General features: G+C 59.3%; 118 protein-coding genes, 3 tRNA genes and 1 pseudogene. 63 read left to right on the plus strand and 59 right to left on the minus strand.

Going from position 1 to position 100805, the window contains the following annotated elements:
- The 28 genes from AC1DM5_RS30135 to rplQ all read left to right on the plus strand — a co-directional run.
- The coding region (locus AC1DM5_RS30135) for an EF-Tu C-terminal domain-related protein (protein WP_477822931.1) at nt 1-148 on the plus strand (148 nt) is incomplete at its 5' end.
- Between the two features lie 307 nt (nt 149-455).
- A complete protein-coding gene (gene rpsJ, locus AC1DM5_RS30140) occupies nt 456-764 on the plus strand; it encodes a 30S ribosomal protein S10 (RefSeq protein WP_003547547.1) in 309 nt (102 codons plus the stop codon).
- A 33-nt stretch (nt 765-797) separates the two neighbouring features.
- Nucleotides 798-1439 carry a 50S ribosomal protein L3 gene (gene rplC, locus AC1DM5_RS30145; protein WP_477822868.1) on the plus strand — a complete coding sequence of 214 codons (642 nt, stop codon included), beginning with the start codon at nt 798-800 and terminating at the stop codon, nt 1437-1439.
- A 13-nt stretch (nt 1440-1452) separates the two neighbouring features.
- Complete coding sequence (rplD, locus tag AC1DM5_RS30150) at nt 1453-2073, plus strand: 50S ribosomal protein L4 (protein WP_007812861.1); 621 nt, start codon at nt 1453-1455, stop codon at nt 2071-2073.
- The gene (locus tag AC1DM5_RS30155; RefSeq protein ID WP_007812862.1) at nt 2070-2363 is read left to right on the plus strand and encodes a 50S ribosomal protein L23; all 294 of its coding nucleotides are present in this window, start codon (nt 2070-2072) and stop codon (nt 2361-2363) included. Before rplD ends, AC1DM5_RS30155 begins: the two co-directional genes overlap by 4 nt.
- A 10-nt stretch (nt 2364-2373) precedes the next feature.
- Nucleotides 2374-3210: a 50S ribosomal protein L2 gene (gene rplB, locus AC1DM5_RS30160; protein ID WP_477822869.1), complete on the plus strand. Its 837-nt coding sequence runs from the start codon at nt 2374-2376 to the stop codon at nt 3208-3210.
- Between the two features lie 15 nt (nt 3211-3225).
- Entirely contained in the window at nt 3226-3504 is a 279-nt protein-coding gene (rpsS, locus tag AC1DM5_RS30165; protein ID WP_007531666.1) for a 30S ribosomal protein S19, read from the plus strand.
- 2 nt (nt 3505-3506) lie between these two features.
- Nucleotides 3507-3896 (plus strand): 50S ribosomal protein L22, encoded by a 390-nt coding sequence (gene rplV / locus AC1DM5_RS30170; RefSeq protein ID WP_018115519.1) that lies wholly within the window; start codon nt 3507-3509, stop codon nt 3894-3896.
- On the plus strand, nt 3896-4630 hold the full coding sequence (gene rpsC / locus AC1DM5_RS30175; RefSeq protein ID WP_007812868.1) for a 30S ribosomal protein S3: 735 nt from the start codon (nt 3896-3898) through the stop codon (nt 4628-4630). Before rplV ends, rpsC begins: the two co-directional genes overlap by 1 nt.
- 38 nt (nt 4631-4668) lie before the next feature.
- Nucleotides 4669-5082: a 50S ribosomal protein L16 gene (gene rplP, locus AC1DM5_RS30180; protein ID WP_003573792.1), complete on the plus strand. Its 414-nt coding sequence runs from the start codon at nt 4669-4671 to the stop codon at nt 5080-5082.
- A 12-nt stretch (nt 5083-5094) separates the two neighbouring features.
- Nucleotides 5095-5295 (plus strand): 50S ribosomal protein L29, encoded by a 201-nt coding sequence (gene rpmC / locus AC1DM5_RS30185; RefSeq protein ID WP_007812871.1) that lies wholly within the window; start codon nt 5095-5097, stop codon nt 5293-5295.
- Nucleotides 5296-5307: 12 nt separating this feature from the next.
- Nucleotides 5308-5547 (plus strand): 30S ribosomal protein S17, encoded by a 240-nt coding sequence (rpsQ, locus tag AC1DM5_RS30190; protein ID WP_007812872.1) that lies wholly within the window; start codon nt 5308-5310, stop codon nt 5545-5547.
- 261 nt (nt 5548-5808) lie between these two features.
- Nucleotides 5809-6177, plus strand: a complete 369-nt coding sequence (rplN, locus tag AC1DM5_RS30195; protein ID WP_003573790.1) for a 50S ribosomal protein L14 — start codon at nt 5809-5811, stop codon at nt 6175-6177.
- A gap of 12 nt (nt 6178-6189) precedes the next feature.
- Nucleotides 6190-6498 carry a 50S ribosomal protein L24 gene (gene rplX / locus AC1DM5_RS30200; protein ID WP_037106636.1) on the plus strand — a complete coding sequence of 103 codons (309 nt, stop codon included), beginning with the start codon at nt 6190-6192 and terminating at the stop codon, nt 6496-6498.
- Complete coding sequence (gene rplE, locus AC1DM5_RS30205) at nt 6491-7048, plus strand: 50S ribosomal protein L5 (RefSeq protein WP_007812878.1); 558 nt, start codon at nt 6491-6493, stop codon at nt 7046-7048. The genes rplX and rplE overlap by 8 nt, the downstream gene beginning before the upstream one ends.
- 32 nt (nt 7049-7080) lie before the next feature.
- Complete coding sequence (gene rpsN, locus AC1DM5_RS30210; protein WP_007812880.1) at nt 7081-7386, plus strand: 30S ribosomal protein S14; 306 nt, start codon at nt 7081-7083, stop codon at nt 7384-7386.
- A 12-nt stretch (nt 7387-7398) separates the two neighbouring features.
- Nucleotides 7399-7797: a 30S ribosomal protein S8 gene (gene rpsH / locus AC1DM5_RS30215; RefSeq protein WP_113297888.1), complete on the plus strand. Its 399-nt coding sequence runs from the start codon at nt 7399-7401 to the stop codon at nt 7795-7797.
- Between the two features lie 41 nt (nt 7798-7838).
- Nucleotides 7839-8372 carry a 50S ribosomal protein L6 gene (gene rplF, locus AC1DM5_RS30220; RefSeq protein WP_477822871.1) on the plus strand — a complete coding sequence of 178 codons (534 nt, stop codon included), beginning with the start codon at nt 7839-7841 and terminating at the stop codon, nt 8370-8372.
- Between the two features lie 12 nt (nt 8373-8384).
- Nucleotides 8385-8747, plus strand: a complete 363-nt coding sequence (gene rplR / locus AC1DM5_RS30225) for a 50S ribosomal protein L18 (RefSeq protein WP_113297886.1) — start codon at nt 8385-8387, stop codon at nt 8745-8747.
- 130 nt (nt 8748-8877) lie between these two features.
- Entirely contained in the window at nt 8878-9447 is a 570-nt protein-coding gene (gene rpsE / locus AC1DM5_RS30230; RefSeq protein ID WP_007812885.1) for a 30S ribosomal protein S5, read from the plus strand.
- A gap of 13 nt (nt 9448-9460) precedes the next feature.
- Nucleotides 9461-9670 carry a 50S ribosomal protein L30 gene (gene rpmD / locus AC1DM5_RS30235; RefSeq protein ID WP_007812887.1) on the plus strand — a complete coding sequence of 70 codons (210 nt, stop codon included), beginning with the start codon at nt 9461-9463 and terminating at the stop codon, nt 9668-9670.
- 16 nt (nt 9671-9686) lie between these two features.
- Entirely contained in the window at nt 9687-10160 is a 474-nt protein-coding gene (gene rplO / locus AC1DM5_RS30240; RefSeq protein ID WP_113324621.1) for a 50S ribosomal protein L15, read from the plus strand.
- Between the two features lie 235 nt (nt 10161-10395).
- Nucleotides 10396-11736, plus strand: coding sequence for a preprotein translocase subunit SecY (gene secY / locus AC1DM5_RS30245; protein ID WP_113324622.1), 1341 nt, complete (start codon nt 10396-10398; stop codon nt 11734-11736).
- Entirely contained in the window at nt 11733-12383 is a 651-nt protein-coding gene (locus tag AC1DM5_RS30250; RefSeq protein WP_113324623.1) for an adenylate kinase, read from the plus strand. The genes secY and AC1DM5_RS30250 overlap by 4 nt, the downstream gene beginning before the upstream one ends.
- A 219-nt stretch (nt 12384-12602) precedes the next feature.
- Complete coding sequence (gene rpsM / locus AC1DM5_RS30255) at nt 12603-12971, plus strand: 30S ribosomal protein S13 (protein WP_439014703.1); 369 nt, start codon at nt 12603-12605, stop codon at nt 12969-12971.
- 133 nt (nt 12972-13104) lie between these two features.
- Nucleotides 13105-13494: a 30S ribosomal protein S11 gene (gene rpsK, locus AC1DM5_RS30260; protein ID WP_003547577.1), complete on the plus strand. Its 390-nt coding sequence runs from the start codon at nt 13105-13107 to the stop codon at nt 13492-13494.
- 97 nt (nt 13495-13591) lie between these two features.
- On the plus strand, nt 13592-14602 hold the full coding sequence (locus AC1DM5_RS30265) for a DNA-directed RNA polymerase subunit alpha (protein WP_477822872.1): 1011 nt from the start codon (nt 13592-13594) through the stop codon (nt 14600-14602).
- Nucleotides 14603-14726: 124 nt separating this feature from the next.
- Nucleotides 14727-15149: a 50S ribosomal protein L17 gene (gene rplQ, locus AC1DM5_RS30270; RefSeq protein WP_007812897.1), complete on the plus strand. Its 423-nt coding sequence runs from the start codon at nt 14727-14729 to the stop codon at nt 15147-15149.
- Nucleotides 15150-15225: 76 nt separating this feature from the next.
- Here the strand turns inward: rplQ and AC1DM5_RS30275 are convergent, their stop codons facing one another.
- Both AC1DM5_RS30275 and AC1DM5_RS30280 read right to left on the minus strand, forming a co-directional pair.
- Nucleotides 15226-15609: a VOC family protein gene (locus tag AC1DM5_RS30275; RefSeq protein ID WP_477822873.1), complete on the minus strand. Its 384-nt coding sequence runs from the start codon at nt 15607-15609 to the stop codon at nt 15226-15228.
- A gap of 97 nt (nt 15610-15706) precedes the next feature.
- Nucleotides 15707-16576 carry a DUF817 domain-containing protein gene (locus AC1DM5_RS30280; RefSeq protein ID WP_477822874.1) on the minus strand — a complete coding sequence of 290 codons (870 nt, stop codon included), beginning with the start codon at nt 16574-16576 and terminating at the stop codon, nt 15707-15709.
- A 169-nt stretch (nt 16577-16745) separates the two neighbouring features.
- Here AC1DM5_RS30280 and AC1DM5_RS30285 point away from each other — a divergent pair, with 169 nt between their 5' ends.
- A complete protein-coding gene (locus AC1DM5_RS30285) occupies nt 16746-17144 on the plus strand; it encodes a ribosomal maturation YjgA family protein (protein ID WP_477822875.1) in 399 nt (132 codons plus the stop codon).
- 7 nt (nt 17145-17151) lie between these two features.
- Here AC1DM5_RS30285 and msrQ read toward each other — a convergent pair whose 3' ends face one another.
- Both msrQ and msrP read right to left on the minus strand, forming a co-directional pair.
- Entirely contained in the window at nt 17152-17814 is a 663-nt protein-coding gene (gene msrQ / locus AC1DM5_RS30290; RefSeq protein ID WP_477822876.1) for a protein-methionine-sulfoxide reductase heme-binding subunit MsrQ, read from the minus strand.
- A complete protein-coding gene (gene msrP / locus AC1DM5_RS30295; protein ID WP_477822877.1) occupies nt 17814-18761 on the minus strand; it encodes a protein-methionine-sulfoxide reductase catalytic subunit MsrP in 948 nt (315 codons plus the stop codon). The genes msrQ and msrP overlap by 1 nt, the downstream gene beginning before the upstream one ends.
- Before the next feature lie 321 nt (nt 18762-19082).
- On the opposite strand from msrP, the gene ilvD reads away from it, so the two are divergent.
- On the plus strand, nt 19083-20921 hold the full coding sequence (ilvD, locus tag AC1DM5_RS30300) for a dihydroxy-acid dehydratase (RefSeq protein WP_477976498.1): 1839 nt from the start codon (nt 19083-19085) through the stop codon (nt 20919-20921).
- Nucleotides 20922-20979: 58 nt separating this feature from the next.
- Here ilvD and AC1DM5_RS30305 read toward each other — a convergent pair whose 3' ends face one another.
- On the minus strand, nt 20980-21384 hold the full coding sequence (locus tag AC1DM5_RS30305; RefSeq protein WP_477976500.1) for a GFA family protein: 405 nt from the start codon (nt 21382-21384) through the stop codon (nt 20980-20982).
- A gap of 75 nt (nt 21385-21459) precedes the next feature.
- Between AC1DM5_RS30305 and AC1DM5_RS30310 the strand changes: the two genes are divergently transcribed.
- Nucleotides 21460-21918: a MarR family winged helix-turn-helix transcriptional regulator gene (locus AC1DM5_RS30310; RefSeq protein ID WP_037106607.1), complete on the plus strand. Its 459-nt coding sequence runs from the start codon at nt 21460-21462 to the stop codon at nt 21916-21918.
- 6 nt (nt 21919-21924) lie between these two features.
- On the opposite strand, the gene AC1DM5_RS30315 is transcribed toward AC1DM5_RS30310, so the two are convergent.
- A complete protein-coding gene (locus AC1DM5_RS30315; protein ID WP_477822879.1) occupies nt 21925-22275 on the minus strand; it encodes a lysozyme inhibitor LprI family protein in 351 nt (116 codons plus the stop codon).
- Nucleotides 22276-22554: 279 nt separating this feature from the next.
- Between AC1DM5_RS30315 and AC1DM5_RS30320 the strand changes: the two genes are divergently transcribed.
- Both AC1DM5_RS30320 and AC1DM5_RS30325 read left to right on the plus strand, forming a co-directional pair.
- Complete coding sequence (locus AC1DM5_RS30320) at nt 22555-23955, plus strand: DegQ family serine endoprotease (RefSeq protein WP_477822880.1); 1401 nt, start codon at nt 22555-22557, stop codon at nt 23953-23955.
- Entirely contained in the window at nt 23952-25268 is a 1317-nt protein-coding gene (locus AC1DM5_RS30325) for a replication-associated recombination protein A (protein WP_477822881.1), read from the plus strand. The genes AC1DM5_RS30320 and AC1DM5_RS30325 overlap by 4 nt, the downstream gene beginning before the upstream one ends.
- An 18-nt stretch (nt 25269-25286) precedes the next feature.
- On the opposite strand, the gene AC1DM5_RS30330 is transcribed toward AC1DM5_RS30325, so the two are convergent.
- The 7 genes from AC1DM5_RS30330 to AC1DM5_RS30360 all read right to left on the minus strand — a co-directional run bounded on the left by AC1DM5_RS30330 (nt 25287) and on the right by AC1DM5_RS30360 (nt 29498).
- Nucleotides 25287-25589, minus strand: a complete 303-nt coding sequence (locus AC1DM5_RS30330) for a DUF1883 domain-containing protein (protein ID WP_113324635.1) — start codon at nt 25587-25589, stop codon at nt 25287-25289.
- A 124-nt stretch (nt 25590-25713) separates the two neighbouring features.
- Nucleotides 25714-25977, minus strand: a complete 264-nt coding sequence (locus AC1DM5_RS30335) for a hypothetical protein (RefSeq protein ID WP_477822882.1) — start codon at nt 25975-25977, stop codon at nt 25714-25716.
- 23 nt (nt 25978-26000) lie between these two features.
- Entirely contained in the window at nt 26001-26186 is a 186-nt protein-coding gene (locus AC1DM5_RS30340) for a hypothetical protein (protein ID WP_477822883.1), read from the minus strand.
- Nucleotides 26187-26308: 122 nt separating this feature from the next.
- On the minus strand, nt 26309-27229 hold the full coding sequence (gene dapA / locus AC1DM5_RS30345) for a 4-hydroxy-tetrahydrodipicolinate synthase (protein ID WP_477822884.1): 921 nt from the start codon (nt 27227-27229) through the stop codon (nt 26309-26311).
- Between the two features lie 9 nt (nt 27230-27238).
- Nucleotides 27239-27385: a hypothetical protein gene (locus AC1DM5_RS30350; RefSeq protein WP_477822885.1), complete on the minus strand. Its 147-nt coding sequence runs from the start codon at nt 27383-27385 to the stop codon at nt 27239-27241.
- A 115-nt stretch (nt 27386-27500) separates the two neighbouring features.
- Nucleotides 27501-28505 (minus strand): ketopantoate reductase family protein, encoded by a 1005-nt coding sequence (locus tag AC1DM5_RS30355; protein WP_477822886.1) that lies wholly within the window; start codon nt 28503-28505, stop codon nt 27501-27503.
- Nucleotides 28506-28658: 153 nt separating this feature from the next.
- The gene (locus AC1DM5_RS30360; RefSeq protein WP_477822887.1) at nt 28659-29498 is read right to left on the minus strand and encodes an oxidoreductase; all 840 of its coding nucleotides are present in this window, start codon (nt 29496-29498) and stop codon (nt 28659-28661) included.
- A 125-nt stretch (nt 29499-29623) separates the two neighbouring features.
- Between AC1DM5_RS30360 and AC1DM5_RS30365 the strand changes: the two genes are divergently transcribed.
- Entirely contained in the window at nt 29624-30511 is an 888-nt protein-coding gene (locus AC1DM5_RS30365; protein WP_477822888.1) for a LysR family transcriptional regulator, read from the plus strand.
- A 3-nt stretch (nt 30512-30514) separates the two neighbouring features.
- On the opposite strand, the gene AC1DM5_RS30370 is transcribed toward AC1DM5_RS30365, so the two are convergent.
- The gene (locus AC1DM5_RS30370) at nt 30515-30937 is read right to left on the minus strand and encodes a lipocalin-like domain-containing protein (RefSeq protein WP_439014718.1); all 423 of its coding nucleotides are present in this window, start codon (nt 30935-30937) and stop codon (nt 30515-30517) included.
- Between the two features lie 263 nt (nt 30938-31200).
- On the opposite strand from AC1DM5_RS30370, the gene AC1DM5_RS30375 reads away from it, so the two are divergent.
- Nucleotides 31201-32130, plus strand: coding sequence for an alpha/beta hydrolase (locus AC1DM5_RS30375; RefSeq protein ID WP_477822932.1), 930 nt, complete (start codon nt 31201-31203; stop codon nt 32128-32130).
- A gap of 31 nt (nt 32131-32161) precedes the next feature.
- On the opposite strand, the gene AC1DM5_RS30380 is transcribed toward AC1DM5_RS30375, so the two are convergent.
- Both AC1DM5_RS30380 and AC1DM5_RS30385 read right to left on the minus strand, forming a co-directional pair.
- A complete protein-coding gene (locus AC1DM5_RS30380) occupies nt 32162-32767 on the minus strand; it encodes a carboxymuconolactone decarboxylase family protein (protein WP_113324641.1) in 606 nt (201 codons plus the stop codon).
- Nucleotides 32768-32864: 97 nt separating this feature from the next.
- A complete protein-coding gene (locus AC1DM5_RS30385) occupies nt 32865-33284 on the minus strand; it encodes an NUDIX hydrolase (protein WP_477822889.1) in 420 nt (139 codons plus the stop codon).
- Between the two features lie 117 nt (nt 33285-33401).
- Here AC1DM5_RS30385 and AC1DM5_RS30390 point away from each other — a divergent pair, with 117 nt between their 5' ends.
- Together AC1DM5_RS30390 and AC1DM5_RS30395 are read left to right on the plus strand one after the other, a co-directional pair.
- Nucleotides 33402-33890, plus strand: coding sequence for a GAF domain-containing protein (locus tag AC1DM5_RS30390; protein WP_477822933.1), 489 nt, complete (start codon nt 33402-33404; stop codon nt 33888-33890).
- Nucleotides 33891-34023: 133 nt separating this feature from the next.
- On the plus strand, nt 34024-35712 hold the full coding sequence (locus tag AC1DM5_RS30395) for a dihydroxyacetone kinase family protein (protein WP_477976502.1): 1689 nt from the start codon (nt 34024-34026) through the stop codon (nt 35710-35712).
- An 8-nt stretch (nt 35713-35720) separates the two neighbouring features.
- Here the strand turns inward: AC1DM5_RS30395 and AC1DM5_RS30400 are convergent, their stop codons facing one another.
- Nucleotides 35721-36089 carry a hypothetical protein gene (locus AC1DM5_RS30400; protein WP_477822891.1) on the minus strand — a complete coding sequence of 123 codons (369 nt, stop codon included), beginning with the start codon at nt 36087-36089 and terminating at the stop codon, nt 35721-35723.
- 269 nt (nt 36090-36358) lie between these two features.
- Between AC1DM5_RS30400 and AC1DM5_RS30405 the strand changes: the two genes are divergently transcribed.
- Nucleotides 36359-36550, plus strand: coding sequence for a hypothetical protein (locus tag AC1DM5_RS30405; RefSeq protein ID WP_081493205.1), 192 nt, complete (start codon nt 36359-36361; stop codon nt 36548-36550).
- A 198-nt stretch (nt 36551-36748) separates the two neighbouring features.
- The gene (locus tag AC1DM5_RS30410) at nt 36749-37738 is read left to right on the plus strand and encodes a potassium channel beta subunit family protein (RefSeq protein WP_477976504.1); all 990 of its coding nucleotides are present in this window, start codon (nt 36749-36751) and stop codon (nt 37736-37738) included.
- A 293-nt stretch (nt 37739-38031) separates the two neighbouring features.
- Here the strand turns inward: AC1DM5_RS30410 and AC1DM5_RS30415 are convergent, their stop codons facing one another.
- The 7 genes from AC1DM5_RS30415 to AC1DM5_RS30445 form a co-directional block, all read right to left on the minus strand.
- Complete coding sequence (locus tag AC1DM5_RS30415; protein ID WP_477822893.1) at nt 38032-39366, minus strand: sensor histidine kinase; 1335 nt, start codon at nt 39364-39366, stop codon at nt 38032-38034.
- Nucleotides 39366-40037, minus strand: coding sequence for a response regulator transcription factor (locus tag AC1DM5_RS30420; protein ID WP_477822894.1), 672 nt, complete (start codon nt 40035-40037; stop codon nt 39366-39368). The genes AC1DM5_RS30415 and AC1DM5_RS30420 overlap by 1 nt, the downstream gene beginning before the upstream one ends.
- A gap of 423 nt (nt 40038-40460) precedes the next feature.
- Nucleotides 40461-44273 (minus strand): vitamin B12-dependent ribonucleotide reductase, encoded by a 3813-nt coding sequence (locus AC1DM5_RS30425; RefSeq protein WP_477822895.1) that lies wholly within the window; start codon nt 44271-44273, stop codon nt 40461-40463.
- Nucleotides 44274-44858: 585 nt separating this feature from the next.
- Nucleotides 44859-45449 (minus strand): hypothetical protein, encoded by a 591-nt coding sequence (locus tag AC1DM5_RS30430; RefSeq protein WP_477822896.1) that lies wholly within the window; start codon nt 45447-45449, stop codon nt 44859-44861.
- A gap of 183 nt (nt 45450-45632) precedes the next feature.
- Nucleotides 45633-46130 (minus strand): xanthine phosphoribosyltransferase, encoded by a 498-nt coding sequence (gpt, locus tag AC1DM5_RS30435; protein ID WP_007812968.1) that lies wholly within the window; start codon nt 46128-46130, stop codon nt 45633-45635.
- A gap of 168 nt (nt 46131-46298) precedes the next feature.
- Complete coding sequence (locus AC1DM5_RS30440; RefSeq protein WP_477822897.1) at nt 46299-47141, minus strand: universal stress protein; 843 nt, start codon at nt 47139-47141, stop codon at nt 46299-46301.
- 99 nt (nt 47142-47240) lie between these two features.
- Nucleotides 47241-48017, minus strand: coding sequence for a competence/damage-inducible protein A (locus AC1DM5_RS30445; protein ID WP_439014782.1), 777 nt, complete (start codon nt 48015-48017; stop codon nt 47241-47243).
- Nucleotides 48018-48238: 221 nt separating this feature from the next.
- Between AC1DM5_RS30445 and wrbA the strand changes: the two genes are divergently transcribed.
- The 3 genes from wrbA to AC1DM5_RS30460 all read left to right on the plus strand — a co-directional run bounded on the left by wrbA (nt 48239) and on the right by AC1DM5_RS30460 (nt 49337).
- Nucleotides 48239-48835, plus strand: a complete 597-nt coding sequence (gene wrbA, locus AC1DM5_RS30450) for an NAD(P)H:quinone oxidoreductase type IV (RefSeq protein WP_007812977.1) — start codon at nt 48239-48241, stop codon at nt 48833-48835.
- Nucleotides 48836-48986: 151 nt separating this feature from the next.
- Nucleotides 48987-49072 (plus strand) — tRNA-Leu (locus tag AC1DM5_RS30455).
- Nucleotides 49073-49205: 133 nt separating this feature from the next.
- Nucleotides 49206-49337 (plus strand): hypothetical protein, encoded by a 132-nt coding sequence (locus tag AC1DM5_RS30460; RefSeq protein WP_477822898.1) that lies wholly within the window; start codon nt 49206-49208, stop codon nt 49335-49337.
- Here the strand turns inward: AC1DM5_RS30460 and AC1DM5_RS30465 are convergent.
- The 8 genes from AC1DM5_RS30465 to AC1DM5_RS30500 all read right to left on the minus strand — a co-directional run bounded on the left by AC1DM5_RS30465 (nt 49334) and on the right by AC1DM5_RS30500 (nt 54812).
- Nucleotides 49334-49852 (minus strand): methylated-DNA--[protein]-cysteine S-methyltransferase, encoded by a 519-nt coding sequence (locus AC1DM5_RS30465; RefSeq protein WP_477822899.1) that lies wholly within the window; start codon nt 49850-49852, stop codon nt 49334-49336. The two genes, AC1DM5_RS30460 and AC1DM5_RS30465, sit on opposite strands and share 4 nt — an antisense overlap.
- Before the next feature lie 130 nt (nt 49853-49982).
- Nucleotides 49983-50732, minus strand: coding sequence for a 2OG-Fe(II) oxygenase (locus AC1DM5_RS30470; protein ID WP_477822900.1), 750 nt, complete (start codon nt 50730-50732; stop codon nt 49983-49985).
- Nucleotides 50729-51295, minus strand: coding sequence for a methylated-DNA--[protein]-cysteine S-methyltransferase (locus tag AC1DM5_RS30475; protein WP_477822901.1), 567 nt, complete (start codon nt 51293-51295; stop codon nt 50729-50731). The genes AC1DM5_RS30470 and AC1DM5_RS30475 overlap by 4 nt, the downstream gene beginning before the upstream one ends.
- 152 nt (nt 51296-51447) lie before the next feature.
- The gene (locus tag AC1DM5_RS30480; protein ID WP_477822902.1) at nt 51448-51699 is read right to left on the minus strand and encodes a hypothetical protein; all 252 of its coding nucleotides are present in this window, start codon (nt 51697-51699) and stop codon (nt 51448-51450) included.
- Between the two features lie 30 nt (nt 51700-51729).
- On the minus strand, nt 51730-52380 hold the full coding sequence (gene alkB / locus AC1DM5_RS30485; protein ID WP_477822903.1) for a DNA oxidative demethylase AlkB: 651 nt from the start codon (nt 52378-52380) through the stop codon (nt 51730-51732).
- Nucleotides 52373-53467: a bifunctional DNA-binding transcriptional regulator/O6-methylguanine-DNA methyltransferase Ada gene (gene ada, locus AC1DM5_RS30490; RefSeq protein WP_477822904.1), complete on the minus strand. Its 1095-nt coding sequence runs from the start codon at nt 53465-53467 to the stop codon at nt 52373-52375. The genes alkB and ada overlap by 8 nt, the downstream gene beginning before the upstream one ends.
- 266 nt (nt 53468-53733) lie before the next feature.
- Nucleotides 53734-54183: an ester cyclase gene (locus AC1DM5_RS30495; protein ID WP_477822905.1), complete on the minus strand. Its 450-nt coding sequence runs from the start codon at nt 54181-54183 to the stop codon at nt 53734-53736.
- 266 nt (nt 54184-54449) lie between these two features.
- The gene (locus AC1DM5_RS30500; RefSeq protein ID WP_477822906.1) at nt 54450-54812 is read right to left on the minus strand and encodes a VanZ family protein; all 363 of its coding nucleotides are present in this window, start codon (nt 54810-54812) and stop codon (nt 54450-54452) included.
- Between the two features lie 196 nt (nt 54813-55008).
- Between AC1DM5_RS30500 and ilvA the strand changes: the two genes are divergently transcribed.
- From ilvA to AC1DM5_RS30515, 3 genes are all read left to right on the plus strand, one after another.
- Nucleotides 55009-56259 carry a threonine ammonia-lyase gene (gene ilvA / locus AC1DM5_RS30505; RefSeq protein WP_477822907.1) on the plus strand — a complete coding sequence of 417 codons (1251 nt, stop codon included), beginning with the start codon at nt 55009-55011 and terminating at the stop codon, nt 56257-56259.
- A 36-nt stretch (nt 56260-56295) separates the two neighbouring features.
- Nucleotides 56296-56625 carry an HlyU family transcriptional regulator gene (locus AC1DM5_RS30510; RefSeq protein ID WP_477822908.1) on the plus strand — a complete coding sequence of 110 codons (330 nt, stop codon included), beginning with the start codon at nt 56296-56298 and terminating at the stop codon, nt 56623-56625.
- A gap of 241 nt (nt 56626-56866) precedes the next feature.
- On the plus strand, nt 56867-58138 hold the full coding sequence (locus AC1DM5_RS30515) for a GGDEF domain-containing protein (protein ID WP_477822909.1): 1272 nt from the start codon (nt 56867-56869) through the stop codon (nt 58136-58138).
- A gap of 11 nt (nt 58139-58149) precedes the next feature.
- Here AC1DM5_RS30515 and AC1DM5_RS30520 read toward each other — a convergent pair whose 3' ends face one another.
- Nucleotides 58150-58926 carry an SDR family oxidoreductase gene (locus AC1DM5_RS30520; protein ID WP_477976506.1) on the minus strand — a complete coding sequence of 259 codons (777 nt, stop codon included), beginning with the start codon at nt 58924-58926 and terminating at the stop codon, nt 58150-58152.
- A 107-nt stretch (nt 58927-59033) separates the two neighbouring features.
- On the opposite strand from AC1DM5_RS30520, the gene AC1DM5_RS30525 reads away from it, so the two are divergent.
- Nucleotides 59034-59612, plus strand: coding sequence for a TetR/AcrR family transcriptional regulator (locus tag AC1DM5_RS30525; protein WP_477822911.1), 579 nt, complete (start codon nt 59034-59036; stop codon nt 59610-59612).
- 49 nt (nt 59613-59661) lie between these two features.
- Here the strand turns inward: AC1DM5_RS30525 and AC1DM5_RS30530 are convergent, their stop codons facing one another.
- Entirely contained in the window at nt 59662-60276 is a 615-nt protein-coding gene (locus AC1DM5_RS30530; protein ID WP_113325199.1) for an FMN-dependent NADH-azoreductase, read from the minus strand.
- Between the two features lie 141 nt (nt 60277-60417).
- Here AC1DM5_RS30530 and AC1DM5_RS30535 point away from each other — a divergent pair, with 141 nt between their 5' ends.
- Nucleotides 60418-61386 carry a LysR family transcriptional regulator gene (locus AC1DM5_RS30535; protein WP_477822912.1) on the plus strand — a complete coding sequence of 323 codons (969 nt, stop codon included), beginning with the start codon at nt 60418-60420 and terminating at the stop codon, nt 61384-61386.
- 188 nt (nt 61387-61574) lie between these two features.
- The gene (locus AC1DM5_RS30540; protein WP_477822913.1) at nt 61575-62132 is read left to right on the plus strand and encodes a DUF2087 domain-containing protein; all 558 of its coding nucleotides are present in this window, start codon (nt 61575-61577) and stop codon (nt 62130-62132) included.
- A 40-nt stretch (nt 62133-62172) separates the two neighbouring features.
- On the opposite strand, the gene AC1DM5_RS30545 is transcribed toward AC1DM5_RS30540, so the two are convergent.
- The 4 genes and pseudogenes from AC1DM5_RS30545 to AC1DM5_RS30560 all read right to left on the minus strand — a co-directional run bounded on the left by AC1DM5_RS30545 (nt 62173) and on the right by AC1DM5_RS30560 (nt 66120).
- Nucleotides 62173-64161: a bifunctional 2',3'-cyclic-nucleotide 2'-phosphodiesterase/3'-nucleotidase gene (locus AC1DM5_RS30545; RefSeq protein WP_477976508.1), complete on the minus strand. Its 1989-nt coding sequence runs from the start codon at nt 64159-64161 to the stop codon at nt 62173-62175.
- A gap of 144 nt (nt 64162-64305) precedes the next feature.
- Nucleotides 64306-64620, minus strand: a pseudogene (locus tag AC1DM5_RS30550) (PilZ domain-containing protein); the annotation flags it as partial.
- Nucleotides 64621-64707: 87 nt separating this feature from the next.
- Nucleotides 64708-65589, minus strand: coding sequence for a DMT family transporter (locus AC1DM5_RS30555; RefSeq protein ID WP_477822915.1), 882 nt, complete (start codon nt 65587-65589; stop codon nt 64708-64710).
- A 69-nt stretch (nt 65590-65658) separates the two neighbouring features.
- Nucleotides 65659-66120, minus strand: a complete 462-nt coding sequence (locus AC1DM5_RS30560; protein WP_477822916.1) for an Lrp/AsnC family transcriptional regulator — start codon at nt 66118-66120, stop codon at nt 65659-65661.
- Nucleotides 66121-66278: 158 nt separating this feature from the next.
- Between AC1DM5_RS30560 and ald the strand changes: the two genes are divergently transcribed.
- Nucleotides 66279-67397, plus strand: coding sequence for an alanine dehydrogenase (ald, locus tag AC1DM5_RS30565; RefSeq protein ID WP_477822917.1), 1119 nt, complete (start codon nt 66279-66281; stop codon nt 67395-67397).
- A gap of 16 nt (nt 67398-67413) precedes the next feature.
- Here the strand turns inward: ald and AC1DM5_RS30570 are convergent, their stop codons facing one another.
- The 5 genes from AC1DM5_RS30570 to AC1DM5_RS30590 form a co-directional block, all read right to left on the minus strand.
- On the minus strand, nt 67414-67923 hold the full coding sequence (locus tag AC1DM5_RS30570) for a DUF1203 domain-containing protein (protein ID WP_477976510.1): 510 nt from the start codon (nt 67921-67923) through the stop codon (nt 67414-67416).
- A gap of 97 nt (nt 67924-68020) precedes the next feature.
- Complete coding sequence (locus AC1DM5_RS30575; RefSeq protein ID WP_007815685.1) at nt 68021-68581, minus strand: GNAT family N-acetyltransferase; 561 nt, start codon at nt 68579-68581, stop codon at nt 68021-68023.
- Between the two features lie 5 nt (nt 68582-68586).
- Nucleotides 68587-69456: a 3-mercaptopyruvate sulfurtransferase gene (gene sseA / locus AC1DM5_RS30580; RefSeq protein ID WP_477822919.1), complete on the minus strand. Its 870-nt coding sequence runs from the start codon at nt 69454-69456 to the stop codon at nt 68587-68589.
- 45 nt (nt 69457-69501) lie between these two features.
- On the minus strand, nt 69502-70239 hold the full coding sequence (locus AC1DM5_RS30585; protein WP_477822920.1) for an alanyl-tRNA editing protein: 738 nt from the start codon (nt 70237-70239) through the stop codon (nt 69502-69504).
- Nucleotides 70240-70245: 6 nt separating this feature from the next.
- The gene (locus AC1DM5_RS30590; protein WP_477822921.1) at nt 70246-71286 is read right to left on the minus strand and encodes a cysteine synthase A; all 1041 of its coding nucleotides are present in this window, start codon (nt 71284-71286) and stop codon (nt 70246-70248) included.
- Nucleotides 71287-71497: 211 nt separating this feature from the next.
- Here AC1DM5_RS30590 and AC1DM5_RS30595 point away from each other — a divergent pair, with 211 nt between their 5' ends.
- Both AC1DM5_RS30595 and AC1DM5_RS30600 read left to right on the plus strand, forming a co-directional pair.
- The gene (locus AC1DM5_RS30595) at nt 71498-72157 is read left to right on the plus strand and encodes a ChrR family anti-sigma-E factor (protein WP_477822922.1); all 660 of its coding nucleotides are present in this window, start codon (nt 71498-71500) and stop codon (nt 72155-72157) included.
- Between the two features lie 98 nt (nt 72158-72255).
- Nucleotides 72256-73089 carry an SDR family NAD(P)-dependent oxidoreductase gene (locus tag AC1DM5_RS30600; RefSeq protein ID WP_477822923.1) on the plus strand — a complete coding sequence of 278 codons (834 nt, stop codon included), beginning with the start codon at nt 72256-72258 and terminating at the stop codon, nt 73087-73089.
- Here the strand turns inward: AC1DM5_RS30600 and AC1DM5_RS30605 are convergent, their stop codons facing one another.
- The 4 genes from AC1DM5_RS30605 to AC1DM5_RS30620 form a co-directional block, all read right to left on the minus strand.
- Nucleotides 73090-74349 (minus strand): class I SAM-dependent methyltransferase, encoded by a 1260-nt coding sequence (locus AC1DM5_RS30605; protein ID WP_477976512.1) that lies wholly within the window; start codon nt 74347-74349, stop codon nt 73090-73092.
- Nucleotides 74350-74427: 78 nt separating this feature from the next.
- Nucleotides 74428-75288, minus strand: coding sequence for a DUF1365 domain-containing protein (locus AC1DM5_RS30610; protein WP_477822925.1), 861 nt, complete (start codon nt 75286-75288; stop codon nt 74428-74430).
- Nucleotides 75285-76622 carry an NAD(P)/FAD-dependent oxidoreductase gene (locus AC1DM5_RS30615; RefSeq protein WP_477822926.1) on the minus strand — a complete coding sequence of 446 codons (1338 nt, stop codon included), beginning with the start codon at nt 76620-76622 and terminating at the stop codon, nt 75285-75287. Before AC1DM5_RS30615 ends, AC1DM5_RS30610 begins: the two co-directional genes overlap by 4 nt.
- Nucleotides 76619-78073 (minus strand): cryptochrome/photolyase family protein, encoded by a 1455-nt coding sequence (locus tag AC1DM5_RS30620; protein WP_477822927.1) that lies wholly within the window; start codon nt 78071-78073, stop codon nt 76619-76621. Before AC1DM5_RS30620 ends, AC1DM5_RS30615 begins: the two co-directional genes overlap by 4 nt.
- A 299-nt stretch (nt 78074-78372) precedes the next feature.
- Between AC1DM5_RS30620 and AC1DM5_RS30625 the strand changes: the two genes are divergently transcribed.
- The 3 genes from AC1DM5_RS30625 to AC1DM5_RS30635 all read left to right on the plus strand — a co-directional run bounded on the left by AC1DM5_RS30625 (nt 78373) and on the right by AC1DM5_RS30635 (nt 80077).
- A complete protein-coding gene (locus AC1DM5_RS30625; RefSeq protein ID WP_477822928.1) occupies nt 78373-78960 on the plus strand; it encodes an RBBP9/YdeN family alpha/beta hydrolase in 588 nt (195 codons plus the stop codon).
- A gap of 88 nt (nt 78961-79048) precedes the next feature.
- A complete protein-coding gene (locus tag AC1DM5_RS30630) occupies nt 79049-79612 on the plus strand; it encodes a methylated-DNA--[protein]-cysteine S-methyltransferase (protein ID WP_477822929.1) in 564 nt (187 codons plus the stop codon).
- 75 nt (nt 79613-79687) lie between these two features.
- Nucleotides 79688-80077, plus strand: a complete 390-nt coding sequence (locus tag AC1DM5_RS30635) for a RidA family protein (RefSeq protein ID WP_477822930.1) — start codon at nt 79688-79690, stop codon at nt 80075-80077.
- 172 nt (nt 80078-80249) lie between these two features.
- On the opposite strand, the gene AC1DM5_RS30640 is transcribed toward AC1DM5_RS30635, so the two are convergent.
- The 6 genes from AC1DM5_RS30640 to AC1DM5_RS30665 form a co-directional block, all read right to left on the minus strand.
- On the minus strand, nt 80250-80831 hold the full coding sequence (locus tag AC1DM5_RS30640) for an NAD(P)H-dependent oxidoreductase (RefSeq protein WP_477976514.1): 582 nt from the start codon (nt 80829-80831) through the stop codon (nt 80250-80252).
- Nucleotides 80828-82237 (minus strand): FAD-binding oxidoreductase, encoded by a 1410-nt coding sequence (locus tag AC1DM5_RS30645; protein ID WP_477820916.1) that lies wholly within the window; start codon nt 82235-82237, stop codon nt 80828-80830. Before AC1DM5_RS30645 ends, AC1DM5_RS30640 begins: the two co-directional genes overlap by 4 nt.
- A gap of 1 nt (nt 82238) precedes the next feature.
- On the minus strand, nt 82239-83552 hold the full coding sequence (locus AC1DM5_RS30650) for a cytosine deaminase (protein WP_477820917.1): 1314 nt from the start codon (nt 83550-83552) through the stop codon (nt 82239-82241).
- Nucleotides 83552-84397, minus strand: coding sequence for an ABC transporter permease (locus AC1DM5_RS30655; RefSeq protein WP_477820918.1), 846 nt, complete (start codon nt 84395-84397; stop codon nt 83552-83554). Before AC1DM5_RS30655 ends, AC1DM5_RS30650 begins: the two co-directional genes overlap by 1 nt.
- Nucleotides 84397-85221, minus strand: coding sequence for an ABC transporter ATP-binding protein (locus AC1DM5_RS30660; RefSeq protein ID WP_113324099.1), 825 nt, complete (start codon nt 85219-85221; stop codon nt 84397-84399). Before AC1DM5_RS30660 ends, AC1DM5_RS30655 begins: the two co-directional genes overlap by 1 nt.
- A gap of 67 nt (nt 85222-85288) precedes the next feature.
- Nucleotides 85289-86305: an ABC transporter substrate-binding protein gene (locus AC1DM5_RS30665; RefSeq protein WP_477820919.1), complete on the minus strand. Its 1017-nt coding sequence runs from the start codon at nt 86303-86305 to the stop codon at nt 85289-85291.
- A gap of 183 nt (nt 86306-86488) precedes the next feature.
- Between AC1DM5_RS30665 and AC1DM5_RS30670 the strand changes: the two genes are divergently transcribed.
- Nucleotides 86489-87439, plus strand: a complete 951-nt coding sequence (locus AC1DM5_RS30670) for a LysR family transcriptional regulator (RefSeq protein WP_477820920.1) — start codon at nt 86489-86491, stop codon at nt 87437-87439.
- On the opposite strand, the gene AC1DM5_RS30675 is transcribed toward AC1DM5_RS30670, so the two are convergent.
- Complete coding sequence (locus tag AC1DM5_RS30675) at nt 87440-88237, minus strand: creatininase family protein (RefSeq protein ID WP_477976516.1); 798 nt, start codon at nt 88235-88237, stop codon at nt 87440-87442. It abuts the gene before it with no gap.
- Nucleotides 88238-88515: 278 nt separating this feature from the next.
- On the opposite strand from AC1DM5_RS30675, the gene AC1DM5_RS30680 reads away from it, so the two are divergent.
- On the plus strand, nt 88516-89175 hold the full coding sequence (locus AC1DM5_RS30680; protein WP_477820922.1) for a peroxiredoxin: 660 nt from the start codon (nt 88516-88518) through the stop codon (nt 89173-89175).
- 282 nt (nt 89176-89457) lie between these two features.
- On the opposite strand, the gene AC1DM5_RS30685 is transcribed toward AC1DM5_RS30680, so the two are convergent.
- Nucleotides 89458-89532: transfer RNA gene (locus tag AC1DM5_RS30685), tRNA-Asn, on the minus strand.
- A gap of 118 nt (nt 89533-89650) precedes the next feature.
- Here AC1DM5_RS30685 and AC1DM5_RS30690 point away from each other — a divergent pair.
- Nucleotides 89651-89944 (plus strand): hypothetical protein, encoded by a 294-nt coding sequence (locus tag AC1DM5_RS30690; protein WP_113324107.1) that lies wholly within the window; start codon nt 89651-89653, stop codon nt 89942-89944.
- Between the two features lie 98 nt (nt 89945-90042).
- Here AC1DM5_RS30690 and AC1DM5_RS30695 read toward each other — a convergent pair whose 3' ends face one another.
- Nucleotides 90043-90432, minus strand: coding sequence for a KTSC domain-containing protein (locus tag AC1DM5_RS30695; RefSeq protein WP_477820923.1), 390 nt, complete (start codon nt 90430-90432; stop codon nt 90043-90045).
- Between the two features lie 460 nt (nt 90433-90892).
- On the opposite strand from AC1DM5_RS30695, the gene AC1DM5_RS30700 reads away from it, so the two are divergent.
- Nucleotides 90893-90966, plus strand: a tRNA-Cys gene (locus AC1DM5_RS30700).
- Between the two features lie 70 nt (nt 90967-91036).
- On the opposite strand, the gene AC1DM5_RS30705 is transcribed toward AC1DM5_RS30700, so the two are convergent.
- Nucleotides 91037-91327 (minus strand): hypothetical protein, encoded by a 291-nt coding sequence (locus tag AC1DM5_RS30705; protein ID WP_477821006.1) that lies wholly within the window; start codon nt 91325-91327, stop codon nt 91037-91039.
- A 472-nt stretch (nt 91328-91799) separates the two neighbouring features.
- Here AC1DM5_RS30705 and AC1DM5_RS30710 point away from each other — a divergent pair, with 472 nt between their 5' ends.
- The 5 genes from AC1DM5_RS30710 to exoR all read left to right on the plus strand — a co-directional run bounded on the left by AC1DM5_RS30710 (nt 91800) and on the right by exoR (nt 99736).
- A complete protein-coding gene (locus AC1DM5_RS30710; RefSeq protein WP_477821007.1) occupies nt 91800-92465 on the plus strand; it encodes a protein-L-isoaspartate O-methyltransferase family protein in 666 nt (221 codons plus the stop codon).
- Between the two features lie 231 nt (nt 92466-92696).
- On the plus strand, nt 92697-93584 hold the full coding sequence (locus AC1DM5_RS30715; RefSeq protein WP_477821008.1) for a PopZ family protein: 888 nt from the start codon (nt 92697-92699) through the stop codon (nt 93582-93584).
- 119 nt (nt 93585-93703) lie between these two features.
- On the plus strand, nt 93704-96547 hold the full coding sequence (locus AC1DM5_RS30720; protein ID WP_477821009.1) for a valine--tRNA ligase: 2844 nt from the start codon (nt 93704-93706) through the stop codon (nt 96545-96547).
- 390 nt (nt 96548-96937) lie between these two features.
- Nucleotides 96938-98218, plus strand: a complete 1281-nt coding sequence (locus tag AC1DM5_RS30725; protein ID WP_477821010.1) for an OmpP1/FadL family transporter — start codon at nt 96938-96940, stop codon at nt 98216-98218.
- Nucleotides 98219-98932: 714 nt separating this feature from the next.
- Nucleotides 98933-99736 (plus strand): exopolysaccharide production regulator ExoR, encoded by an 804-nt coding sequence (exoR, locus tag AC1DM5_RS30730; RefSeq protein WP_477976518.1) that lies wholly within the window; start codon nt 98933-98935, stop codon nt 99734-99736.
- An 18-nt stretch (nt 99737-99754) separates the two neighbouring features.
- Here exoR and xth read toward each other — a convergent pair whose 3' ends face one another.
- A complete protein-coding gene (xth, locus tag AC1DM5_RS30735; protein WP_477821012.1) occupies nt 99755-100546 on the minus strand; it encodes an exodeoxyribonuclease III in 792 nt (263 codons plus the stop codon).
- Between the two features lie 120 nt (nt 100547-100666).
- A partial coding sequence (locus AC1DM5_RS30740; RefSeq protein WP_477976520.1) for a HesB/IscA family protein occupies nt 100667-100805 on the minus strand: 139 nt, incomplete at its 5' end.

The raw sequence follows: 100805 nt of genomic DNA on the forward strand, positions 1-100805 counted from the left end.
AGGCACGGAAATGGTTATGCCTGGCGACAACGTCACGGTTGACGTCGAGCTGATCGTTCCGATCGCGATGGAAGAAAAGCTTCGCTTCGCTATCCGCGAAGGCGGCCGCACCGTCGGTGCAGGCATCGTTGCTTCGATCATCGAGTAATTCATTCGGCTGCTCCGGTGGGGCAGCCGATTCGATGACATTATTATGATGCAGGCGGCGCAAGCCGCTTGCTTATTACACAGAAATGTTGCAAATGGCGCGCGAGCGCGATTTGCGTAACGCTTTGGATGACGAAGCGGCGACTAAACAAACAATAAGGTGGGTCAAAAGGCCCTGAAGAGTGGATAGGGGTGCCGTAACAGGCGTCTCTCTCGATCTTTGAAACCGGTGGTCCGCCTTAGGAAGAAAGAACAACCCGTGTCTTGCCTAAAGACATGTGGAAAAACAAACACAAGGATAACGTCGAATGAACGGCCAAAATATCCGCATTCGCCTGAAGGCGTTCGATCACCGGATTCTCGATGCTTCCACGCGCGAGATCGTGTCGACGGCGAAGCGCACCGGTGCTAGCGTCCGGGGCCCCGTTCCGCTTCCGACCCGCATCGAGAAGTTTACGGTCAACCGGTCCCCGCACATCGACAAGAAGAGTCGCGAACAGTTCGAGATGCGCACGCATAAGCGCCTGCTCGACATCGTAGATCCGACCCCGCAGACGGTAGACGCGCTGATGAAGCTCGATCTCGCCGCAGGTGTCGATGTTGAGATCAAGCTCTGAGCTTGCTCGAGCTGAGTTGGAAGGATTGAACCGATGCGTTCAGGTGTAATTGCACAGAAGGTGGGAATGACCCGCGTCTACAACGACGCCGGCGAGCATGTCCCGGTAACGGTACTGCGTTTGGAAGGCTGCCAGGTCGTGGCCCAGCGCACCGTAGAAAAGAATGGCTATACCGCGCTTCAGCTCGGTGCTGGCCAGGCCAAGGTAAAGAACACGTCCAAGGCCATGCGCGGCAACTTTGCCATCGCCAACGTTGAGCCCAAGGCCAAGCTTCAGGAATTCCGCGTTTCGGAAGACCATCTGCTTGATGTTGGTACCGAGCTCAAGGCTGGCCACTTTGCCGCTGGTCAGCTCGTCGATGTCACCGGCACGACGATTGGTAAGGGCTTTGCCGGCGCCATGAAGCGCCACGGTTTCGGCGGTCTCCGCGCCACGCACGGTGTGTCCGTTTCGCACCGCTCGCATGGTTCGACTGGTTCGCGCCAGGATCCGGGCAAGGTTTTCAAGAACAAGAAGATGGCTGGTCACATGGGCCAGACGCGCGTGACGACGCAGAACCTTGAAGTGGTTTCGACCGATGAAGATCGCGGTCTGATCCTGATTAAGGGTGCAGTACCCGGTTCCAAGGGTGCCTGGATCATCGTGCGCGACGCCGTCAAGTCGGCAGCGAAGTAAGGGAGCCAGACCAATGGAATTGAACGTCAAGACCCTCGAGGGAAAAGACGCTGGGAAGGTTTCCCTTTCGGAAGCGATTTTCGGCCTTGAGCCCCGCGAAGATATTCTCGCCCGCGTTATCCGCTGGCAGCTTGCCAAGAAGCAGCAGGGCACGCACCAGGCAAAGGGCCGCGCAGACGTCTGGCGCACCGGCGCCAAGATGTACAAGCAGAAGGGTACGGGCCGCGCTCGTCACCATTCGGCTCGTGCTCCGCAGTTCCGCGGCGGTGGTAAGGCTCACGGCCCGGTTGCTCGCAGCCACGAACACGATCTTCCCAAGAAGGTACGTGCACTCGGCCTGCGCCATGCGCTGTCCGCCAAGATCAAGGCAGACGAACTGATCATTATCGATGATCTGGTCGCCAACGAAGCAAAGACGAAGGCTCTGGCCGGCGTATTCGCAACGCTGGGCCTCACCAACGCCCTCTTCATCGGCGGCGCCGAGCTCGACGGTAACTTCAAGCTCGCTGCCCAGAACATCCCGAACATCGATGTTCTGCCGATCCAGGGCATCAACGTTTACGACATCGTCCGCCGCGGCAAGCTCGTGCTTTCCAAGGCTGCCGTTGAAGCGCTAGAGGAGCGATTCAAGTGACCGATCTCCGCCACTACGATGTGATCGTTTCTCCTGCGATCACCGAAAAGTCCACGCTGGTATCGGAAAACAACCAGGTTGTTTTCAATGTCGCCAAGAAGGCGACGAAGCCGGAAATCAAGGCTGCAGTCGAGGCGCTCTTCGGCGTCAAGGTTACCGCCGTCAACACTCTGCTGCGCAAGGGCAAGACCCGGCGTTTCCGCGGTTTTGTCGGCAAGCAGCAGGACGTGAAGAAGGCTGTCGTGACGTTGGCCGAAGGCCAGACGATCGACGTCTCCACCGGTCTCTGAGGATAAAAAAATGGCATTGAAAACATTCAATCCGACGACCCCGAGCCAGCGTCAGCTGGTCATCGTCGATCGTTCGGGCCTCTACAAGGGCAAGCCGGTCAAGTCGCTGACGGAAGGTCTGACCAAGAGCGGTGGTCGTAACAACCTCGGCCGTATCACGGCCCGCTTCATCGGCGGCGGTCACAAGCGTACCTATCGCATCATCGACTTCAAGCGTCGCAAGTTCGACGTCGAAGGCACGGTCGAGCGTATCGAATACGACCCGAACCGCACGGCTTACATCGCGCTCGTCCGCTACGCCGACGGCGACCAGGCCTACATCATTGCTCCGCAGCGCCTTGCTGCGGGCGACAAGGTCATCGCTTCCGACAAGGTTGTCGACGTCAAGCCCGGCAACACGATGCCGCTGCAGTACATCCCGGTCGGCTCCATCATCCACAACGTGGAAATGAAGCCGGGCAAGGGCGGTCAGATTGCCCGCTCTGCCGGTTCCTACGCGCAGCTCGTCGGCCGCGACCAGGGTATGGCTATCCTTCGCCTGAACTCGGGCGAACAGCGCCTCGTGCACGGCACCTGCCTTGCTTCGATCGGTGCGGTGTCGAACCCTGACCATGCCAACATCAACGACGGCAAGGCCGGTCGTACTGTTTGGCGCGGCAAGCGTCCGCATAACCGCGGCGTCGTCATGAACCCGGTCGACCATCCGCACGGCGGTGGTGAAGGCCGCACCTCGGGCGGCCGTCACCCGGTTTCTCCGTGGGGCAAGCCGACCAAGGGCAAGCGTACTCGGTCGAACAAGTCGACCGACAAGATGATCATGCGCTCGCGTCATCAGCGTAAGAAGTAAGAGAGGAAGTCTCCAATGGCTCGTTCAGTATGGAAAGGTCCGTTCGTTGACGGCTATCTTCTCAAGAAGGCTGAGAAGGTTCGTGAAGGCGGACGCGCAGAAGTAATCAAGATCTGGAGCCGTCGCTCCACGATCCTGCCGCAGTTCGTCGGTCTCACCTTCGGCGTCTACAACGGCAGCAAGCATGTTCCGGTCAGCGTCAATGAAGACATGGTCGGTCACAAGTTCGGTGAATTCTCTCCGACCCGGACCTATTACGGTCACGGCGCGGACAAGAAGGCAAAGAGGAAGTAACGATGGGCAAGGCAAAAACAGAACGCCGGCTCAAGGACAACGAAGCGCAGGCAGTCGCCCGCACGCTCCGCGTCAGCCCCCAGAAGCTCAACCTGGTTGCTGCGGCCATCCGCGGCAAGAAGGTCGAGCGTGCACTCGCTGAGCTGGAATTCTCCCGCAAGCGTATTGCAGGCGCCGTCAAGAAGACGCTCGAATCTGCGATCGCCAACGCTGAAAACAACCATGACCTCGACGTCGACGCTCTCGTCGTCGCCGAGGCTTATGTCGGCAAGTCGATCGTCATGAAGCGCTTCCACGCTCGTGGCCGTGGCCGCGCATCGCGCATCGAACGTCCGTTCGCTCACCTGACGATCGTCGTTCGTGAAGTGCAGGCACAAGAGGAGGCCGCATAATGGGTCAGAAAATCAATCCGATTGGTTTCCGTCTTGGCATCAACCGTACCTGGGATAGCCGCTGGTTTGCGGACAATGCCGAATACGGTCAGCTCCTGCACGAAGACCTGAAGATGCGTAAGTTCGTCATGAGCGAACTGAAGCAGGCCGGTATCTCCAAGGTGGTCATCGAGCGTCCGCACAAGAAGTGCCGCGTCACGATCCACTCGGCCCGTCCGGGCCTGATCATCGGCCGCAAGGGCGCCGACATCGACAAGCTCCGTAAGAAGCTGTCGGAAATGACGAACTCCGAAACACACCTCAACATCGTTGAAGTGCGTAAGCCGGAAATCGACGCAACGCTCGTTGCTCAGTCGATCGCCCAGCAGCTCGAGCGCCGCGTGGCTTTCCGCCGCGCCATGAAGCGCGCCGTTCAGTCCGCGATGCGTCTTGGCGCCGAAGGCATCAAGATCACCTGCGCAGGCCGTCTCGGCGGCGCAGAAATCGCTCGTACGGAATGGTACCGCGAAGGCCGCGTTCCGCTGCACACCCTGCGCGCTGACATCGACTACGGTACGGCTGAAGCCGAAACCGCATTCGGTATCTGCGGCATCAAGGTCTGGATCTTCAAGGGCGAAATCCTTGAGCACGATCCGATGGCTTCCGAACGCCGCGCGCTGGAAGGCGACGCACAGGGCCCGGCAAGCCGCGAACGCGACCGTGGCGATCGTCGCCGCGAACGCGACAACGCGTAATTAGCGCTGGCGAAAGATAAGCTCGGAGAAGTAAGAAAATGTTGCAGCCAAAGCGTACTAAGTACCGCAAGCAGTTCAAGGGCCGCATCAAGGGCGTTGCCAAGGGCGGTTCCGACCTTGCCTTCGGTGAATTCGGCCTGAAGGCTCAGGAGCCGAACCGCGTTAACGCTCGTGAGATCGAAGCGGCTCGCCGCGCGATCACGCGTTACATGAAGCGCGCCGGCCGTGTTTGGATCCGCGTGTTCCCGGACGTTCCGGTAACCGCAAAGCCTACCGAAGTCCGTATGGGTAAGGGTAAGGGTTCCGTGGAATACTGGGCATGCAAGGTCAAGCCCGGTCGTATGATGTTCGAGATCGACGGTGTCTCCGAGGAAATCGCGCGTGAAGCGCTTCGCCTCGGCTCGGCCAAGCTCTCGGTCAAGACGCGCTTTGTACAGCGCATCGCAGAGTAAGGAGAAGGCACGATGAAAGCCGAAGAAGTACGCGGCCTCACGGCCGACCAGCTCAAGGACAAGCTTGCCGACCTGAAGAAGGAGCAGTTTAACCTGCGCTTCCAGAAGGCGACCGGCCAGCTCGAAAAGTCCTCGCGCATCGATGAAGTTCGCAAGGACATCGCCCGCGTGAAAACCATTGCTCGCCAGAAGGCGGCGGAAGCAAAGGCGTAAAGGAAGAAAAACATGCCGAAGCGCATTCTGCAGGGCGTCGTCGTTGGCGACAAGAACGAGAAGACTGTCGTAGTTCGCGTTGAGCGCCGTTTTGCTCACCCGCTGCTCCAGAAGACCGTTCGTCGTTCCAAGAAGTACAAGGCCCACGACGAAAACAATCAGTACAAGATCGGCGATATCGTCTCCATCGAGGAGTGCGCACCGATCTCCAAGGACAAGCGCTGGACGGTTATTGCCGCCCAGGCCAAGTAAGAATTTTGCGCGAGGCCTTGCGTCTCGCGGAAATTTCTATATGAAGCAGCGTCGGAACGCTCGAATGCCGGGCGTTCTTTTGCTTTAAGCGCACGGAAGGTCCCATCTGGGAAACCACCCTGGCAACGATCTATCCCGCGCTATTCAAGCTATTGCCGTGTTTTCGCTGTCCTTGTGACGAGCGGCCGGCAGACATTTTTCATAAGCCGGAAGAGGGGGCTTTGCCCAACCATTCCGGTAAGAACAAGAAGGCGACCTGATATGATTCAGATGCAAACAAACCTCGACGTCGCGGATAATTCCGGCGCACGTCGTGTCATGTGCATCAAGGTGCTGGGCGGCTCGAAGCGCAAGTATGCCTCGATCGGCGACGTCATCGTCGTTTCGATCAAGGAAGCTATTCCGCGCGGCCGTGTGAAGAAGGGTGACGTGATGAAGGCGGTTGTCGTTCGCACCGCCAAGGACATCCGTCGTCCGGATGGCTCTGTCATCCGCTTCGACACCAACGCAGCAGTCCTCATCGACAACAAAAAAGAGCCGATCGGCACCCGTATCTTCGGACCGGTTCCGCGCGAATTGCGTGCGAAGAACCACATGAAGATCATCTCGCTGGCTCCCGAAGTACTGTAAGGAGCGGGAACGATGCAGAAGATTCGTAAGGGCGACAAGGTCGTCATGCTCGCAGGCAAGGACAAGGGCCGCACTGGCGAAGTCATCCAGGTCCTGCCGAAGGAAGATCGCGCCGTGGTTCGCGGCGTTAACGTCGTAAAGCGCCACCAGCGTCAGACGCAGACCCAGGAAGCCGGGATCATTTCCAAGGAAGCTTCGGTCCACCTGTCCAACGTCGCCATCGTCGACAAGGACGGCAAGCCGACCCGCGTCGGCTTCAAGGTTGTTGACGGCAAGAAGGTCCGCGTGGCTAAGCGTTCGGGAGAAGTGATCGATGGCTGAGGCAAAGTACGAGCCGCGGCTCAAGAAGGAATATGTCGAGCGGATCCGTAAGGCGATGCAGGAGAAGTTCTCCTACGCCAACGAGATGATGATCCCGAAGCTCGACAAGATCGTTATCAACATGGGTGTGGGCGAAGCCACGGCTGATTCTAAGAAGCCGACCGTTGCTGCTGCCGACCTGGCTGCTATCGCTGGCCAGAAGCCGGTCATCACCCGCGCACGTAACTCTATCGCTGGCTTCAAGGTCCGCGAAAACATGCCGATCGGCGCAAAGGTCACCCTGCGCGGCGCCCGCATGTACGAGTTCCTGGATCGCCTGGTCAACATCGCGCTTCCGCGCGTTCGCGACTTCCGCGGCCTGAACCCGAAGAGCTTTGACGGCCGTGGCAACTTCGCCATGGGCATCAAGGAGCACATTGTGTTCCCAGAAATCAACTACGACAAGGTTGATCAGATGTGGGGCATGGACATCATCGTTTGCACGACGGCAACGACCGACGACGAAGCTCGCGCGCTCCTCACGGAGTTCAGCTTCCCGTTCCGTCAGTAACCGTAACGACGAGCGTAGAAAAGGAACCTGACATGGCGAAGACAAGCGCAGTTGAAAAGAACAAGCGCCGCCGTAATACGGTCGCAAACCAGGCTGGCAAGCGTGCTGCCCTGAAGGCGATCATCATGAACCAGGCTCTTCCGATCGAAGAGCGGTTCAAGGCCTCGATCAAGCTGGCATCCCTGCCGCGTGACGGATCGAAGACCCGCATTCGCAACCGTTGCGAAGTGTCCGGTCGTCCGCGCGCTTACTACCGTAAACTGCGTATGTCGCGTATCGCGCTGCGTGAACTGGGCAATCTCGGCAAGGTGCCGGGCATCGTCAAGTCGAGCTGGTAAGGAGCAGGTTAGATGACAATGACTGATCCGTTGGGCGATATGCTCACCCGTATCCGCAACGGTGCTTCGCGTCGCAAGTCGTCGGTTTCGACACCTGCTTCCAGGCTCCGTGCACGTGTTCTCGATGTTCTCCAGTCCGAAGGCTACATCCGTGGCTACTCCGTCGTCGATTTCGGCAACGGCAAGTCGGAACTGAACATTGAGCTGAAGTACTATGAAGGCGCATCGGTGATCCGTGAGATCGGCCGTGTGTCCAAGCCGGGCCGCCGGGTTTATGTCTCGGTCAAGTCCATTCCGCAGGTCGCGAACGGCCTCGGCATCACCATCCTTTCGACTCCGAAGGGCGTGATGGCCGATCACCAGGCTCGCGAACAGAACGTTGGTGGCGAGGTTCTCTGCTCGGTCTTCTAAGACTGCGCAGGGTCTCCATAGCGAACAGACAGGATTGAAACATGTCTCGTATCGGTAAGAAGCCCGTTCAGGTGCCTGCTGGGATCACGGCTACGGTCGATGGCCAGAAGGTTACTGCTAAGGGCCCGAAGGGCGAGCTGTTCTTCGTCGCAAACGACGAAATCAGCCTCAAGCTCGAAAACAATGCGGTCGTCGTGACGCCGCTTTCGCAGACCAAGGATGCTCGTTCGAAGTGGGGCATGTCCCGCACGATGATCGAAAACATCTTCAGGGGCGTTAAGGACGGCTTCGAGCGCAAGCTTGAAATCAACGGCGTTGGTTACCGTGCCTCGCTGCAGGGCAAGAACCTGCAGTTGGCTCTCGGTTTCAGCCACGACGTGGTCTATGAACCGCCGCAGGGCATCACGATCGCTGTGCCGAAGCCGACGGAAATCGTCGTTACCGGCATCAACAAGCAGCAGGTCGGTCAGGTCGCCGCCGAGATCCGCGAATATCGCGGTCCGGAGCCCTACAAGGGCAAGGGCGTCAAGTATGCCGATGAGCGGATTGTCCGCAAAGAAGGCAAGAAGAAGTAAGGATCACGCGAAATGGCTAGCAGGAAAGAAGCACTTGCACGTCGTGCCAACCGCGTGCGCCGTCATCTCAAGTCGGTGGCCAACGGCCGTCCGCGCCTGTCGGTTCATCGCTCGTCGAAGAACATCTACGCTCAGGTCATCGACGATGTTGCCGGCAAGACGCTTGCCGCTGCATCGACCCTCGACAAGGATCTGCGCGGTTCTCTGAAGACCGGTGCCGACACAGCAGCAGCAGCCCTCGTTGGCAAGCTCGTCGCTGAGCGCGCCTCCAAGGCAGGTGTCACTGAGGTCGTATTCGATCGTGGCGCCTTCATCTATCACGGCCGCATCAAGGCCCTGGCAGATGCAGCCCGCGAAAGCGGTCTGACCTTCTAATCAGTTTCCGGCCGAAGGCTCTCGAGCCTCGGCCGGATTTCACCGGACCGCAAACCGTTCCCTTGGGGAAGACGATGCGGTCCTCGTTTTGTTTGCCGATTGCACCCGGAAAAGAAAAAGGAAGAGGACAATGGCACAGGAAAGAAGGCCGCAGCGGGAAGACCGCCAGAGCCGCGAAGAGCGCGATAGCGAATTCGTCGACAAGCTTGTCGCGATCAACCGCGTCGCCAAGGTCGTCAAGGGCGGCCGTCGTTTTGGTTTCGCAGCACTCGTCGTCGTCGGCGACCAGAAGGGCCGCGTAGGTTTCGGGCATGGCAAGGCACGCGAAGTGCCGGAAGCTATCCGCAAGGCAACCGAAGCAGCCAAGCGCGAACTGATCTTCGTACCGCTGCGTGACGGCCGTACGCTGCATCACGATGTCCATGGCCGTCATGGCGCCGGCAAGGTTCTGCTGCGCTCGGCCAAGGTCGGTACCGGTATCATCGCCGGCGGTCCAATGCGCGCCGTTTTCGAAACGCTCGGCGTTCACGACGTCGTCGCCAAGTCGACCGGTTCGTCGAACCCCTACAACATGGTTCGCGCTACCTTCGACGCTCTGAAGCACCAGGTTCACCCGAAGGACATCGCAGCTCAGCGCGGCATCAAGTATGCTACGCTCCAGGCTCGCCGTGCCGCTTCTGGCAACGCCTCTGAAGAATAAGAGGAGCTGACCAATGGCCAAGGCTACCAAGAAGGCTGAAGCGAAGACTGTTACGATCGAACAGATCGGCAGCCCGATTCGCCGTCCGGACGTCCAGCAGCGCACGCTGATCGGTCTCGGACTGAACAAGATGCACCGTCGCCGCACGCTGGAGGACACTCCGGCCGTTCGTGGCATGATCCGTGCCGTCCAGCATCTCGTTCGCGTCGTCGACGAGAAGTGAGTCCGGAGTAACGCTCATGAAACTCAATGAAATTAAAGATAACGAAGGCTCTACCCATAGCCGCAAGCGTCTTGGCCGTGGTATCGGCTCGGGCTCCGGCAAGACCGGTGGTCGCGGTGTAAAGGGTCAGAAGTCCCGTTCGGGCGTCGCCATCAACGGCTTCGAAGGCGGTCAGATGCCCATCTACCGTCGCCTGCCGAAGCGCGGCTTCAACAACATCTTCGCAGCCGACTATGTCGTCGTATCGCTGGCACGCATCCAGGCTGCCATCGACGCCGGCAAGCTGGACGCGAAGGCGACCATTGATGCGGCTGCTCTGAAGGCTGCCGGCGTCATCCGTCGCGCCAAGGACGGCGTTCGCGTTCTCGCCGACGGCGAGCTCAAGGCCAAGATCACCCTCGAAGTTGCAGGCGCTTCCAAGCCTGCCGTCGAGAAGATCGAAAAGGCTGGCGGCACGGCAACGCTTCTTTCTGCCGCAGCGGCAGAATAATAAACTGATGATATATCGCCCGGGGTGCTTCACACCGGGCGATTTTGCTCCCATATGTGAGCCTCACAAAAACCTGCTTGGACGCATCCGCGTCGAGACGGTAAGACTGAAAACGAGGGTGAGGCATAGGGTTGCGCCAGCGATCCGTCCGAAGCCCGGTTTTTAAAAGAAATTCATACTGATTCCGGTGCCGGCCGACTCGAGAGCGCCCGGAATTGGTAGCGCGGAGAATCGCATGGCTTCTGCAGCGGAACAACTGGCTTCAAACCTCAATTTTTCGACCTTTGCCAAGGCCGAGGATCTTAAGAAGCGCCTGTGGTTCACACTGGCAGCTCTCCTTGTCTACCGGTTGGGTACGCATATTCCGCTTCCGGGCCTCAATCCGCAGGCTTACGCGCAGGCCTTCCAAGGCCAGGCGGGCGGCATTCTCGGCCTCTTCAACATGTTCTCGGGCGGCGCTGTACAGCGCATGGCGATCTTCGCGCTCGGCATTATGCCCTACATTTCCGCTTCGATCATCGTGCAGCTCATGACCTCGGTCGTGCCGGCGCTCGAAAACCTGAAGAAGGAAGGCGAGCAGGGTCGCAAAATCATCAACCAGTATACCCGCTACGGCACCGTCATCCTTGGCGCCCTGCAGGCTTACGGCATCGCCGTCGGTCTTCAGAGCGGCAATGGCCTTGTCGTCGATCCGGGCTGGTTCTTCAAGATTTCGACCGTCCTGACGCTGCTCGGCGGCACCATGTTCCTGATGTGGCTCGGTGAGCAGATCACCTCGCGCGGCATCGGCAACGGTATTTCGCTGATCATTTTCGCAGGCATTGCAGCCGGTCTTCCGACCGCACTTGCCGGCACGTTGGAGCTCGGCCGTACTGGTGCGCTGTCGACGAGCCTCATTCTGCTCGTCATCGTCGTCGCGATCGCGGTCATCGCCGTGATCGTCTTCGTCGAGCGTGCGCAGCGCCGTCTGCTGATCCAGTATCCGAAGCGCCAGGTCGGCAACCGCATGTTCCAGGGCGATACCTCGCACCTGCCGCTGAAGTTGAACACCTCGGGCGTCATCCCGGCTATCTTTGCATCTTCGCTGCTGCTTCTGCCGGCGACACTCGCAGGCTTTGCCAGCACGACGGCGATGCCCGCCTGGGCGACCTCCATCGTTGCAGCGCTTGGCCACGGCCAGCCGCTTTACATGGTGCTCTATGCGGCCCTCATCGCCTTCTTTGCCTTTTTCTACACGGCCATCGTCTTCAATCCGAAGGACACGGCCGATAACCTGAAGAAGCATGGCGGCTTTGTCCCGGGCATCCGCCCGGGCGATCGCACTGCCGAATATATCGACTACGTGCTGACCCGTATCACGGTGATCGGCGCTATCTATCTCGTCTTCGTCTGCATCCTGCCTGAGATTCTGGTGTCGCAAACCGGCATCCCATTATCCCTTGGTGGGACTTCGCTTTTGATCGTGGTTAGCGTAACTCTTGATACGGTGGCACAGATCCAGGGCCATCTGATCGCACAGCAGTACGAAGGCCTGATCAAGAAATCGAAGCTGCGTGGAGGAAAGAGGGGGCGATGAGACTTATACTTTTGGGGCCGCCGGGCGCGGGTAAGGGGACCCAGGCCCAGCGGATCGTGGAAAAGCATGGCATTCCGCAGCTTTCCACGGGTGACATGCTGCGCGCCGCCGTTCAGGCCGGTACGGAAGTCGGTAAGCGCGCCAAGGCTGTCATGGACGCCGGAAACCTGGTCTCGGACGAGATTGTCAATGCCATCGTCTCCGAACGAATCGATCAGCCCGATTGCGCCAACGGCTTCATCCTCGACGGCTTCCCGCGCACGCTCGTGCAGGCAGATGCCACAGAGGCGATGTTGAAGGCCAAGGGTCTCGATCTCTCGGTCGTCATCGAATTCCGTGTCGACGACAAGGAACTGGTCCGCCGCGTGGCAGGCCGTTACTCCTGCGCCGAGTGCGGCACCGTCTATCACGACTCGGACAAGGTGCCGGTTAAGGAAGGCGTCTGCGACAAGTGCGGTTCGACCCACTTCAAGCGTCGTCCCGACGACAATGCCGAGACCATGACCAAGCGTCTCGAGGTCTATTACAAGGAAACCTCGCCGCTGATCGGCTACTATTATGCCAAGGGCAAACTGAAGTCCGTGGATGGCATGGCCGAAATCGATCAGGTTACCACCGAGATCGAACGCATTCTTTCCAAGCTTTAAAGCTTTGAAAATAAACTTCGCGGGAGCGGTTGCTTTTTTGCACTGATTCCGCTAAACCGCGCCAACTCGCGACATTCCCTGCGATCGGCGCGGATTTCCCGAAGGAAATCCGGGTTCGATCGTTTTGTGATGTTACGAACCCGAATTTAATCGAGCGGCCTTTGGCTGCATAACGAAGCCCTATTGCCGGATGGCAACTGGAATGCAAGGAGAACAGGCGTGGCACGTATCGCTGGCGTCAACATCCCGACTGCAAAGCGCGTCGTCATCGCGCTGACCTACATTCACGGGATTGGATCGAAATTCGCGCAGGAAATCGTCGAGAAGGTCGGTATTCCGGCTGATCGCCGCGTTCATCAGCTCACGGATGCTGAAGTCCTTCAGATCCGCGAAACCATTGACCGTGACTATCACGTCGAAGGTGATCTTCGTCGCGAAACCTCGATGAACATCAAGCGTCTGATGGACCTCGGCTGCTACCGCGGCCTGCGTCACCGTCGTGGCCTTCCGGTCCGCGGTCAGCGCACGCACACCAATGCCCGCACCCGCAAGGGTCCGGCAAAGGCGATCGCTGGTAAGAAGAAGTAATTTCCGGGAAACCGGAGTGGGGAGGCTGGCGGTCTGCGCCGGCCTCTTTTGAGTTTGGAGCGGGGTCATATAGGCGCCGTTCCGGTGTAGCCGCTGGGATTACGGCGGTGAAGAGATCAACGAAAGGAATACCATGGCTAAGGAAGCCGTCCGCGTTCGCCGTCGCGAACGTAAGAATATCTCGTCGGGTGTCGCTCACGTCAACTCGACCTTCAACAACACGATGATCACCATCACCGACGCACAGGGCAATGCGATTGCTTGGTCGTCTGCTGGCGCCAAGGGCTTTAAGGGCTCGCGCAAGTCGACCCCGTTTGCTGCCCAGATCGCTGCCGAAGACTGCGCCAAAAAGGCCCAGGAACATGGCATGAAGTCGCTGGAAGTCGAAGTTTGCGGTCCGGGTTCCGGCCGTGAATCGGCTCTGCGCGCGCTCCAGGCTGCCGGTTTCATGATCACGTCCATCCGCGATGTGACCCCGATCCCGCACAATGGCTGCCGTCCGCGCAAGAAGCGCCGCGTCTGATCATCGCTATCGTCACCGGTGAGCGCCTCGGCGCTCCCGGTGGTTTTCAAGCTCGGTTGCCACGATTGGATGGTGGCAACGAACGGAAGGCAAAATTATGATTCAGAAGAACTGGCAGGAATTGATCAAGCCGAACAAGGTGGAGTTCTCTTCGAGCTCGCGCACCAAGGCGACTCTCATTGCAGAGCCGCTTGAGCGCGGTTTCGGCCTCACCCTCGGCAACGCGCTGCGCCGCGTTCTGCTCTCCTCTCTGCGCGGTGCCGCTGTTACGGCCGTGCAGATCGACGGCGTGCTGCATGAATTCTCCTCGATCCCGGGCGTTCGCGAGGACGTTACGGACATCGTGCTCAACATCAAGGAAATCGCCATCAAGATGGATGGCGACGATGCCAAACGCATGGTCGTGCGCAAGCAGGGTCCGGGTGTTGTAACGGCTGGCGACATCCAGACGGTCGGCGATATCGAAATCCTCAACCCAGAGCATGTCATCTGCACGCTCGACGAGGGTGCCGAGATCCGCATGGAGTTCACCGTCAACAACGGCAAGGGCTACGTTCCGGCTGAGCGCAATCGTGCGGAAGATGCTCCGATCGGCCTCATCCCGGTGGACAGCCTCTATTCGCCGGTCAAGAAAGTGTCCTACAAGGTTGAAAACACCCGCGAAGGACAGGTTCTCGACTACGACAAGCTGACCATGTCCATCGAAACCGATGGCTCTATCTCCGGTGAAGATGCCGTCGCTTTCGCGGCTCGCATCCTGCAGGACCAGCTTGGCGTCTTCGTCAACTTCGACGAACCGCAGAAGGAAACCGAAGAAGAGGCAGTCACCGAACTGGCCTTCAACCCGGCGCTCCTCAAGAAGGTGGACGAGCTCGAACTGTCCGTTCGTTCGGCAAACTGCCTGAAGAACGACAATATCGTCTACATCGGCGACCTCATTCAGAAGACCGAAGCAGAAATGCTCCGCACCCCGAACTTTGGTCGCAAGTCGCTCAACGAAATCAAGGAAGTTCTCGCTTCCATGGGCCTGCACCTCGGCATGGAAGTGCCTGCATGGCCGCCCGAGAACATCGAAGATCTCGCCAAGCGTTACGAAGACCAGTATTAAGAAACAAAAAGGCAGGCTTTTTACGGCTGCCTTTCCCCGTCAAACAGCAGGCCTATCGCCTGCATGTGCCAGGAAACGGCAGGCCCAGTTAGCGTAAGGGCACCTGCATTAAAGGAGAATAGCAATGCGCCATGGTAAAGCCGGCCGCAAGCTGAATAGAACTGCAAGCCACCGCAAGGCGATGTTCGCCAACATGGCGGCTTCGCTCATCACCCACGAGCAGATCGTCACGACCCTGCCGAAGGCCAAGGAAATCCGTCCGATCGTCGAGAAGCTCGTTACCCTCGGCAAGCGCGGCGACCTGCACGCTCGCCGTCAGGCGATTTCGCAGATCAAGGACGCAGTCGTCGTCAACAAGCTGTTCGACACGATCGCCTCGCGTTACGCAACCCGCAACGGCGGCTACCTGCGTATCATGAAGGCCGGCTTCCGCCAGGGCGACAACGCTGCTCTCGCTGTCATCGAATTCGTTGACCGCGACACCTATGCAAAGGGTGCAGCCGACAAGGCTCGCGTCGCTGCTGAAGAGCAGTCTGTCGCTGCCTAAGATTTTCCGGTTACGGAAACAGGAAAGCCGGGCTTTGCCCGGCTTTTTTTGTTTGTGCGTTTGAGCCCGCTTCTGTTCAAGCTTTGTCAAGCGGCTGATTGATCATAGCTTCGATATTGTAGCCATCGGGATCGAGAACAAAGCAGGCATAATAATTGGGCGCGTAGTCCGGGCGCGGGCCAGGTGCGCCATTATCCCGCGCGCCGGCTGCTAGAGCGCTTTGATAGAACGCATCGACCTCAGCCCTGTTCTTGGCTCGAAAAGCGACGTGGATGCGTGTCAGAGGCGAGGCGCTATCGGCCTGCTGGATTTCGAACAGGCAACCATTGCCGATATCGAAGGCCCAGAACACGTTCTCCTTCCCGAAGGACAATGTGTATCCCAAGGGTGTGAAGGCTCTTTCGTAAAAGAGCCTTCTCTTTGTGAGATCGCTTACTGCGACGGTGATATGGTCAATCACGCTTGGCGCTCCTTGTGAGCTGACAGGGATGGCGAGATAAAAGCCTGTCCGGCGTTCGCTCCAAACATGTCCTGGTACTCTGCCCGTTTTCGGAAATTCATTCAGGCACGTGGATCTTGTGTTTGATATGCTTGAGGTTCGCAACGATCGTAAAGGTCATGATCACCAGCAAGCACCACGAACTCCATTTGCCGATATGCACGGTCGACCACGCGCCGATCTGGTTTGGATAGCGCCACACGCCGAAGAAGGTGCTGATATTCTCCGCAAGCCAGATGAAGAAGCCGATCAGGACGAAGGCGAGAAGCAGGGGCATCTTGCGGTCTTGATCATAGGGCCTGAAGATGACCGTGGTGCGCGCATAAAGACCGAGCGTGCAGGCGGCGATATACCAGCGGTAATCGCCGATATAGTGGTGGGTGAAGAAGTTGGCGTAGATCGCCAATGCCGTGAGCCCGGCCATCCAGTAGGATGGATGGTGTCTTACGCGCAGATCAAACAGGCGCCAGGCCTGGATGACATAGCTGCCGACGGCCGCGTACATGAAGCCGGAAAACAGCGGGACGCCGAAGAGCTTCGTATAGGCGAAATCCGGATAGCTCCAGGACTGGATGCTGCCGGACGTCTTGAAGACCTCCAGCGCAAAACCGACCACATGGAAGACGGAGATCGCCTTCAACTCATCGATGGTCTCGAGTTTTGTCCAGACCATCCAGGCCTGGATTGCAAGAGCGACAATCAGCAGCAGATCGTAGCGCGGGATACCGACAAGGCCTGCACGCGGCACCAGAAAAACCGACAGAAAAAACAGACCCGCGAAGAGGCAAGCCCGGGCTTCCTTGACTCCGAAATAGAAGAATTCGACGACGAAGCGTTCGATGCCATTGCGCGGAAGATCGGCCGGTCGGTCGATCAAATGCTTGTCCAGTAGAGGGAGCAATCCTTGAAGCGCGGCAACTTTCGGCATGTTCTTGCGAGCGATCCCGAGACTCGTTTCGAAGCAGTAGGAAGCTATCAGGCTCGGTTACGCTAGGACAGCACCAGCTTGATAATTTACTGCTTCGCAATTAGGCGTTCAAATCAGTTGAGATCATGGTGGTCGATTACAATTGAGCGGAACGATTCAAGGCAGGCAGTTGCAGCGCCTCGCGGCCCTATTCCTGATCATCATTTCCGGCCTGCTGCTCAGGCGCTTTGGCTACTCCGTCGATCTGCCCTTCGCCGTCGTCAAATATGGTGGTTCGCTGCTTTGGGGATCGATGGTGTATTTCCTGCTGGCATTTGCTGTTGGAGGCCTTAGCGCAAGAATTCGGCCTGCAGGAATTGCCATCATCGCACTCGCTATCGCCATATGCGTCGAGCTGTTCCGACTCTACCACACCCCCTGGCTCGATGCCTTCAGATTGACGACCTCAGGCGCCTTACTGCTTGGGCGGGTATTCTCGCTCTGGAATATTGTCGCATACGCTTTCGGAATAGCGGCCGCTTATGCGCTTGATCCGGCGCGCAGGCAATCATCGCCTTCGAGGCCCTAACGCGGCTTTACGAAGCCGATGAAGCCACGGCACGGCCGCCACGTGCTCGTCCCTGCCCCTTCTTCCGGCTCCGCCCGATCGGCTTATAGGAGCGATAGAGGATCAGCGCGATGATCAGGCCGACATAAATGTACTGTTCGAGATCGAGGATCTTCGTGGACAGTGCAAAGTGCAGCGCGGCACAGGCACCGATGATGTAGATGAGGCGATGCAGCCAGATCCAGTTCTTGCCGAGGCGGCGGATCGAGAAATTATTGGAGGTGACGGCGAGTGGCACCAGCATCGCCAATGCGCCCATGCCGAACATGATGAAGGGGCGCTTCACCACATCGTCAATGACGGCAGCGATATCCAGTGCCTGATCGAGCACCATGTAGACGGTGAAATGCATCAGCGCGTAGTAGAAAGTCAGAAGACCGAGCGCGCGGCGATAGCGCAGATAGTTCCAGCCGAGAAGATCTCGGGCAGGGGTGACGGCCAGCGTCAGGATCAGGAAACGGATCGTCCAGATGCCGAGGAAGAGCTCGAATGTCTTCACCGGGTCGGCACCGAGTTGATCCGTCGCGCCGAGATAGAAATACCAGGCGGCGGGCACGAGTCCGACGACATAGAGCAGCCAGACGGACGCCGGCTGCCAGCGCTTCGGAATGGCGAGCGAAAACGCCGTCATCAGAAATTGACCCTCAGATCCATGCCGTCATAAAGGCTGGCAACTTCGTCGGCATAGCCGTTGAAGGGCAGGGTGGGGTGGCGGTTGGCGCCGAAGAAACCGCTTTCGCCGATGCGCCGCTCGGTCGCCTGGCTCCAGCGCGGATGGTCGACTGCAGGATTGACGTTGGCATAGAAGCCGTATTCCTGCGGGTTTGTCACCTGCCAGGTATTCTTCGGCTGCTGATCGGTGAGTGTGATGCGCACGATCGACTTGATGCCCTTGAAACCATACTTCCACGGCACGACGAGGCGCACCGGCGCACCATTCTGGTTCGGCAACGTTTCGCCATAGAGCCCGACGGCGAGCAGCGTCAGCGGGTGGCGTGCCTCGTCCATGCGTAGGCCCTCGACATAGGGCCAGTTCAGCGACTGGAAGAGGCCGGCCTGGCCGGGCATCTCTTCGGGGCGCACAACGGTCTCGAAGGCGACATATTTGGCGCTGCCCTGCGGCTCCACCTTGTCGAGAAGTGAAGCAAGCGGAAAGCCGTTCCACGGAATGACCATCGACCAGGCTTCCACGCAGCGCATGCGATAGACGCGCTCCTCGATCGGGAACTCCTTCATCAGCGCCTCGATATCGAAGGTGCCGGGCTTGTTGACCATGCCGTCGACCTTGATCGTCCAGGGCAGCGGCTTGAACTTGCCGGAAAGTGCTGCGGGATCACCCTTGTCGAGGCCGAATTCGTAGAAGTTATTGTAGGTGGTCACGTCCTTGATCGGCGTTAGCTTCTCATCGACCGTGTACTTGCTCTTGACGGTCGTGAGCGCCGCGGCACTCGCTTTGCCAGCGCCGTAGAGCGCGATCGCGCCAAACGTCGCAGCGCCGAGAAATTCCCGGCGCTTCAGGTAAATCTCGCGCGGCGTGATTTCCGAGGAGCGGATTTTGGGCGGACGATAGGCTGGCATATCGAATTCCTCCTGGGCGGGGCGGCCCGTGTGAATCTTTAGACGCAGATAGAGCTCTTCGGATCAGTGTGTATGCCTTGAATCTTAGGGACGAAAAGCCAATTTTTTGTGTTCGTCCGTGATGGAATAGACCGTAACAAAAGTGCCCTAGTATCCGTATATGCCTGATGGTGCCGTCCGTACCGCTTTGGGCATTCCCGGTAGTGACAGCTTGGGCCGATTGGATTAGGACAATTCCAAAAAGCAGCGACTGCCCGGCCTTCGCAAATCACTTGCCGCCCCGCATCGCCAGACAATTCCTGGATATTGAGGAAGACACCGATGCCAGCTTATCGTTCCAGAACCACAACCCACGGCCGCAACATGGCGGGCGCGCGCGGCCTTTGGCGCGCCACGGGCATGAAGGATTCGGATTTCGGCAAGCCGATCATCGCTGTGGTGAACTCCTTCACGCAGTTCGTCCCCGGCCACGTCCATCTCAAGGATCTCGGCCAACTCGTCGCCCGCGAAATCGAAGCGGCCGGCGGCGTTGCCAAGGAATTCAACACGATCGCCGTGGATGACGGTATCGCCATGGGTCATGACGGCATGCTCTATTCGCTGCCCTCGCGTGAGCTGATCGCCGACAGCGTCGAATACATGGTCAACGCCCACTGCGCCGACGCCATGGTCTGCATCTCCAATTGCGACAAGATCACCCCCGGCATGCTGATGGCGTCGCTCCGCCTCAACATACCCACGGTCTTCGTATCCGGCGGCCCGATGGAGGCCGGCAAGGTCGTCCTGCATGGCAAGACCCATGCGCTCGACCTCGTCGATGCCATGGTCGCTGCTGCCGACGACAAGATCTCCGATGAAGACGTCAAGATCATCGAGCGTTCGGCCTGTCCGACCTGCGGCTCATGCTCCGGCATGTTTACCGCAAACTCCATGAACTGCCTGACGGAAGCGCTCGGTCTGTCGCTGCCCGGCAACGGTTCGACGCTTGCAACGCACGCCGACCGCAAGCGGCTCTTCGTTGAGGCCGGCCACCTGATCGTCGATCTCGCTCGCCGTTACTACGAGCAGGAGGATGAGAAGACCCTGCCGCGCGTGATTGCCTCGAAGCAGGCTTTCGAGAATGCCATGGCGCTTGATATCGCCATGGGTGGCTCTACCAACACCGTTCTGCACATTCTGGCGGCTGCGCACGAGGGCGAGGTGGATTTCACCATGGCCGACATCGACGCGCTGTCGCGCCGCGTTCCCTGCCTTTCCAAGGTTGCGCCGGCCAAGTCCGACGTTCACATGGAAGACGTTCATCGCGCTGGCGGCATCATGTCGATCCTGGGCGAACTCGATAAGGGTGGCCTCCTCAATCGCGACTGCCCGACGGTTCATGCCGAAACGCTGGGTGATGCGATCGATCGTTGGGATATCACCCGCACCAGCAGCGAGACCGTCCGCAACTTCTACCGTGCCGCTCCCGGCGGCATCCCGACACAGGTTGCCTTCAGCCAGGAAGCCCGTTGGGACGATCTCGATACCGACCGCGTCGGCGGTGTCATCCGCTCGGTCGAGCATCCCTTCTCCAAGGATGGTGGCCTCGCAGTTCTCAAGGGCAATCTGGCGGTCGACGGCTGCATCGTGAAGACGGCCGGTGTCGATGAATCGATCCTGAAGTTTTCCGGCCCGGCCAAGGTCTTCGAAAGCCAGGATGCGGCGGTCAAGGGCATTCTCGGCAACGAGGTCGTGGCCGGTGACGTCGTCGTCATCCGCTATGAAGGCCCGAAGGGCGGCCCCGGCATGCAGGAGATGCTCTATCCGACGAGCTACCTGAAGTCGAAGGGCCTCGGCAAGGCTTGCGCGCTGATCACCGACGGCCGCTTCTCCGGCGGCACCTCCGGTCTCTCGATCGGCCATGCTTCGCCGGAAGCTGCCAACGGTGGCGTCATCGGTCTCGTGCGCCAGGGTGACATGATCGACATCGATATCCCGAACCGCACCATCAGCCTGCGTGTCAGCGATGCGGAGCTTGCCACCCGCCGTGCCGAGCAGGATCAGAAGGGCTGGCATCCAGCCGAGCCGCGCAAGCGCAACGTCTCGACCGCGCTCAAGGCCTATGCGGCCTTCGCAACCAGTGCCGACCGTGGCGCCGTTCGCGACCTGAACGCTCGCTAAACTGTCTGATTGAAGAATGTTTAGAGCCCCTGATTACAAATCAGGGGCTCTTTCATTTTCAGAGATGCCGCGTTTCGGCCGGCACGGTCCACCAGCTATTGTTTCTGCCGTCGAAATATTGCACCGGCGCTTCCGCAAGCTCTGCGGGATCGAGATCGTCAAGGCAGGCGAGATTGATCGAGACATAGGCGCCGCCGACCGCCTCGATATAACCGTCACCATAGGCCGGCACCCCGCAATTGGCGCAGAAGCGGTGATGGCCGGAGAAGGTGCCGAACTGGTAATCGCTGATGCCGGTCTCTTCGCACAGAAGGCGGAAATCCTCGGGCTTGATATTGGCGCCCCAGTAGCGGCGCTTCCAGCAGATCGAGCAATTGCACTTTCCGGTTCCGGCCTGAAGGTCGATATCGGCCTCGTAGCGGATCCGGCCGCAATGGCAGCTTCCATGATAGGTCTTCTTCATATGTTCCTCCTTGCGAGTTGCTGCATCGTATGACAACATATTGTCATTATTAACGCATGACAATATGTTGTCAAGATGACGAGAAAACGTACGCCTGATGGCGATGCCTTTGCCGCCCTCTCCATCGCGGTGATCCGCCTTTCCGCCCACTTACAGGCTGAAGGCGACGCGCTTGCCAAACCTGCAGGTCAGACCAGCGCGCGCTGGCAGGTGCTTGCTGCGGCTGACCACGCGCCGATGTCGGTTGCCGATACGGCGCGTGCACTCGGTCTTGCCCGCCAGGGCGTGCAACGCATCGCCGATCTTCTTGAAGGAGAAGGACTGATTGCCTACCGGGCCAACCCGGTCCACCAGCGTGCCAAGCTGATGGAACTGACCGAGGCGGGGAGGAGGGCACTTGCCGACATCTCCGCCCGCCAGGCCGTCTGGGCAGACGAACATGGCACAACCTATGGCGAGGAACGTCTGCGCCAGGCCGCAAGCCTCATCAACGAGATGATTGCCGATTTCCAGGGCCGGGGAGATCAAGACTGAACGTCCTTAGAGGGGGCGATTGATGTTCTTGTAGGTCTCGCCGAGCTGCTTCAACCGTTCCTGATAGGCAGCACCAATGCAGGCAGCATCCGCGCCACAGGCCTGCCGCTTCTTCAGCCACGCGGTCTGCTCGTCCTGCAGCGTACCACGCGCGCCCATGGCGAGCAGGCCGGACAGCAGCTCGAAGGTCGTCACCATCTTCACATCGGCATCGTTGAGCGACCGGTTCTCACAGATCACCTTCTCATCCGGCTGCAGTTCCTTTGCATCGCAATTGAAGCTCGCTGCCCGTGCACCGTGCGGTGCAAAGGCGAGAAGCGTGGCGCAGACTGCGGCTGGTAGGATGGTGGTCTTCATGGTCTCTCCTGCTGCAAGGACACTCTGTTTCGATCTCACGGCAAAGATGATGCAGGTCCGTTTTATGGCAAGGATCAAACCCGTCCGCCGGCTTTCAAGACGTTGTCCCTGCACGGTGACTATGTCCTGCTTTTGAGCTTAGATATCAGTAACCTGCTTGATTTTCCTGATTCAAATTCCCAAATCCGTGATGCCTCGATCTTCCATGCTTCCGCCCTCTTTCCTTTCTAGCGTCGGGCGCTACAACATTTTTCTTGAGAGCATTTCAAAAGGATTCCCATGCAAGGCCTGTTCAAACACGCCTCCGTTTCGCTTCTGGCATTGACGCTCCTGCTGCCGGCTGTCGCCGAGGCGCAGACCAAGACTGTACCGGAAAGCCAGATGCAGATGCAGCTTTCCTTCGCGCCGCTGGTCAAGCAGACCTCGGGTGCCGTCGTGAATGTCTACGCCGAAAAGACCGTCCAGCGTCAGTCGCCCTTTGCCGGTGACCCCTTCTTCGAGCAGTTCTTCGGCCAGCAGATGCCGAACCGGTCGGAAAAGCAGTCTTCGCTCGGTTCCGGCGTCATCGTCGAGGCGAACGGCACCGTGGTGACCAACAATCACGTCATCGAAGGTGCCGATGACATCAAGGTGGCGCTGTCGGATGGCCGCGAATTCCCCTGCAAGGTCGTCCTGCGTGACGATCGGGTCGACCTCGCTGTCCTGAAGATCGACACCAAGGCTGAATTTCCGACGTTGCCGATCGGCAATTCCGATGCTGTCGAAGTGGGCGATCTGGTGCTGGCGATTGGCAATCCCTTCGGCGTCGGCCAGACCGTCACCAGCGGCATCGTTTCGGCGCTTGCCCGCAATCAGGTGGTTAAGAACGAGTTCGGCTTTTTCATCCAGACGGATGCCTCGATCAATCCCGGCAATTCCGGCGGCGCGCTGATGAACATGAAGGGTGAACTGATTGGCATCAACACGGCGATCTTCTCGCGCGGCGGCGGCTCGAACGGTATCGGCTTTGCCATTCCTGCCAATCTCGTCAAGGTCTTCCTGACCTCGGCCGATTCCGGCGTCAAATCCTTCGAGCGGCCCTATATCGGTGCGAGCTTCGATCCGGTGACCTCTGAGGTCGCCGATGCGCTCGGCCTCGACAAGGCGCGCGGTGCGCTGATCGCGAAGGTCACGGCGGATAGCCCGGCAGCCAAGGCCGGCCTCAAGGCGGGCGAGGTCATCACCGCCGTCGATGGCGTCTCCGTGGAACATCCGGATGCGCTTCTCTATCGATTGACGACGGCCGGCCTCGGCAGGTCGGTCAACCTGACGGTCATTGAGAACGGGCGCGAGCAGCAGATAACGCTTGCCCTTGCCCGCGCACCGGAAACCCAGCCCCGTGATCAGCGTACGATCGGCGGACGCACGCCCTTTACCGGTGCGGTCGTGGAAAACCTTTCGCCACGTGTCGCAGATGAGTTGAGGATGCCGCTCGATTCGACGGGTGTGGTCATCTCCGATGTCGAGGGCGGGTCTCCTGCTTCCCGGCTCGGCTTCGAGCCGAAGGATATCATCGTTTCCATCAATGGGGCCGAAGTGAAAACCAGCCGCGACCTGCAGGAGATCGCCGATTCCGATCCCAGCCTCTGGCGGGTCGAGATCGAACGCGATGGTCAGCGCATCAGGCAGTTCTTCCGATGAGTGACGATCTCTTCGCGCCGCGTGTTCCGGAAGAGGTCGCCAGCCGGCGGCCGCTTGCCGATCGCCTGCGGCCGAAGACACTTGGCGAGGTCACCGGTCAGGAACATCTGACCGGTGAGGATGGCGTTCTGCGCCGGATGATCGAGAGCGGCTCTCTTGGCTCCATGATCTTCTGGGGCCCGCCCGGAACCGGTAAGACGACGGTCGCGCGGCTTCTGTCGGGCGAGGCGGGTCTGGCATTCGAACAGATCTCGGCGATCTTTTCTGGCGTTGCCGATCTGAAGAAGGTGTTCGAGGCCGCCCGAATGCGCCGCATGGATGGCCGCCAGACGCTACTCTTCGTCGACGAGATCCATCGCTTCAACCGCGCCCAGCAGGACAGCTTCCTGCCGGTCATGGAGGATGGCACAGTCATCCTCGTCGGCGCGACGACGGAAAACCCGTCCTTCGAGCTCAACGCCGCTCTACTGTCGCGCGCCCGCGTGCTGACCTTCAAGTCGCATGACGAAGAGAGCCTCGAGGAATTGCTGAAACGTGCCGAGACGGTCGAGGGCAGGCTACTGCCGCTGACCGAGGACGCACGCGCCAGCCTGATCCGCATGGCTGATGGCGATGGCCGCGCGGTGCTGACGCTGGCTGAGGAAGTCTGGCGCGCCACCCGCGAGGGCGAGACCTTCGATACCGAGGGCCTGACGCGCATCGTCCAGCGCCGGGCGCCCGTCTACGACAAGGCGCAGGACGGCCACTACAATCTGATCTCGGCGCTTCACAAGTCGGTCCGCGGGTCCGATCCCGATGCCGCCCTCTATTATCTCGCCCGCATGTTCGATGCAGGTGAGGATCCGCTCTATCTCGGCCGGCGGCTGGTGCGCATGGCGGTGGAGGATATCGGGCTTGCCGATCCGCAGGCGCTGGTCATCTGCAACGCCGCCAAAGATGCCTATGACTATCTCGGTTCGCCGGAAGGCGAGCTGGCGTTCGCGCAAGCTTGCGTCTATCTCGCGACCGCCCCGAAATCCAATGCCGTCTATACCGCCTTCAAGGCGGCGACGATGGCCGCCAAGCAGAATGGCTCGCTCCTGCCGCCGAAGCACATCCTCAACGCGCCGACGAAGCTGATGAAGGGCGAGGGATATGGCGACGGCTACCGCTACGACCACGACGAGCCGGATGCATTCTCGGGCCAGGATTATTTTCCCGAAAAGATGGGCCGCCAGACTTTTTACGATCCTCCGGAACGCGGTTTCGAGCGTGAGATCCGCAAACGGCTGGACTGGTGGGCAAAACTTCGCAAAGAGCGCAATCCGCGCTGAGATCGGGCAGCGCTGATCTCAGGCGCGCTTCTGTGCGGCCGGAGCGGTGATCAGCTTGACGGAAGAATCCGCCAGCCCGTGATGGCCTTCCATGTCGACGACGATATGCCAGTGGCCGCTCTCGGGGATGGCGAGCCTGACCGGCGACTTGCGCGCGATACCGCCGATATATTTGAAATCGAGCACTTCGGTGAACCGCTGGAAGTTCGGAGCCGTCATCAGCCGCACATTGTTCACGGCGCTCAGAGACACCTCGACGATCGTTCCGGCGCGCTGTTCCTTGATATCGTAATGGGTGAAGCGGAAGTTCGGTTTCGGCATTGGTCTCGCGGCACATATAGTCTCTGCAAGCGGGACTCTATCAGGATGGCAGTTAAGGAAAAGTTGGAAATCCTAGGCCTGGTGCCGCTCCTGCTGTTTCAAAATGGCAGGAACGGCACAGTATTTAGTGGATATTGCCGGTGTTACGCGCAAGAGGTGCAAAATCGAGCACTATGCCCGTCGCGGCACGGCAGATCTCATCAGGATTGTGGTTGCACTCTTCCGCGGCGAAATGAAGGGCCGCGGCTTCATTGATGAAGAGACCGCCGACGAGCCCCTCCCGATCCTGGACGATCCAGCGGCCGCCCTTGTCGCGACCGACGGTGAAGCGAGCCGGACGAGGAGCGAGGGGAGCCGAAATCTGCCGGCGTTGCTGTGCATTTGCCATTGTCGTGATCCTCGATCCGGCGCTTACTGGGAAATAAGATGGAAGCTCATCTGCACGAGCCCGGCGAAAGCCATAACGGCGCCGAGCCGCGGTGCGACGGCAACCAGGCCGGCAAACAGCGGATGGGAGGGATCGGCCACGGCCGCATTGGCGCTTACACCACGTTGCAGCGGGTCAGTATTGGCAGGTGTATCAGTCAGGCGTGACATCGTTTGTCCTTTCGAAGTCTGACTCAACCGCCGTTTGAGTGTCGCGGCGGTGTCACGCTCATCAAGATAGATGCTGGCGGATAGGGTTTCCATTTGGCACCGGAAGCGAAAATATTAAAATCTCATAGGGATAGCGCCATGCGCTGAGCGCTGCCGCCGACGAAAGGAGAAAGCGCGGCTACAATCGCAAAGCGGCTTTCGGCCTCTGCCGGTACGAGTGGCAGGCGAAGATCGGCCTTCGTGCCGCGCAGAACCTGAAGCGCATATTTCAGCCGGGCTGGATCACTCTCCGAACCCAGTGCCGTCACGAGCGGATGCAGCCTGTCGCTGAGCGCAAGGGCTGCAGAGATATAGCTCCCATAAGCCGCTTGCTGCAGCGATGTGACGAGCCGCGGGAGGATATTGGCAGCTGCCGACACGATGCCGTCGCCACCCGCCAGATGAAAGGAAAGCGCCGTTCCGTCATGGCCGGACAGGAAACGGAAGCGGTGTCGCAGCGCCGGCGGCACGTTGGCGAAGCGAGCGATATCCCCGGTAGCATCGACGATGGCGACAATCGCTTCGAGTTCGGCAAGTCGCTCCAGCGTTTCCACCGTCAGGTCACTCGCCGTGCGTGCGGGCGCATTCTCGATCAGAACAGGCAGATTGCTTGCCGCAGCGATTTGCTGGAAATGATGCAGAATGCCCTTCTGCCCTGGCTTGGAATAATAGGGTACGGTGATCAGCACAGCGCGGGCACCGCATTCTTCCGCATCTCGGATAAACGCGATCGTACCCTCGGTGCAATTGGTTCCGGCCGCGGCGATCACCGGAATACGGTCCGCCGCGGCCCGGATGCAGATGTCGAGCACCATGCGGCGTTCCTGTGGTGAGAGGCTCAGCCCTTCACCCGCCGCCGTGCAGAGAGCGAGTCCATCGACGCCGCTCAGCACCTGCCATTCAACAAGAGCTTCCAATGCTGCGCCGTCGACTTCGCCGTTGCGGAACGGCGTGACGAGCGCGGTGATCGCGCCACCCGGGCGCAGTCTTCCTATACTGTTCATGATGGGGCCTCAGAGCGAGCCGAGGATCACATAGAGTTCGACGCAGGCGAGCAAGATGCCGAAGATCATCAGCGCTTGGGCCGTGCGCTTCTCACGCATCTGCCGTTTGCCGCGCGTGATGCGGTAGGGGCGAAGCGGCAAGTATCGGGGGGACATGACATCTCGCATGGCGGTAACCTTTGCTGTTGTGGCAAAGGCTACTGCCGCCTCCGATAGGAAATCCATTCGGAGTAGAGATCGAAGATATAGGAATCGCATAAAGAGGCTGATGTCACCCGCCGCGCTGGTTTTCCCTGTCGAGCTGCGTCACCAGCGCCAGCACGACTTCCGACACGGGCGTCGGCACATTGGCAGTGCGCCCAAGCGCGACGACCATGCCGACAAGTGGCACGATTTCCAGCGCCTTGCCGGCCAGCAGATCCTGCAGCATCGACGTGCGTACCGCCCCGATATGGCGCGACTGCTCCAGGCGCTCCTCGATGGTGATGTTGAACTTCGCACCCAATGCACCGCCGACGGCGCGTACTTCCTTCATGATCTTGCCGACCGTGTCGAAGAGTGCGGGGTTGGCCATGATGTCGGTCATCAAGGCGCGCGTCAGGGCGCTGAGAGGATTGAAAGCCGCGTTGCCCGTCAGCTTGCTCCAGATCTCGTCGCGAATGCGCGGCGTGGTCGAAACATTGAGGCCTGCCTTGGCAAAGAGGCCGGCAACGGTTTCGAGATCGGTCGACATCTCGCCTGACGGTTCGCCAAGCACGAAACGGCCAACATTGGAAAGGCGGATCTCGCCGGGATTGACGACTTCCGCGCCCTGCAGCGCCACGCAGCCGATCACCCGTTCCGGACCGATCAGCTGCCAGAGCTTGCCGTCGGGATCGAGTTCACCGAGCTGCAGTTCGGCATGACCGCTTTGCGTGTCGCGATGGAAATACCACCAGGGAATGCCGTTGAGCACCATGACCACGCGTGTGCCGTCCTTCAGCAGCGCTGCCATGCCCTCGGCTGCCGGGCCGAGCTGATGGCCCTTGAGGCCGGTGATGATGAGGTCTTGCGGCGGTAGCGTCGTCGGATTGTCCGTTGCGGTGATCCGCACATTGATCGGCCTGTCGGCATCGGCCTCATGAAGTGAAAGGCCGCCTTCACGGATCGCCTCGAGATGTGCACCCCGCGCGACGACCGAGACGGTCACGTCATCGCCGAGCCGGCTTGCCAGCTTGACGGCAATCGCGCCTCCGAGTGCGCCCGCTCCGTAGATGCAAATGGATTTGATAGTCATGCCTTGCCTTTCCGCATTCGTGATGACGCCCGTAGATTTAGGTCATCGCAGCGCCAGCGCGAGTGAAAATCTTGCCGATGCGACGATCTTCACGCTGAAATGAATGAAGCGCGCCGGAGGGCGCGCTTGTTGCTGTGGAGAAGTCAGGCCTTCTCAGGCGGTCTGTTCGAAATCCGTGGAGACGGCGAGCTTGCGCCACTGGGCCAGTTCTTTTTCCACGCTGGCATGTTCTTCCTCGATCTTGGCAACCGTATCGGTGCCGAAGGGCATACGCAGCGGCGGGTTGGCTGCGTTGACCATCTCGATGATGCCGGCGGTCAGCTTGGCAGGGTCGCCCGGCTGGGCATGGTTGGCGCCGGCTGCGAAGTCGCGCATGTTGCCGGCCGGTGTGCCGACATAGTCGGGGATGGAGGCCGGGCTGATCGCTAGCGAGTTGTCATGCAGGAAGTCCGTGCGGAAGAAGCCGGGCTCGATGATCGTGACCTTAATGCCGAAGGGTTCGACTTCGGTTGCCAGCGATTCCGAGAGGCCTTCGACGGCAAACTTCGTGGAGCCGTACACGCCCCAGCCGGGGAAGCCGTAGTAACCGCCGATCGACGAGAAGTTCAGGATATGGCCAGAGCGCTGGCGGCGCATATAGGGCAGCACGGCGCGGGTAACCTTCAGCAGGCCGAAGACGTTGGTGGCGTAGATCTTTTCGATCTCCTCGGCCGTTGCTTCCTCGACGGCGCCGAGCAAGCCGTAACCGGCATTGTTGGCGAGGATATCGATGCGGCCGAAGCGGGCAACGGCGGCAGCAGCAGCTTGCCTGGCCTGTTCTTCATTGGTGACGTCGAGAGCGACGGCAAGCAGGTTCGGATGATCACCGAACTGTTCGGTGATGGTCTTGGGGTTGCGGGCGGTGGCAACGACAGCGTCGCCGCTAGCAAGAGCGTCCTTGGTCATCAGCGCGCCGAAACCACGCGATGCACCCGTGATAAACCAGACTTTCATGGCAATTCCCTTTCCGTGAGAGTGTTTGTTTCAGCAGTTCATTGCTGACGGAGAGGAATTTGACGCAAATCGCGCTCATGTATAAGATTCGTTATTTATGAGACTATGATGAGCGAAATTCAGTAATGAGGGCGACCGAACTTTCCGAAATGGCAGCCTTCGCCGCTGTCGCCAGGCACAAGAGCTTCCGCAAGGCGGGGGAGGAGAGAGGTGTCACCGCCTCCGCGGTGAGCCACGCCGTCCTCAATCTGGAAGAGCGCATCGGAATCCGCTTGCTGAACCGCACGACCCGTAGCGTCTCGCTGACGGAGGCCGGTGAACTGCTTCGCTCTCATCTCGATCCGGCCTTCGGCGAGATCAATTCTGCACTCGATGCGCTGAACCGTTTCCGCGATACCCCCTTCGGCCGTGTGCGCATCAATGTCGGCAATTCCATTGCGCCCTTCGTCGTCGGCCAGGTCATCGGGCCGCTCCTGATGAAGAACCCCAATCTGCAGCTCGAAATCGCGGCAACGGATCGGCTGGTGGACATCGTCGAGGAAGGTTTTGATGCCGGCATCCGCTTCGGCGAACGCGTGACGGAGGGCATGATCGCCGTGCGCATCAAGCCGCGCATGCGCCTCGTCGTCGTCGGCTCTCCCGCCTATTTCGAAACCCGGCCGAAGCCTGAGACGCCGCATGATCTGAAGCGCCATATCTGCATTCAGAACATGTTCCCCTCGGGTGCGCGTTACCCCTGGGATTTTGAGAGGGACGGCCAGGCCATCACCTTCCATCCGACCGGCCCGCTCTCGCTCGACGACCACGAATTGATGACGGCAGCTGCCTTGAGCGGCGTGGCGCTCGCCTATGTCTGGGAAGGCAGGGTGATGCCGCTGATTGCGAGCGGCCAGCTTATCCAGGTGCTGGACGAATGGTGCCAGCCGGAGGAACCGCTCTACCTCTACTATCCCAGTCGGCGGCATATTTCGGCGGGCTTCCGGACGGTGATCGACGCGATCCGCGGCGAGTGAGTGTCAGAGTTTGCGGAACTCAAGCCGGTAGACGACATCCTCTCCCGTGACAGGATCGATGCCGGGCGCATCGCTGATGACGAGCATGTCGCCCTCGATATGCACCGGGCGTATAAGGGGCCGCTCCCATGTCGGGTTCCAGGCGGCCTCGACATGGTGGATCACTTTGTCGCCCTCCAGAGTATAGGCAGCGGTGTAAGCCAGCATCGTATCGAAAAGTGCGGCCTTTTCATTGTCGTTGGGGGCTTTGCCGTTGGGTTTCGGCCGGCGTCGGTTGGTGACGAAGGCCATCATCCGGCCGTCGGCGTGATAGGCGATGTATCCAATGGGATCGGCACCCATGGCGTCGCTGACTTCTCCCGTCGCAACGACGGTTCGCGTCCACGAGATCATGCGCCACGTCCCGAGCAGGGCGGCTCTGTCCATGATCTTCCCCTCCTTAAAGTAGTTTAGCACAACTAGAAATACGGGCTACGAACTTATGCGATCAGTCAAAACTCCCTTTTGACTCTCGGTGGTGAAGTGGTGAAGATGCGCCGCACGAAGGAAGAACAGCGCCGGAGGGGCGAATGAGAAAACCGTTTTTTTCTGCTGTCAGTCGGTGGAAAGTGGGATGTCGCGCAGCGCTACTGTCAGCGCTTGCAGCCGTGGTGCTGTCTGCCTTTCCGCTGGAAATATCGGCGCAGGAAATGCCGGCACAGACACCCGCCTCCCGGGAGCAGGTCGAAAAGCTACTTTCCCGCTGGAAAGAACATTTCAAGGGCGCTGAGACCCTCAGGGACCGGCGCACCGCGTTCCGCGACTTCATGGAAACGCTGCCGGAGCCGACACGCATCCAGATCCGGCATGTCGATGCTGGCGGGGTTGAGGCTGAACTTCTCTGGCCGGCGCGCCTTCATCATCCGATCGGACGGCGTGTGATCCTGTTCATTCACGGCGGCGGCTTCTACAGCGGCTCCATTCGCAGCCACAGCCTGCTTGCCGGCTCGCTTGCCAAGGCCGCTTCCAGCGACGTATTGCTCATCGATTACCGGCGGGCGCCGGAATATGGCTATCCAGCGCAGGTCAACGACGCCTTGAGCGCCTACCGCTATTTGCTTGATAGTGGCTACAGCAACGGAAATATCATTGTTATGGGCGATGGCGCAGGCGGCAATCTCGCAATCGAAACCGTGCTGCGGCAGATGCGCTCCAGACAGCCGTTGCCGGCCGCCGTCGTGGCGCTCAGCCCGATCACTGATCTGGCGGCATCAGGCGCATCGGTCATGTCGAATGCCGCCAACGATCAGGTCCTGGACAAGAATGTGCTGGAGGCGCTGCGTAAAGCCTATCTCGGCAACAATTCCGCGACGGATCCCGACATTTCCCCGCTATATGCCGATTTCTCGGGTTTTCCGCCATTGCTGCTGCAAGTCGGTTCCGGCGAGCTGCTGCTCGACGATACGCTGCGACTTGCCGACAAGGCGCGCAAGGACGGCGTCGATGTGACGGCTGAGGTCTGGCCGGGAATGCCGCATCAGTGGCAGCTTTTCCCATCAGTGCTTGATGACGCCGACAAGGCCGGCCAGAAGATCGCCGAATTCGCGATCACGCATTTTGCAGACCCGCCAGCACAGTAAGGACCATTCCAACACCGCACGATCGCAGCTCTTACGAATGGTTCGAATTCAGCCCCTCGATCGGCCGGCCGATGGCGAGATTCTGACGAAGTTTGGGATCAAGCCGCTCGGCATAGGCATGATCGGGTGCAGCACCCAGCGCATCCAGCATCTTGGAGAAGAAACAGCGTGCTGCCGCTGCCGCGGTCACGTCGAAGATCTCCGCGTCGCTCAGTTGGAGGCGCTTCAAGCCATCGATGTCCTGCTGGGTCACCGAGGTCGCATCGCGCGCCACCTTGGCGGCAAAGTCCATAATTGCCCGCTCGACGGCATCGATGGGCGCTTTTTCGCTGCCACCGGCGACTGCCGAAAGACTGTCATTGGTAAAGCCGTCGCGCAGTAGCACGGAGCCATGCGCCAGCATACAATAGGACGACTTGAGCTCCCTGGCCGCCGCCAGCGTCACCAGTTCATAACGCCGCTGGCTCATATGGCCGCGAATGCTGGCAAGCAGCGTTCCCCAGTGCTCCATCACCTCGGGCCGGTGGCCGAAGGCGCGGTACATATTCGGCAGATAGCCGTAGCTCGCTTCAGCCGAAGCGTACATCGAGGCCGTCTTCTCGCTGGCGGAAGCATCTGGGGTACGAATGAAGGCCATGGTACGATCCTCCCTTGATCCACTGGGAGAATAGAGCGGCATCCGGCGACATCAATCTGCCCACCCATCGCTTTCCGCAAAATGGATGCCTGGTGCCTCAGCCGGCCGTTTGGCTCTGCCGCTGGCGGTAGAATGGCAGGATATGGTGTTCCGTCAGCGGCGCCATGATGACCTCGCCCGGTTCAGACGGTGATATCCAGAGGACCTCCTCGATCTCCGCCGTTGCTTTGATATCGTTACCCTTCACATGCAGCACGAAGACCTCGGCGACAACGAGATGATCCGGCTCGTTGGCCGCTAGCGCCTGGAATTGCCCCAGGAACTCGAGTTCGGCAGCCCTCGCGGTGACGCCGATTTCTTCAGAGAGCTCTCGTGTCAGGGCTTGCTCGGGCGTCTCTCCCGGCTCGATCTTGCCACCCGGCTGCATGAAGGCCGTAGTGCCGTGCTTGCGCACCAGAAGTGTGTGGCCGTCGCCCCGCAACAGGAGGGCGGCCGATATTCTGATCGTCTTCATCATGAGCAAATCTGACCGGATTCGCTGCCGCAATTCAACTGCCGTAGTCGGATCGGCCGTTTGTCAAAACCCGCCTGACCGCCTATATCAGCGGCTCAGAAACAGGAAGTGGATGTGACAATGTTCCAGGCGGCGTCGATCGAGGTGGACAACAAGGCCGAGTTCTATCGAGAGCTTGCCCAGCAGCTGCAGGGTCTGCTCGAAGGCGAGCCGGATATGATCGCCAACGCCGCCAACACTTCGGCCCTGATGTACCAGATGATGCCCGATCTCAACTGGGCAGGCTTCTATCTGCTCAAGGATGAGGAGCTCGTGCTCGGTCCGTTCCAGGGCAAGCCGGCCTGTGTGCGCATCCCCGTCGGCCGCGGCGTTTGCGGCACGGCGGTCAAGGAGCGCGCCTCCATTCTGGTTGAAGATGTCCATGCGTTTCCCGGCCATATCGCCTGTGATGCCGCATCCCGCTCCGAGCTCGTCGTTCCCATCAGAAACGGTGATGAGATTGTCGGCGTCATCGATCTCGACAGTCCGATTCCCGCCCGTTTCGATGCCGACGATCAGGCTGGCATCGAGCGTCTGGCGGAAATCTTTGCTGCGGCAACCCGCTTCTGAGCGGACTGGCGTCGCGACGATCCGTCGCCACGTTTCCGTCGCGTTTGATCGTGTATTCACCTTCGGGGAAATCGTGCTAGGTCACTGATCGAACGACGATTGCGTTCAGGTGGGCTGGCTGTCGGAGAGAACCATGAAGAAGCTGATCAACGATCCTTCCACCGTCGTACGGGAAATGCTGGAAGGGGTCGTGGCGCTCAGCCCGGCAACCATATTGCTGGCCGACGATAACGTCGTGATCCAGTCCGATCTTCCCGAACCTGCCAAGCGTAAAGTCGCCGTCCTCTCGGGCGGCGGCAGCGGTCATGAGCCTGCGCATGCCGGCTATGTCGGTAACGGCATGCTGACGGCGGCGGTTGCTGGCGATGTCTTCACCTCGCCGAGCACTGATGCCGTTCTGGCCGGCATCAGGGCCGCAAGCGGCTCAGCCGGTGCGCTGCTCATCGTCAAGAACTATACGGGCGACCGTCTGAATTTCGGCCTTGCGGCGGAACTGGCGCGCGCAGAAGGCATTCCCGTCGAGATCGTCGTCGTTGCTGATGACGTTGCGCTCGGGGAAACCGTTCCTGCCGACCGCCGCCGCGGCATCGCCGGCACGGTTCTGGTCCACAAGCTTGCCGGTGCTGCCGCCGAGCAGGGCTTGCCGCTGGAGGACGTCGCCCGCATCGCCCGGTCAGCATCCCAACAGCTCTCATCCATGGGCATTTCACTTGGGTCTTGCACCCTGCCGGCAGTCGGCAAACCCGGCTTCTCTCTCGGCGAACAGGAGATCGAAGTCGGTCTTGGCATCCATGGCGAACAGGGCGTTCGCCGCATGCCGATCGCACCGGTCGACCAGCTCGTCTCGCTCGTCCTGGAAACGATCGAGGCCGATGGCAAGCTCAAGAAGGGCGACCGCGTCGTCCTGCTGGTCAATGGTCTTGGCGCAACCCCGCCGATGGAATTGTCAATAGTCGCGCGTTCCACACTCGCTTTACTTGAAGGCAAAGGCGTCACGGTCGAAAGGGCTTGGGCCGGCACGCTCCTGTCCGCCCTGGACATGCCGGGTTTCTCACTCTCCATCCTGCATGTCGATATCAGGTCTCTCGAACTGATCGATGCACCGACGTCTGCAAGTGCATGGCCCCGAAGCGGGGCGGTCAATCGCAACCGAGTGCTTCCCTCGTTGAGAGTCGAAGGAAGCCCGGTTGAATCCCGCACGATTACCGCCGCGGGCAAGCAACTTCAGAAGACGGCGCAGGCTGTGGCAAACGCGTTGATCGCCGCAGAAGCGCATCTGACCGAACTCGACAGCATCACCGGCGATGGCGATCTTGGCGCCAGCATGAAACGCGGTGCCGAAGCCGTTCTCGCACTTCCCGATGCCGCCTTCGCGGATGTCGGAAGCGGATTGATGGCGATGGGCGATGCTCTCAGACGCGCAATCGCCGGCAGCTCCGGACCGTTCTATGCCACCGCCCTGATGCGCGCATCACGCCAGCTCGCAGGCATTGAGACCCCGACATCAGCCGAGATGGCCGAGGCTTTCTCCGCCGCCGTCCAGGCCGTCTCCGATCTCGGCGGCGCAAAGCCCGGTGACCGGACGATGATCGATGCCTTGCGCCCCGCCGCAGATACCTTCATCGCAATCCTGACAAAGGGCCAGCCAACCCGTGATGCATGGCAGGGGGCCATTGCCGCCGGCATTGCCGGAGCGGAAGCCACGAAGGCGATGCGGCCGAAATTGGGCCGCGCAAGTTACCTTGGCGACCGCGCCCTCGGTCATCCGGATGGCGGAGCTGTAGCGGTTACGGTTTGGCTCAAGGCGATTGAGGCGGATTGATTGAGCGCCTAGAAGGCGAAACCTCTGGCAAGCATAGCGAGAGGAAAGATAGCAGCCGAAAACAGCAGAATGATATTGTACCAGCGCGAGTACCACGGAAAGGTGCCGCCGCTTGGAAGCGATTTCGCGACACGATAGCCAAGAACCGCGCCGAATGAATGCCACGCAAGAACCACAAGCGCCCCGTAGGCGCCTGGAATTGAAAGCCTGATAAAGAGCCAGATCAGCGCTGTGGACACCGAGACGCCACCGACGAAATAGGCGATCGCCATCAAACCGTGGCCAAGATAGGCCATCACGACGTCAGGGCCGAATATCAAGCCGATAACTGCAGCGCAGTCCGGACGGCGGGTACGCAAGGCTTTGAAAATTTGCATGAAAGTCCCGGCGAAAAAGCGATGGTTCGCAATTGAGTTTCAGAGGCTGACTTTTCGTAAGTTGTATTGGATGCTGCAAAAAACACCAGCCGCCTCCCGGCAGTCGCCAGAAGCTCAAGGCTGGACGGTCGATCTCAGCAGACTGCGCAAATGACGAAATCTTGATCGACAGCGCTGTTCTCGGAACTCCGGCCTGGCCTACTTCTTTAGCAGGCACTGATATGCGCTGCATTCCGGTGTCGCCGATTATCGGTATGGGGGTAGATCAAATGTCTCAATTTCGAAAACTGCTGGTCATTGGATCAGCTGTCATCGTGGCAATCATCGCTTCGTCCTGCACGACCAGCTCGGATAGTTCGATACAAACCGGTTCGATTGGGTATGGCCCCCAAAGCGCCGACTTTGGGCTCCGACCGGCGTGCCTCGGCGGATTTGGCAACGATCGTCCTTGTAGCTACTAGCGAGAGGCGCGGTTCTGCCCCGGAGGCCCGGATAGGCCCACAGAAAAAAGTGATACGAAAGGACGCAGGACTTTGTGACTGCGAAGCCCTCGCATATTATTGACAATGAGATAGGTTACGCGAAATCAGTCATTGCCTGATCGTACGACACCGACCTCGATCATGAGGCGGCAAATTTTATAGTTTGGGAGATATATGATGGAATATCGTCGTTTGGGAAAATCGGGTCTGAAAGTGAGCGAGTTCTCCTTCGGATCGTGGGTTACGTTCGGCAAGCAGGTCAATGGCGGCGATGCCGTCGACCTCATGAAGCTCGCCTATGACAACGGCATAAACTTCTTCGACAATGCCGAAGGGTATGAAAGCGGCAAATCCGAAATCGTCATGGGCGAGGCGCTGAAGTCGCTAGCCTGGACCCGCGACAGCTATGTCGTTTCGAGCAAGGTTTTCTGGGGAGGCCAGAAGCCGACGCAGCGCGGCCTGTCGCGCAAGCATGTGACGGACGCCTGTCACGCAGCGCTCAAGAGACTGCAGGTCGACTATCTCGACCTCTACTTCTGCCACCGCCCGGATATTGATACGCCGATCGAGGAAACGGTCCGCGCGATGCACGATCTCGTCGCCCAGGGCAAGGTGCTCTATTGGGGCACGTCGGAATGGTCCGCGCAGCAATTGGCGGAAGCCTACGCCGTCGCACGCGACCTGCGCATCACGCCGCCGACCATGGAGCAGCCGCAGTACAACATCTTCGAACGTCAGAAGGTCGAAGCTGACTACCTCCCGCTCTACGACCTGATCGGCCTCGGCACCACCATCTGGTCACCGCTCGCCTCGGGCGTCCTGACCGGCAAATACAATGACGGCGTACCGGCCGACAGCCGCATGAACCTGCCCGGCTACGAATGGCTGAAGGAAAAATGGTCCACCGACGCCGGCCGCGCCCAGCTGGATCAGGTTCGCCAGCTTGCCAAGCTTTCGAACGAGATCGGCCTGTCGATCACCCATCTCGCCCTCCTCTGGTGCCTCGCCAACAAGCACGTCTCGACCGTCATCCTCGGCGCATCGCGCGCAAGCCAGCTGCAGGACAATCTCGCGGCCCTCTCGCACAAGGATAAGGTGACATCAGACGTGCTGGAGCGGATCGACAGCATTGTCGGCAACAAACCGGAAGCGCCGCGCCGCTTTTAGGCAAGGCTAGGCTATCCAGATCAAGCATCTGGCTCTTATGGTTGTTCCAATACGAAAATGGCCGGACCCGTTGGTTCGGCCATTTCATTTTTTACTGCGCTTCGTTGACCGCGCGTCAGGACGAGTGGCGGCCTGGTTTATCGCGCCAACCGGTCTCTCATGCATGCGCCGTGGAATGGGTTGATGATTTCACTGTGGCCAAGGTCCTGTTTTGAACTCGTTGGCCGGACACTGCGGTTCTGTCTTGCGACGCTATTACAATAAAGGGCAGAATCGGACGGAAAATATATCTGTCACAGGCTGATGGTCACTGTTGTTCCTGTCGGATTACCTTCGAGAGTTACGCTCCCTCGGTGACGGGTCACGATCTGCTTCACGATGCTCAATCCGAGGCCGGCGCCCGTGCTCCGGGGTGTGACCCTATAGAATGGTTCGAACACGAGGTCTCGATGCGCTGCTGGAATGCCGGGGCCCTCGTCCGAAACCGAGATGTCTCCACGTTCGGACACGCGCACCGATATCGTGCCGGCATTTCCGCCATGGTCGATCGCATTGCGCACAAGGTTGCCTATGGCGCGTGACATCGCCGACGGACTTACCAGCCGATAAAGCTCGTCCACTTCAGTGTCGAACGAGATCTCATATCCGCTTCTGAGGGCAAGCGGGGCTTGGTCGGCGACGACGTTCCTGGCGACTTCCACCAGGTCGGCTTGTTCAAACGGCTCTGGAGACTGCTCGCTTCGCTCGAAGTCGAGCAGTTGCTCCGCCGTCTCCCGCAGACGCCCGATGTCATCCATCATGGTGTCACGCGTGCTTCCTTCCAGGGTCGTATCGATACGCGTCTGCATGACGGCAATCGGCGTGCGGAGCTCGTGTGCGGCGTCGATGAGAAAACGCTCTCTGGCTGCGAACTGCTGCTCGAGGCGCTCTAGGACGGAATTGAACGCATGGATAAGCGGAACGACCTCGCTCGGAACCCGATCCACCGGCAGCCGGGATCCTGGCTGGCGAGGGTCGATCTCCGGAGCTTTCTGTACGACGTGGCTCAGCCCTAAGAGCGAACGCCTGACCAGTCGCGGCACGGCGAAGAAGAGGGCGGGCAGCGTAACCGCGAGCAGAGGCACGTAGATCGGATATGCGCTGCCGAGTATCGCAAGGAATGTCGACTCGCTTCCGTTGCGACCGCCGTAAAGCACCCGGATCTCGGTCTTATTGATCTCAAAGTCGTCGACTGAAGCCGGCACCGGGCCACTTGCCGACGTGCCACGAATGTCGGCGTCCTTGATAAGCGGCACGAACTTGGTGAGCTGTGTGTACGCAGGTGGAATATTCCCATATGCCACAGCCGTTCCGTCTGGGGCCGCAGCGTAGAAAAAGAGATTGGGGGTATCATTCTTCAACGCTGCGAGCTCTTCGCTGTCCTTGATGCGAAGTCCTCGTCCAGGTTCGTAGTTCAAGGACCCTTCCAGGGCATTCAGAAGCCGGCGCTGCATACCGACGTTCGGAGAATGGATCATCGCCCCATAGATGCACAGACCGACGATCTCCGATGCCGTGATGACGACGAATGGCACGCTGAGCTGCCAGCTCAGTCTCCACCACAGCGACGACGTATTAGGAAATCGCATCAATGTTCCTTCAGCAGGTATCCGACCCCGCGGATGTTGTGGATGGACACGCCGGCGTCCGCGTCAGTTAGGCGTTTTCTCAGTCGCGACACATGAGCGTCCAGCGCGTTGGATTGGATCGTCTCCTCGTAATTGTAGATTTCGGTTTCCAGCACCGATCTGAGGACGGTCTTGCCTTTTCGCTTTGCAAGGGTAACGAGCACCATCAGCTCTCGACGTGGCAGGTCGAGCTGCAGTTCGCCGATCATGACGTCCATCCTGATTGGATCCACGGTCATCCGCCCCAGGACTATGGACGGCTCCGCCAAGGCCGACGGGCGTCGCATGACAGCGCGCAGTCGAGCGAAAAGCTCCTCCATCAGAAACGGCTTGCCCAGATAGTCGTCGGCGCCGAGATCGAGGCCCGCTACTCTTTCCTTCGGTTCGTTTCTGGCAGTCAGGACGATGACAGGCGTTACGACGCTGGAGCTTCGTAGCCAGGGAATGAATGTGATGCCGTCGCCGTCTGGCAGACGTCTGTCGAGCACGATCGCATCATAGGTCTGTTGCCGAGCCAGTTCGATTGCATCCCCAAGAAGAGCGGTGCGGTCCACCGCTATGCCCTTCTTAGTGAGCGAGGCCGCAATCGCTTCCGCCAGCCTTGTCTCGTCTTCGACCAACAGGATCTTCATGTCTCGTCCACCTTTGCGATCCTATGTTCACGACGACCATTGCGACAAAATGACGGCGTGAGCGTTTCGAACGAGGGAAGTCATGGGTCGCGGCGAATTGGATAAACGAGATCGCACGATCGTCCGCCTTTCGCCACAAGAGCATTGGCCGTCACTCGTTCCCGCGATGATCTGAGCCTGGCAAATGCCATGAGATTGCCAATCGCCTCTGAACAAAAAACTCCAGACGCCTGCGCGCCTGGAGTTGATTTCTGATTGGTCTGTTCTGAAGGAAATCGGACCTGTGTCCGAGCGGATCAGTTTCGATTGGCTGCAATGAAGGCTGTTCTCTTCTTATTGCTCAATCGAAAGATGTAAATTCGCCCTTTTCTTCAAATGCCGACCGGATTTAGCTGCGCGGAAACATGAATTTTCCCGAAGACATCAGCTGCAGCCGCTGGTCGCACCGCAAGTGTCGCACTTCTCGCAGGTGCCGTTGCGCACCATCGTGAAATTCTGGCACTCGCCGCACATGTTGCCCGTGTAGCCCTGCATGATCGAGCGGGCGCGACGTTCGGCTTCCTTCTTCTTGGCTTCCGTCTTGGCTGTTGCAGCGTCGGCTGCGGCCTTGTCGGAGAAGAGGGCGGTTGCCTCTGTGCCGGTTTCCTCGATCACCTCTTCGGCGATCTCCTCGGCCAGCTCCTTGGCGCGCTCCTCATAGTCGCGCTTGAAGGCGACGATTTCGGAGGTGGAGATGGCTACTGTCGGCTCCAGCTTGCGGGCGGCTGCACCCGCAAAAGAGGTCACCGAGCCGATCGAGGAGGCACGGGCAGGGGCTGCCGTTGCTGCGCCCTTGGGCTCGCCGGCCTGGCGTTCGCCGCCGGTGCCGGGGACGAGCGTCGGCTTGTAGCCGCGCGTCCAGCCGGTGGAGAGCAGGTTCGTCTTGCCTTCCTGGATGCCCTTGCCGAGCGCCGTGTTGGAGAAATCAGACGTATCGACATGGGCAAGATCGTGACGGCCGAGATAGGAAACGGCGAGTTCGCGGAACACGTAGTCGAGGATCGACGTGGCGTTCTTGATCGCGTCGTTGCCGATGACGATGCCGGCAGGCTCGAACTTGGTGAAGGTGAAGGCCTCCACATATTCTTCCAGCGGCACGCCATATTGCAGGCCGAGCGAGATGGCGATGGCGAAGTTGTTCATCATCGCACGGAAGGCAGCACCTTCCTTGTGCATGTCGATGAAGATCTCGCCGATGCGGCCGTCGCCGAATTCGCCGGTACGCAGGTAGACCTTGTGACCGCCGACGGCAGCCTTCTGGGTATAGCCCTGGCGGCGGTTCGGCAGCTTCTCGCGTTCGCGGGAAACACGCTCGATCACGCGCTCGATGATCTTCTCGGTAACCGTCACGGTCTGGGCCGCTGCCGGCTGCTGGATCAGATCCTCAAGCGCATCCTCATCGTTCTCGTCCTCGATCAGCGAGGCGTTGAGCGGCTGCGACAGCTTGGAGCCGTCGCGGTAGAGGGCGTTCGCCTTCAGGCCGAGCTTCCAGGACATCATATAGGCGTTCTTGCAATCCTCGACCGTTGCCTCGTTCGGCATGTTGATCGTCTTGGAGATCGCGCCGGAAATGAAAGGCTGGGCAGCCGCCATCATGCGGATATGGCTTTCGACCGAGAGGTAACGCTTGCCGATCTTGCCGCACGGATTGGCGCAATCGAAGACCGGCAGATGTTCCTTCTTGAGGAAAGGCGCGCCTTCCAGCGTCATCGCACCGCAGACGTGGATATTGGCAGCCTCGATATCCTTCTTCGAGAAGCCGATATGGTCGAGCAGGCTGAAGCTCATATCGCCGAGCTGTTCGTCGGTCACCTTCAGCGTGGTCTTCAGGAAGTCGGCGCCGAGCGTCCACTGGTTGAAGACGAACTTGATGTCGAAGGCGCTCTTCAGAGCGGCGTTGACCGCCTCCACCTTCTCTTCGGTGAAGCCCTTGGCCCTCAGCGTCGAGGGGTTGATGGCCGGCGCCTGGTTCAGGTTGCCGTGGCCGACTGCATAGGCTTCGATCTCGGCGATCTGGCTTTCGGAATAGCCGAGCGTGCGCAGCGCGTCCGGAACGGCGCGGTTGATGATTTTGAAGTAACCGCCGCCGGCGAGCTTCTTGAACTTTACCAGAGCGAAGTCAGGCTCGATGCCGGTCGTGTCGCAATCCATGACGAGGCCGATCGTGCCGGTCGGTGCGATCACCGAGACCTGCGCGTTGCGGTAGCCGTGCTTTTCGCCGAGTTCGACCGCCTTGTCCCAGGCAGCCTTCGCATGGGCGACGAGATCCTGGTCCGGGTTTTCCGAATGGATCAGGGCGACCGGGTTGACCGAGAGCGCCTCATAGCCGGCGTTTTCGCCATGCGCGGCGCGGCGATGGTTGCGGATGACGCGCAGCATATGCTCGCGGTTCGGCGCGAAGTTCGGGAACGGTCCGAGTTCGGCAGCCATTTCGGCTGAGGTCGCGTAGCAGACGCCGGTCATGATCGCCGTCAGCGAACCGGCAATGGCGCGGCCCTCGGCGCTGTCATAGGGAATGCCCGTCGACATCAGCAGGCCGCCGATATTGGCGTAGCCGAGGCCGAGCGTGCGGTATTCGTAGGAAAGTTCGGCAATGCGCTTCGACGGGAACTGCGCCATCATCACCGAGACTTCGAGCACGACGGTCCACAGGCGAACAGCGTGTTCGTAGTCGCCGATATTGATGCGCTTGGTGGCCTTGTCCTTGAACTGCAGGAGGTTCAGCGAGGCAAGGTTGCAGGCCGTATCGTCGAGGAACATATATTCCGAGCACGGGTTCGAGCCGCGGATCGAGCCGCCGGCCGGCGAGGTGTGCCAGTCGTTCATCGTCGTGTTGAAGTGGATGCCCGGATCGGCCGATGCCCAGGCGGCATAGGAAATCGTTTCCCAGAGATCGCGGGCCTTCAGCGTCTTCATGACCCTACCGTCCTTGCGGGCGGTCAGGTTCCAATCGCCATCTTCCTCGACAGCGCGCAGGAAGTTATCCTTGATCGAGACAGAGTTGTTGGAGTTCTGGCCCGAGACAGTGAGATAGGCTTCCGAATCCCAGTCCGTGTCGTAGGTCTTGAACTCCATGTCCTTGTAGCCCTGGCGGGCGAACTGGATGACGCGCTGGACGTAGTTTTCCGGAACCTGGTCCTTCTTGGCAGCGCGGATCTCGCGCTTCAAGGCCGGGTTCTTGGCCGGATCGAAGCAATCGCCATTATCGCCTTCGCAATTGACGCAGGCCTTCATGATCGCCTTCAGATGCTGGGCGACGACCTTGGAGCCGGTCACGAGAGCGGCAACCTTCTGCTCTTCCTTGACCTTCCAGTTGATGTATTCCTCGATATCGGGATGGTCGATGTCCACGACGACCATCTTGGCCGCACGGCGTGTCGTGCCGCCAGACTTGATGGCGCCGGCAGCGCGGTCGCCGATCTTCAGGAAGCTCATCAGGCCGGAAGAGCGGCCGCCGCCGGAAAGCTTTTCGCCTTCGCCGCGCAGCATGGAGAAGTTGGAGCCGGTGCCGGAACCGTATTTGAAGAGGCGGGCTTCACGAACCCACAGGTCCATGATGCCGCCTTCGTTGACGAGGTCGTCTTCAACGGACTGGATGAAGCAGGCATGCGGCTGCGGATGTTCGTAGGCCGACTTGGACTTGGTGATCTTGCCGGTGAAGGGATCGACATAGAAATGGCCCTGACCGGGGCCATCAATTCCGTAGGCCCAGTGCAGGCCGGTGTTGAACCATTGCGGGGAATTCGGCGCGACGCGCTGCGTGGCGAGCATATAGGCAAGCTCGTCCTTGAACGCTGCTGCATCTTCCTCGGACGAGAAATAGCCGCCCTTCCAGCCCCAATAGGTCCAGGTGCCGGCGAGACGATCGAAGACCTGGCGCGCATCGATTTCCGAGCCGGTCTGTTCGTCCTTCGGCAGGTCCTTCAGCGCAGCGTCGTCGGCAACGGAGCGCCACAGGAAGGAGGGGACACTGTTCTCCTCGACCTTCTTCAGGCGGGCAGGGACACCGGCCTTGCGGAAATATTTCTGCGCCAGAACGTCGGTGGCGACCTGGGAAAACTGCGCGGGAACTTCAATGTTTTCGAGGCGGAAGACGATCGACCCATCCGGGTTCTTGATCTCGCTCGTCGCTTTGCGGAATTCGATATCCGCATAGGCGCCCTGACCAGCCTTCGTAAACCGACGTTCGATGCGCATGTTCTTAACCTCTTGTTGGCACCCGAAAGGGCGCAAAATTCCCGTCCGGCTACGCGTTGTCCCTTCGCGCCGCCAGTGCTCGTTCCGTCTCGTGACAGGATTGTCATCCGGAGATGATTTTCCTGTATCTTGTGGTGAGGCTGGCTGCAAACACTAAATATAGTGTTAACAGCTTATTTTTACCAGTCCCCGATGTCGCTTTTTGAGGCCGGAAATAAGGCGCAGAAATGCCTTCGGACGTCACCGCTCTTGGCGGTCCAACACCCTGATTCTGCGTTCAATTTTCCTTGGAAGAACCGGTCTCGTTACCTCCGGTTCAGTCGCCGCCGCAACATCTGAAACATTAAGTTTGAAACCGCTGATTCCGTCAAGGGGTGGAGCGTAACCGAATGCTAACCACAACATCTTGTGGATGGCCTTGTGGACACTGGGGAAAGTCTGGGGAAGCCTGAAAATACAAGGGCTTGCGCCGCTGCTCAGGCAAGGGAAAGGCCGGAATGTTAAAAAAATCGACTGCGGCAAAAGTTAGGATGGCTTTTGCGACGCAAATGCGCATGGCGATTCGTTGAAGGAAATCAGCACTTTCTAGAGGGCGTCGATGGCAATCGTGACGGTCGCCGTGCCGATCGGCTTGCCCGTCTCATCGGTGATCACGAAGCTTGCTTGAGTCTCCAGAAGCTGGGTCGACTCGTCGCGCTCAGCCCGGCTGATATAGATCTCCTGTGAACCGCGGGCGAAGGTTTGGAGAAACTTGTCCTCATCGCCCTGCCAGTAGTCCGTCGTGATGGTGCTCTGGCCGACATTCAGTCCGTGACAGTCGGTGACGAAGAATTCGAGGATCGTTCCCTGCGAATCATCCTGTTTCGATTTGAGATAATGCGAGACGGATTTTGCCATCAGCGCCTTGACCATCTGGAAATCGCCCTGGGCGACCTCCGCCTGGTAGGTTTCGTCCAGCACCCGCATGTCCATCTCGCTGACATCGCGGAATTTGGCGTTCTGCTCCTCGATTGCCTTTACGACGACCGGAGCCTCGACCGTCGGCCGGACGAGCGTTTCCACATATTCACGCACGACGCCGATATAGGCCGGCTCGGCCCCGGCAGGCGTATAAGGAAACAGGCAGCCGATCAGCCCGAAGGCCGCTGCCGTTCGAATCTTGCCCCAGCATGCCATTGCGCTTCCCCAACCGCATTCAGCCCCACTTTACGTCCGGCCTTTACGACCGGTAGTTGCCTGACGTTATGCTAATAAAATAAAACGGACGTTACCGAGCAGGGGCTGGAATCCGCTATCGGGGAGACAAATATTGGGACAATTTTCGGTCGTAAAACCGGAAGTTGCTCGCGTCGGCGGCTGTTAGCCGCGAGCACCCTTGGCAATCGGCTCCTGGTAGGTGAAGCCCATATCCCAGGGGAAGTAGATCCAGGTGTCCTGGCTGACTTCGGTGATGAAAGTATCGACCGTCGGCACGCCCTTGGGTTTGGCGTAGACGCAGGCAAAATGCGCCTTCGGCAGCATGCCGCGCACTTGGGCGGCTGTCTTGCCGGTATCGGTAAGGTCATCGACGACGAGCACGCCTTCGCCGCCGTTTTCCATCAGTTCAGGCGCGATGCCCTTGAGCAGCACCATGTCGCCCTGGTTGACGTAGTCATGATAGGACGCGACGCAAACCGTCTCGATGAGGCGGATGTTCAGCTCGCGCGAAATGATCGCCGCCGGAACGAGGCCGCCACGGGTGATACAGACGATCGCCTTGAACTCCTGGCCGAGGCCGGCGAGCCGCCAGGCAAGCGCACGCGCATCGCGGTGGAACTGATCCCAGGAAACGGGAAAGGCTTTATCGGGAAGGGACATCGGGCTGCTCCGCGGCATGAAGAAACGACACGCCGTTTGCCGGCGACCGAGTGAACATCGGCTGGCAAAACGCAAATCGCGCAGCCGGAACTGCGCGATGGATGCCGAAGCCTGATATCATCGGTCGCCGCAATTAGCGGGATTTGGAGGCAAAAGGCAAGAGCGGCCTTAACGCGAGAGCAATGTCAGCGCCGTCATGGACTGCAAAAGCGTCCTTGTCGTACCGCCGAAGATCGCCTGCCAGAGCCAGGAATGCGTGTAGGCGCCCATGACCAGAAGGTCGATGCTGTCGTCCGAAAGCCGGTTCTCGATGACATGCGAGGCGTTCTTGTCGCCGCTTGTGGCCGTGGCAAGCGTCACGTTCACGCCGTGGCGGGCAAGCGTTGCGGCGATCTCGGCGCCGGCCATCGTCGCCGATTGAGTTGCGTTCTCGGCCGGATCGACAGAGAAGATTTCCACGTCTTCGGCAGCCTTCAGGATCGGTAGGGCATCGAAGGTGGCGCGCGTCGCTTCCTTCGAGCCATTCCAGGCAATCAGCACGCGCTTGATCGGCTTCGGCTGGCGGATGACGTAAGGGATAATCAGTACCGGTCGACCGCTTTCGAACAGGAATTCGTCGACATTCACGTGGCTGTCGGAGGGTCTTGCGGGATCGGCCTGCGAGGCGATCAGCAGGTCGGCGCTGCGCGCGCTTTCGATCAGCGGCGCCGAGCCGTATCCCGTCGACGTCGCAAAGGCGCGCCATTCGAAGGAAGCGCCGGCAGCCTCCGCACGGGCGCGGAAAATCCGCTCGACTGCGATAGTCTCTGAATGGGCCATGTCCTGAAGCGCCTGCACGGCGACCGGATCGGGAATTTCCATCGGCGCGACCAGCGGCACGGCGGCAATCGTTTCGGCATGCAGGCCGATCACATGGGCGCCGCTTTCTGCGGCAATGGCAAAGGCGAAATCGGCGACGGCGCGGCTATTGTCTGCTGTATCCAGAATGGCGAGAATGGTTTTATAAGACATATCAATTCTCCTTTGCGGCTGAAATGATGGCCCGCGAGGAAGGGAATGCGCCGGAACGCGCTGCGGTTCCTTGACCATGATCAAGACCGCAAACAGTCCTCACGCGTCCGCCGAATGGTTTTCGGCAATGTCCTTCCTGCGTCTGATATCCTCGATCATGGCCCGCACGTCCGCACCTGCAGCCTCGATCACATCCTGCGAACGGCCGCGCACCACGATCTCCGTTGAAAATTTCTGCCCCACGTAACGCGGATAGGAGCCGATGCTGGTTTCCGGATGCGCTTTCTGGATCGCCGCCAGCGGTGTGCCGATCTCGCCTTCGCCATAAGGGCAGGCAATAGCGAGCGAGAGGACGGGTGTGCCCGTCTTCAGCGTCGGCAACACATTGTCGACCATGGCCTGGAAGACCTGCGGGACGCCCGCCATGACATAGACATTGCCGATGATGAAGCCGGGCGCGGTCGATACCGGATTGGCGATATGGGCAGCACCACGCGGCATGCGGGCCATTCGCTGGCGGGCCTCGGTGAATTCCATCTCCCGGCGCTTGTACATTTCGGCAAGCAGTACCATCGCCGCCGCATCATGCTCGCAGGGAACGCCAAAGGCCTTCGAGACGGCATCCGCGGTGATATCGTCATGCGTCGGCCCGATGCCGCCCGACGTGAAGACATAATCGTATTTGCCGCGAAGTGCGTTCAGCGCCTCGACGATCGCATCCTCCTCGTCGGCGACGATGCGCACCTCCTTCAGGTCGATGCCCGAAATAGTCAGCATATCGGCGAGGTGGCCGATATTCTTGTCCTTGGTGCGGCCGGAAAGAAGCTCGTCGCCGATGGCTAGCATGGCGGCGGTAACGACAGTCTCATTGCTCATGGGGATATTTCCGTGGTGTGAAGCTTGAAAATAGGTAGCGCCGTTTGGCCAGTTTGCAAACGGCAAAGCGAAGCGGCCCAAGGGGCGAAACGAAACGGCAAGTGAAATTTCGTCTACAGGCGGTGAACAGTGAGTTCTTGCGCGCAGGGCTATGTTGAACGGGATGCGCTGCTAGAACGGTCTCGGTTACGAATTTCAATCAATCCTTGATGGAGATAACAATGGCGAAGATTCTCGTCCTCTACTACTCGGCTTATGGCCACATCGAAACCATGGCTTATGCCGTGGCGGAAGGTGCGAAGTCTGCCGGCGCTGATGTCGTCGTCAAGCGCGTTCCGGAACTGGTTTCCGAAGAAGTCGCCAAGGCTTCCTACTACAAGCTCGATCAGGCAGCACCGATCGCCACCGTCGATGAACTGGCTGACTACGACGCGATCATCGTCGGCTCCGGCACGCGCTTCGGCACGGTCACTTCGCAGATGCGCAATTTCTGGGACCAGACCGGTAGCCTGTGGTTCACCGGCAAGCTCGTCGGCAAGCTCGGCTCGATGTTCACCTCGTCTGCTACGCAGCACGGCGGCCAGGAATCGACGATCCTCGGCTTTGTCCCGACCTTCCTGCATCACGGCATGGCCTATGTTGGCCTTCCCTATGCCTTCCAGGGTCAGATGGGCACGGAAGAAGTCAAGGGCGGCTCGCCCTACGGTGCGTCCACCATCACCAACGGCGACGGCTCCCGCCAGCCTTCGGCAATCGAACTCGAAGCTGCCAAGTATCAGGGCGCACACGTCGCCAAGATCGCTGCAAAGCTCGCCTGAGTTCAGCCTAGATCTTTCTGCAAGACGGCGGTCCTTTTGGGCCGCCGTTTTATTTTGGGACAGTGTTTACCAGACAGGTTTTTCCGCCACCCACAGAGCCGCGCAAACATTTTCTTGACGAATCCGCCTAAGTCGTTGATCTGGACGGCGCGCGAGCGTGGCGAAACTGGTAGACGCAAGAGACTTAAAATCTCTCGGCCTTAGGCTATACGGGTTCGATCCCCGTCGCTCGCACCATCTTCATAAACGTGTTCGAATGTGCTTGTATAGTGTGGATAAACCATAGGCAGCGCTTGTCTATGGCGTCAGTGCTGCAAAAAATATAGGCACTGTGCGGTTGAGTAAGTGTTGTCTTAGTGGGAGTAAGACGATGGTTTACGACTGGGATGGAGCAAAAACGCGGCGCGTCAGGCTCTTCAAGATGAGTGCCTTTCTACTATTGGGAACGGCGGTGGCAGCGGTGCCGCTGTTCTTCTGGGCGTTGCAGTTGCGCGGTCTCTAGACAGTTTTGAGGGTCCCGAGCCGGTGCTCGCGTGCCAGCAGGTCGCGCTTCCGCTTAAAGCCCCAGCGGTAGCCCGAGATCGAGCCGTCCTTCTTGATGATGCGATGGCACGGAACGAGGACGGCTACGGGATTTGAAGCGATTGCTTCGGTCACGTCTCGGGCATCGCGCGTGCCCAAATTGGCCGCGAGCGCGCCATAATTCGTCGTTTCGCCCATGGGTATGGCACGCAGCATCGACCAGACCTTGGTCTGGTAGGGAGTTCCGCGCAGATCGAGCGGAATATTAGGATCAAAGCCAGGGTTCTCGATTGCCTGCCCCACCTTCACAAGGACGTCGCCGAGATCCGCCTGGCCGTCAATGACGTCGGCTTCCGGAAAACGTAAGCGCAAGGCGTCCTCCATTGCGGAGCGCTGCGAACTGAACTCCAAGGCGACGATTCCCTTGTCGGACATGGCGACAATGAAGTCGCCGAGGGAGCTGATCCCCCATGCGAAGCGGATGACTTCGGGCATTTTTGCCTCCTGTGGAACTGTTTGTATCTAAGGGATAGAAGTTTGCTGCGGTGCAGCCGATCCGGTTCTTGCTTTCAAATCGGAAAAGGCGCGATGCCGCCTGATGGCTCCGGAGGCATCCACCGTGTCCTTACCGCGCGTCGTGGAAAATGATCCCGACGGTGTGGCGCATGCCGGTGCGGATGCGGCTCACGCCATGGCGCAGGTTCACGCGGTAGTTCCCCTTCGAACCCTGTACCGGCCGGTTATGAACGGCGAAGGCAACGGCATCGCCCTGGCGAAGCGGGACCACCTCGGCGCGGCTTTGCATGCGCGGCCGCTGTTCGGTCAGCACGAATTCGCCACCTGTGAAATCCTGTCCGGGTTCGGACAAGAGGATCGCAATCTGGATCGGGAACGCGAGATCGCCGTAGAGATCCTGGTGAAGGCAATTGAAGTCACCAGGAACATATTGCAGCAAAAGCGGTGTGGGACGCGTCTGGCCGGCATCGTGGCACTGTTCGAGAAAGGACGAATGGGTATCGGGATAGCGTTCGTCGATCCCCATGCGGGCATTCCATCGGTTGGCAACATCTGCGAGATGCGGATAGAGCGCCGTCCGTAAGCCACCGAGCAGGCCCGGAAGCGGATAGTTGAAATAGCGGTATTCACCCTTGCCGAAACCATGCCGAGCCATGTGGATGTGACTACGGAAGTGGCTTTCGTCCGAATAGAGCATTGCGATGCCGAGGCACTCATCCGGCGAGAGGAGCTTTGGCAGAACGGCGCAGCCATAATTGTCGAGATCGCCTGCGAGCGACCGCCAGTCGTAGCTGGCTACGCGTGCCTCCGTGGACATGTCCGCAGCGGTCGGGGAGATAGTCGGGGAAGGGAGGCTCATGTTATCGCCTCCTTCCGGAGCAGCTCACGCTTGCGTTCGATACCCCAGCGATAGCCCGCGAGATCGCCGTCGCTGCGCACGACGCGGTGGCAGGGGATCGCCAGTGCAATTGGATTGGCGGCGCAGGCCGCGCCGACCGCGCGGGGCGAGGTCTGCGCGCCAACATGACGGGCCAATTCCATATAGGTTGTCGTCTTGCCGGCAGGGATAGCACAAAGCTTCTCCCAAACGCGGCGCTGGAATGGCGTTCCGCGTATGTCGAGCGTGAGATGAAGTCCGTCAGCGGGCTTCTCCACGAAGAGGATTGCTTTCGCCAGATCATCGTGGACCGCGATCTCGTTTGCGATGAGTCCGGCTTCGGGAAACCGGTTCACAAGATCATCCGTGAGATCTTCGTCCTTGTCGCCGATAAGAATTGCGCAGACGCCTCTGTCGCTACGAGCGACCAGCACTCGGCCGGGGGCGCATTCGCCGATCGCGTATGAGAGGGTGTCGATACCAGGATTGGCATTCTTTGCCGCGGGTGCAGGCCGCGAGTTGGTGTTGGAAATCACGAGGTTCATTGAACTAACTCCTTCATCTGTCCTCATGATCGAAACTATCCGGCCGCCGGCTCGCCCGAACTCCGGTCCTTGCTCTCAAATCGGAGTTCTTCTTTTCGGTATCCGGCACAAAGTGTCGCGACACGTGGCATCGGTCCAGCGAGCGTAGGGTCTCACGCAAGGCGGACGATCACGGTCTTCGCCAGCAGGAACGTCTCTCCTGTTTGGAGACAGAGCCGGATATCTCCGTTGGCGAGCATATCCCACTCCGCAAGGCCATCGATGACCAACTGATTGAAATACGCCATCACGAGCGATCTGGCGGGATCGGCATGGAAGAGTTCGTCAAACGCATCGGAAGTGGTGTCGGTGCCGGAAAGCCGCCGCCTTCTGTTCTTGGCGTCGAATCCATCGTGCGAGACCATATGAAACGTCCTTGCTCCGGCGCCGAACCGTTACAGCGCACCGCGGAAAGTCAGGTTGATGCGCATGCGTCCGACGGTCTCATGGTGACCTTCCTTCAATTCCGCCACTCCGTGATAACAAAGGCGCGACGGGCCGCCCCATACTGCGACGTCCCCATGCCGGAGAGCGAACGTCTTCACAGGGTCGTTGCGTTTCAGGCCGCCGAACTGGAACGTCGCTGGCAAGCCTAGCGAAACCGAGACAATCGGATGGGCAAAATCCCGCTCGTTCTTGTCTTGATGGAGCGACAACCGGGCACCGGGTTCATAGCGATTGATCAAGCATGCGTCCGGCCGGAACACCTGATACCCTACCTCTGTCGCGGCCGCGACCGCCAGATCGCTAAAGGAGTCCGGCATGGACGGCCAGGGATTGCCTGTCTCGGGATCGATGCGATCGTAGCGATATCCCGTCCGATCCGCGACCCACCCGGCCCGGCCGCAATTGGTCATAGCGACGGACATCATGTAGCCGCCCGGTGTGACCATATGCCGGAAAGGAGATGTCGCGGTGATATCGTCCAGCGCCCGCAGAAGGTCGTTTTCGAAAGGAAGTGCGGCACCACGCAGCAGCATTGCCCCTTCAGTCATTATCTCTCTTGGCGGGTCCGGCGGGACAATACTTTCAAACAGATCACGCATGATCGGATGGCTCCAGATCAGACACTTCCCGGTCGATCAGGGCGCGCTTGCGCTCGACGCCCCAGGCGTAGCCCGAAAGAGCGCCGTCATTGCGAATGACACGATGGCAGGGAATAGCGACGGCAAGCTTGTTCGCCGCGCATGCTCCGGCGACCGCACGTACCGCCTGCGGCGAACCGATCCGTTGGGCGATTTCAGCGTAAGAGATTGTCTCACCAACGGGAATTTCCCGAAGCGCCTGCCAGACACGTTGCTGAAAGGCGGTGCCGCGGACATCCAAGGGAAGATCGAGGCCGACGCCCGGCTTCTCGACGAAACCGACGACGCGCGCGACCAGCGCCTCGTAATCCCTGTTGGCGCCGACCAGATGAGCCTTTGGAAAACGGTCCTGCAGATCGTGGACGAGCTTGTCCGGATCGTCACCCAGGAGGATGGATACAACACCCTTCCTGCTCGAGGCGACGAGGATGGCGCCCAGCGAAGTCTGCCCGACCGCGAACTTGATCTCTTCGTTGACACCACCGGCGCGATACTGCGATGGCGTCATGCCCAGCATGCCGGTCGACTTCTCATAGAAGCGTCCGCTGGAATTGAAGCCTGCGTCATACATCGCCTCGGTAACGGTATTGCCGGAGACAAGGCCCTGACGGACCTTCTCAGCGCGATGTGCCGCGGCATAGGTCTTCGGTGTCAGCCCGGTCACGGCCTTGAATACGCGGTGGAAGTAACTCGGGCTGCGGCCGACCCTATCAGCCAGTTCTTCAAGCGAAGGCTCTTCCTCGCTCTCCTCGATGATGCGGCACGCTTTCGCGACGAGGGTCGCGTTCTCGTATTCGAGCGACGGTCCTTCCGGATTACAGCGCTGGCAAGGCCGGAATCCGGTCGCCCTGGCGCTTTCGATACTGTCATGGAGCTGGACATTCCTGGGATTGGCAATCCTGGAGGGACACGACGGCCGACAGTAGACGCCTGTCGTCGAGACTGAATACCAGAGATGTCCTTCGGCAGTCTTGTCCCGCTCGACGATACGCGCCCAGCGAGGATCGTCGGCGACTAACGAGATGGCAGCTTTATGTGCCGTGGTCATGGTTTATCGCCTCATATGGTTGAAGTGATCGTCCCGCAAAATCCTGTCGGACACACTCCCATTCTTGCTTTCAAATCCGAATAGCAGCCACCCGATTTCATCCGAGAGGAGTGCCTTGCCGACCGGCGTTGATGCCCTGGCTGGTCAAGCGCATTGGAGTGATGCCGTTCAAACGAAAAAGAGGTCCGCACTGGAAGCGCGAACCTCGTCCGAAAACCTGTGAAACGTCGCTTGCCGTGGAGCCGGCAAGCGACAGAATGCTTCGATCAAGCAGCCTTCATCAGCCCGAGCTGGGTGAGGGCGGTTACACCGTCATCGAGACCGATCTCCTCGACGATCCTGCCGTCGCTCAGCTTCAGCACCGTGGTGCCGGTGAAATGCATCTTGCGGCCGGTCGCGGCCGGGAGGCCGCCAATCAGGAAGTCGTTGAAGGCTGGACCGGTATGGGTGCCGCCGCCCTCCCACTGGCCGACGACATAGTCGCCCTCGGCAATGAGATCGGCCGTGCCCCAGAAGTTGAGATCGGGAAATGCGGCGCGGAAATCGGTCATGAATGCCTTGATGGCGTCATGGCCGCGGCGGGGTTCGTGCAGCGAATATTTGAGCAGCATGTCGGGTGCCGCAATCTCGTCGATGATGGCAAGGTTGACGTCCTTGCCCCAAAATTCGGTGAACCAGCACACCACGACGGCCTTGTTCTCTTCTTCCTTGCTCATTGAAATGGGTCCTCTGATCTGTTTCGGGAGGATCATCGAAACCGCTCGATGACCTGAGCTTGGGAATGGGTGCGTATCGGCTCCGTGGAACTCCGGTTCTTGCCTCGAAATTAAAAGCATACGGACGACGCCAATGCTGAGGAGCCAACTCGAGCTAATATGCAACGGCTTCACCGGGAACGGCGGTGGCAGCGGCACCGCTTTTCTTCTGGGTCTTGCAGTTGCGTGGGCTCTAACGTTCCCGCCCGTTGTCAGCGTCTGGCAAATTACGCGGCGGCATTCGCCCCGGTTTTCGCTTCACGCCACTTGTTGAAAACCCAGCCGACGGTCAGGCCGAGTGCCGCGCCCATTGCCTTGACGCCTGCATCGTGAAGGCGCGCATGCCGCGTCGGCGACAGGTACTGCAGATATTCGATCGCGACCGCGCCGAAGATCAGCAGCACGGCAACCGTTTTCCATTGTTTCGGATAAGCAAGAGCAAAAGCCAGCCCTGCCGCCAGGTAAGCCGCGGCACGGTCGATGTCAGGTGTTTCGATCGTGTGGGGTCGCAATTCGATCGGCGAAACTGTGACGAACAGGATGAAGGCGAGAAGAAGCCACGCCAGAAGCTTTGTGATCTTGGATGTCATCGTGCCGTCATATTAGCAATTGCTGTGCGCCATCAAGTTAAAAGCCGTCCACGTAACCTGGATCTTAGGCCCAATCTGAAGACGCGCTTAAGGAAGCCTTTCATCGGGCGAACCGCAAATGGCGCAAACGGGCTTCTTTCCACAAGCGGCCTGTGTCATAGCGACGTCTGGATTTTTGAAGAATGGACGAACGCCCGTGACAAGACACGATGTCGAAGGCGCAGAAGAGGCAATGCGCAGCCTTTTCCCCGCTACGCCGCTGCAGCTCAATGATCACCTTTCCGCCCGCTACGGTGCCGATATCTGGCTGAAGCGCGAGGATCTTTCGCCGGTGCGATCCTACAAGATCCGCGGCGCGTTCAATTTCTTCCGCAAGGCGATTGCCGAAGGTGCGGGCGGCAAGACTTTCGTCTGCGCGTCAGCCGGCAATCACGCGCAGGGCTTTGCCTTCGTCTGCCGCCATTTCGGCGTGCCTGGTGTCGTCTTCATGCCGGTCACCACGCCGCAGCAGAAGATCGACAAGACGCGCATGTTCGGCGCCGGTTTCATCACCATCGAGCTCATCGGCGATTTCTTCGACCAGTGCTATCAGGCCGCCCGCGATCATGTGGAAGCGATCGGCGGCGTCATGGTACCGCCCTTCGACCACGTCGATATCATCGAGGGACAGGCGACCGTTGCCGCAGAAATCATGCAGCAGCTTCCCGAAGGCACGGTGCCTGACATGGTCGTCCTGCCGGTCGGCGGCGGCGGCCTTGCCGCCGGCATCACCGGCTATCTCGACGGCATCGTCGCGAAATCCGATTTCGTCTTTACCGAACCTGCCGGCGCGCCGAGCCTGCGCCGCAGCCTCGAGGCCGGGCAGGTGGTGACCCTTCCCAAGGTCGACAATTTCGTCGATGGCGCGGCCGTCGCCCGCATCGGCGACCTGAATTTCGCAGCCCTCAAAGACTTCTCGGTCGATCAGGTCCGGCTGATGCCGGAAAACGCCATCTGCGTTACCATCCAGGAAATGCTCAACGTCGAAGGCGTGGTGCTGGAGCCAGCTGGTGCCCTGTCGCTGACGGCGATCGCCGCCATGGATCGCGAGGCCATCAAGGGCAAGACGATCGTTGCCGTTGTCTCCGGCGGCAATTTCGATTTCGAGCGACTGCCCGATGTCAAGGAAAGGGCCATGCGCTACGCCGGCCTGAAGAAATACTACATCCTGCGTCTTGCCCAGCGCCCCGGCGCGCTGCGCGATTTCCTCAACCTTCTCGGACCGCATGACGATATCGCGCGCTTCGAATACCTCAAGAAATCGGCGCGCAATTTCGGTTCGATCCTCATCGGCATCGAAACGACGGCTCCGGAAAACTTCGCGACGCTGGTCGCCAATTTCGAAAGATCAGGCATGGGCTTCGAGGACATTACCGAAAACGAGATCCTCGCAAACCTGATCATTTGACTTTGCGTCCACTGCACTGCGTGCTAAAGGCGAATTATGGCTTCGTTTCTTTCAAACATTCTTTCGGTATTCTCCGGCGGCGGTAAATCCTCCACCGAGGCAGCTGCGGGTCCTTCCGGTGAACCGCAGCTCTATGGCGACTGCACCATCTATGCGGAGCCGCAGAAGGAAGGCGGCCAGTATCGTCTGGCCGGCCGCATCGAAAAGAAGGTTGGCGAAGAGGTTCTCGTGCGCAAGTTCATTCGCGCCGATCTCTTTTCCTCGTCCGATGATGCGATCGAATGCACGGTGCGCAAGGCGCAACAGATCATCGATCAGCACGGCCCGTCCCTTTTCGGCGATGGCGAGAAGCTTCGGCAGGTCTGAGCGCTCATTAGCCGGACAAGGCTTGTTTGAGCGGCATTTCCCGTTGTTTTTCAAAACTATGACAGCATTTCAGTGCTGAAAATCGCTGCTTTGCTCACCTAATCTTAAAGGATTATGGTGAAGGTGGCGCCTGCAGGTTTTGCAGGGCGCCGCATGTGTTTGAGCTTTCCGGACGACTGACCAGAAGATCCGCTGCGGCGGCTGTGGCTCTCGCACGCGGTCCTGTTGTAGGCGGAGGACCGTGATGGAGCTCTTCAACTCCGCGCTCTTCATCTTCGAAGCCGTCGGCTATTTCGTGCTGATGGTCAGTCTCCTGCATTTTCGCCAGCGCCTCGGATTGGGCGTCTTCCTGACGGCGCTCGGCGTCATGCATTTCATGGAGACCTATCTCGCTGCGGTCTTCTATGTTTCCCTGCCGTTCGGGAACGTGTCGCCGGGCTCTTCGATCTTCTTTTCCGGCAAGCTGATGATGATCCTCATGCTCTACCTGCAGGAGGATGCGGCGACCGTTCGCCAGCCGATCTATGGTCTGTTTCTCGGTAATCTCCTGACCGTCGCCATTGCCTGGGTACTGCAGCTTCATCAGCCGCTGGAACTGTCGCCCGGTCATCCGGCAGACGTCGATTTCCTGAAGGAAATGGGCTGGCTGATGGTGTGGGGAACGGCAATCCTCTACCTCGACTCGCTTGGCATCATTCTGCTCTACGAAAAGCTTGGCGATTTCATGCGTCGACGCGTGGTGCTGCGCTTCATGATCTCGGGCCTCGTGGTTCTGACCTTTGACCAGATCTGTTTCTTCAGCGGCCTGCACTATTTCATGGGCGTGCCGATGGCGGCCTTCTGGGCCGGATGGAAAGCCAAGATGCTGGCCGTCTGCCTCTATTCCCTGATGTTTGCCATCTACGAATACCGTATCCGCCGGGCCGGCGTTGCTGCCTCGGCCCGCTCGATCAGCGACCTCTTCGGCGATCTGACATTCCGCGAGCGCTACAACGATCTCCTGGAACGCACCGGCCGCGACATGCTGACCGGCGTCTATGACCGCAGCCGTATGGAGCTGGAGGCGCCGCTGATGGTGCGCGAGGCGCTTCGGCAGGGCCAATATGCGACCGTTCTCATCATCGATGCCGACCATTTCAAGGACGTCAATGACGGCTTCGGCCATCTGCAGGGCGACGAGGTTCTGAAGGCCATTGCCTCGAGGCTCGGAACGACACTCCGCTCCAGCGACCGCATCTTCCGCTTCGGCGGCGAAGAGTTTGTTGCCGTTTGCCCTGGTACTGGCCATGAGGAGGCATTGCTGCTCGCCGAACGCCTGCGTTGGACAATTGTGACCAGCGTGAAGACGCCTGACGACACGTCCGTATCTGTGAGCATAGGTGTCGCAACCGCCGACGAAGATGGTGACAGCTTCACGACTGTGCTTTCGGCGGCAGACAGCCGCCTCTACGAGGCAAAGAAGAGCGGCCGCAACTGTGTCGTCGGCCGCTCCGGTGTCGTAAAAGTCAGCTAGATCAGGTCCGCTCAGGCGGTGCGGAAGATCTTGGCGCCGGAGGGAGCGCTCGTCATGCCGCCATCGACGGTAATCTCGATTCCCGTGACATTGCTGGAATCATCAGAGGCGAGATAAAGCGCAGCCTTTGCTATCTCGTCTGCTTCGCTCATGCGACCGAGCGCGCTCATATTCCCGAGCTTTTCTTCCAGTGCCGTCATCGCATCTTCCGTCTGCGCGTAGGGCGACCAGATCGGCGTGCGCGTGCCGCCCGGCGTTACCTGATTGACGCGGATGCCGCGCGGTGCGAGCTCGGAGGCGAGGTTGCGGGTCATGGAGCGCACGGCGCCCTTCGTGGCGGCGTAGGCCGACCAGCCCGGCGCACCGAGAACGGCGTGGACGGAGCCGTTGAGAATGACCGAAGCGCCATCGTTCAGATGTGGCAGTGCGGACTGAACCGTGAAGAAGACCGAGGTCAGGTTGGTGTTGATGATCTTTTCGAACTGTTCCAACGAGGTCTGGCCGAGCGGTGTTGCGCCGCCGATGCCGGCATTGGCAAAGACGATATCGAACTTGCCGACATCAGAAGCAGCCTCGGCGAAGATCTTTTCCGCTGCCGCGACGTCCGTGAGATCGATCTTCAGCGCCAGCACATCGCCACCGAGCGCCTTCTTGGCCGCTGCGAGCGTTTCCGGGTTACGGCCGGTGATGATGACCTTCGCGCCTTCGGCGACGAAGACCTTGGCGGTGGCAAGCCCGATACCGCTGTTGCCGCCGGTAATCAGCGCGACCTTGTTCTTGAGGCGCATGGGAATGGCTCCTATTGGAAAATACCTCGACCTGGATTATGATCGATATCTACAAGGATTATGATTGTAATCCACTTGAGTCAAGTCCGTATGTCGGGAGATTGTCAATGGGCCATTCGCAACTCGAAAAACAGAAGACGCACGACAGGATCGTCGAGATTGCCTCCAGGCGCCTGCGGGAGAAGGGGCTCGAGGGTATCGGCGTCGCCGATCTGATGAAGGAAGCCGGGCTGACCGTCGGCGGCTTCTACAAGCATTTTGCATCACGCGATGACATGGTGGCCGAAGCCATGAAGCTGGCTTTTGGATCCTGGGAAGCGAAAGTGCGTTTGGAGGGCAGGGCGCCGGCAGATATTCCGATGGCGGAATATTCCGCCAATTACCTGAGCGAACTCCATCGCGATGATGTAAGCGGCGGCTGCCCCTTTGCCGCGCTGGCCGCCGACCTTGCCCGCAGCGGCGAGAAATGCCGCTCGCTTGCGACCGAACAGCTGAAGACGAATCTCGGAAACATGACAGGCCGTATGAACGCGGTCGACGAGGTTGACGCACGCCGCAAAGCAATCATCGTTTCGTGCCTGATGACGGGTGCGGTCGGCCTTGCACGCATTGCCGACGACGAAAAACTCTCTGAAGAAATCCTGGAAACGGTCCGGTCCTTCGTCGATGGTTTCTCGGCAAAATGAAAGGGCCGGCTTGCGCCGGCCCCCTCGAGTGGAACTTTAAATTTGCAGATTAGGCAGCGAGAGCGAGTTCCTCGACGCGCGACTTGGCAGCGCCGATGGCCTTTTCCGCAGCTTCCGGACCGAAAGCGAGGCCCTCGACATAGATGGTTTCAATGTCGGTAATGCCGAGGAAACCGAGAACCGACTTCAGATACGGGACGGCATGGTTCATGCCGGCAGCCGGACCCTGGGAATAGACGCCGCCGGAAGCGAGGACGACATAGACCTTCTTGCCGGTGGCGAGGCCGACCGGGCCGCTTTCGGTATACTTGAAGGTGAGGCCGGCGCGGGCCACATTATCGATCCAGGTCTTCAGCGAAGAATAGATGTTGAAGTTGATGAGGCCCGTGCCGATGACGATGCTGTCGGCTGCGAGCAGTTCGTTGACCAGCTCGTCTGAAGTCTTGACGGCAGCAGCTTCCTGGGCGGTGCGGGCTTCCGGCGGCTTGCGGATGGCGGCGGTGAAGAGATCGTCGATGTGCGGCAGCGGGTTGGCGGCGAGGTCGCGGCGAACGACGACGCTGCCGGGGTTCTGAGCCTTGAGCTTGTCGGCCAGTTCAACAGCGATCGACGTGGAAAGGGACTCCGAACGCGGGCTGGACGTCAGAAGAAGAATGGAAGACATGGTTGAATTTCCTCTCGAATTGCGGTTCAGCAGCCGGTTGGGAGCGATGGGCCGCTGTGTTCGAGACAAGAAATAAGGCTGGCCCAGTATCGAAAAAACTGGGATAATGTCGATCAAAATTATCGATGGATTGGATGGAAGATGCTTCCCAACCCGACACTGGATCAATTGCAGGTTTTCCTGACGGTTGCCGAAACCGGTAGCTTTTCGGCCGCCTCGCGTGTGCTGAACCGCGCACAGTCGGTCATCAGCTATACGATCGCCAATCTGGAAGCCCAGCTTGAAGTGCCGCTCTTCGAGCGCTCCGGCGCCCGCCAGCCGAAGCTGACGGATGCCGGCAAGGCGATGCTTGAAGACGCCCGCCGCCTGATGGCTGACCTCGAAGTCATGCGCGCCCGCGTGAAAAGCATGAAGCAGGGGTTGGAGGCGGAGCTTTCTCTGGCGATAAGCGTGATGGTGCCAGCCAATGCCGTCATGATGGAGCTGCGTGAATTCCGCGAGAAATTCCCCAGCGTTGCGCTCAACCTCAATGTCGGCGAGCTCGGCATGGTCATGGACATGGTATTGAGCGACAAAGCCGACATCGGCATCGGCGGCGCGCTCGTGAGGCAGGAAGATTCGCTGATAGCTGAAAAGATCGGCTATTCCTTCATGGTTCCTGTCGTCGCGCCCGATCATCCGCTGGCGCGTATCGAGCGGCCCCTGATGCTGGCCGATGTGCGTGAAGAGATCCAGCTCGTGGTCTCCGACGCTTCTGGGCTTACCAAGGGGCGGGATTTCAATGTTCTGTCTTACAGGACATGGCGCGTCAGCGACATTGCGACCAAGCACCAGCTCATCAAGGGCGGTCTTGGCTGGGGCGGCTTGCCGGTGTCTCTCGTCGGTGACGATATCATGAAGGGCAATCTGGTCGCCATCAAGCTGGAGGCCTACGAGCAGGGCGAATACCCGATCTACGCCATGCGCAAGGCCGCCAACCCGCCAGGTCCCGCCGGCCAGTGGCTGATCGAAGCTTTCCGCCGACGGCTCTCCATGTGCCCGAGCCATGGCGAACTCATCAACATGCTGGGCATCGACGGACTGCACGCCATTCCCGAGGCTGCCGAATAGCCGCACGGTTGACGGGTTTCCGGCCTTTGCTATAACGGCGTCACGGTCTGCAGTTCACCGAGGCGTCGCCGTCCCGCAAGGGAAGCTAAACCTGCTTTAGAAAGATCATCAGCACTTGTCCTGTGCCGAAGTCGAAAGCCGGCGACCACCGACACCTTCTTCAGGGAACGGCGCGTTGAGGATAAGACGTGACCAGATCTATCTTTCCAATGGAAATCGCCGATCTTTCGGCTTTTGCCAAATCTCTCCGCAAGCAGATCGAAGCGCTCGCTGACAAACCGAGCCATGTCGAGATGCTCAATCTGCTGACTCGCGCGGCGGGCTATCGCAACTACCAGCATTTCCGCAGTGTGGCGCACTCCACCGAAGTCCTGAAGGACTGGAGCCTGAAGCTGGATCCCCAGCCTTTGCCGGACGAAGACCGTGTGCTGAAGGCATCGCGCCATTTCGATGGCAATGGTCAACTGATACGCTGGCCGGGCAGGAGGGGGCTGCAGGAGCTTTGCTTATGGTTGCTGTGGTCGAAAATACCGGCGAACACGGAACTGACGGAGCGCGAAATCAGCGACTTGCTGAGCCGCCTGCATCTCTTCGGCGATGCGGCACTGCTGCGCCGCGAGCTTTTCGATTTCGGGCTTGTCCACCGCACCCGCGATGGCAGGCAATATCGCCGGATCGAAAAGAAGCCGCCGGCCGAACTCGGCTTGCTTCTGCGTCGCATCGAAGCTGAGGCAGAAATTGTTTGAGCGAAAAGGGCGCGGTTGAAGAAACCGCGCCCCTGCGGCTTTAGAGAACCAGCCTGAACTTCGCGAAGCCCTCGGCGCCTTCGCCGGCATCCTCGATCTTCACGCTCTTGACGTCGGCAAGGTACTGCTTGGCCTTCGGGCCGCTTTCGAACACGACGGTCGTGCCGGGCAGGGGCTTGAAGGTCCAGTTGCCGTCGGCGGACGGGTTGATCGTGCCCTGATCATGGACATAGCGGACGATGACGTCGCGATTGGTATCCGGCGCCTGGAAGATCACCTTGTCGGAGGCGATGTCCGGGAAGCTGCCGCCGCCGCCGGCACGGTAATTGTTGGAAACGACGACGAACTTCTGGGCCGGATCGATCGGCTTGCCCTCGAAGGCAAGGTTCTGGATTCGGTTGGAGTCCGGATTGACGGCCTTGCCCGACGAATCATATTTCGGCGGCTGCGACAGATCGATCTGATAGGTCACGCCATCGATCACGTCGAAATTGTAGGACGGGAAGTCGTTGTTCAGCAGAAGCGCGTCTTTGGAGCCGGGCTCGATGTGGTTGAACATGCCGGCCGACATTTCCAGCCAGTTCTTCACCTGCGCACCGGTGATGGCGACGGCCTGAACCGTATTCGGATAGAGGTAGAGGTCAGCAACATTCTTGATGGCGATATCGCCGGCCGGAACATCCGTATAGTAGTCCGCGCCGCCGCGGCCGCCGGCCTTGAAGGGGGCTGCGGCGGAGAGAACCGGCAGATCCTTGAATTGCGTATCGGCCAGCATCTGCTTGATGTACCAGGTCTGAGCCTGCGAAACGATCTGCACGGAGGGATCGTCGGCGACGAGGGCGAAGTAGGAATAGAGCGGCGCAGAGGTCTTGCCGACAGGCGTGCGGACATAGGCAAGCGTTGCCTCATGCTCTGCCTTGGCGGCCTCGACCACTTCCTTCTTATCGGCGACGTCGGCAACGACTTTCTTCTTGTCGTCGCGATGGTAGATCGGCCGTGCTTCGGAGGTGAAGGCGACGATTTTCCAGCTGTTGCCGTCCTTCTCCAGCAGCAGGTCGATCAGGCCGAGATGCGAACCCCAGAAGCCAGCCATGACGGCGGGCTTGCCATGCAGCGTACCCTTGACCGGATCGGCATTGGTTATGCCATCCCAGGTTTTCGGGCCGGGGAAGACCAGATGCTGGTGGCCGGTGAAGATCGCGTCTATACCCTCGACGGCAGCGAGATGCAGCGAGGCGTTTTCCATCTTCTCGGATGGGCCTGAGCCATCGATGCCGGAATGGGAAAGGGCGATGACGATATCGGCGCCGGCTTCCTTCATGGCCGGCACCCAGGCTTTGGCGGCCTGAACGATATCGCGCGTTTGCGCCTTGCCCTCAAGATTCTTGATGTCCCACAGCATGATCTGCGGCGGCACGAAACCGATGAAGCCGATCTTGACCGGGCTTTCATTGCCGGCGCCGTCCTTGATCTGCTTTTCGACGATGATGTACGGCTTGAAGAACAGATCGTCCTGCTTCGGATCGGAAGCGAGCTGGCCCTTGGTCAGGTTGGCGCAGACGAACGGGAAATTCGCACCGTTCAGCACCTTGAACATGAAGTCCAGGCCATAGTTGAATTCGTGGTTCCCTAGCGTGCCGACCGTATAGCCAAGCGTGTTCATCGCCTTGACGACCGGATGCACGTCGCCATCCTTCATGCCGTGCTGATAGGCCATGTAATCGCCCATCGGATTGCCCTGCAGCACGTCGCCATTGTCGATCAGCAGCGAGTTGACGGCTTCCGCGCGGATCGTGTCGATGATCGTTGCCGTGCGCGACAGGCCCATCGTGTCGTTCGGCTTGTCGGCATAATAGTCATAGGGCAAGACGTTGACGTGGATGTCGGTCGTTTCCATGAGCCGCAGATGTGCCTGGTTTGCGGCAGCGCGGGCGCTGAACGGGTGCAGCAGCACTAGACCGGAAGTGGCGGCAAGACCGCCGAGCAGGGAACGACGGCTCATTGCAGGCACATCGAGAATGGAAGGCATGGAAACACTCCTTTTGACATCATGCATCACCCGGTTCGATGAACTTAGGATGATTGGCAAAGGAGTACATCGCGAAAATGACAGAATGGCAAAGACGATGCCGCCAAAGCGGCACCGTCCTGGAAAGCTTTACCGAACGCGTGGCACTTCGCGATGGAAGAAGCGGAAATAGGAGGCAATGAGCGCGCGGGCATTGGAATTCACGTCGAACTGGATGCCGACGCGACCATTATGTGTCCAGCGGATGACGCCTTCGAGCAGGCCGAGATTTTCGGCTTCGATGCGGACCTTGCTGCCCGAGGCCGCATGAAGCGGCGCTTTGACTTCGAGTGCGGCACCCGTAGCGGAAATATCCAGGATGCGGGCATCTACCTGGTTGTTCAGATAACGGATCTTGCCAAAAACGCGGCAGCTCCTGCGGTCGGCCTTGCGGGCCGTGATCTTGAGATTGCGTATCATGCTTATCCCCGTGACGAATTCGGGAGGAGCATAGGCAGGGAAGATTGAAATGCCTTTAGGCGCTTATTTAAAATTGCTGCGAAAGTCTCAATTCGGCACGACCGCTCGCCGCGCCACGACATGTTCGCGCCACACCGTGAAGATGCCGGCCGCGACCACGATGATCGAACCGATGATCATGTTCAGCGTCAGTTCCTCCCCGTAGATGAGCACGCCAAGGATAGAAGCATAGACAAGCTGGATATAGGTAACCGGCTGGACGGCGGCCGCATCGAGACTGTCATAGGCGCGGATCAGAAAATAGTGGCTCGAGGTGCCGGTCAGGCAGACGGCCAGCATCCACATCCAGTCCCAGCCCTGAACCGGCGTCCAGTAAAAAGGGCCGGCCAGTGTCATGACGAGAGCCCCGACGACACCCGTATAGAAAAAGCTCGTCATCGCAGAATCCTGCCGGCTGACGTAACGGGTGGCGATCACGTAAAGCGCGAAGTTGATGCAGGAGACGACGGCAAGAAGCAGGGTTACGTCGAAGAACCCGCCCTCCGGCTTGAGGATGAGCAACACGCCGCAAAGTCCGACGCCGATTGCCGTCCAGCGGCGCCAGCCGACCCTCTCCCCAAGCAGCGGAATGGCAAGCAGTGCGACGATGATTGGGGTCGCGGCAAAGATCGCCTGCGAATGCGCAAGCCCGATCAGCGCAAAACAGGTGATTGCCAGCACCACCTGCACGGCCAGCAGAATGCCGCGTGAGACCTGCAGAAAGGGATGTTTCGTGCGGGCAGTGGCGGCGATGCCACCGCGCATTTTCGAGGCCAGAACCACGGTGAACAGGCCGAAGGCCCAATAGCGCACCATCGTCACGAAGATAGGCGAATAGGCTGAACCAAGATGCTTCGAGATCGCGTCCTGCGCTGAAAAGATCGTCAGTGCCAGGAGCAGGAAGATATAGCCGTGAGTCTTGGATTTCATGTCTTGCCGTTGAAGCGGAGACGCCCGCAACATCATGCTAGGGCAGGATTTCGAGGGCTTTGCAAGGGCTCAAAGGCCGACATTCGGCCTGTCGATGATTTCGCGCAGCGCAAAGCTTGAATTGATCTTCACCACATGCGGCAGCGCCGAAAGCCAGTCTCGATGGATGCGCTCGTAATCTTCCAGATCACGGGCGGCGACGCGCAGGATATAGTCGTATTCGCCGGACATCAGGTAGCAGACGAGCACGTTCGGACAGCGTTTCACTGCCGCCTCGAATTCTGACAGCGTCTTGGCGAACTGGCCGGACAGCGAGATGTGCACGATGGCGATCATCTTGTATTCGAGCGCCTTGTGCGAAAGCCGCGCATGATAGCCGCCGATGACACCACTCTTTTCGAGAATATCGAGCCGCCGCGAACAGGCGGAAGGCGATAGTCCCACCTTGTCGGCGAGCTCCGCATTGGTGATACGGGCATTGATCTGCAGCGCCCTTAGAATCGCAAGATCGATACTATCGAGGTCAGACATTCGAAGAACCTTCGAAAAATGGACGGTTGGCGCAATAATCTTCGAAACTTTGCTGAAACGCAAATCCTCTTTGCAAGGACATTTCGTGGCCGTGGTGGTTGGATTTAGGAGCAAGAAAACGCTCCGCGGAACGCGGACATAAAATGAGAGGAACGCGAATGCGTGTCGGCTGCCCGAAGGAAATCAAGAACCATGAATATCGCGTCGGCCTGACGCCGGCTTCGGTAAGAGAATATGTCGCCCACGGCCATGAGGTCTGGGTGGAGACGAAGGCGGGTGCCGGCATTGGTGCCGATGATGCCGCCTATATGGCTGCTGGCGCGAAGATCGCCGCCTCCGCCAAAGATATCTTCGAAAAGTGCGACATGATCGTCAAGGTCAAGGAGCCCCAGCCGTCGGAATGGGCGCAGCTCCGCGACGGTCAGCTCCTTTACACCTATCTGCATCTTGCGCCCGATCCGGAACAGACCAAGGGTTTGCTCGCTTCCGGCGTTACGGCAATCGCCTATGAGACCGTGACGGACGATCGCGGCGGCCTGCCGCTCCTGGCGCCGATGTCCGAAGTCGCCGGTCGTCTTTCGATCCAGGCCGGTGCCACTGCGCTGCAGAAGGCCAATGGCGGCCTCGGCATCCTGCTCGGCGGCGTGCCCGGCGTTCTCCCGGCCAAGGTCGCCATCATCGGCGGCGGCGTCGTCGGTCTGCACGCAGCCAAGATGGCAGCCGGTCTCGGCGCCGATGTCAGCATTCTCGACAAGTCGCTGCCACGCCTGCGCCAGCTCGACGATATCTTCAGCGGCCGTATCCATACGCGCTATTCCAGCATTCAGGCCCTGGAAGAAGAAGTTTTCTCCGCTGATCTTGTCATCGGTGCCGTGCTGATCCCTGGCGCTGCCGCGCCGAAGCTCGTGACCCGCGAAATGCTGACAGGCATGAAGAAGGGCTCAGTCATCGTCGACGTCGCGATCGACCAGGGCGGCTGCTTCGAAACCTCGCATGCAACGACCCATTCTGAGCCGACCTATGTCGTCGACGGCGTCGTGCATTATTGCGTCGCCAACATGCCGGGCGCCGTTCCCGTCACGTCTGCCCACGCACTGAACAATGCGACACTCGTCCACGGCCTCGCACTCGCCGATCGCGGCCTGCGCGCCATCGCCGAGGACAAGCACCTGCGCAACGGCTTGAACGTCCATAGGGGCCGCATCACCAACAAGCCGGTCGCTGACGCGCTTGGTTATGAAGCTGTCGCGCCGGAAAGCGCGCTGAACGTAGCGTAAACCAGCTGACTCTAGGTCAGATGAAGGCGCCGGTTGCCGCAAGGGCCGGCGCTTTTACTTTGTCGATCCGGCATTGGTAGCAATTGTTGCGCGCGGAGCGCACATGCACATAGGCGATGCCGGGCCGCGCAAGCAGTTCGGTCGCATAAGCAGGGATCTTCTCGATCGGCGTGACTGCACCGGTGCCATAGACGATCCTGTCATTCYCGCCATAGCCGCGCACAATGAAGTCAGGGCTTGTCGTCAGGACAGGAGGCAGAACCTCTTCGGCGGAATAGCGCTTGCAAGGCTGCTTGTGCAGGAAGATCGGGCCGGTCTCGGCATAGGGCTGCAGTTCCGGAAAGGGCCGGTAGGCAAAGACGAAGAGTTCTTCGTCGGCGCCGATATTCCCCAGGCAATGCCGGCAGGGGTAACCGTCGCCATCGGAAACAAGCGTTTCCGGCAAACGATCGTAGGCATCGCGGCCACCGCTCCAGAGCGCTTCTGCATCTGATGTTGGCATGGCGGAAAACTGAATGCTGGTCATGGCAAACCTCCCTGTGAGCTTTGCCATAGTTTCCGCGCTGACGGTCGCACAAGCCACCCGATTCTTGCTGCGAACAGCAGTCGGCGTGCAAACGCAATCAGCTTTTCCTGGCGATTTCCAGCAGTTCTTTGTCGCTCAACGGCCTGACGATCCCGGTGCCGGTGGAGACGGGAGAGAAACCGAACATCTGATAGAGCTGTAATGCCCGTGGATGGTCGAGATTGTTGGTGGTCGTCGTGACCTTTGTCGGGTTCAGTGTCCAGATCGCGTAGAGCGCCTGGAGCAGGAACCATTTGCCTATGCCGAGGCCGAGCGCATGTTCGAAGAGCCCGAAATGGGAGAGCTCGATCGTATCCTCGTCCTCGCAGAGATATTCAAAAAAGCCGGCCGGCGCACCGTTGACGTAAAGTACGCTGATATTGTTGCGCTTGTCGTGCAGCGCTGCCGTAAGCTCCTCGTCACTCATCCTTAGCCGGTCGACCCACTGCCAGCGCGCGCCAACCTGCCGGTAGAGGTAGCGATAGAAGGCCAAGGGAATACCTGGGGCGCGCATGATTGCCGTCTGTATGTTGACGGGCACAGGCAGGCTTGCCTTCGGCGGCGCGACCATTTCAAGCCGCGTAATATGGGCCTTGAGCGAGGCGGGCGTCTTTCCCATGGCGGTCAGGCTTTGACCGGTTCAGGCGGGCCGGTGACGACGGGCGTGTCCTCGCGGCTGCCCCATTCGCTCCAGGAGCCGTCATAGAGCTTGTTATCGGTATGGCCGAGCGATTCTAGCGCCAGCGTGATGATCGCGGCGGTAATGCCCGATCCGCAGGAGGTGACGACCGGCTTGGAAAGGTCGATGCCGGCATCCTCGATCGTCTGCTTCAGTTCCGGCAGCGATTTGAAGCGGCCCTGATTGGCGAAGACGCCTGATGGCAGGCTGCGTGCGCCTGGCATATGGCCGGAACGCATGCCTGCGCGCGGTTCGGGCTCTGCGGCGGCGAAGCGGCCGGCGCTGCGGGCATCGGCGATCTGCAGAGCGCCACTCGCAACGATATCGCGCATCTGCTCGAGATGAACGACGCGGCTGGCATCATAATTCGTCTTGAAGGTTGCCGGAGCATAGTGCGGCACCTCGGTTTCGAGCGGCCGCCCCTCGGCTATCCAGCCGTCCAATCCGCCATCGAGCACGAAGACGTTCTTTGCGCCCATCACCCGGAACAGCCACCAGACACGTGGCGAGGCGAACATGCCGATACCGTCATAGACGACGATCCGGTCGTTCTCGCTGATGCCGAGCTTGCCGGCTTCAGCGGCGAAATAATCGGGCGAGGGGATTGTGTGGGGCAGGTTCGTCGAATGGTCGGCGATCTTGTCCTGATCGAATCGGATGGCGCCCGGAATATGACCGGCGGCATATTCCGCATCCGCATCACGTTTCTGCGCCGGAAGATAGAAGGATGCGTCGAGCACCCGCAGATCGGGCTTGCCGAGTTCAGCCTGCAGCCAGTCGGCCGAGACGACGAAACGGCTCTTGGTGTCGCTCATGATGATCTCCCCAAAATATCAGGCCCAAATAGCAGGCATCGTCTATCAGGCTTCGTCGCCGGGCGTGCCGAAGCGAATGCGGAAGCGCCGGTTCTCTTTGCCCTTCTTCTCGATCTTGGCAATATGAATCTGACCGACTTCCTGTGTTTCCGAAACATGCGTGCCGCCACAGGGCTGGCTGTCAACAGCAGAATTCTCCCCGATGCAGACGAGGCTGACACGGCCAAGGCCAACAGGAGGACGCACATTCTTCGATTTGACGATGCCGGGATTGGCGGCGAGCTCCTCATCCGTAATCCACTGAAGATAGACCGGATGGTTCTGATTGACGAGGTCCATCAGCTTGGCCGTCACTTCGTCCTTGTCGATCGTATCGATCATGTCGAAGTCCACGCGGCTTTCGTCCTCGCCGACCGCTGCCCCCGTGATCGGATAGGAGCAGATGACCGACAGAAGATGGCAGGCGGTGTGCATGCGCATCAGTCTGTAGCGGCGCGGCCAGTTGATGTGCAGCACCAGCTTCTCACTGATCTCAGGCCGTGCCTGGCCTTCCAGCGGCACATGAATGACGATGTCCTTGGTCGCGCCATGTTTCGCCTGGCCAAGCTCTATCTTGGAGCCGTCAGCTCGTTCGAAAAAGCCGGTATCGCCAGGCTGCCCGCCTGATGTCGCGTAAAAGCAGGTCTGGTCGAGCTCGATGCCCCCGTCCTCGTGAACGGCCGTGACGACCGCTTCGCATGTGGAAAGATAGAAGTCGTCACGGTAGAGGGCATTGACTGGCATGGAGGCTCACGCTGCGGGTTCGTAGGGTATCTTGATATCCGTCGAGCCGACCATCCATTGAGGAATGGGCAGGCCCTTGGATGAAAGGAAATCCGGATTGAAGAGCTTGGACTGATAGCGGTTGCCATAATCGCAGAGGATTGTCACGACCGTGTGGCCGGGGCCGAGATCCCTGGCGAGGCGAACCGCACCGGCAATGTTGATCGCCGTGGAGCCACCAAGGCAAAGCCCTTCATTCTCGACGAGATCGAAGAGGTAGGGAAGCGCCTCAGCATCGGTGACGTGATAGGAGAAATCAGGCGTGAAGCCTTCGAGGTTGGCCGTGATGCGCCCCTGGCCGATACCCTCCGTGATCGACGAGCCCTCGGACTTCAACGTGCCGTTCGCGTAGAATTCGTAGAGTGCCGCACCCTCGGGATCGGCAATGCCGATCTTGATGTCCTTGTTGAAGGCATTGAGACCTGCCGCCACGCCAGCAAGCGTCCCGCCTGAACCGACCGAGCAGATGAAGCCATCGACCTTGCCGTCCGTATCTTTCCAGATCTCGGGCGCGGTGGTTTCGATATGCGCCTGCCGATTGGCGACGTTGTCGAACTGGTTCGCCCAGATCGCACCGTTCGGCTCGCTCTTGGCAAGCTGTTCGGCAAGGCGACCGGAAACCTTCACGTAGTTGTTCGGGTTCTTGTAGGGGACGGCCGGAACCTCAACGAGCTCGGCGCCGAGCAGGCGCAGCGCATCCTTCTTTTCTTGGCTCTGGGTTTCCGGAATGACGATCACGGTACGATAGCCGAGCGCTTTGGCGACGAGCGTCAGGCCGATCCCGGTATTTCCGGCCGTACCTTCGACGATGACGCCGCCGGGCTTGAGCAGGCCCTTTCTTTCCGCGTCACGGATGATGTAGAGCGCCGCTCGGTCCTTCACCGACTGGCCGGGATTGAGAAACTCGGCCTTGCCGAGAATGGTGCAGCCGGTCGCCTCGGAAACACCCTTGAGCTTGATGAGGGGCGTATTGCCGATAGCCTCGATTACGGAGGGGTGGAAGGTCATGGAATCTGCCTCGTTTACGCATAGTTTAGGAACGGTCTTTTCCCTTCACAAGGCGGCATTGGCAAGAAATCCTATTCCATGCCTTCTAAGCCCGCGATAAAATTAGTCTTCTATTTCCAGCCTTTCGCTCAGCCCGGGCAAGCAGTGATCCGAAGATTGACTTTCGGCGTATGGATGACGACAAAGCAAGGTACGGGCGCAGGAACAAGGCGTGACCGAATCTGACATGGTTCACGAGCATATCGACACGATCGATGCATTGATGGCGCATTATGTTGCTGGCTCCCTTCCGGAGCCGGCCCGCGCACTCGTGGAATCTCATCTCGAAATGAAGCCGGACAATCGCGGCCTGGTGGTCGACCTCGAACGGCTGGCTGGAGAAGCTCTGGAGAGCACGCCATCAAGCCCGATCAGCGACCGTGATGCGAAGCTTGCGGCAATCTTCGGCTCGAAGGCTCCTGTTTCCCCTCCGAAGCTCCCGTCACGTCCGCAGGGTGCTCTTTTCCCGCGCGCCCTGCGCAATCTCATCGGATTCGAAGCTGATGACGTGCCGTGGCGCAAGCGCCTTCCGGGCTTCAAGGAATATGCGACCGATATCGACGGCTGCGAGGTCAGCCTGATGTGGATACGGCCGGGCCGCGCACTGCCTGCCCACACGCATGCGGGCATGGAACTGATCCTCATTCTCGATGGCGCTTTCCGCGACGAGCGCGGCCGTTTCGGGCCGGGGGATATCTCGGTTGCAGATGCCACCGTCGACCATCGCCCCGTCGCCGAAAAGGACCGGCCCTGCATCGCCTTTGCCGTTTCGGACGGCCCGATCAAGCTCACCGGCTCCTTCCGGCAGATCATCGGCGACCTCATCGGCTGAAAGCAGCCACAATGCTGTGATAGAGCCATGGTCCCGGGAGAGATGAGGAGCTTCCGGGCCTGTGTTCGTGTTCAAATCGGCAGACCGGAGGAAGTGTCATGCGTAATTTCATCGCCCGTCCAGAACATGGTATCGTCTGGATTTCCGGTGCGAGTTCCGGAATAGGCCGAGCGCTGGCGCTGAAGCTTGCAGGCGAGGGATACAGGGTCGCCGTCACCGCCCGCAATCACGAAAAACTGGTGGAATTGCAGGTCGAGGCAGCCGGACTGTCCGGCAGCATCATCGTGCTCGATGGCGATGTGACCGATGCCGAAGACATGGAACATGTCATGGCCTCGATCGAATATGAGCACGGTGCGCTCGCCATGGCGATCCTGTGTGCAGGCGTCTATCAGCCCGTCCACGGCGAGGATCTGAACAGAGCCGATTTCGAGAAGACTTTTGCCGTCAATCTGTCAGGCGTCGTCAATTGTCTGCTGCCGGCGATCCGCCACATGAAGGCGAAAGGGCAGGGGCAGATTGCCATCGTTTCCTCGGTAACGGGCTACACGGGATTGCCGACCAGCGCCGCTTACGGCGCGACCAAGGCTGCCCTGATCAACATGGCAGAAAGCCTGAAATTCGATCTCGACAAGATCGGCATCCGCATCCAGCTCATCAATCCGGGCTTCGTCGATACGCCGGCAACGCGCAAGAATCCCTTTCCCATGCCGGCACTGGTTTCGCCCGAGATGGCGGCAGAGCGCATTGCGGCGGGCCTCAAATCGCAGGCTTTCGAGATCACTTTCCCGAAGCGTTTCACCTATGTGCTGAAGTTCCTGCGGATCTTGCCTTACGGTCTCTATTTCGCACTGGTGAACCGCTTCACCGGTTGGGGCGAGCGGCCTGCCAACTCCAGTCACCGACCGGTGACGCCACATCCGGCCGAGTGATCAAGACCGCGAAAAGACCACCTGCCGCACATCGATGTTGCGGGCGCGAAAGCCTGCTTCGCAGTAGAATAAATAAAATTCCCAGAGCCGCTTGAACCGGTCGTCGAAACCCATCGGCCTGAGTTTGTGCCAGACGGACCAGAAGCGCTCGCGCCATTCCGCCAGCGTACGGGCGTAATCGAGGCCGAAACCGAAGTCTCTGACCAGTGACAGGTCCATCTTCCTGCCGAGTTCGGCAAGGTGGTGGCGTGTCGGCAGCATGCCGCCGGGGAAGACATATTTCTGGATGAAATCCGGATTGCTGCGATATTGCTCGAAAGATTCAGGACGAATGGTGATGATCTGCAGGCCTGCCTTGCCACCCGGCTTCAGGCACTGTTTCAGCTTGGAGAAATAGGCCGGCCAGTATTYCTCGCCGACAGCCTCGAACATCTCGATCGAGACGATGCGGTCATAGACCCCGGTCTCGTCTCGATAGTCCTGAAAGCGAAAATCGACCCTGTCGCTAAGCCCCGCGTTGCTGATGCGCGTTCGCGCGAAGGCAAGCTGCTCGCGGCTGATGGTCAGCCCCGTCACCCGGCAATTCAACTCGCCTGCCGCAAATTCGGCGAAACCACCCCAGCCGCAGCCGATTTCCAGTACGTGATCGCCGGGCGTGATGCCGGTCGCCTCCGCCAGCGCCCGATATTTGGCGTTCTGTGCCGATTGCAGGTCGTTGGCGCCGGTCGAATAGAGCGCCGAGGAATAGGTCATGCTCGGATCGAGCCATTGCTTGTAGAAATCGTTGCCGAGGTCGTAATGGGCAGAGATATTGCGCTTGGAACCCGTCTTGGTGTTGGCATTCATCCAATGGCGGATACGCTCGACGAAGCGGCCGACGCCGCGCTTGCCATGCGCGTAGCTGTGCGCCGCTTCGCCATTGACGAGAAAAAGCTCGAGAAAGGCAGTGATATCGGGGCTGTCCCAGTCGCCGTCCATATAGGTCTCGGCGACACCGATCGTGCCGCTGGTCAGCGCACGGCCGGCAAGGTTCCAGTTTCGAAGCGTCAACGCGGCGTCAGGTCCGGCAGCCTTACCCTTGATGAACACCTTGCGCCCATCGGGCAGCGTGACGGCAAGGGAGCCGTGCTGCATGCGCATCAGGCCGCGCAGTGCAAGCTTCGCTTTGAAGGGCAGGCCTTTGACGATGCGTGAAATATTCTCCGCCGTCAGCGTCACCGCGTCCCGGGCAGATTGGTTCAAATCCTGTACATTGCTCACTGTCCATCCTCCCGTATTTTTAGGCCGGTCAGGACAATGCTTGCGCCTCTCCTCCGGCGATTGCAGCAAACGCTAGATTCATTCCGCAGCTTCTGCAAGCCGGCTCGCCGGCTTCACGCTGACAGGCGGCGGAGGTGGTGGCCGGCGAACATAGATGGCGCCTTTAAGCCAGAGTTTCAGAGCCTCCCAGTGAATCCCGGTCATGATCTTGATGGTCAGGAAGGGAATAGCTGTGAGAAGATAACCGAGCGTCCGGCCAGTCAGCGGCTTTTTCCGGCCGGCGAAGGTTGCGGCAAGAAGCGGTCCTTCCGCATCGGTTTCCAGGATGCGCCAGCGGATTTCCTGGCCGGGCGGCAGCATGCGGAAATGATAGCGCATGCCGATATCAATGAAGGGAGAGACGTAAAAGAGCTTGTCGCAGGTCTGGCGAAGACCGCTTTCGAAGATTTCATCGTCCTCGACGGGGCAGACATAACTGTGCCGCTCGCCGAAGGTGTTGCGCACCTCGTAGATCAACGCAATCAAGGCATCCCTGTCGTCATAAGCAAAATAGACCGACAGCGGATTGAAGACGTAGCCGAAGATCCGCGGATAACAGACGAGCAGGATTTTGGCCGGTCGCTCGACACAGGCGTCCGCAAGAAGGCGATCGGCATGGGAGCGCAGCTTTCCACCTGCTGCATGGTCCTCTTCATGGAACGAGACGAGATTGCTTCGGTTGACCGAAAACAGCGCCGACTGGCTGTCAGCTTCCTCCAACCGGTCGAGATCAATGGAGAGCGAAAAGACCCGATATTGGAAGCGATGGCCGAACGGTTTAATGCGTTGATGCATGACATCGCCCACATAAAGTACTGCCGCTGCGTCCGGCGGAGGACCGTTTCGCGTCACGCTGACGCCGTACCTCGATGCGTGGGGGCTTTTGCGGGATGCCATCATGCTACCGCTTCCAGTGTGGTTCCACGGGAGGAGGGCCGGGCGGTCCGCCAGGGTGTGATCCCGCCCAGTGCCTCTGTCGCCGCAAGACCGGAAACGAGTCCATCCTCGTGGAATCCGTATCCGGTCCAGGCGCCCGCGAAATAGCAATTGTCTCTTCCCTGAATGGCAGTGATCGCCCGCTGCGCTGCCATCGCTTCCGCGGAAAACTGCGGATGCTCATAGGTGAATTCGGCAAAGACCTTGCGGCTCTCCGGTTCGCGGTCCGGGTTGAGTGTGACGAACAGCGGAAAATTCGGGTCTATGCCCTGCAGCCTGTTCATCCAGTAGGTCACGGCCACACCGGCCCTGCCGTCGGCATGGCTCGAACGCAGATAGTTCCAGGAGGCCCATACCTTGCGCCGCGTCGGCATCAGGCAGGTGTCACGGTGTAGGATAACGCGGTTGGGCTGATAGGGGACAGCAGCGAGCAATCGCTTTTCCTGATCCGTCGCATCGATCAGCAGCCGCGCCGTCTGATTGCTGTGGCAGGCGAAGATCACCTTGTCGAAGAAGGCCTCGCCGCCGGTTTCGTCGATCAGGGTGACGCCGTTGTCGCCGCGGATCACGCCACGCACGCCGCAGCCGAGCTTCATTTTGTCGCCGAGCGGTGACAGAAGCCTTTTCAGGTAGTTGCGGCTGCCGCCGGTGACGGTGCGCCACTGATGCTGACGGCGATAGATAAGCCGGTGATTGTCGAAGAAATTGACGAAATGCTCGGCGGGAAATTGCAGCATCCGCGCTGATGGCGTCGACCAGATCGCCGCCGCCATCGGCACCAGATAGTTGTTGGTGAAACCCGGCGAGAAGCCGCGCCAGTCGAGATAATCGCCGATCGAGCGCGAGGCCAGGTGCCCGGCCGCCCGGTCTTCCAGGCAGGTCCGGTTGAAGCGCAGGATCTCGCGGATCATCCAGAGAAAGGAGGGGTTCAGCAGATTGCGCTTCTGCGCGAATATCGACGATAGCCCGCCGCCACTCCACTCCAGCCTGCCCTGATCCAGCGACAGTGAAAAGCTCATGTCGCTGGCATGCGTGGCGACGCCGAGCTCTGCAAAGAGCGCAGTCAGATTGGGATAATTGTGCTCGTTGTAGACGATGAAGCCGGTATCGACCGGAATGTTCAGCCCGTCATAGTCGACATCGACCGTTGCCGTATGGCCGCCCGGCAGGGCATCCTTCTCGTAGAGCGTCACGTCATGGACAGAGTTGAGCGCCCAGGCCGCCGAGGCACCCGATATGCCCGACCCTATGATGGCGACCTTGAGGCGGCGTAGCAGCGAAGGAACATGAGCGTTCATGCCGCATCCTTTATGGCACTATAGACCTTCAGCGCCCGTCTGCGCGCCGTGGCGTGATCGACGATGGGCCTGGGGTAGGTTTTACCAAGCGTGACGCCGGCGTTTTCGAGCACGCTCGCTGGTGCCTCGAACGGCCGGTGGATATATTTGTCCTCGAGCTTTCCGAGCTCCGGCACGAACTGCCTGATATAGCTGCCGGCTGCATCGAATTTTTCGCCCTGCAGCATCGGATTGAAGATGCGGAAAAAGGGGGAGGCATCGGCGCCTGAACCTGCCACCCACTGCCAGCTGGCCGCATTATTGGCGGGGTCTGCGTCGACAAGCGTGTCGCGGAACCAGGCTTCGCCGCGGCGCCAGTCGACCAGCAGGTGCTTGATGAGAAACGAGGCGACGATCATCCGCACGCGGTTGTGCATCCAGCCATGACGCCAGAGCTGGCGCATGCCGGCGTCGACAATGGGATAGCCCGTCTGGCCATTGCACCAGGCATGAAATCCGTCTTCATCTTCGCGCCAACCGAAGCCGTCGAAATTGTTGTTCCAATTATCCCTGGCAAGCTCCGGAAAATGGAAGAGCAGATGGTAAGAGAATTCCCGCCATGCCAGTTCCTTGCGGAAGCGTACGATATCGTCGGATGGAATGCGCCGCGAAAGTCCCTTCGTGGCGTCCCAGATGCGGGCGGGCGAGATTTCGCCGAGTGCCAAGTGCGGAGAGAGAAGGGAGGTTGCGCTCTTTCCGGGAAAATCCCGATCGGCCGAATAACCCGAAAGTCCGTCCTCGACGAAACCGCTGAGCTTTTCCCGCGCTGCCGCTTCACCCGGCGTCCACATGTCGGGGAAGGACTTTGCCCAGTTCGGCTTAAGCGGTAGGAGCTTCCACGAGGTCAGCGTTTCGGAAGCCGGAAACTGTTTTGGGAAGCGGAAGCGCTCGGGCGCATCGACCGGTGCCTCCGGCTCGCCGCCTTCTTCGAGCGCCCGCCAGAATGGCGTATAGACGCGGTATGACGTGCCGCTTGTCGTTTTGAGTTTGGTCGGCTCATGCAGAAGCTGTCCGCCGAAGCTGCGTGCCTCGATCGCTTGTTTTTCGAATTCATGCTTGAGGCGGGTGTCGATCGCAATGCCCGCCGGATCATAACGGCGGTTCCAGAACACGGCTTCCGCACCGCTCCGCTTGATGATGTCGGCAAGCACATTGCGGGCACGACCGCTTGCCAGAATGAGCTTGCCGCCATGTTTTTTGAGGGCTGCGTCAAGCGCATGCAGCGAATGATGCAACCACCAGGCCTGGGCAGTGCCAAGAGGCCCGGTGCCGTCTTCCTGGGGTTCGCGGATATAAAGCGGAATGACCGGCCGCCCCGATGCGCATGCCGCATGCAGGGCCTTGTTGTCGTCAAGACGCAAGTCCTTGCGGAACCAGACGATTACCGGTCTTGCAACAGTCTCCCGTGCCAATGGCTGCTCCCTGTCTTGCCTCTCTGTCTGTTACGGAAGTACGAGGCAATCGGATCAACAGTTTCATCAGGCGGGCATGAAAAAGGCCGGTCGAACCGGCCTCTCTCAATGAGCGGGTCAGTAGCTGATCAATTGTCATATTCGCGGCAGGCATCGTTGCGGCAGCTTCTGATCCCGCGATGGATTTTCCAGCTTTCTCGCGGGTTTTGGAGCTTCATTTCTTTAGTCCATAAAATTTATGGATAATTCTGGCTGAGATGCGTCGCGGCAGTTTGCTGCGCATGCGCCAGGAGATAGCAATGACAAAAATCCTAATCGTGCCGGGTCTTTTCGGTTCCGACGAGGGGCATTGGCAGCACTATTGGCTTGATGATGTGTCGCAGAGCCGGCTGGTCGACCAGGACGATTGGAATCATGCTCGTCTCGACCATTGGATGGAGCGCCTGGAACGGGCACTGCTGGAGGCGGGAGAAGCCTATATCGTTGCCCATAGCCTCGGCTGCATCCTGACCGCAAGGCTCGCCGACCGGCCGCTGGCCCGCCGGGTAAAGGGGGCGCTTCTGGTCGCCCCGTGCGATTTGCCGGACACTGAAAGGCTGCATCCAGGCTCGCTCGCTTTCGGCCCCATGCCGACCAACCCGCTTCCCTTTCCGAGCCTCACCGTCGGCAGCCTCGACGACAAATATATGTCGCTCGACCGTTTGAGCTTCTACACCCGCCTCTGGAAAACCGAGGTGCGCAACATAGGCCTTGCAGGCCATATCAACATTGCCAGCGGCTTCGGCCGTTGGACCGGCGGCTACGCGCTGTTCGATGCTGTAAAAGGCAAGGCGAAGGCGAAGAGACCGCAGATACCCGCGCTTGCAGCAACTGCCGCATCGGCCTGACATTTTGTCGGGACATGCGCAAGAAACGGGTTGAACTTACGCCTTCGCGGTACGATTCTGATGCCTGACGGAATATGAGGGCTTCACCATGGCTCAGAAAGTGCATCAATATCTGATCTTCGAAACCGCCGGCGGCTTTTGCGGCATTGCCTGGAGCGATGCCGGCGTGACGCGGTTCCAGCTGCCGACGAAGAGCGCCGAGTCGACAGAACGCTTGTTGCTGCGCCGTTTGCCGGCTGCCGAACCGGGCAAGCCGACGCCGCAGATTCTGGACGCCGTTGCTGCGGTAAAGCGCTATTTCGAAGGTGAGGAAGTCGACTTCTCCACTGTCGCCGTTGACCTTGACGGCCAGGACGCATTCTTCCGCGATATCTATGCCGCCGCGCGCCGCGTCAGTTGGGGTCGCACGACCACCTACGGCACGCTCGCCAAGGAGCTTGGAGCAGGACCGGAGGCAGCGCGGGATGTCGGCCAGGCGATGGCGAAGAACCCTGTCGCGCTCATCATTCCCTGCCATCGCGTGCTGGCCGCAGGCGGCAAGATCGGCGGCTTTTCGGCGCCCGGCGGTTCGACCTCCAAGCTTCGCATGCTGGAACTGGAGGGCGTGCATGTCGGCCCGCCGCCGCCTGCCCAGCAATCCCTCGATTTTTGAGGACGAACCGCAAGCAAGTGCTTGGAATGTGCTGAAAATCCTCGCTATAAATCTCTGTCTGTAGTGAGGTTTTTCATGAAGAAGATTTTCAACCCGCCGTCTGTCCGCCGCCCCTTCGGAAATTACAATCACGGCCTTCTCGTGCCGCCGGGCGCATCCTTGCTGGTCACGTCAGGTCAACTTGGAATCGGCCTCGATGAACAGGTCCCCGAGGATGTGACGGCCCAGGCCGAACTCTGCTTCGAAGCGATCAAGGCGATCCTCGCCGAGGCCGAGATGAGCTTTGCCGATGTCATCCGCATTTCCGGCTTCGTGACGAAGCGGGAGGGTTTCCCGGCCTATATGGCGGTGCGCGACCGCTTCACGCTCGACCCGAAACCTGTTTCGACGCTCATCATCGTCAGCGGCTTTACCCGGCCGGAATTTCTGGTCGAGGTGGAAGTAACGGCCGCGAAGGTTTTCTAAGGTTTGACCGTAAGCTCCGCCGCGATCACGACCGCGCAACTCAACGGCGTGGCAGCACGCGTGCAAACCGCCTCCTAAAGCGTATCGCAATCCTTCAGATTTGCTTGCCGCGCTTCAGGCGCTTGTTTTTCGCATGTCGTTGTCGCAAACCGCTGCACATTCTTGCGCGACTTTAGAAGCGCTCCATTGCGCTCTTCACCTTGGCGAGAAACGCTGCCCGCGTCTCCGGGGTGCAGTTGTTCATATCGTAATGCGCGAGGAAGGTGACCGGCTTGAGCGGGTTGATCTGCGCCCGCAAAACACGCTTCACGATCTTCTTGGGCGGATTGCCGGCGACGAAGGCGCGGAAAGGTGTCGCGCCGTAGGTCAGCACCGCACCGAGCTTCTTGATATGGCGCAGGCGGGATTGAACCTTGCCGTCGACAAGTTCGAAGGAAACACCGGGGAGCCAGACCCGGTCGAAGTAGCCCTTGAGAATGGCCGGAAAACCGAAGTTCCAGACCGGTGTGCAGATGACCAGCGCCTCGGCCTGCTTCAGTCTCTCGACATAGGGTTTCACCAGCGAGGTATTGTCGGGATAGTCGTGATAGACGAGCCGGTCATGTTTCGACAGGATGGGGTCGAAATTTTCCGCATAGAGATCGCACGCATCCACCTCGTGCCCGGCCTTGGCGAGGCTCTCCAAGGTCTGTCTGAAGAGCGCTTTGCCGTAGCTTTCCTCGACCGGGTGCGAATGGAGGACGAGAACCCTCATGAAGCCTCCATAACGGCGGCAAGACCCGGGAAGAGATAGTTCTTGCCGGCATTGAAATCGAAGTTGGGATTTTCCCAGGCGATCATCTTGCCGGGATTGAGCAGCCCCTTCGGATCGGTCTCATGCTTGAAGGCGAGCTGCACCTTGTCTGTGCGCTTCATGCCGCCTTCTTCCAGCGTATAGCGGTGCGGGTTGAAGATTGGGCAGCCGTGGTCCTGATGGATCTTGATGATTTCTTCCAGCCGTTCCTCTGTCGTGTAGCGCACCAGCGGCAGGCCCGAGCACTGGATCTGTCCATCGAACTTGATGAATTCGAGATGACCCGGCACCTCATTGCCGAAAATCTCCACCATCTTCTTCACCTTGGCGACATGATCCGGCCCCGGATACTGCACCTGCAGATAGGTGAAGGACGGATCGACCTTGAGCGCACGCAACGTTGTGTGGTTCCAGGCAAGTTCATAGGCATGCGGGATGCCGCGCATGCTCTCGACCTTGTCAGAACGGAACATGATTTCACCCTTCTGCGCTGCCGTAAAGGCCAGGAAGGCATCCATGGAATGCGGCGCGATCATCAGTACGACGATCGACTGGCCCTGACGGATATAGGGCTTGTGACGGGTGAAATATTCATGCGGGATCGGCGCGGCGATCGGCGCTATTTCCTTGACGAGAATGCCGTTGCACTTCGCCAGCGCATCGGAGAAGCGCACTGCATCCATGAAGTCGTCATAGCCGACGAGAACGTCCACCCAGTCATAGGCGGGTGCCAGCGGCATTTCGATTTCCGTGATGATGCCGTTGGTGCCATAGGCATGGCTGACCTTCTGCAGGTCCCAGCCGGTGAGATCGAGCACCCGCGGCTCCGCTTCCATGGTCACGACCCGCAGGCGCAGGATATTGCCGAGGTCGCGCAACCCGCCCCATGTAATCGAGCCGACGCCGCCAGAGCCGCCGGCGATGAACCCGCCGACCGTTGCCGTCTGGGCGGTCGAGGGGTGGAAGCGCAATTCTTGCCCGGAATGTGCCTTGGTCTGCTTGTCGAGCTGGGCGATCACGATGCCGGGTTCGCAGATGACGCGGCCGGGATGAATTTCCTTGATCTTGTCCATGGCGGCAAGGTTGAGCACGATACCGCCCGACAGCGGCATGGCCTGACCGTAATTGCCCGTGCCGGCGCCACGCGGGGTGACAGGCACGCCGTGGGCAAAGGCAACCTTCAGCGTCTGGATAACCTCGGCCTCGTTCTTCGGCGTGACGACGATATCGGCCGTCACATTGTCGAGCTGCGCCTTCAGGATCGGCGAATACCAGTAGAAATCCCGGCTCTTCTGGCGAACGAGCGCCGGATTGTCCTCGATCGCGATACCTTCGAGTTCTTGTCTGATCTTCTGATAATCGGCCATGTCAGGCTCCAACGACGCTATCGAGTTCACGGTAATCCGGCAGGCTGCGGTCGATCACCTTGCCGCGGCGAAGCACGACGCGGTCAGACTGCGGACGGGAAAGGAATTCGCTCCAGCGCCGGGCGCTGAAGAGCACGAGATCTGCAGGATTGCCGACGGCAATGCGGCCCATCTGCGGCCTGCCGGCAATCTCGGCCGGGGAGGTGGTAATGACGCGAGCGGCGCTATCGAGCGGATGGTCCAGATGCAGGATGCGCACCGCCTCGCGGAATACCTCGATGGGGTCGAGATCGCCATAGGCATAGAAGGGATCGCGGGTGTTGTCCGAGGCGACGGCCGTCGCAACACCGGCGGCTGCCAGCTCTTTGAAGAGCGTCACACCACGCCAGCGCGGCGTACGATCAGGATAGCGGTCCTGCAGGTACATGTTGCACATCGGCAGCGAGATGATCGAGATTCCCGCTCGATGAACCAGTTCCACCGTCCGTTGCGCGGTATCATCATCCTGCCGGGCGAGCGAGCAGCAATGACCCGCCGTCACCCTGCCTTCGAACCGGTTGCGCAGAACGGCTTCGGCGATCGCCTTCAATGTCTCTGCGCCCGGATCGTCCGTCTCATCGACATGCAGATCAATATCGAGACCGTTCTCCGCTGCCGCACGCAAAAGCGTATCGAGCTGCCAGTCAAGTGACGGTCCCATCTTGGTGACACCGCCGAGCAGGCCGCCCTTGTCCTTCACGACAGCGACGAGATCGGCAAAAAAGGACTCGTCTACCATATTGTCCAGCGGGAAGAGAGCGACTGCCTGCAGGGCGATCTTGTCCTTCCACTCGTCGCGCAGCTCGGCAAAGACCTCGAAAGAAATACGGTGCTGGGGAGCAAGTGAATCCAGATGCGTGCGGATCAGGCCGGTGCCGTGCACATAGGCCGCGCGCAGCGAAAATTCCATACGCTTGCGCACATCCGCCGCCGACCAGTTCGCCTCGCGATCGCTGCCGACGGCCTCCAGTGCACCCATGAAGGTGCCGTCCGGATTGGGTTTGCGCGGCCAGATATGGCCCTTGTCCAGATGCGTATGGATATCGGCAAAGCACGGCCAGACCATGCCTTCTTTCATATCGGACTTGGCGAATTCCGCCGGTGCTGTTCCGGAGGGCAGGATTGCCGAGATGAGACCGTCGGCAATCACGATGTCGGCCTTGACGAGGCCCTCATTGGAGGCAGCAGCAAAACCGCTGATGGCGACTGCCGGAAGCGTCGCATTGGCAAGCACGAAGCGGCCCGCATTCGGGGGAGACATGAAGGAATAGGTCATCAATTTTCCCGCTTCAGGCTGCTCTCATGCCAGCGATGCAGGCTGAGCCATGAAATGAAGGAGGTAATGGCAAAGATCGCGACGCCGAGCATTGACAGCATGAAGAGTGCGGCGAAGAGGCGGGGGATATTCATGCGGTATTGCGCTTCAAGGAGTCGGAAGGCAAGACCGGAGCCCGCACCCGCCGAACCGGCCGCAAACTCGGCCACAACCGCGGCAATCAGCGCCAGACCACCGCCGATGCGAAGCCCGGTCATGAAATAGGGCTGGGCCGCAGGTAATTTCAGATAAAGCAGCGTCTGCCAGCGCGAGGCGCCGTAGAGCTCGAAGAGATTGATGAGGTTGTGATCGACGCTCTTCAATCCCTGCACCATGTTCGACAGGATCGGAAAGAAGGCGACGAGAAACGCGCAGATCAAAAGCGCCACCTGCGTCGACGGCGCATAGATCAGGATCAGCGGCGAGATCGCCACGATCGGGGTGACCTGCAGGATGACGGCGAGCGGATAGAAGGCGATCTCGATCCAGCGCGACTGCACCAGGAAGATCGCAAAACCGACGCCGCCGATCAGGGCGAGTGCCAGTGACATGAAGGTGATCTTGGTCGTGACCCAGAGCGCCGGCGAAAGCGTGCCCCAATCGCTGACGAGCGCTCCGGCGACCGCAAGTGGGCTCGGAAGGATATAGGGAGGCACACCCGAAACCTTGACATAGATCGCCCAGATCGCAATCAGCACGATGATGGCGAGAAAAGGCACGGTGATGCGGAGCACCAGATCCCGACGCTTCGCATTGAGTAGATTGGGCATGGCCGGCACGGAATTCTCGACTGTCTCGATGCTCATCAGTCTTCCTTTGCCGCGTTGATCGCGCCAATCAGCGAATAGGAAACGGTCTCGCAGGCCTGCCGGTATTCCTCGGAAGTCCGGTAGTGCGCGTCACGATCGAGGCTCGTCGTAAGCGGAATATCGGCATGAACGCGGCCGGGCCGCGCCTTCATCACCACGATCCGGTTGGAAAGGTAGGCGGACTCAAAGACGGAATGCGTGACGAAAATCACCGTGATGCCGGTCGCCTTCCACAACCGTAAAACGTCGTCATTGAGCTTCTGGCGGGTAATCTCGTCGAGAGCGGCGAAAGGTTCGTCCATCAGCAGCAGTTTCGGTTTGGTCACCAAGGCGCGGGCGATCGACACACGCATCTTCATGCCGCCGGAGAGTTCCCGCGGATAGGCATCGGCGAAATCCTGCAGGCCGACAGTCGCAAGCACTTGCATGATCCGGTCGCTCGCCTCCGACTTGGAAACACCGCGCAGTTTCAGCGGCAGGTAGACATTGCCGAAAACAGTCTTCCAGGGCATCAGCGTAGGCTCCTGGAAGACGAAGCCGATATCCCCCTCCGGCAGGCCCTTCGAATTGATGCGCGAACTTGGCCAGTCGATCTTGCCCGACGTCACGTCGCCAAGACCGGCGATAATGCGCAGCGCCGTGGACTTGCCGCAGCCGGACGGACCGAGAAGGCTGATGAACTCGCCGCTTTCGACCGTCAGCGACATGCCCGAAAGCGCAATCGTGCCGCTGGAAAAGACCTTCGAGACCGATTGCATGACGACCAGCGGCCGCCTGCGTATTTCCTTCGAAGGCGCCGCCTTGGTTTCGGCTAGGGACATTCTCTCGCTCTTTTATCGAAGGGGATGCGGCCCGCCGCCTGAGAGCGACGAGCCTGCCTTGGGAGGCTTATTTCTTCAGCGATACACCAACGCTCTTGCACACGAACTTCGTCGTAAAGGCCTTGGTGTAGTCGGTCTCAGGCTTGAAGACCTTGATCGCCACCATTTCGTCGAAGAACTTCTTGTAGTGAGCGTCGGTGATGCAGCCGATGCCCTTGTCCAGGCCCTCACCGGATTCGATGATGCCGTATTCCTTCATCTTGGCGATCGAATAGGCGATCTGGCCATCCGTCATTTCCGGATTGTCCTTTTTGATCAGCTCATTGCCCTTGCTGTTGTCGCCGTAGAGATAGTTGTACCAGCCCTCGATCGAGGCATCGACAAAGCGCTGCACGACGTCAGGCTTGGTATCGACTATCTGCTGGGTCGTGGTGATCATCGTCGAATAGGGTGAATAGCCATTATCGGCGAGCAGGAAGACCTTCGGCTCCCAGCCGGTCTGCTTCTGGATCTCGTAGGGCTCTGAGGTCAGGTACCCCTGCTGGGCGGATTGCTTGTCGGCGAGGAAGGGGCCTGGATTGAAATTGTAGGGCTTGTATTGCTCATCCTTGAAGCCCTGAAAATTTGCCTTCATCCATTCGAAATAGGTGAGGTAGCCATCCTTGCTGAGGAACAGGGTCTTCAGCTTCGCAAGGTCCGCGAACTTATCGACGCCGACGTCAGGATGAGCGATCAGGATCTGCGGGTCTTTCTGAAAGATCGCAGCGACATCGACGAGCGGAATACCCTGCTCGACGGCGGAGATTTCGCCCTGCGGCCCGCCCATATAGAAGTCGATCTTGCCTGAGATCAGCAACGCATTGTTGGCGGCATTCGGCCCGCCTTGCACGATGGAAACGTCAAGACCGTATTTGGCATAGGTTCCGTCGGCCACCGCCTGATAGAAGCCGCCATGTTCGGCCTGCGCCAGCCAGTTGGTACCATAGTTGACCTTGTCGAGCGCATAGCCGGGAGCACTGGCGGCAAGCATCCCGCCAAGCCCAAGAACCGCAGAAAATACTGATGTTTTCAATCTGTTGGACATGGCGGCGTTCCCCTTCTGGTGCCATGGAAGCTCGTTTTCGGCCTCCGATTTTCTGCATTTGAGCGATTGCTTCGCTCTTTGAAAAGCATCAAAATTCGTGCGCAACGATGCCTTTTTGGCATCTCACCTGATGTCTGTGCCTAAATTGGGCGCTGTGCTTAAAAACGATGCAACGAGGTCGCGATGCTGCACTCCAGAAAGCTTCTCTACATCAACGAGATTGCAAAAACGGGCTCGATCCGGAAGGCCGCAGCGCGCCTCAATGTCGCCTCTTCGGCCATCAATCGGCAGATCCTGGCGCTGGAGGAGGAAATGGGCGCCCCACTCTTCGAGCGCCTGCCGCGCGGCCTGCGTCTAACGGCGGCCGGTGAACTCTGCATCGAGCATATCCGCGAGGTGCTGAAAAACTATGAGCGGCTGGAAGGACGCATCCGAAGCCTGAAGATGCAGCAGGCCGGCAAGGTCAGGCTGGTGACGACGGTCGGTCTTGCCTCGGGACCGCTGCCGGAAATCATCGCTCGTTTCCAGACCGAGCATCCACGTGTCTTCATCCAGTTGCGCAACGATGCCGGCACGACGACGGTCAATCCGGTTCTGTCGGGTGAGGTGGATATCGGCCTCGGCTTCAACATTCCGGCGACACCCGGCATCCGTACGCTCGGCAATTTCGATATCCCGATCGGTGTCATCCTGCCGCCCGGCCACCCCCTGATCGGACCGGGGCCGATCAATCTCGGCGATGTCGTGCAGGAGCGGCTGGTGCTTGCCCAGCAGGGCACCAGCCTGCGGGAGGTCATAAACCTCGCCATGGCCAGGCTCGACGTGCCTGTCGAACCTGTTCTGGAGACCAATGCCTCGGAAATGCTGAAGAAACTGGTCAAATGCGGGGCAGGGCTCTCCATGCTGAACCCGCTCGATGTCATCACCGAATGCCGTCAGGGCGAGCTGGTGTTCCGCCCGATCGCCGAGCCGCACAGCCGCCATCAGACGATGAAGCTCTTTGCCCGCGCCCGTGCGCCGCTCGATTCCGCCACCAGCCTCTTTGTAGAATATCTGCTGGCCGAGCTTGCAGGTCTCGTTCAGGAGTTGCAGGCCAAGGGGCATATTCCGATGGAGCGGCCGGTGACCGCATAATTATCGCGAATAGAGATTGGAGAGCGGATAGCGCTTCAGGTCACGGAGCAGCTCGATAAAACCCTTCACCTGATGGCGGCAGATTGCTTCGCCCTTTTCGGCCGTGCCCTTCGACGCATCCCCGACGACGCCGTTCGGATTGAGATCATGCGCGATCCAGGCGAGCGAATGTGGCGGCAGCGGCTGGATATACTGCGATTGCTCGCGCATCCATTCGGCCTTCGACACGAAATTCTCAGCCTTCTCCATCCGCACCAGTTCCGGCCGGAAATGCAGCATCAGCGATGTCTCCACCTCGCCGCCATGAATGCCGTAACGCGACTCGTGCTCGCTGATCATACCGTCAGGATTGCCGAACCGGCCCCATTGGGTGGAAACCACGGCCATCTGGTAACGCACGCGCAGCTCGCGGGCGACGATGCTCATGATATCGACATTGCCGCCATGCGAGTTGACGATAACGAGCTTGCGCACACCCGCCTCCGCTACCTTCGCGCCGATCGCCGTCCAGACGGGGATCAGCAGCTCGGCGCTGAGGGAAAGCGTACCTGGACCGTAGACATGCTCGTTGGCCTTGCCGATTTCCTGGGTCGGCAGGACGAGGATATCGAGGTCCCCGGTCCGTTGCCGGCGCAGTTCCGCCAACATGCCGTTGGCGATTGCCACATCGGTTGCGATGGGCAGATGCGGACCGTGTTGCTCGGTCGAAGCAATCGGCAGGATAGCGATGGTCGTGTCGGCGGAAAGCGCGGCAAAATCATAAGTGTTCAATTCATTCCAGTAGAATGGTGTCGCCATCGCCGCTTCCCTCTTTGTCATTATTCGATAGTGAGTAGGAAATAACGCGGCATGCGAAAAGCATCGATTTGCGCGCGCGCCGCTGCCTTTTTGCGCGCATAATGTCGTTAGTCCGATGTCAGGCCATCTTTGCACGCTGGAAATAAATATTCCGCCGTTGTCCCTTTCGGGGAAGGCTTTGGTTTGACCGCGCTTGGCGCAGGTCTGTAGATAGTCATTGGCACGCAGAACTGCCTGCGAGTGTTCAGATTTAACGATCCGCAATTGGAGGGCCGACCATGAGCCTACGTATCAACGATATTGCTCCCGATTTCACCGCCGACACCACCCAAGGCCCCGTTCAGTTCCATGACTGGATCGGCAATGGCTGGGCCGTTCTCTTCTCGCATCCGAAGAACTTCACGCCGGTCTGCACGACCGAGCTCGGCACCATGGCCGGCCTCGAAGGCGAGTTTAAGAAGCGCGGCGTCAAGATTATCGGCATTTCCGTCGATCCGGTCGAAAGCCACGGAAAGTGGAAGAACGACATCAAGACGGCGACCGGCTTCGATGTCGAATATCCGCTGATCGGCGACAAGGACCTCAAGGTCGCCAAGCTCTATGACATGCTGCCGGCCGGTGCCGGCGAAAGCTCCGAGGGCCGCACGCCCGCCGACAACGCCACCGTGCGCTCGGTCTTCGTCATCGGCCCGGACAAGAAGATCAAGCTGATCCTCACCTACCCGATGACGACCGGCCGCAATTTCAATGAAATCCTGCGCGCCATCGATTCTATCCAGCTGACCGCCAAGCACCAGGTCGCAACGCCGGCCAACTGGAACCAGGGCGACGATGTCATCATCACCGCCGCCGTCTCCAACGAAGACGCCATCGCCCGCTTCGGCTCCTTCGATACGGTTCTGCCCTATCTCCGGAAGACCAAGCAGCCGACGGCGTGAGTTCGCTGCTGCGCTGATACTGTGATTGAATCAAAAGACGCCTCGGTTACCGGGGCGTCTTTATTTTTGGCAACTTGCTGGACACGTTGCCGGGTCGGCCTCTTTAGTCGCCTGCTATTTGCTGGATGTGATGCTCGCAAAGGCGAGGGCGCCTGCGAATGCTGCGCCTCCGGGTGGCCTTTTGATGACTGGTCGAGCCGATGAAAACTCAGGAAATCTGGCTATCTCATTGAGGTTAGGCAATGAAAAAGGGCCATGTTTTTCAACATGACCCTTTGAAACTGGCTCCCCGGGCCGGATTCGAACCGGCGACCTGTCGATTAACAGTCGAATGCTCTACCGCTGAGCTACCAGGGATCACCGCTTGGCCGCGGCGTGAGCGGGGTAATACAAATGCTTTCCCGATTTGCCAAGCAGTTTTTTCAAAAAAATGAAATCAGCTTGTATTCGTGGCGCTTGAGCCCATCTTTTGTGGATGACTAGCAGGAAAAATGGGCCGAAAAAGGCCGGAGAAAAACGTTTCGGGATCGATCACAGGGATGGCAAGCTGGTTCTCGGCTCGCTTCGGGTGCCGATGCCGCGCTCACGCATCGCACGCATGACGACTGGAGCGCTGCTCATTTTCGGCGGCGTCCTGGGCTTTTTGCCTGTTCTCGGGTTCTGGATGCTGCCGCTGGGCTTCCTCGTCTTATCCCACGACCTGCCGATAGCACGCAGATGGCGGCGTCGCATTGCAGTCTGGTGGCATCGCCGAAAGCGCCCTGCGTGAAGTCGCCAAGGAAGCCAAAAGCCGCCATGTCGACGATGGGCTGATTGAACTGCCTGCCGGCAGATCGGTGCACTGCGCTTGCGCGATAGCGGGCTCCGTCACTGCGGAGAGACGGCGGGCCTTTCGCCAGAGGCTGGAGAGGTCGTGCCCGACTCTGTGATCTCCGACAGGTGGATTGGCAGCTCGCCATTTTCCTCAAGCGCCGTCGCCGTGATCACGAGTGCGCCGACGAGAATGATCAGCAGCTTCACCGCATTGGAGCTGAGGTTGGCTTTCCGCCACCAGCCAGTCTGGATACGCGAAGGCTCCAGATAATATTTGTAATAAAATTCCGGATCGTTGGTTTCGACAAGATTGTCATAAATATGAGGTGGCACCCCGACATGCCGGACTGGGCGGCGACCGGCGAATTTGGCATGAAGAACCTGGGTTTCTGGATCGTAGGATACGGCGCGGATCTGTTTGGAATTCAACGGCACCCAATTCATCTCTGCTCCTGTCTCTCCCATAGGCAGCATGGAATGACGATTTTGAAAGTCAAGTTAAGAATTCGTTACTAATGTTTGAGGTGATATTTCGATTTCTCTAATATAAAGAAAGTGAAGGCGTTGTTGCGATCGCAGATCTCGCCTCCTGGATGAATATAAGTGATAGGCTAAACTCGTTGAGATATGCCTATTGTGCAATTCAGATAGGCTGGAGGCCTGTCTGAGCAGCTGTTAGCTCAATTGTTGTTCAACCGAGCGCGAATTTCCAGCAGAATGGGCCTTTTGTCATCAGCTATGCGTGCGGCTGCCGCGGCGCCCTTCGAGACTGGATCGGTCCTTGCTCTGTATGCGCCGGATGTGGCCGGAGTTTGAAATTGCAGGAAATGTTTTTGGAAAGCCCTCTTGCGATTTCCTTACGATCATTCTAAACGCTCGCCACGGCTAACATGACAGCCTGTGAGGCCTCGTGGCGGAGTGGTGACGCAGAGGACTGCAAATCCTTGTACCCCGGTTCAATTCCGGGCGAGGCCTCCAAAAAATCCACCGACATAGAAATCCGATCCGCCTCATAAACGAGGCGCGGTATCGATTCGGCAGTCTCGCATCACCAGATGCTGGGAACCTGGGCGAAATCGAATTGGGCTGGCTTGATGCCGGTGAGGGAATAAAGCGCCCGCAGTCCGCCGCTGCGCATGCTCGCCAGATAGTCGGCGTCATCCTCTGCCGTTGGGTTCTCTATCTGCGCATCCGGGCCGAGCAGCCGTTGCAGCGCCTGTGCCGAGATACGTGTGAAATTGCAGATGGCGCCGCTTTTGAACTTCACAAGCAGCAGCCGCGCTTCCGGATTGTAGTGAAGCGCTTCGATATCTGGCGATTGAATGGCGAATGTTTGCATGCGGCCAAACTATCGAAAGCCGCGATTGGCGCAACAATATGGTTGATATAGAGTTAATGGCGCAATCGACTGTGCCGGCTTGATCCGACTGGACGCCAAAATCTATTTCTCCGGCGCGCCGAGCAGGCGGCCAGGAAACTTTTACTGTGAGAGTACGATCTGTTCAGTTCGTCTCGCGGTCCAGGAGCCCGCAGCAGAATATGCCGACGAGCGCTGCGCCGATGAAAAAGTCGAACAGCGTAAAATATTCCAGAATGGCGGACATGGCCTGCTCCTCCTCATTTCCTCCGGTTAGAACAGTATCATGAAATCGCAATTTGCTCCACGCATAAGTTGCAGTTATCGCTTTTTGCCTGTTGCATGCGGGGAGGGGTTTCCGGGATTCTTCAAACGGGTCTCCGGCAAGCCTTGAAAGCATTCGTGCCGGAGATTAAGAGACGGAAGACAGAACCGCTTTCATCGGCGAGAGGATATGATGGATTTCGAAGCAGCACGCGTAAAGATGGTCGACAACCAGGTCCGCACCACGGACGTTACCTCGCATTCGGTGCTGACGGCCTTCCTCACCGTTCCGCGCGAGGCGTTCGTGCCGGAGAAGGCGAAGGTGCTGGCTTATATCGACAATGATATCGAAATTGCTCCGGCAACCGCTGGCAATCCGGGCCGTTTCCTCATGGAGGCGTCGCCGCTCGCCAAGCTGCTGCAACTCGCAGCTATCACCAAGGATGATGCCGTTCTCGAAGTCGGCGCCGGCACGGGGTACGCCTCCGCGCTGCTGTCGCTGATCGCGGGCTCCGTCGTGGCGCTCGAATCGGACGAGACCCTTGCGGCCGAAGCCAAGGCAAATCTCGCCGGTTATGCAAATGTGCAGGTGGCGACTGGCCCGCTTGAGAAGGGCAATACCGCCGGCGCTCCCTATGATCTGATCTTCATCAACGGTTCGGTGGAAGAAGTTCCCGCGGCACTTCTCGCCCAGCTGCAGGATGGCGGTCGTCTCGTTGTCGTGCAGGGGTATGGCAATGCTGCGCGCGCGAAGGTCTTCGTCAGCGAGCGCGGTGCTCTTTCCGAGAACGTCTTTTTCAATGCTTCGGTCAAGCCGCTGCCCGGTTTCGCCAAGGCTCATGAATTCGTATTTTAAGGCGTTTCTACCGCCGATTTTTTTGAGCGGGCGCCATGGGCGCCCGTTTTCGTTTCGGCTGTCTTAAAAGCCTTCACAGACTTCGCTTACACTTGGGTAACAAAACTGTGCATGGCTGCATTTGTTTGATTCGCGCTGATTTTTTTCCCCTTTGGGGTATTCTAAGGTCATGGTGATTCGGGTGCATGCTCCACGCCATCCGGTCGTTGTTAAGGGATAACGGGGATAGATATGGCTCAGCCAGGTGTAGTGCGTGAACCGTCCATGGAAGAGATCCTGGCCTCCATTCGCCAGATCATCGAAAGCAATGAGCCAGGCGCCGGAAAGGCGATTTCCGCCTCGCTTCCTCCCGTTTACGGTGCGGAAGAGGACAACGATTCCGAAATCCATCTGACGGTTGACGATACCTATGCCGGCGTTGAGTTCCCGGAGCCGTCTGCGCTGCGTCCCGATCCTCGTTTCGTCGCTGCAAATTCTGCCGGCATTGCGCCTGAGCCGGAAATGCCGGCCCGAGCCATGTCGCTTGCCGATGTCGCAGCCCGCGTCCGCGCCGCTTCCGAGCGTAGTGCCGTTCAGGCCGGCCAGGCCCTCCGTGACATGCCGCGTGATATGCCCCAGGTGTTCCGCGAACCGCAACCGCAATTCGAGCCGCAGTCAGCTTATGACGCGCCACACGTAGCGGCTGCTCCCCGCCCGGTCGAGCCGGCTCCGGTTCCTCGCGTCCCCCACTATGCGCCCGAGCCTGCGCCGGTCTTTGCCGAGCAGCGCCTGCCCGAGGTTCCGCAGCCCGCGCTCGTCGAGGAGGCACCCATGCTTCCCGTCGTCGAACAGCGCGTCGAGCCGGTGGCCTTCCAGCCTGCCGAAGTTACGCCTTTGCGTGTAGCGGAAGAAGTTCTGCCGTCACTTCTGTCCCAGAACACTGGCCTGCAGGTTGCCCGTTCCTTTGAAGAGCTCGCCGCCGCCATCGATGGCGCAGCCGAGCGCCGCTCGCTGGATGAGATTGCCGAAGACATGCTGCGGCCGATGCTGCGCGAATGGCTTGACGACAATCTGCCGACGCTCGTCGAACGCCTCGTGCGCGAAGAGATCGAACGCGTGGCGCGCGGCCCGCGCCGCTGATCGGAAACGCTTTTTCCAGACAAGAGCCGCTCCGGTCTCCGGGGCGGCTTTTTTATTGACTTGGCCGTAACCATCCTATTTACAAAACGCCCATCCTCGAACCTCGAATTGGTCAGAAAATGCTCGAAAAGACCTACGATTCCGCCGCCGTCGAACCGAAAATCGCTGCGAAATGGGATGAGGCCGATGCCTTCCGCGCCGGCGCCAATGCCAAGCCGGGCGCCGACAGCTTCACCATCGTCATTCCGCCGCCGAACGTGACCGGTTCGCTGCACATGGGTCATGCGCTGAACAACACGCTGCAGGACGTCATGGTGCGGTTCGAGCGCATGCGCGGCAAGGATGTGCTTTGGCAACCGGGCATGGACCATGCCGGCATCGCCACGCAGATGGTTGTCGAGCGCAAGCTGATGGAACAACAGCTTCCCGGCCGCCGCGAGATGGGCCGCGATGCCTTCATCGAAAAGGTTTGGGAGTGGAAGGGTGAATCGGGCGGCCTGATCTTCAACCAGCTGAAGCGTCTCGGCGCTTCCTGTGACTGGTCGCGTGAGCGCTTCACCATGGACGAGGGCCTATCGCAGGCCGTTCTCGAAGTCTTCGTGACGCTCTACAAGGAAGGGCTGATCTACAAGGATAAGCGCCTCGTCAACTGGGATCCGAAGTTGCTGACGGCGATTTCCGACATGGAAGTCGAGCAGATCGAGCTCAAAGGCAATCTCTGGCATCTGCGCTATCCGCTGGAAGACGGCGTCACCTACCAGTACCCAATCGCTTTTGATGAGGAAGGCAAGCCCACCGAATTCGAAACGCGCGACTATCTCGTGGTTGCGACCACGCGGCCGGAGACGATGCTTGGCGATACCGGCGTTGCGGTTAATCCCAAGGACGAGCGCTACAAGTCGATCGTCGGCAAGCATGTCATCTTGCCGATCGTTGGGCGACGCATTCCGATCGTTGCTGACAGCTACGCAGATCCAACCGCCGGCAGCGGCGCGGTCAAGGTTACGCCTGCGCATGACTTCAACGACTTCGACGTTGGCAGGCGCACCGGGCTGCGTGTCATCAACATCATGAATGTGGACGCCACGATTACCATCAAGGACAATGAGGATTTCCTGGAAGGTCTCGATCACCCGGCCGCCTTGCATGGCGCCTGGGACCGGTTGGAAGGCCAGGATCGTTTCGCTGCACGAAAGATCATCGTCGAGATTTTCGAGGAAGCCGGACTGCTCGACAAGATCGAGCCGCATAAGCATATGGTTCCGCATGGCGATCGTGGTGGCGTGCCGATCGAGCCGCGTTTGACCGAGCAATGGTGGGTTGACAACAAGACTCTTGCCAAGCCCGCCATTGCCTCCGTTCGCGAAGGCCGGACAAAGTTCGTCCCGAAGAACTGGGAAAACACCTATTTCCAATGGATGGAGAATATCCAGCCGTGGTGCATCTCCCGTCAGCTTTGGTGGGGTCACCAGATTCCGGCTTGGTATGGCCCGGATGGTCAGGTTTTCGTCGAGAAGACCGAAGAGGAGGCGCTGCAGGCCGCCATCCAGCACTACTTGTCGCATGAAGGACCGATGAAGGCCTATGTCGAGGACCTACTTGAGAACTTCAAGCCGGGCGAGATTTTGGTACGTGACGAAGACGTGCTCGACACCTGGTTCTCTTCGGCCCTCTGGCCGTTCTCGACACTTGGCTGGCCGGACAAGACGCCCGAACTGGAGCGATATTACCCGACCAGCGTTCTTGTCACCGGTTTCGATATCATCCCGTTCTGGGTTGTTCGCATGATGCAGATGGGCCTGCATTTCATGAAGGACGAGGACGATAACCCGGTCGAGCCGTTCCATACCGTCTATATTCACGCACTGGTGCGCGATAAGAACGGGCAGAAGATGTCGAAGTCCAAGGGCAACGTCATCGACCCGCTCGAATTGATCGACGAATATGGCGCGGATGCGCTGCGCTTCACGCTGGCAATCATGGCTGCGCAGGGCCGCGACGTGAAGCTGGATCCAGCCCGCATTGCCGGCTACCGTAATTTCGGCACCAAGCTCTGGAACGCCACGCGCTTTGCCGAAATGAACGGCGTTAAGAGCGATCCGCATTTCGTGCCGGAAGCAGCCGAACTCACCATCAACCGCTGGATCCTGACGGAGCTTGCCCGAACGGAACGTGACGTTACGGAAGCTCTTGAGGCCTACCGCTTCAACGATGCCGCCGGGGCGCTCTATCGTTTCGTCTGGAACCAGTTCTGCGATTGGTATCTCGAACTTCTGAAGCCGGTCTTCGGTGGTGAAGACGCGGGCGCGAAGGCCGAAGCTCAAGCCTGCAGCGCTTATGTTCTGGAAGAGATCTACAAGCTGCTGCATCCCTTCATGCCCTTCATGACCGAAGAGCTGTGGGCGCACACGGCGGGTGAGGGCCAGGAACGTGACGGTTTGCTCTGCCACGCCGAATGGCCGTCGCCGTCTTATGCCGACAATGCTGCGGCCGATGAGATCAACTGGCTGATCGACCTCGTTTCCGGCATCCGCTCGGTGCGCTCGGAAATGAACGTGCCGCCATCGGCCACCGCGCCGCTCGTCGTCGTTGGCGCCAACAGCCTGACGCGTGAACGGCTGTTCCGTCATGACGCGGCCATCAAGCGCTTGGCGCGGGTCGAGGGTATTTCACTGGCGGAATCTGCACCGAAGGGTGCTGCTCAGATCATCGTCGCAGAAGCGACCGCCTGCTTGCCGCTTGGCAATCTGATCGATCTTGCGGCGGAAAAGAGCCGCCTCGAAAAGGCGATTGCGAAGGCCGAGGGCGAAGTCGCGCGCATCGACGGCAAGCTCTCGAATGAGAAGTTCGTCGCCAATGCCAACCCCGAAGTGGTAGAGGCCGAACGCGAGCGTCACGCCGAATTGACGGGCCAGATCGAAAGCCTGAGGACTGCTCTAGCGCGAGTTAGCGAAGCAGGATAATCGCGGGTAACGAGTATATTATTCCTGAAGGCGCGTTCCCTTGGAGCGCGCCTTTTGCGTTCAAAAGTATGATGATTCTATAAAATTAGACCTGTTAAGGCCGCTACCCCTGTGGATATCACCCATTTTGGGCATGCTGTGCGCGAAAACTGACACTGTTGTCAGTTTGATACAGCTTTCACTCTTGATGGAAAAAAAATCTAACGGACCCTTAAAAATCTACAGATGGAAGAATAGGATTTCATCCATCCGATTTTTTGACGTGCCCGTCAATTAGTTACGTAAATTAGTCATAACGCAACTTCGCGTCGCAGCGGAGCGCCTCGTTGCGATTTGTTAAGTTCACTAGCACAGTGTGATTACATCAATTGCTTGAGTGGGGGAGACACAATGGCAGCGCGTATGTTTTCCAGGGGCGTAACATCGCTCATTATCCTTTCGGCGCTCGCTTCACCGTCCTTTGCGGGTGGTCTGGAGCGCGGCGGCTATAATATCGATCAATTGTTCGATACCTCGCCCTTCTCGTTTCAATCGGGCGTTATTTATGTCACGCCCCAGCGCAAGCTGAAGAATGCTCGCGACACGGATACCTCGGTATCTCCAGGGGGGGGCAATCTGAACAGCCGTTCGAGCACCGCCGACGATACCGCGAATTACGCCGTTCCCTATATTGGCTTCAAGGCCGGTTTCGGCGATGCGATCGACTGCCTTGTCGACTATTCTGAGCCCTTCGGCGGGCACACGGATCCCGGCTTGAATTGGGCTGGCGCCAACAACAATATCGAGACGGAGATCAAAACCCGTAATTATGGCGGCACCTGCTCCTATCGCTTCGATGTCGGTCCGGGACAGCTTCGCTTCATCGGCGGCGCCTTCTATCAGGAAGTCGAGGGCTTCAAGGAGCGTCTGGTTTCGACGGTTCCGCTTCTGGTCGGTACGGGTAACGGCATCGGTCGCCTCGATCTCGAAGACAATGGCTGGGGCTGGCGCGCCGGTCTCGCATACGAGATCCCGGAATATGCGATGCGCGCGAGCCTCGTCTATAACAGCCGTGTCAAATACGACAACCTGACGGGCACGGTAGATCTGACCCAGGTTACCGCACCTTTTGCGCCGCTGAATGCCGCGCCTTACGGACGCGTCACGCCCGTCTTCGGTTCCGCCGAAGCGCCGGATTCACTCGAACTGAAGTTGCAGAGCGGTATCGCTCCGGATTGGCTCGCTTTCGGTTCGGTCAAATGGACGAACTGGAGTGTGCTGCAGTCCGTGCCTTTCTGCCCGACATCGACAAAGGGCGTGATCGCCTGCACCTCTGGCGGTAAGACGGAACTGACCTCACTCGACCTTCTCTATCGCGACGGCTGGACCATCACCGGCGGCGTCGGCCACAAGTTCAATGACCAATGGGCAGGTGCCGTCAGCCTGACCTGGGATCGTGGCACCAGCCAGGGCTATGGCGCTCAGACCGATAGCTGGACACTCGGTGTCGGTGCAGCCTTCACGCCGACCGAGCACATCGAGTGGCGCGTCGCCGGTGCTGTTGGTGTGCTGACGAGTGGTTCGTCTGGCGTCGTGACACAGAATGGCGTCACGTTTGGAGATGATGTCTCCTATTCCTTTGGCAACGATCTGGTTGCTGCGCTATCGACAAGTATAAAGGTCAAGTTTTAATTCCCTGATTTGAAGAATTGAGGAGCCCGGCAGTGCCGGGCTCTTCTTTGTTTGCCGCTCTTAATCATTCCATCTTCTCGTCTCGTTTTGTGACGATTCAGCAACACTTTTTTACGACGGTTCGCGTATGGTGTCGGCGGGGCGAATTTGTCCATTTCCCGCCACAAAGAGGGCGCAGCGCTATTAGCGGGCGAGGAGATGACAAGCGTAGGGTGTGCGTAAGCAGTAGCATGGGTCGAATTTTTTCCGGTAACGCCAGACATTGCGACAGCAGGGGTGAAAAGCCAGCGGCAGCAGCCGTTTTGCTTTCCGCCAGAGGCATTTCCGGCCGGAAATCCGCCCACTCGGTAGTGTTGCAGATTTACTCGTTTCAATCATTTTCAGTCTCCCGGCATGAAGCTTCGTTCCCTACGAAAGGGTGCGATACCGGTTTGGTCACATTTGCTGTTTACGAAGACGATAAAGGCGGACGGGTGGGGACCTGGGTCGCGAAAGGAGTGCCGCAGGCATCACATGCGGGCCGTGCCGGAAGCCGGATGGTTCACAAGGATGTGCTGGTTTTGAAAGAGGGGCATGGGGCTGGAAGCGACGCGGGTAAAGGGGCCTTGGAGCCCGCCGCGGGATCGCTCGCCTGGAAGGAATGCATCCACGCGGGCAGAACGGCGAAAAAAGCCGCCGCCAGGCGTCTGTGATGAACGAAAGAAACCGGTAAAGATGGTAACGTCCGAGTTCAGATTGCTCAAATTCATGCTGCTCAGCATGTCGATGGCCGTTTCGCTGGCCTTGGCCTGTCCGGTCCTGGCATTCGACATTAAGACGGGCGTGACGAAGGAATCGGGCCCCTTCGATCTCTTCAAATTTGGTTTCAAAGCTTACAAGAATGGTCAGAAGGAAGAGGCGGTCGAGGCCTATAAATACGCCGCCGAAAAGGGCCACACCGGTTCGCGCTGGGCGCTCGCCAACATGTATGCTGATGGCGACGGTGTCGCGCAGGACGATTTCGAGGCCTTCAAGATCTACAGCGAGATTGCACAGCAGGGCGTGGAGCCTGGCTCGGAGGATACCGGCTTCTTCATCAACGCGCTGCTGTCGCTTGCCAACTACTACAAGCACGGCATTTCCGGCAGCCCGGTGAAGATCGATCTCAATCAGTCCCGCCAGCTCTATTTCCAGGTTGCCTCCACCTTCGGCGTTCCCGAGGCGCAGTTCCAGCTTGCGCAGATGATGCTGGCTGGCGAGGGCGGCAGCGCCAATGTCAATCAGGCCAAGAAATGGCTCAATCAGGCCCGCAAGAGTGGCCATCCCGGCGCCATGGCGGTCTTCGGCAACATCCTCTTCGATGAGGGCCAGTCTGCTCGCGGTCTCGCGCTGATGACGGCGGCTCTCGATCGCTGTAAGCCGAAGGATTGCAGCTGGATGCAATCGCTTCAGGAAGATGCCTTCTCGATCGCCAGCGAAGCGGATCGGCGCACGGCCGTATCCCTGTCGCACACGATTGCGAGCGGCTCGGACGATTAAGTTTCAGAGCTTTAAATCTCAGGCAGCGAAATCGAAGTAAGCGACGACGGGCACGTGGTCCGACGGCTTTTCCCAGGCACGCACATGCTTTTCGATGGCCGCTGACGTCATGCGGTCGGCTGCTTCCGGCGACAGCATCAAATGGTCGATGCGGATGCCGTTGTTCTTCGGCCAGGCGCCGGCCTGATAATCCCAGAAGGAATAGAGCGCCGTCGCATCGGTTGCCGAACGCACCGCGTCGACGAGACCGAGATTTTCCAGCCGGCGGAAGGCTTGGCGCGTCTGCGGCAGGAAGAGTGCATCGCTTTCCCAGACCTTCGGGTCGAAGCAGTCATGCGGCTCGGGAATGACATTGTAATCGCCGGCCAGAATGAAAATTTCCTCGTATTCAAGGCGCTCGGCCGCGAACTTCTGCAGGCGTTCCATCCACGCGAGCTTGTAGGGGTATTTTTCCGTTTCCGGCGGATTGCCGTTCGGCAGGTAGAGGCAGCAGACGCGCGCCACCTTGTTGCCGGGCAGGGAGAAGACGGCTTCGAGGAATCGCGCCTGCTCGTCTAGCGGATCACCCGGCAGGCCGCGGTTGACTTCGGATGGCGAGCTCTTGGAAAGAATGGCAACGCCGTTGAAGCCCTTCTGACCATGCGTTTCCACATGGTAGCCGAGCGCTTCGATTTCGAGCCGCGGGAAGCCTTCGTCGACCGTCTTGATTTCCTGCAGGCAGACGATATCAGGACTGGAATCCTTCAGCCACTGCGTGAGGTTGTCGATACGCGCCTTGACGCCATTGATGTTCCAAGTCGCGATCTTCATGGCTTCATCCTGCTCTCTGTGCTGAACGCTCTTTTATCGCGCTCCGGCGTCGGCGGACAAGACAAGAAACCGGCCGGAAGAAAATCTTCGGCCGGTTATCAATGGAAAGTAATTCTTGGATCAGATCGCGAAGCTGGTGCCGCAGCCGCAGCTTGCCACCGCATTCGGATTCTTGATCTGGAAGGACTGGCCGAGCAGGTTGTCGACGAAATCAATCTCGGAGCCCGCCATGTAGACTAGCGAGAGACTGTCGATCAGC

The organism is Rhizobium sp. 01T437 (assembly GCF_056398505.1).

Excerpts from the sequence above, each read along its gene's own strand:
- AC1DM5_RS30655 (WP_477820918.1), bottom strand. The coding sequence starts at position 84,397 with ATGAGCATCGAGACAGTCGAGAATTCCGTGCCGGCCATGCCCAATCTA.
- AC1DM5_RS30370 (WP_439014718.1), bottom strand. The coding sequence starts at position 30,937 with ATGGACAGAGCCGCCCTGCTCGGGACGTGGCGCATGATCTCGTGGACG.
- AC1DM5_RS30360 (WP_477822887.1), bottom strand. The coding sequence starts at position 29,498 with ATGAAAGTCTGGTTTATCACGGGTGCATCGCGTGGTTTCGGCGCGCTG.
- ilvD (WP_477976498.1), top strand. The coding sequence starts at position 19,083 with ATGCCAGCTTATCGTTCCAGAACCACAACCCACGGCCGCAACATGGCG.
- rplN (WP_003573790.1), top strand. The coding sequence starts at position 5,809 with ATGATTCAGATGCAAACAAACCTCGACGTCGCGGATAATTCCGGCGCA.
- AC1DM5_RS30680 (WP_477820922.1), top strand. The coding sequence starts at position 88,516 with ATGAGCCTACGTATCAACGATATTGCTCCCGATTTCACCGCCGACACC.
- AC1DM5_RS30640 (WP_477976514.1), bottom strand. The coding sequence starts at position 80,831 with ATGAGGGTTCTCGTCCTCCATTCGCACCCGGTCGAGGAAAGCTACGGC.
- AC1DM5_RS30265 (WP_477822872.1), top strand. The coding sequence starts at position 13,592 with ATGATTCAGAAGAACTGGCAGGAATTGATCAAGCCGAACAAGGTGGAG.
- AC1DM5_RS30280 (WP_477822874.1), bottom strand. The coding sequence starts at position 16,576 with ATGCCGAAAGTTGCCGCGCTTCAAGGATTGCTCCCTCTACTGGACAAG.
- AC1DM5_RS30695 (WP_477820923.1), bottom strand. The coding sequence starts at position 90,432 with ATGAATTGGGTGCCGTTGAATTCCAAACAGATCCGCGCCGTATCCTAC.
- sseA (WP_477822919.1), bottom strand. The coding sequence starts at position 69,456 with ATGAGCGACACCAAGAGCCGTTTCGTCGTCTCGGCCGACTGGCTGCAG.
- AC1DM5_RS30660 (WP_113324099.1), bottom strand. The coding sequence starts at position 85,221 with ATGTCCCTAGCCGAAACCAAGGCGGCGCCTTCGAAGGAAATACGCAGG.
- AC1DM5_RS30430 (WP_477822896.1), bottom strand. The coding sequence starts at position 45,449 with ATGGCATGCTGGGGCAAGATTCGAACGGCAGCGGCCTTCGGGCTGATC.
- AC1DM5_RS30415 (WP_477822893.1), bottom strand. The coding sequence starts at position 39,366 with ATGCGATTTCCTAATACGTCGTCGCTGTGGTGGAGACTGAGCTGGCAG.
- wrbA (WP_007812977.1), top strand. The coding sequence starts at position 48,239 with ATGGCGAAGATTCTCGTCCTCTACTACTCGGCTTATGGCCACATCGAA.
- AC1DM5_RS30675 (WP_477976516.1), bottom strand. The coding sequence starts at position 88,237 with ATGGCGACACCATTCTACTGGAATGAATTGAACACTTATGATTTTGCC.
- AC1DM5_RS30720 (WP_477821009.1), top strand. The coding sequence starts at position 93,704 with ATGCTCGAAAAGACCTACGATTCCGCCGCCGTCGAACCGAAAATCGCT.
- AC1DM5_RS30410 (WP_477976504.1), top strand. The coding sequence starts at position 36,749 with ATGGAATATCGTCGTTTGGGAAAATCGGGTCTGAAAGTGAGCGAGTTC.
- AC1DM5_RS30545 (WP_477976508.1), bottom strand. The coding sequence starts at position 64,161 with ATGCCTTCCATTCTCGATGTGCCTGCAATGAGCCGTCGTTCCCTGCTC.
- AC1DM5_RS30645 (WP_477820916.1), bottom strand. The coding sequence starts at position 82,237 with ATGGCCGATTATCAGAAGATCAGACAAGAACTCGAAGGTATCGCGATC.
- AC1DM5_RS30520 (WP_477976506.1), bottom strand. The coding sequence starts at position 58,926 with ATGCGCCTCAAGAACAAGGTCGCGCTGATTACCGGCGGCAACAGCGGT.
- AC1DM5_RS30585 (WP_477822920.1), bottom strand. The coding sequence starts at position 70,239 with ATGCCAGTCAATGCCCTCTACCGTGACGACTTCTATCTTTCCACATGC.
- AC1DM5_RS30510 (WP_477822908.1), top strand. The coding sequence starts at position 56,296 with ATGGCTTCGTTTCTTTCAAACATTCTTTCGGTATTCTCCGGCGGCGGT.
- AC1DM5_RS30320 (WP_477822880.1), top strand. The coding sequence starts at position 22,555 with ATGCAAGGCCTGTTCAAACACGCCTCCGTTTCGCTTCTGGCATTGACG.
- rpsQ (WP_007812872.1), top strand. The coding sequence starts at position 5,308 with ATGCCGAAGCGCATTCTGCAGGGCGTCGTCGTTGGCGACAAGAACGAG.
- xth (WP_477821012.1), bottom strand. The coding sequence starts at position 100,546 with ATGAAGATCGCGACTTGGAACATCAATGGCGTCAAGGCGCGTATCGAC.
- AC1DM5_RS30460 (WP_477822898.1), top strand. The coding sequence starts at position 49,206 with ATGGTTTACGACTGGGATGGAGCAAAAACGCGGCGCGTCAGGCTCTTC.
- rplV (WP_018115519.1), top strand. The coding sequence starts at position 3,507 with ATGGGCAAGGCAAAAACAGAACGCCGGCTCAAGGACAACGAAGCGCAG.
- rplQ (WP_007812897.1), top strand. The coding sequence starts at position 14,727 with ATGCGCCATGGTAAAGCCGGCCGCAAGCTGAATAGAACTGCAAGCCAC.
- secY (WP_113324622.1), top strand. The coding sequence starts at position 10,396 with ATGGCTTCTGCAGCGGAACAACTGGCTTCAAACCTCAATTTTTCGACC.
- AC1DM5_RS30710 (WP_477821007.1), top strand. The coding sequence starts at position 91,800 with ATGATGGATTTCGAAGCAGCACGCGTAAAGATGGTCGACAACCAGGTC.
- AC1DM5_RS30425 (WP_477822895.1), bottom strand. The coding sequence starts at position 44,273 with ATGCGCATCGAACGTCGGTTTACGAAGGCTGGTCAGGGCGCCTATGCG.
- rplX (WP_037106636.1), top strand. The coding sequence starts at position 6,190 with ATGCAGAAGATTCGTAAGGGCGACAAGGTCGTCATGCTCGCAGGCAAG.
- AC1DM5_RS30530 (WP_113325199.1), bottom strand. The coding sequence starts at position 60,276 with ATGTCTTCCATTCTTCTTCTGACGTCCAGCCCGCGTTCGGAGTCCCTT.
- AC1DM5_RS30335 (WP_477822882.1), bottom strand. The coding sequence starts at position 25,977 with ATGGCAAATGCACAGCAACGCCGGCAGATTTCGGCTCCCCTCGCTCCT.
- gpt (WP_007812968.1), bottom strand. The coding sequence starts at position 46,130 with ATGTCCCTTCCCGATAAAGCCTTTCCCGTTTCCTGGGATCAGTTCCAC.
- rpmC (WP_007812871.1), top strand. The coding sequence starts at position 5,095 with ATGAAAGCCGAAGAAGTACGCGGCCTCACGGCCGACCAGCTCAAGGAC.
- dapA (WP_477822884.1), bottom strand. The coding sequence starts at position 27,229 with ATGAACAGTATAGGAAGACTGCGCCCGGGTGGCGCGATCACCGCGCTC.
- AC1DM5_RS30355 (WP_477822886.1), bottom strand. The coding sequence starts at position 28,505 with ATGACTATCAAATCCATTTGCATCTACGGAGCGGGCGCACTCGGAGGC.
- AC1DM5_RS30575 (WP_007815685.1), bottom strand. The coding sequence starts at position 68,581 with ATGGGAAAGACGCCCGCCTCGCTCAAGGCCCATATTACGCGGCTTGAA.
- AC1DM5_RS30615 (WP_477822926.1), bottom strand. The coding sequence starts at position 76,622 with ATGAACGCTCATGTTCCTTCGCTGCTACGCCGCCTCAAGGTCGCCATC.
- AC1DM5_RS30325 (WP_477822881.1), top strand. The coding sequence starts at position 23,952 with ATGAGTGACGATCTCTTCGCGCCGCGTGTTCCGGAAGAGGTCGCCAGC.
- AC1DM5_RS30305 (WP_477976500.1), bottom strand. The coding sequence starts at position 21,384 with ATGAAGAAGACCTATCATGGAAGCTGCCATTGCGGCCGGATCCGCTAC.
- AC1DM5_RS30250 (WP_113324623.1), top strand. The coding sequence starts at position 11,733 with ATGAGACTTATACTTTTGGGGCCGCCGGGCGCGGGTAAGGGGACCCAG.
- rplR (WP_113297886.1), top strand. The coding sequence starts at position 8,385 with ATGGCTAGCAGGAAAGAAGCACTTGCACGTCGTGCCAACCGCGTGCGC.
- AC1DM5_RS30365 (WP_477822888.1), top strand. The coding sequence starts at position 29,624 with ATGAGGGCGACCGAACTTTCCGAAATGGCAGCCTTCGCCGCTGTCGCC.
- rplO (WP_113324621.1), top strand. The coding sequence starts at position 9,687 with ATGAAACTCAATGAAATTAAAGATAACGAAGGCTCTACCCATAGCCGC.
- AC1DM5_RS30465 (WP_477822899.1), bottom strand. The coding sequence starts at position 49,852 with ATGCCCGAAGTCATCCGCTTCGCATGGGGGATCAGCTCCCTCGGCGAC.
- rplB (WP_477822869.1), top strand. The coding sequence starts at position 2,374 with ATGGCATTGAAAACATTCAATCCGACGACCCCGAGCCAGCGTCAGCTG.
- AC1DM5_RS30725 (WP_477821010.1), top strand. The coding sequence starts at position 96,938 with ATGGCAGCGCGTATGTTTTCCAGGGGCGTAACATCGCTCATTATCCTT.
- rpmD (WP_007812887.1), top strand. The coding sequence starts at position 9,461 with ATGGCCAAGGCTACCAAGAAGGCTGAAGCGAAGACTGTTACGATCGAA.
- msrQ (WP_477822876.1), bottom strand. The coding sequence starts at position 17,814 with ATGACGGCGTTTTCGCTCGCCATTCCGAAGCGCTGGCAGCCGGCGTCC.
- rplC (WP_477822868.1), top strand. The coding sequence starts at position 798 with ATGCGTTCAGGTGTAATTGCACAGAAGGTGGGAATGACCCGCGTCTAC.
- AC1DM5_RS30625 (WP_477822928.1), top strand. The coding sequence starts at position 78,373 with ATGACAAAAATCCTAATCGTGCCGGGTCTTTTCGGTTCCGACGAGGGG.
- AC1DM5_RS30525 (WP_477822911.1), top strand. The coding sequence starts at position 59,034 with ATGGGCCATTCGCAACTCGAAAAACAGAAGACGCACGACAGGATCGTC.
- AC1DM5_RS30690 (WP_113324107.1), top strand. The coding sequence starts at position 89,651 with ATGACTAGCAGGAAAAATGGGCCGAAAAAGGCCGGAGAAAAACGTTTC.
- rplE (WP_007812878.1), top strand. The coding sequence starts at position 6,491 with ATGGCTGAGGCAAAGTACGAGCCGCGGCTCAAGAAGGAATATGTCGAG.
- exoR (WP_477976518.1), top strand. The coding sequence starts at position 98,933 with ATGGTAACGTCCGAGTTCAGATTGCTCAAATTCATGCTGCTCAGCATG.
- AC1DM5_RS30400 (WP_477822891.1), bottom strand. The coding sequence starts at position 36,089 with ATGCAAATTTTCAAAGCCTTGCGTACCCGCCGTCCGGACTGCGCTGCA.
- AC1DM5_RS30440 (WP_477822897.1), bottom strand. The coding sequence starts at position 47,141 with ATGTCTTATAAAACCATTCTCGCCATTCTGGATACAGCAGACAATAGC.
- AC1DM5_RS30330 (WP_113324635.1), bottom strand. The coding sequence starts at position 25,589 with ATGCCGAAACCGAACTTCCGCTTCACCCATTACGATATCAAGGAACAG.
- AC1DM5_RS30405 (WP_081493205.1), top strand. The coding sequence starts at position 36,359 with ATGTCTCAATTTCGAAAACTGCTGGTCATTGGATCAGCTGTCATCGTG.
- rpsC (WP_007812868.1), top strand. The coding sequence starts at position 3,896 with ATGGGTCAGAAAATCAATCCGATTGGTTTCCGTCTTGGCATCAACCGT.
- AC1DM5_RS30495 (WP_477822905.1), bottom strand. The coding sequence starts at position 54,183 with ATGAGCAAGGAAGAAGAGAACAAGGCCGTCGTGGTGTGCTGGTTCACC.
- AC1DM5_RS30350 (WP_477822885.1), bottom strand. The coding sequence starts at position 27,385 with ATGTCCCCCCGATACTTGCCGCTTCGCCCCTACCGCATCACGCGCGGC.
- AC1DM5_RS30665 (WP_477820919.1), bottom strand. The coding sequence starts at position 86,305 with ATGTCCAACAGATTGAAAACATCAGTATTTTCTGCGGTTCTTGGGCTT.
- AC1DM5_RS30650 (WP_477820917.1), bottom strand. The coding sequence starts at position 83,552 with ATGACCTATTCCTTCATGTCTCCCCCGAATGCGGGCCGCTTCGTGCTT.
- rplF (WP_477822871.1), top strand. The coding sequence starts at position 7,839 with ATGTCTCGTATCGGTAAGAAGCCCGTTCAGGTGCCTGCTGGGATCACG.
- rpsS (WP_007531666.1), top strand. The coding sequence starts at position 3,226 with ATGGCTCGTTCAGTATGGAAAGGTCCGTTCGTTGACGGCTATCTTCTC.
- AC1DM5_RS30375 (WP_477822932.1), top strand. The coding sequence starts at position 31,201 with ATGCCGGCACAGACACCCGCCTCCCGGGAGCAGGTCGAAAAGCTACTT.
- AC1DM5_RS30390 (WP_477822933.1), top strand. The coding sequence starts at position 33,402 with ATGTTCCAGGCGGCGTCGATCGAGGTGGACAACAAGGCCGAGTTCTAT.
- rpsE (WP_007812885.1), top strand. The coding sequence starts at position 8,878 with ATGGCACAGGAAAGAAGGCCGCAGCGGGAAGACCGCCAGAGCCGCGAA.
- AC1DM5_RS30705 (WP_477821006.1), bottom strand. The coding sequence starts at position 91,327 with ATGCAAACATTCGCCATTCAATCGCCAGATATCGAAGCGCTTCACTAC.
- rpsN (WP_007812880.1), top strand. The coding sequence starts at position 7,081 with ATGGCGAAGACAAGCGCAGTTGAAAAGAACAAGCGCCGCCGTAATACG.
- AC1DM5_RS30395 (WP_477976502.1), top strand. The coding sequence starts at position 34,024 with ATGAAGAAGCTGATCAACGATCCTTCCACCGTCGTACGGGAAATGCTG.
- rplD (WP_007812861.1), top strand. The coding sequence starts at position 1,453 with ATGGAATTGAACGTCAAGACCCTCGAGGGAAAAGACGCTGGGAAGGTT.
- AC1DM5_RS30340 (WP_477822883.1), bottom strand. The coding sequence starts at position 26,186 with ATGTCACGCCTGACTGATACACCTGCCAATACTGACCCGCTGCAACGT.
- AC1DM5_RS30630 (WP_477822929.1), top strand. The coding sequence starts at position 79,049 with ATGGCTCAGAAAGTGCATCAATATCTGATCTTCGAAACCGCCGGCGGC.
- rpsH (WP_113297888.1), top strand. The coding sequence starts at position 7,399 with ATGACAATGACTGATCCGTTGGGCGATATGCTCACCCGTATCCGCAAC.
- AC1DM5_RS30380 (WP_113324641.1), bottom strand. The coding sequence starts at position 32,767 with ATGGCCTTCATTCGTACCCCAGATGCTTCCGCCAGCGAGAAGACGGCC.
- AC1DM5_RS30600 (WP_477822923.1), top strand. The coding sequence starts at position 72,256 with ATGCGTAATTTCATCGCCCGTCCAGAACATGGTATCGTCTGGATTTCC.
- AC1DM5_RS30310 (WP_037106607.1), top strand. The coding sequence starts at position 21,460 with ATGACGAGAAAACGTACGCCTGATGGCGATGCCTTTGCCGCCCTCTCC.
- AC1DM5_RS30475 (WP_477822901.1), bottom strand. The coding sequence starts at position 51,295 with ATGAACCTCGTGATTTCCAACACCAACTCGCGGCCTGCACCCGCGGCA.
- AC1DM5_RS30560 (WP_477822916.1), bottom strand. The coding sequence starts at position 66,120 with ATGTCTGACCTCGATAGTATCGATCTTGCGATTCTAAGGGCGCTGCAG.
- AC1DM5_RS30385 (WP_477822889.1), bottom strand. The coding sequence starts at position 33,284 with ATGATGAAGACGATCAGAATATCGGCCGCCCTCCTGTTGCGGGGCGAC.
- AC1DM5_RS30535 (WP_477822912.1), top strand. The coding sequence starts at position 60,418 with ATGCTTCCCAACCCGACACTGGATCAATTGCAGGTTTTCCTGACGGTT.
- AC1DM5_RS30590 (WP_477822921.1), bottom strand. The coding sequence starts at position 71,286 with ATGACCTTCCACCCCTCCGTAATCGAGGCTATCGGCAATACGCCCCTC.
- AC1DM5_RS30635 (WP_477822930.1), top strand. The coding sequence starts at position 79,688 with ATGAAGAAGATTTTCAACCCGCCGTCTGTCCGCCGCCCCTTCGGAAAT.
- AC1DM5_RS30610 (WP_477822925.1), bottom strand. The coding sequence starts at position 75,288 with ATGATGGCATCCCGCAAAAGCCCCCACGCATCGAGGTACGGCGTCAGC.
- AC1DM5_RS30480 (WP_477822902.1), bottom strand. The coding sequence starts at position 51,699 with ATGGTCTCGCACGATGGATTCGACGCCAAGAACAGAAGGCGGCGGCTT.
- rpsK (WP_003547577.1), top strand. The coding sequence starts at position 13,105 with ATGGCTAAGGAAGCCGTCCGCGTTCGCCGTCGCGAACGTAAGAATATC.
- AC1DM5_RS30715 (WP_477821008.1), top strand. The coding sequence starts at position 92,697 with ATGGCTCAGCCAGGTGTAGTGCGTGAACCGTCCATGGAAGAGATCCTG.
- rplP (WP_003573792.1), top strand. The coding sequence starts at position 4,669 with ATGTTGCAGCCAAAGCGTACTAAGTACCGCAAGCAGTTCAAGGGCCGC.
- ada (WP_477822904.1), bottom strand. The coding sequence starts at position 53,467 with ATGACCACGGCACATAAAGCTGCCATCTCGTTAGTCGCCGACGATCCT.
- ald (WP_477822917.1), top strand. The coding sequence starts at position 66,279 with ATGCGTGTCGGCTGCCCGAAGGAAATCAAGAACCATGAATATCGCGTC.
- AC1DM5_RS30555 (WP_477822915.1), bottom strand. The coding sequence starts at position 65,589 with ATGAAATCCAAGACTCACGGCTATATCTTCCTGCTCCTGGCACTGACG.
- AC1DM5_RS30445 (WP_439014782.1), bottom strand. The coding sequence starts at position 48,017 with ATGAGCAATGAGACTGTCGTTACCGCCGCCATGCTAGCCATCGGCGAC.
- rpsJ (WP_003547547.1), top strand. The coding sequence starts at position 456 with ATGAACGGCCAAAATATCCGCATTCGCCTGAAGGCGTTCGATCACCGG.
- msrP (WP_477822877.1), bottom strand. The coding sequence starts at position 18,761 with ATGCCAGCCTATCGTCCGCCCAAAATCCGCTCCTCGGAAATCACGCCG.
- AC1DM5_RS30500 (WP_477822906.1), bottom strand. The coding sequence starts at position 54,812 with ATGACATCCAAGATCACAAAGCTTCTGGCGTGGCTTCTTCTCGCCTTC.
- AC1DM5_RS30470 (WP_477822900.1), bottom strand. The coding sequence starts at position 50,732 with ATGAGCCTCCCTTCCCCGACTATCTCCCCGACCGCTGCGGACATGTCC.
- alkB (WP_477822903.1), bottom strand. The coding sequence starts at position 52,380 with ATGCGTGATCTGTTTGAAAGTATTGTCCCGCCGGACCCGCCAAGAGAG.
- AC1DM5_RS30315 (WP_477822879.1), bottom strand. The coding sequence starts at position 22,275 with ATGAAGACCACCATCCTACCAGCCGCAGTCTGCGCCACGCTTCTCGCC.
- AC1DM5_RS30670 (WP_477820920.1), top strand. The coding sequence starts at position 86,489 with ATGCTGCACTCCAGAAAGCTTCTCTACATCAACGAGATTGCAAAAACG.
- AC1DM5_RS30420 (WP_477822894.1), bottom strand. The coding sequence starts at position 40,037 with ATGAAGATCCTGTTGGTCGAAGACGAGACAAGGCTGGCGGAAGCGATT.